The organism is Tenacibaculum jejuense (assembly GCF_900198195.1).
Taxonomy (GTDB): domain Bacteria; phylum Bacteroidota; class Bacteroidia; order Flavobacteriales; family Flavobacteriaceae; genus Polaribacter; species Polaribacter jejuensis.
In genome coordinates this window covers 1,676,543-1,760,000 of the sequence record NZ_LT899436.1, presented here as the reverse complement: position 1 = coordinate 1,760,000, position 83,458 = coordinate 1,676,543, and the positions used below count along the sequence as shown (strand labels likewise).

The window sequence follows — 83,458 nt, the reverse complement described above, 5'->3', positions numbered from 1 at the left end:
ATTTAAAAAAAAACAAAACAAAACAATAATTCCCTCTAAAACAAAACAATAAAAATTATAAAAATGAACTCCTTAAACTAATTACTCCTTGACTTCATCCCAAATAAAAAACGTAGCACTTTAATTCGAGAAATTAAAAACGTATAAAAAAAACAATAAAACTAATAAGGAAACACTAAAAAGGGATATAAATCTGCTTTTACAAATAGTATTTATTTCCTTTTTGTTAGCAGCTTTATGAGAAAATACTATTTAGATAAGTAAATATATTAACTTTTTAGTGTTTGTAAAAAGGAAGTTGTAATTGTGTACTGGATTAATTGGATGAAATAGATTTTAAAAAAGGAAGACGAATTTTCAAATTCAAGAGGACTATCGTAAAAATGATGAAAGATTATTTTTTCTTTTTCTTACGTTTTTTCTTTTTTTTCATTTTAGCGAACATCTTTTTATACTCTTCTACATCTATCGCCCCTTTCTTCTGTTCTAAAATTTTATACGAATCTATTTCTAATTTTGGTTCTTGTAACTCTAATGCTTCATCTATAAATGCTCTTTGCAATATATCTTCAATAAGATAATCTTCATTAGCCAACTCTGGTTGATATTCATCTTTTAATGATAACTTAAATACATTAGCTGTTGTATTATACCAAAAAGCTTTCCAACCGCTTCGGAACTCTCTTATATTTTCAAAAACTGTTTTTCCTGTTTGGCGATGTATTAATTTGATTAATACTCTACCTTCAGTTCTAGTCATTTTTTTGATCTGACCTGTTAATTCTTTTTCTAAATACTTTTGTACTCTTTTTACGTATTTTCTTTTTTTTCTGTTAGACTCTATTCTATCTAATCTTGCATGTAGACTATCTATCCTCTTAGATGCTAATGTAGCATATGGATAAGCTTTAAAAACTTTCTTTCTAAACCAATAATAATAATTAACATCTTTCCTAGATTTGAATTTGTGTTTTGGTAAAACAGGAACCTCATCAAGTTTGATCATTAAAGTATCTCCATCTTTTACCAAAAAATATTCATCAGAAAAATCAGGTAAGGAATCTTTAATCTGTGCATTTAGATTAAAAGAAATGATAATAAGGAGTAAAAAAAACTTTTTCATATTTCTTTAGAAAGCAAATACAATTCCAAAGTTATTGTTTTTTAATTAAAAAACTCGTGACTTTAACATCACGAGTTTTTAATATTTTATTAATTTATGCTGTCATTATAGCTTCTGCTATTCTTTTGTAAGTACCATTACTTAACTTTTCACGTATCGCCGTAAATGCTTTTATTGTTTCATTTACATCTTCAATTGTGTGACGTGCTGTAGGTATTAGTCTTAATATAATCATCCCTCTAGGAATAACAGGATAAACAACTATAGAGCAAAATACACCGTGGTTTTCTCTTAAATCGTGAACCATTGCCATTGCTTCAGGTATATCTCCTTTTAGGTAAACTGGTGTAATACAAGTTTGAGTAGTTCCTAAATCGAAACCAGCATCTCTTAATCCAGACTGTAATGCATTCGTTATACTCCACAACTTATCTTTAAGTTCTGGCATTGTACGAATCATATCTAAACGCTTTAAAGCTCCTTTAACCATTGGCATTGGTAAAGACTTTGCAAACATTTGTGAACGCATATTATATTGTAAGTACTGAACTACGTCTTTATCGCCTGCAAAAAATGCTCCGATACCTGCCATAGATTTTGCAAAAGTTGCAAAATATACATCAATACCATCTTGAACACCTTGCTCATAACCTGTACCTCTACCACCTTCGCCTAAAGTTCCGAAACCGTGAGCATCATCTACTAATAATCTAAAATTGTATTTTTCCTTTAAAGCTACAATTTCTCTTAAACGACCTTGCTCACCACGCATTCCAAAAACACCTTCAGAAACTAAAAGGATTCCTCCTCCTGTTTTTTCAGCCATTTTTGTAGCACGTTTTAAATTCTTCTCACAACTTTCTATATCGTTATGTCTATATACGAATCTTTTTCCAGCATGTAAACGAACTCCATCGATAATACAAGCATGTGTATCCATATCGTAAACGATAATGTCATCTTTAGAAACTAGAGCATCGATTGCAGATACCATACCTTGATATCCGAAGTTTACTAAATAAGAGGCTTCTTTACCTACAAATTCTGCACATTCTTGCTCTAATTGCTCATGATATTTCGTGTGACCAGACATCATTCTGGCTCCCATTGGATAAGCCATACCATGCTCTAAAGCTGCTTCACCATCTGCCTTAAGAACCTCTGGGTGATTTGCTAAACCTAAATAATCATTAATACTCCAAGTAACTACAGGCTTTCCGTTAAAGCTCATCCTATTGGAAATAGGACCTTCTAATTTAGGAAAAACATAATATCCTTCTGCTTTGTCAGCCCACTTACCTAATGGACCTTTATCATTCTTAATTCTATCAAATAAATCACTTACCATATTAACATTACATATTTGGAGAGCAAAACTAAGTTATTTTGAGGGTTTATCAAAAACTTAACTAAGACTTACTTTATTTTTATTACCAAATCATTTGTATCGACTAAAGTTCCTCCTGATAATTGGACTTTCTCAATAATTCCCCTACTTACAGCCGTAACTGTTGTTTCCATTTTCATAGCTTCTATTATAAATAGAGGTTGATTTTCTTGAACAATTTCTCCTTCTTTTACTAAAACAGACGACAATAATCCTTGTAATGGTGCTCCGATTTGATTCTTATCATTAGCATCTATTTTAACATTCTCAACTTTATCAACAGTTATTGAGTTGTCTTTTATAGATACTACTCTCATTTGACCATTAATTTTGAAGAAAACAGTTACGTTACCATTCTCGTCTGCTTCTGTTTTATGAACTAAAGAAATTAAAACTTTTTTACCAGATTCAATATCTACCATGATTTCCTCTCCTACTTCTAATCCGAAGAAAAAGTTTTTAGTAGGAATATTCATTACATTTCCAAATTTTAAATGCTTGTTGTAAGCATCTGTAAATACTTTTGGATACAATTTAAATGATAGGAAGTCTGTTATTTCTAATTCACGTCCCATTCCTTTAGAGAAATTCTCTTTGAACTCTGCAAACTCTTTTTCAAAATCGATTGGTTCTAAATGTTCATTTGGTCTTTCTGTATAAGGTTTTTCATTCTTTAAGATAATTTTTTGCAATTTCTCTGGAAAACCTCCTACTGGTTGACCTAAATCTCCTTTAAAAAATCCAATTACAGACTGTGGGAATGAAATACTTTCTCCACGCTCTAAAACATCCTCTGTTGTTAAATTATTTGTGATCATGTACTGTGCCATATCACCTACAACTTTAGAACTTGGTGTTACTTTAATAATATCTCCGAACATTTGATTTACTTCACCATACATTTTAGTAACATCTGTGAATTTATCTTCTAAACCTAAAGCAATTGCTTGACCTTTTAAGTTAGAATATTGTCCACCAGGTATTTCATGTTCATATACTTCTCCAGTACCAGCTTTTAATCCAGATTCGAACGGATAATAATATCCTCTTACTACTTCCCAATAATTAGAATATTCAGCAAGCTTTTGTGCATCTAAAGGATTTTCTCTTTCATTAAAGCGTAACATTTCAACCATAGAATTGAAGTTTGGTTGAGAAGTTAAACCTGATAATCCACCTAAAGCTACATCAACAACATCTACTCCAGCCTCAATAGCTTTTAAATATGAAGCCGATTGTATTGAAGAAGTATCGTGTGTGTGTAAATGGATTGGAATATTAATCTCTGACTTTAACGCTGAAATTAATTCATAAGCTGCTTTTGGCTTTAATAAGCCAGCCATATCTTTTACTCCTAAAATATGTGCTCCAGCATTTTCAATATCTTTTGCTAATTGAATATAATATTTAAGATCGTATTTTGTTTTACTAGGATTTAAAATATCTCCAGTATAACAAATAGATGCTTCTGCTAAACCTTTAGTTTTATTACGTACGTGTTTAATACACGGCTCAATAGATTTCATCCAGTTTAATGAATCGAAAATCCTGAATACATCTACACCAGTTTCCCAAGATTTTTCTACAAATTTTTCAATTAAATTATCTGGATAAGCAGTATACCCTACTCCATTAGATCCTCTAATTAGCATTTGTAATAAAACATTAGGCATTGCTTTACGTAACAATGCTAATCTTTCCCATGGATTTTCTTGCAAAAATCGCATACAAACATCAAAAGTTGCTCCTCCCCAAACTTCCATACTGAAAATATCTGGGAAATTTTTAGCGTAACCTTCAGCTACTTTTAACATATCTACAGTACGCATTCTAGTTGCTAATAAACTTTGATGTGCATCACGCATCGTGGTATCAGTAAAATGGATTTTCTTTTCCTTTTTTAACCATTCTGCAAACTTCTCTGGTCCTAACTCTGTTAATAAATCTTTAGTTCCTTTTGGATGTTTTTCTAATTTAGAAAATGATGGGATTTTAGGAGTAGTGAATTTATGTCTTGGATCTACTTTTTTCACATCCGGATTCCCATTTACTACAACTTCTCCTAAGAAATTGATTAATTTATTTGCTCTATTTTTAGGCTCTTTAAATTCGAAAAGTTTTGGTTCATTTTTTATGAAATTAACTGTAACCTCTCCGTTCCTAAAAGTTTGATGATTTAATATATTTCTTAAGAAAGCAATATTTGTTTCTACACCTCTAATTCTAAATTCAACTAAAGCACGTAACATTTTTCTACATGCACCATCTAAAGTTCTACTTCTTGCAGAAGCCTTAACTAACATAGAATCAAAGAATGGAGAAATTTTTACTCCTTGGTAAATACTACCAGCATCTAAACGAATACCAAAACCAGAAGCACTTCTATATGTTGTAACTGTTCCGTAATCTGGTTTAAAATCGTTTGCTGGATCTTCAGTAGTAATTCTACACTGTAAAGCATATCCATTTACAACAATCGAGTCTTGACTTGGTATTTTTATTTGTGTGTCTGATAATTTATATCCACCCGCAATAAATAATTGTGTTTTTACCAAGTCGATATTTGTTACCATTTCAGTAACTGTATGCTCAACCTGAATTCTAGGATTTACCTCAATAAAATAAATACTATTATCTTCATCAACTAAGAACTCAACAGTACCAATATTGTTATAATTAACAGCTCCACAAATATCTAATGCATATTGATATAAGTTATCTTTAATTTCTTGGGGTAATCCGTAAGACGGAGCAATTTCAATTACTTTTTGATATCTTCTTTGTACAGAACAATCTCTTTCAAATAAGTGCACCATGTTTCCATGAGTATCTGCAACAATTTGAATTTCGATATGTTTTGGATTTTCAACAAACTTTTCTAAAAAAACTGTATCGTCACCAAAAGCGTTTAACGCTTCTCTTTGTGCTTCTGGGTAGGCTTTTTTAAGATCATCTGCGTTACGAATTACTCTCATACCTCTACCTCCACCACCTGAAGCCGCTTTTAACATTACAGGATAGCTAATTTTCTCAGCTTCTTCTAATGCAATTTCCACAGACGTTAAATCTCTATCACTACTCTGAATAATTGGAACATTGTTCGCTACAGCTACTTCCTTCGCAGTAATTTTATCACCTAAAGCTTTTAGTACAGAAACTTTTGGTCCGACAAAGATAATTCCGTTGTCTTCACATTTCTGCGCGAATTCTGCATTTTCAGATAAAAATCCGTATCCTGGATGAATTGCATCTACATTATTCTCTACAGCGACCTTAATAATAGCATCAATATCTAAATAAGGTTTTAGAGGTTCGTTATCTTCACCAATTTGATAACATTCATCTGCCTTGTACCTGTGTAAAGAGTATCGATCTTCATATGTATAAATTCCAACGGTTTTTATACCTACTTCTACACAGGCTCTAAAAACTCTTATTGCAATTTCTCCTCGATTCGCTACTAAAACTTTGTTGATTTTCATTCCTCGTTTTTGTTGTAATTTGTTCTTGATTTGTTATCCTCCAAAGTTAAATCAATTTGATTTTTTTTCTCAATAAAAGCTCGTTTTTGTATCAATAAAATCAAGATTTTAACAAATTCGTAAAATTTGTATCGATAAAAAAACGATTTCGTATTATTTTATTATCAATTTAGCGATTTAACAAAACCTGTGTTTACACCAGAAAAATGAAAAACGATTTCGTAATTTTTCATTTTAATAAAAACTTATTTTAAAACACAAAAAGATGTCTAAAAAAGACATCTTTTTAACTATATATTATCTAAAATTTTAACTTAAAACTTCACTTTTCTTTGAAGATAACTCTTTGATAAAAGGCTGTTTGTATAGTCTATTTTTTAGTGCTTTATAAATTGCATTTGCAACAGCTCCTCCTGCTGGAGGTAAACCTGGCTCTCCTAATCCTGTTGGTGACAATTCATTTTTCACAAAATGTACATCTACTTGAGGCGTTTCATTCATTCTGATTAAACGATAAGTATCGAAATTTTTATGTGAAGGTTTTCCGTTCTCAAAAGATAAATCTCCATACATCGCATGTCCGATTCCATCTAAAACTCCACCTTGAATTTGATTGATTGCTCCAGTAGGATTTATTAAAATTCCACAATCTACGGCAGCAGTAATTTTCTTTACTACAGGTAAACCATCTTTCATTTCTATTTCAGCAACCTCAGCAACATGAGTATTATGACTATAATAAGCAGCAAAACCTTTAAAAACACCTTCTTTTTGTTCTTTCCAGTTTGATTTTTCAGCAGCTAATTTTATCGTATTCTCCATTCTCTCTCCTGAGTACTCGATCTTTTCATCTGTAGAATCTTTTACATTCTGCAACAATTCTAATCGTAACTCAACTGGATCTTTCTTTAATTCTTCAGCTAATTCATCAAAGAAAGTTTGTTCAGCAAAAGCTAAGAAATTTGTATACGGAGCTCTCCATGCACCTGTTGTGATATCACTCTTATAGCTTTTTGTAGATACTTTATAATTCGGAATACATCCTGCTGGAAAGAAATTCGGAATTAAGTCGTACATATTACTGTTAATCGCTGCCTCTTTTAAATGATATCCTGTTAATTTTCCATCTTTAATTGATGCTGCAATTCTATATTTAATTGCCGGACGATAAATTCCATCTGTCATATCGTCTTCTCTTGAGAAAACAACTTTCACTGGCTTTTTAGCTAGATTTGAAATTTCAGCTGCTTCTAAAGCAAAATCACCATACAATCTTCTTCCAAATCCACCACCCATTCTTGTCATTTCAAGATCAATTTCTTCTTCTTTTCTTTTCAATAACTGAGCAACTCTACCAGCTGTCCATTGTGGTGTTTGAATTGGTCCAACTAAATGAATCTTCTCTGCTGTAACATTGGCATAAAAATTCATGGGTTCCATACAATTATGAGGTAAGAAAGGAGAGTCGTATGTTCTTTCTAAAACTTTATCTGCTTCTGCAAAAGCTTTCTTTACATTTCCATCTTCTCTTCTGGTATCAAATTCTTTTCCGTCTAAAATCTTAATCAATTCTTTATTATGATCTACGGTACTTTCTAAATTTTGATCATCACTCCAAACAGCTTTCAATGCTTTTTTACCTTTCATAGCCGCCCAAGTATTTGAACCAATTACAGCTACTTTATCTCCAAACTTGATTACATCTGTAACTCCATTTACTTTTTTAGTTTCAGCATCATCAAAACTCTCTAATTTTTGTCCGAATGCTGGTGGACGTAATACCGAAGCATACACCATTCCATCAGCTTTATAATCTAAACCAAACAAAGGCTTACCTGTAACGATATTGTCTAAATCAACATTTAAAGCGTCTTTTCCTATAATCGTATATTCTGATGGCTTTTTTAAAGTTACATCTTCTGGAACTTCTAAAGCAGCTGCTTCGCTTACAACTTCTCCATAACCTAATGTATCTCCATTTGCATTTGTTATGATTCCTTTTGAAGCTTTACAAGTATTTGCATCAACTCCCCATTTTGCAGCAGCAGCATTAATTAACATTTGCTTTGTTGTAGCTCCAGTTTGACGTAATGCATCCCAACCAAAGCGAATTGACTGACTTCCTCCTGCAACCTGACGTTTGTATTCTTTCTTATTATATTTTGCTTGTGCAACATGCACTTTATCCCATTCTACATCTAATTCTTCAGCAATGATCATTGGCATTGCCGTTTTTACTCCTTGACCAATTTCTGGATTCGGAGAAAAAATAGTTACATAACCATTATCTGCTATTTTGATAAAAGCATTAAAATCGTTGAAATTTAAATTTGCAATATCTACAGCTGGTTTTGCTTCTGGTTTACATGCCGTGAATAAATTAAAACCAACTAACATTCCTCCACTTGCTAGTGCTGAAGTTCTTAAAAAGTTTCTTCTACTAAATCTGATATTATTTTGTTCTGTACTCATGATAATTAGATTTAAGACATTTTTTTAGCAGCTACAGCTACAGCTTTTTCTATTCTGTTATACGATGCACACCTACAAATGTTTCCATGCATTGCCTCTCTAATTTCTGTTGAAGTAGGATTTGGATTTTCTTTTAAAAACGAAGCAGCAGTCATAATTTGTCCTGCTTGACAATATCCACATTGTGGAACATCAACTTCTTTCCAAGCTTCTTGTAAAGGATGATCTCCTTCTTTAGAAAGTCCTTCAATAGTTGTGATTTCTTCTTTATCTAAAATAGAAACTTGTAATTGACAACTTCTAGTAGCTACACCATCTACATGAACAGTACAAGCACCACATTGAGCTATACCGCATCCAAATTTTGTTCCTACTAAATTTAATTCATCTCTTAATATCCAAAGTAAAGGCGTGTCTGAGTCAGCAGTGAATGTGACCAATTCTCCGTTGATTTTTAGATTATAGGTTGGCATTTATTTGTTAGTTTATAATTGAGGTAAATAAGTTACAAAAAAAATAGCTACCCGAAAGTAGCTATATTTCTTTTAAGAATTATTTAATACAGTTCTAAACATAAGATCGTACTAATTAGTTTATACTAAAACCTCATCTATTATACCTTGAACTACTTCTGGATTTAGTAAAGTACTCGTATCTCCAAGGTTGCTAATATCATTTGAAGCAATCTTTCTTAAAATTCTTCTCATGATTTTTCCAGAACGTGTTTTTGGTAATCCTTGTGTAAATTGAATTCTGTCTAATTTTGCAATTGGTCCGACTTGCTCGGTTATAATTTGATTGATTTCTTTTCTTAAGTTTTCATGGTTACGAGATTCACCTGTGTCTTTTAAAATCACATAACCATACAATGCATTTCCTTTTATATCATGTGGAAACCCAACAATAGCTGATTCTGCAACTGCAGGATGTTCGTTAATAGCATCTTCTATTGGAGCAGTTCCTAAATTATGTCCCGAAACAATAATTACATCATCTACTCTACCGGTAATTCTGTAATAACCAACTTCATCTCGCAAAGCTCCATCTCCTGTAAAATATTTATTTTCAAAAGTTGAGAAATATGTATTTCTATAGCGTTCATGATTTCCCCAAATTGTTCTCGCCATTGAAGGCCAAGGAAATTTAACACATAATCGTCCTTCTACTTGATTTCCTTTAATTTCACTTCCTTCAGCATCCATTAATGCTGGCTGAATTCCAGGAAATGGTAATGTTGCATAAGTTGGTTTTGTTGGTGTAGAAAAAGGAATTGGAGTAATCATAATTCCACCAGTTTCTGTTTGCCACCAGGTATCTACAATTGGACTTTTTCTTTTCCCAATATTATCATCATACCAATGCCAAGCTTCTTCATTAATAGGTTCTCCAACGGTTCCCAAAATTTTTAATGACGACAAATCACTTGATTCTACATGAGATAAACCTTCTTTTGCTAACGCTCTAATCGCTGTTGGCGCTGTGTAAAACTGATTTACTTTATGTTTTTCAACAATTTGCCAAAATCGACTATAATCTGGGTAACTTGGAACTCCTTCAAACATTACAGTTGTAGCTCCATTTGCTAATGGTCCGTATACAATATAACTATGACCTGTAATCCAACCAATATCTGCGGTACACCAATACACGTCATTTTCTCTATACTGAAAAACATTTTTGAATGTGTACGCAGTATATACCATGTAACCCGCTGTTGTATGCAACATTCCTTTTGGTTTTCCTGTAGAACCAGAAGTATACAGAATAAAAAGAGGATCTTCTGCATTCATAATTTCTGCTTCACATTCATCTGAAGCTTCATCTAATAATGGTTGTAACCATTGATCTCTTCCTTGAACAACATTTATTTCTGAATTGATTCTTTTTACAACCAAAACATTTTCTACACAAGGACATTCTTCAAGAGCTTCATCCACAATACCCTTTAAATCAATCATTTTGCTTCCTCTGTAAGAACCATCGGAAGTAATTACCATTTTACATTCGGCATCATTAATTCTTGTTGCCAACGCTGTTGAAGAAAAACCAGCAAAAACAACGGAATGTATCGCTCCAATTCTTGCACAAGCTAAAAGAGAAACAGCAAGCTCAGGAATCATAGGTAAATAGATACAAACACGATCTCCTTTTTTAATTCCTTTTGCTTTTAAAACATTAGCTAGTTTATTTACTCTTTTATATAAATCACGATACGTAATATGCTCCGCAGCTTCATTCGGATTATTAGGTTCAAAAAGTATTGCTGTTTTTTCGCCTCTAGTTACCAAATGGCGATCGATACAATTTTCTGTGATATTTAATTGTGCTCCTTCGAACCATTTTACTTCAGGTTTGGTAAAATCCCAACTTAAAACAGTATTCCATTTTTTTCTCCAAAGAAAATGTTCTTCAGCAATTTCTTCCCAAAAGTTTTCTGGATTTCTTACTGATCTTCTATACACTTGAAAATATTCTTCTAAGTTTTTTATATGGTAGTTACTCATGTTCGATTTATTTGTCCTATAAATTTATTGTTTTTATTAGAAGAATGATAAAAAATAAACACAAATTCATAGGATAATATTTTAAACCCAAAAGGCACATCACTAGAAGTTAACTTAAATGAGTTAACAATAGATTATTTTGAGTTAATCATAATTTCATAAAGTATTTAATTTTGATTTATAACTTAAAATACTTTTATGAATATTGTATACGAATATGTAAATGTTAGTGCTAGTTCACGTTTAGAAAATTTAATTGAGGAAAAATTATCTGGACTCCAAAAACGATATCCGTTCTTGATACGAGCTGATGTGTTCTTAAAAAAAGATAATAATGATTTTGAAAAAAATTGTCACTGTGGAATACGTTTGAGCGGACCAGGACCTAGAACATATGCATCATCTGATGAAAAAAGCTTTAAGGAATCTATTCATGAAACTATTGAAGATTTGAAAGATATCCTTGAAAAAAGAAAGTCAAAAATGAAAGCTTACCATAATTAATGACTAAAAAGATTGATTCTAAAATCAGACATTAATTTAATTTAAGAAACTCATGACTAAAATAATACCTAAAAGCATTAAAAATCAAGTTACTGTTGCTTTATCATTTTTTCCAAACCTTGAAAATGTTGCTATTGAATTCAAATTTAAAAAGCAAATTAAAAATTCAACAATGCAAGCACAACCTAAATTTGGTAGTCTCTTTGGATTGAAAAAAAATAGGTCTTATATTATTTTGATTAGTGAGTATGTTAAAATTGAAAATAAAACTTTCTTAACCAAAAACTTACCTGATGAAGTTCTTATCGGTTGGTTTGGTCACGAGCTAGGTCATATAGTTGATTATGAAAGTAGAAATAGTTTAAATTTGGTTCTTTTTGGAATAAAATATTTACTTTTTGATAAGCACATTATAGAAGCTGAAAGGCTTGCTGATACATACGCAGTTAAAAGTGGAATGAAATCATATATTATGGCTACAAAAAATTTTATTTTAAATAATGCTGATATTTCAGAATCATATAAAAAACGAATTAAAAGATATTATTTATCGCCTGAGGAAATCATGCAACTTTTACAATAAATAAAAAATTACGCAGATAATATCATAGCACAAAAAAAGCATTCCATAAATTATTTACAGAATGCTTTTTTTATTTTAAAGACAATATTAAATAGCATATTGAGTACTTACAAATTCTTCCCATTCAGAAAACTTCTCTTCTCCCATTACACGTTCTATTTTTATTTGCCCGCCTTTCTTTTTATTATGAGCGCTCCATTCATAAAATACATCAGGATTTACTAATGTTACTTTTACTCCTTTTAAAGCTTTACTTCGTGCTACTTTATAATTATTGTTTGCTTCTTTTAAAAAAGAATCTAGATGATCTGCTACTTTTTCTTCATCCAATTCAGTATTAGTTCCTAAATACCAGTTATGATAAAATTCTTCATCTGTATGTCGCTTAGCACAAATTGTATACTCTTTAATTTTAACATCTAGCTTTTCTTCTATGTGATGTATTGCATCATCCATTTTATTGACAGAAAGTTGAGATCCAACAGTATTTAAGAAAAATTTTGTTCTACCTGTAATTTTAATTTCGGCTCGTTCTATATCTGTAAATTCAATAGTATCTCCAATTACATAACGCCAAACACCACTAACTGTACTAATAATTAACACATATTCTTTGTTTAACTGAACATCTGCCAAAGTGATCGATGGTGCTTCATCTATCAAAGAACCATCTGGGTTTATATAAGAAGCTTCAAACGGTACAAATTCAAAATAAATCCCATTATTTGTATTCAACTCCATTGCGTCGGTTTCTGGTCTTACTTGTGTAGCGATGTAACCTTCTGAAGCGAGATATGTATCTATAACAGTGATTGGCTTTCCTAAAAGTTCATTAAAACTCTTCTCATATGGTCCGAAAGCTACTCCTCCAGATGTATATACTTGCAGATTAGGCCAGATTTCGTGAATATTCTTAACATTATGATATTCATTTACTTTTTCAATCATTAACTCTACCCAAGATGGTATACCGCTAATCGCTCCAATATCCCAATCTTTTGCTTGTTTTGCTATTTTCTCAACACGTTTATCCCAATCATCAATTTGAGCTATTTCTGCTCCTGGTTTATAATATGGTTTGAACCAAAATGGAATATTACTAGCGCTTATCCCACTTATTTCTCCTTCTTGTTTCTCATTGTCTAACTCATTTAAATCTGTTGAACTACCTAACATCATTATTTCTTTTTCAAAAAAACTAGATGGTAAATCAAAGTTTTTTAACGATAACACTTGTTTAATACCTGAACTTTTTATGGCAGAAATCATATCATCTGTTACTGGTATTCTTTTACTTTTTTTCCCGGTTGTTCCAGAACTTAGTGCAAAAAAAGAAGGATCACCAGGCCATGTTACATCAATTTCATCATTATGAATTTTACACCACCATTCATTATTTATTTTATCATAATCAAAATATGGAATATGCTTTGAAAATTCATTGGCAGGATTTTCTGAAGCTAAAATTTCTTGAAACTTATAATGCTTTCCAAATTGTGTTTCTTTAGCTTTATTTAGTAATTCAATTAAGATATTTTCTTGTGATTTTACATGATTTGTATCAATTATTGATGTACCTGCAACGCTAATAATTCCTTTGATAATTCCTCCTAAAAGTGCCATAATATTTTGATTTTCTATCAAATCTACAAAAACAAATTACAGAAAAGCACTTCAAAAATCTATTGAGCTAAAGTAAAAATCATATGAGTTAACAATCGTTTCTTTTCGCTGATAATTTTGTGATGTAAGCAATTTAATCTGACAAAATCTAAAGGATTTAAGAATTATCATCAGTAATAAATTAGCAACAAATTATATTAATATTTAAATTTTATATCATGAAAATACAAACTTATCTAACTTTTAAAGGTGACTGTCAAAATGCATTAAATTATTATGCAGATATTTTTGATGCAAAAATTATCAATAAGCAAACATATCACAATTCAGAAAGAGATATTCCAGAAAATTACCGCAGAAAAATTGAGCACGCCGAACTTAAAGGTGACGGTATTCATATAATGGCTTACGACGCTTCTCCAGATACTCCAATAACTTCAGGAAATAATGTACAAATGAGTGTAGATATAGATAGTACTCACAAAGCCAAAGATATATTTAGCAAATTATCAGATGGAGGTAAAATCCATCACGAATTTAAAGTAACAGACTGGAATGCTATGTATGGTCGTTGTACAGATAAATTCGATATACAATGGATGGTAAATAGCAAATTGTAGATAGTAAAAAATTAAACTTAGTTCCCTAATCCTTTTCTTGATTTCGAACTAATTTTCAATCTCTTCTAGCAACATATTATAGTCATATTGAAGATCTTCGTGTAAAGTCGACATTGCTTTCTTTGCTAATCGTATTTGAGTTTCAAATACTTTTTGAAGTCTAGGGCTTCCTTTTATTGAAGGTTTAAAGTGTTTTAATTTCAAACAGAAGTACAATAATAACTCTACCTCTGTACTTTTCTTTTTTGAATAACGAATCTGTTTTTTTGTAGAAGTCAAAATTTTACGGACGCTTTTTCTGATGAAAAAGAAATTTTTAGTGTTAATATCACTAAACATTTCGTCCATTTCTAATTTTACAGTTTCAATGTATCTATCTTCATCATAGGCTTCAAACAATAGATAAGTTAACAACTCTTTGTTTTCCTTTTTGAAACGAGTTAAAGCTAAACATAATTCCAATAATTCTGAAGAAGTTTTATGCTTTAACTCGTCTTTTATTGTTTTTATTGAAGCTGCTTTCATGAATTATTGTCTTTCTTAATTTCATCAAAACTATCAAAAAGTCTTTGTTTAGCCATGGTAAATATTCTTCTATTATATTCTGAAGCATTTTTTTGATACACTAAGAATTCCTCTGAAGTGAACTGTCCTATTGTTATTCCAAGAATAAGGTTCCTGATTACAATATTTCTAGAGAATGATTTTTCTAAAAGCTCTCGAAAGTTATCTTTATTGATATCTGTTAGTTTAATTTTTTGTTTGGTACTCCAATTTTTGAATGTCAAAATTAAAATATCATGTTGCAATTTTAGAATAGGTCGTAATACTTTGTTTTGAAAATTTTCATCAGGTGTTAAGGATGATAAATTCAATTCTGGACGTATATCTTTTTTTGAAATCATTAAGTCAAATTTTCTGAAATCAAAGATAAAATATTTTTGTTTAATATTTTTAACAAAATATTAAACATTCTGAATTTAATTAAGCCATAACTTCGTAAAAACTTTAAAACTAAAATCATGAAAACCAAAAATTTAGTATTATTATTTTTATTCTCTTTTTCTTTTGTTTTTGCTTATAATAATGAGCCTATTACTGATCCGATTAAGAAAGAAACTAACAAAAAAGAAGCTAAAACTATTGTTGGCGTAGCTGCATCTAACGAAAATTTTAGCACGTTAGTAGCTGCTGTAAAATCAGCAAAACTGATTGATGTGTTAAGCGGTAAAGGACCTTTTACAGTATTTGCGCCAACTAATGATGCATTTGCTAAATTACCAGAAGGAACTATACCAACTCTTTTAAAACCAGAAAACAAAAAACTATTGACTTCTATCTTAACTTACCATGTTGTCGCTGGAAAGTTTGATGCTAAAGCTGTAGTTGGAGCTATAAAAGCTAATGGTGGAAAATTTGTAATTAAAACAGTTCAAGGAAATGAATTAACTGCAATGATTAAAGATGGAAATGTTCTTTTAAAAGATGCTAAAGGAAATACTTCTAAAGTAATTATTACTGATGTTTCTGCTAGTAATGGAATTATTCATGCTATTGACAGTGTAGTAATGCCAGAATAAAAATTAAATTCTACCCGAAATCAAAAAAAGAGAAGTTTTTCAACTTCTCTTTTTATTTATTTTAAATATGCTGTGATATTTTTTTCTATTCTTTCTGAAATATTTTCGGTATTAGCTTTTACAAATTTCTCTCCGGTTATTTGCTCATATAATTCTATGTAACGATTCGAAATTTCAAGGATTTTTTCATCACTCATTTCAGGAATCTGTTGTCCATCTTTTCCTTGAAATCCATTTTCAATTAACCATTGACGAACGAATTCTTTAGATAATTGCTTTTGTTTTTCTCCTTTGTCTTGTCTTTCTTGATAACCATCTGCATAAAAATATCTAGAAGAATCTGGCGTATGAATTTCATCAATCAATACAATTTTACCCTCTTTAGTTTTACCAAACTCGTATTTTGTATCTACAAGAATTAATCCGCGTTTCGCTGCTATTTCAGTTCCTCTTTGGAATAATTTTCTAGTGTAATCTTCAAGAATCACATAATCTTCTTCTGAAACAATTCCTTTTGCTAAAATATCTTCTCTGGAAATATCTTCATCGTGCTCACCATTATCAGCTTTTGTTGAAGGCGTTATAATTGGCTCAGGAAATTTATCATTTTCCTTCATTCCTTCCGCCATAGCAACTCCACAAAGCATTCTTTTTCCTGCTTTATATTCACGTGCTGCATGACCTGATAAATATCCACGGATAACCATTTCAACTTTAAAAGGCTCACATAAATGACCAACAGCTACATTTTCATCAGGATTAGCCACTAACCAATTTGGAACAATATCAGCAGTATCATTCATCATTTTTGTTGCAATCTGATTTAAAATCTGTCCTTTAAAAGGAATTTGACGAGGCATAATTACATCAAAAGCAGATAATCTATCTGAAGCAATCATGACTAATTGCTCATCATTTATATTGTAGACTTCTCTTACCTTTCCTTTGTACACTGACTTTTGTCCAGGAAAATTAAAGTTTGTTTCGTTTATTGTATTCATTGTTGCGTTGTTGTAAACCGCAAAAGTAAACTTTTTAATCTTTTTTAGGAATTCTTTTTATCTGCTTAATATTATCAGAAATTGGTGTAACAGAAACTACTTTTTCTTTATGCTCAACATAAAATATAAATGAACTATTTTGACCGATAACTTGAACGTCTTTTTGAGAATTATCTTTAAATGTTAACTCATAATTAGGTTTGATTTCTTTAGTCTTAATCTTATGATTTTTTCCCAAGCCCATTCCTAATCTTAAAGAGACAAACAGAATAAAAAATAAAAATAACAAACCTTCTGCTAGTCCTTTTTTCTCTTCTAAGTCTTTAAACGCTTTTTCTCTACGCTCTATGTTGTGTATTTTTCCATACCACTTTTTGTGTTTGTACTTTTTATGGAGTGTGTAAGACCATTTAGTTACGTATTTATATAGAAGAAAAAAACAAATGACTAATGCTAATGTTAACTTTAAACTATCTGTTAGTAAACTAAAAGGAGATATTAAAGCATCTAAAATAGATACGTAATTCAAATATTGAACTCCTAACACTGCATAAAAAAGCGCGTCACTTACTATTCCTAATAGAATAAAGTAAACGTATAAGACATAGAAATTCTCTTGTAAACTTAGTTTTTTAAAAATCAAATTATTCGGTTTCTATACTTTTATAAGCCTTAATAATTTTCTTCACTAATCGGTGTCGAACTACATCTTTATCATCTAAGAAAATTTGTCCAACTCCTTCAATACTTTTCAATGCCAATAGTGCTTCTTTTAATCCTGAAACCTGTTTTCGAGGTAAATCAATTTGGCCAGGATCTCCAGTAATTACAAACTTTGCATTTTTACCCATACGCGTTAAAAACATTTTCATTTGTGCATGAGTTGTGTTTTGAGCTTCATCAAGAATTACAAATGCGTTATCTAATGTTCTACCACGCATAAATGCTAAAGGTGCAATTTGTATTGTTCCGTTTTCTATATAAGCTTGTAACTTTTCTGATGGAATCATATCTCGCAAACCATCATATAGAGGTTGCATATATGGATCTAACTTTTCTTTTAAATCTCCTGGTAAAAAACCTAAGTTTTCTCCAGACTCTACAGCAGGGCGTGTTAAAATAATTCGTCTAACATCTTTTTCTTTTAAAGCTTTTACTGCTAAAGCAACTGCTGTATATGTTTTACCTGTTCCCGCTGGACCAACAGCAAATAACAAGTCATTCTCTTTCATTAATTGAACCATTTTACGCTGGTTCTCTGTTTGTGGTTTGATAATTTTTCCACTAACTCCATGAACAAGAATATCACTTTTATCTCCAAACTTTCTTTCTTCTTCTTCTTTTCCATTAGAAGTTAAAATACGCTCTATGCTATTCTCATCAAGTTTATTATACTTGTTAAAATATTTAATTAAACGTTCTAAACGTATTTCAAATTCATCTAAAATTTCTGGATCTCCATAAACTTTTAATTTATTGCCTCTGGCTACAATTTTAATTTTAGGAAAATAATTTTTTAATAAGGAAATGGTACTATTTTGTGCTCCGAAAAATTCTTTTGGATTAATTTCCGTTAGTTCAATAACTCTTTCGTTCAAATGCTATAATTTTTAATTTTATTATGTTTAAATGTAGTAATTATTTTATTCATTTATGTAGCTTTGCCTTAAATTTCGATAGAGTTTTTCACAAAATAATTAACAATTAAAGCATTACATGGCGCTTATAACTTTAACTACAGATTTTGGCCTTAAGGATCATTTTGTTGGTGCTGTTAAAGGTGCAATATATTCTGAGTTACCAGACGCTAAAATTGTTGATATTACACATCTTATTACTCCTTTTAATATTACTGAAACTGCATATATACTCAAAAATGCTTATAAGAGTTTCCCAAAAGGAACCATACATATTATAGGTGTAGATTCTGAATTAAGTGTAGAAAATAAACATATAGCAATAGAACTTGACGGACATTACTTTATTTGTCCGGATAACGGAGTAATTTGTATGATTGCTTCTGAAGTACAACCTGCTAAAATTGTTGAAATTAATATTCATAACCATATAGAAAGTAGTTTTCCTGTATTAGATATATTTGTAAAAGTAGCCACTTTTATTGCTAGAGGTGGAAAATTAGATGTGATTGGAAAAGAAATACAATCACATAAGAAATTAATAGAAATTCAACCAAAAGTTAATCAAGATCGAAATTTGATTGTTGGTGGTGTTATTTACATAGACAATTATGGAAATGTAATTAGTAATATCAGCAAAAAGGCGTTTGATGAGATTGGTAAAGGAAGAGACTTTACCGTTACTGCTAGGCGTTATACTTTTAAAAAAATCTTCAATAAATATAATGAGATTGTCAACTTTACCAGTGAAGATATTCGTCAATATGATGGAAGTAAATTAGCTTTATTTAATACTGCTGGCTATCTAGAAATTGCTGTTTTTAGAAGTAACTTAAAAACTGTAGGAGGTGCTTCTTCCCTTCTTGGTTTGCGATACAGAGACACAATTTCTGTTGAGTTTCATGAAGAAGAAAAACCAGATTTCACAACCGTTTAATTAAAATATTATGTTTGTTCGTATCGTTAAAATGAGCTTTCAACCAGAAAAAATAGAAACTTTCTTAGCTAACTTTGATCAAAAAAAAGAATATATACGAAAATCTCCTGGCTGTCGTTTATTAGAATTGTATAGAGATAAAACAAATCCGAATATTTTCTTTACCTATAGTTATTGGAATGAAGAACAAGATTTAGAAAATTACAGAAACTCTGAATTATTTAAATCTATATGGGCAGAAACTAAAGTGTTTTTTAACGACAAGCCTCTTGCTTGGAGTGTTGATAAAGTTGTAAGTTTGACTTAAATTATGAAATCAATATTAAAAAAAGAACTTAATTCTTTCTTTGGATCAACAATAGCATATTTGGTTATTGGTGTTTTCTTATTAGTAAACGGTTTATTCTTGTGGGTTTTCAATGATAATTTCAATATTTTAAATGCTGGTTATGCTGATTTGAACTCATTTTTCTATTTAGCGCCTTGGCTATTTTTATTTTTGATTCCGGCTATAACCATGAAAAGTTTTGCTGATGAATATAACTTAGGAACCATTGAAATTTTAAAAACCAAACCTTTAACTAATTGGAATATTGTTTTAGGAAAATTTTTAGCTAGTTTAATTTTAGTCATAATAGCTTTATTACCTACATTAACGTATGTATATAGTATTTATACATTAGGAAACCCTAAAGGAAACTTAGATTCTGGAAGTTTAATTGGCTCTTATTTTGGTTTATTATTTTTAGCATCAGCCTACACAGCTATTGGATTATTTACCTCTACCCTATCTAAAAATCAAATTATTGCTTTCATTCTAGGAATAGTTATATCTTTTTTTATGTTTTATGGTTTTGATTCCATAGCTGGTTTATCTAATAGTTCTAATTATTACATTAGAAATTTCGGATTTAACGAACACTTTAAAAGTATCAGTAGAGGAGTTGTAGACACGAGAGATCTAGTTTACTTTATCAGTATTACATTCGTCTTTTTATTCATCACTAAAACGCGATTAGAAAATGAATAAGAAATTTAAAAATATAGTTATTGTTATCGTTGGAATATTAGTACTTAATTTTTTAAGTAACTCTTTTTTTAAACGATTCGATTTAACAAAAGACAAACGCTACACATTATCAGAAGTTACTGTTGATTTATTAAATGAATTGGATACTGACTTAATCATAAATGTATATTTAGAAGGAGATTTTCCTTCTGAATTTCAGCGTTTGCAAATTGAAACGCGTCAGTTTCTAGAAGAACTTGAAGCTAAAAACAGAAATGTTCGTTTTCGTTTTATCGATCCATATGATATTAGACAAGAGTTAATTAAAAATGGAATGATGCCTAGTCAGCTTTCTGTTGAAGAAGACGGGAAACTATCTGAAGCTTTTATTTTCCCTTGGGCTGAAATCTTCTATAAAAACCGTTCTCAAAAAGTTTCTTTGCTATCAAACTCCTTATTTAAAACTCAAGAGGAACAATTAGAAAATGCGATAGCAGCTTTAGAACATTCTTTCGCTAGCGGAATTGAAGTTATCACACAAGAACAACCTAAAACCATAGCCGTAATTTCAGGAATTGGAGAACTTGAAGACATTAAATTATATAGTTTTTTAAGTGAATTAGGAAAGAAATATAGACTTGCTAAATTTACTTTAGATTCTGTAAATAAAAATCCTGAAAAAACATTAGAACAATTAAAAAAGTTCAATTTATCGATAATAGCTAAACCAACAAAGAAATTTACTCCTAAAGAAAAATTGACTTTAGATCAGTATATCATGAATGGTGGTAAAACTTTGTGGATGATTGATAACTTAAGTGCAGACACCGATAGTTTATACAATCAAGGTAAAATGCTAGCTTTTCCAAGAGATTTAAATTTAACTGATTTATTATTCAGTTATGGTGTACGTGTAAATAATAAATTAGTTCAAGATTTATATGCTTCTAAATTAACTTTAGCTGCTGGTAATACTGGAAACCAAACGCAATTTGAAAATTTCAACTGGTTTTATCATCCTTTAGTTACTGGAAATCCTTCGCATCCCATTACGAAAAATGTATTACCTGTAAGATTTAGGTTTACTACGCAATTAGACACTCTTCAGAAAAATGTAAAGAAAACACCTCTTTTAGTTAGCTCTGTATTAACTAAACTTTCTGGAACTCCGAAAATTATCGAATTGGAAAGTATAACTCAAGAACCGAAACAACAGGAATACGGAGCTGGAAGCCAATTATTAGCTGTTTTATTAGAAGGTGAATTTGAGTCAGCTTACAGAAGTAGAACAAAACCTTTTGATTCTAAAAACTATACTGAAAAATCTAAATCCAACAGAATGGTTGTTATTGCTGATGGAGACATTGGAAAAAATCAATTGTTAAAGGGTAAACCTTATGATTTAGGTATTGACAAATGGACTCAAGAACGCTTCGGAAACAAAGATTTTCTTGTAAATACTGTAGATTATCTTTTAGATGATAATGGCTTAATAGATTTAAAAAATAAATCTGTACAACTTAGAGTTTTAGATAAGAAAAGAGCTTACAGTGAGAAAAAATCTTGGCAATTATTTAATATTGTGTTACCTATATCTCTATTACTAGCTTTCGGATTTGTATTTAATTATCTAAGAAAAAGAAAGTATAGTTAATGCGAATAGATCACTAAAAAATTAAACATTAATTAATGTGGTATAGCTTAAAATCTCATTTTGAATAAAATAAATAATGGAATGATTGTGTATCTAAAATCAACTTTTAGTCATTAAAGCTGACTTTATCGAAGTGATAATTTTGATAGTTATAAATTCTTATATAAAGCCAAGTTAATTAATGAAGTACAAGACGCTTTAAACTATTTATCAAATATCATTTATATTACTAACAACCTTCGTCACAACAGTTATCATCTTTTACTAATTTACAAGTAGCTACAGCTAATAAAGCTCCTATAATTGGTGCCAAAATATATAACCATAAATGTTCTAAATGACCAGAAACTAAAGCTGGAGCTATTGATCGAGCTGGATTCATAGAAGCTTTTGTAATTGGACCTGCAAACATTGCTTCTAATAAAACTACACCTCCAATTGCAATTCCTGCCATTACTCCTACTTCCTTACTTCCTGTAGAAACATTTATAATAGTAACCATAAGGAAAAACGTTAGTAATAATTCTAAAACAAAGGCACGCATTGCATCTGTTGACGGAATTGTTACTCCATAAAATTCACTTTCAGGAAATAAAAAGAACAATAGTAAACTTGCTGCCAAAGCTCCTAAAGTTTGAGCTAATATATACTTAGGAACTTCTTTCCATGAGAATTTCTTCGCATAAGCAAAAGATATAGAAACAGCTGGATTAAAGTGAGCTCCAGAGATTTCACCAAAAGCATAAATCATTGCCATAACTATTAATCCCCAAGTAATTGCTACACCAACATGACCAATAGATCCGTTCGTTACTTCATTAATTGTCATAGCTCCAGTTCCACAAAAAATAAGTGCGAAAGTTCCTACAAATTCTGATATGTATTTTTTCATGAAAGCAAAGATACAATCTCGTATTTTAAGTTTTTGTTAACATTTATCATTTCATTTAGCCGTAATTTTATAAAGTACAAAAACAAACTTTTATCAACATGAAAAAAATACTTTTAAGCTTATTTGTAGCTTCACTAACTTTATCAGGTTATGCACAAGTAAAAACTCCACAACCTAGCCCTTCTGCAAAAATTGAGCAGCAAGTTGGATTAACTGATGTTACTGTAGAATACTCTAGACCAGGAGTTAAAGGAAGAAAAGTTTTTGGAAATTTAGTTCCTTACGGAAAATTATGGAGAACTGGAGCTAACAAAAATACAGTTGTTACATTTAGTGATGATGTTACTATTGATGGTAAAACTCTTAAAAAAGGTTCTTATGCAATTTTTTCTAAGCCAAATGCTTCTTCTTGGGAAGTAATGTTTTACAGCGATACAAATAACTGGGGAACTCCAAGAAAATTTGATCAATCTAAAGTTGCTTTAACTACAACTGCTAAGGTTGAAAAAATGCCAATGACTGTTGAAACATTTACAATCACAATTGATGATGTTAAAAATGGTTCTGCTGTTTTAGGTATTTTATGGGAAAATGCTTATGCTGGAATTAAATTCAATGTTCCTACCGATAAAGCTGTTTCTGCTAGTATCGATAAAGTAATGGCTGGTCCTGGTCCAAACGATTACTATGCTGCTGCATCTTATTATTTAGATGAAGGTAAAGATATCGCAAAAGCGCAACAATGGATTGATAAAGCTATTGAAATGACTAAAGATCAACCACGTTTTTGGTATTTACGTAAGCAATCTTTAATCCATGCTAAAGCAGGAAATAAAAAAGGTGCTATTAAAGCTGCAAAGGCTTCTTTAATGCATGCTGAAAAAGCTGGAAATGCAGATTATATTAAATTAAATAAAGACTCTCTTAAAGAATGGGGAGCTTAATATATCTTCCTTAAATTAAAAGTTTAAAACTCGGATTCATAGAATTCGAGTTTTTTTATTGGCTCCACTATACTAATTGAGGGAATAAACTTATATATTTATCCAAATAATTTATAGAACTATGAATAGAACAATCAAATATACTAGCCTTTTTATTTTTCTACTAACATTGCTATGTTCTTGCGGAGAAAAGTTAACACTAGAACAGCAAATAGTTAAAGACATTTCTAGTATTAAGCGAATTAAGGATTGTAATAATGTTCCTAAAGAAGCAAAAATTTCAAATGTAACTTTTGGAAATTTAAATCCGACTCCTGGAACTAATATGTATGTTATTGCTGTAGAATACGATTATACCGTACTTGAAAAAACTACACATGTGAAAAATTCTTATGTTTATTTTAAACATGGAGAATCTTATGATTTTTCTAAAGTAGTTGGTGGTTGTGATAAATAGTAGTTCACTGAAAAAATCATTCTAACATCTAAAAAGATAGCAATAAATTAAAAATCTAGAAACTTCAATTATATTTGAAGCATATTAAAATTTTATGTCTGTTTACAAAAAAATCGCTGAAGTAGGCACTAAGTTTATTTCTAAATCAAAGCTTTTTAAACATGGATTCAATCTCTCTCCAATGTACAGAAGAAGTACAGGAAGGATTATTGAAGTATCTAATGATTTATTACACGTTAGAGCTAAAATTCGTTTAAGCTACAAGAATAGAAATTATGTAAATTCTATTTTTGGTGGTAGTTTGTTTTCTGCTGTAGATCCGATTCCTATGGTACAATTAATTAATCTTATTGGAGATAATTATGTGGTTTGGGATAAGTCTGCTGAAGTTTATTTTAAACGACCTGCAAAAGAAGATGTATATGCTGATTTTACTTTCTCTACAGAAGAACTTGATCAAATTAAACAACGAGTTTTAGAAGAAAAGGAAATTGAAATTATAAAAACCACACTACTTACAGACAAAACAAACTCAAAAGTCTTTTGTGAAGTTCATAAGACAATTTATGTAGCTGATAAGAATTTTTATAAAGAAAAACGTGCTAGAAAAAACAAAAAATAATAGGTTCTAGTAGTTATGCTATTTCATTTTTTTAAATTCTTTTAACCCTATTTGATATATCATATAGGGCCACATTTCAATAGCTTTAAGACCAGAATGAGAACCAACATTTGAAGTTTTCGTAAATTCTCCATTCTCTTCTCTTTGAATATCTGAAGTATAACTTAAAGAATATTTTGATCTGTTTTTAATCAATAAAAGAACTTTTTTATTCTTTATTCTTTCTTCTTCTGTTTTGCCATTAGTTCCTAAACCGAAAAAGAAATCTATAGTTCCCTTCTCACCTTCTTTTTCAAATAAACTATCATTATCCCATATTTCAACAATTTTATCTGTACGTTCAAATTTCACGATAGAATAATTAAAACTTACTGAGTCAACAGGGTAAAGTTTTATTCGAAATTTACTTCCTAATGGAAAAGCATATCCGTCTCTAGGTTCAGATGGTAAGTCTTGTGCCAATACTACAGAAGCAGTAATGACAAAGATTAATAATAATATCTTTTTCATTTTAATTTTTAGTTTGTTAAACTACTCTCCTATTTCATCAACATTTAAATCTGCTTGCTCAAAATTATCTCCTGTGATTCCTTGCAATATTATAGCTATTGCAATGACTAAACCACAACCTAAAGCATTTAACCATAAATAAGGCAACCAGTCTAAATACCAAACGATTATTATTATTAACTGAGTGATTATTGCTCCAATAAACACAGCATTAGATCTTACAAACTTAAAGAAGAATGCTAATAAGAAAATTCCTAATACATTTCCGTAGAATATAGACCCAATAATGTTTACTAATTGAATTAAATTATCAAATAAATTTGCAACGCAGGCAACCAAAATGGCTAAAATTCCCCATCCTAAAGTGAACCATTTAGACATATTTACATAATGCTGATCACTTTTTTCTTCTTTTACATTTCTCTTATATAAATCTATTGCTGTTGTAGAAGCTAAAGCATTTAATTCTGAAGCTGTAGAAGACATTGCTGCAGAAAGTATTACTGCTAATAATAAACCTATTAATCCTTTTGGTAAATTGTTTAATATAAAATGAATAAAAACATAATCTTTATCATTTGTTTCTACTTTATCATTAGATTCTTTAATGATGACTTTTGCCTCTTCTTTTATCTTTAAATCTTCTTCGTTTAAAGCTTGCAGTTTTGGCGTATTTTTTTCAGTAATACCACTTAAAATAAGCGTTTTTTTCTCTGCTTCAATTGCTCTATGTCGATCTTCTAAAATTTTATATTGATCAGCGTATTGAGAACTAATAACTGCTTCTTTTGCTTTAGGATTAAAATTTAAAGGAGAAGTATTAAACTGATAAAATACAAATACCATAACTCCTACCAATAAAATAAAGAACTGCATAGGCACTTTTAATAAACCATTAAAAATTAAGCCTAATTGACTTTCTCTTACAGATTTTCCTGATAAATAGCGTTGAACTTGACTTTGATCTGTTCCGAAATAAGAAAGCATTAAAAATGTTCCTCCAAGAAAACCAGTCCAAACTGTATATCTATTATTCAAATCCCAAGAAAAATCTAAAACCTTCATTTTATTGCTAGCTCCGGCAATTTCAAGAGCTTTTCCGAAAGTAATTCCGTCAGGTAAATATTGAAGTATTAAGTAAAAAGCAATAAACATTCCTGAGAAAATAATTGCCATTTGCTGTTTTTGAGTAACACTTACAGCCTTAGTTCCTCCACTAACTGTGTAAATAATTACCAAAACACCTATAATTATGTTTAAGAAAACAAGATCCCAACCTAACACTGCGGAAAGAATTATTGCAGGAGCAAAAATGGTAATTCCTGCTGCTAATCCTCTTTGGATTAAAAATAAAATGGCAGCTAAAGTTCTAGTTTTAAGGTCGAATCTACTTTCTAAATATTCATAAGCTGTGTATACATTTAGTTTATGATAAATAGGAATAAATACTAAACATATAATAACCATAGCCAATGGAAGTCCGAAATAAAATTGAACAAATCCCATACCGCTATGAAAAGCTTGACCTGGTGTAGATAAAAAAGTGATGGCACTAGCTTGAGTTGCCATTACAGACAAACCGATAGTCCACCACTTTGTGTCATTTCCTCCTTTAATATATTGCTCTACGTCTTTACTTCCTCTAGTTTTCCATGTTCCGTAAAGAACAATAAACAATAATGTTATTGAAAGTACAATCCAATCTAAAGTTTGCATGAGAATATTATTTAGTATATAGGTTTGTTATAATTAAAAAGATGACAATGTACGCTAAATTGGCTAACAGTACTAGTGTGTACTCTTTTTTCCATATATACTTTTTTCTCATGTTTGTAATTCTTTAGTTATTAATTGTTAGTTGGTTTTTCGAAAAAGTTATCTGCTAAAGGCGCTTGAGTTACTGAAGTTGAAGAAAACATAATAGGATCTCTTGCTGGTTCAGTAGGAACACCGTTATCATCTTTCTGGTACCAAGTTATAGATTTTGGTAAAACTAAACCGTTAACATTTTCCCAATCATTATATCGTATTAAACTAAACTTTTCTGAAGGCTTTTTTGTAAAATATGTTACCGTATATCCTAACCAAGCCATTTGTTTAGTTTCTGGGTGAAAATAAATAAAATAATTGTCATCTGGAGAAGTTCCTACATTTGCTCCATAAGATATTTTATATCCTGGATAATTTACACCTTCAAAACTTATTGGTGCTACTTCTGAATATGTAATTCCATCATCTGCTAATACAAAAGGCATTGCATAAAAATAGAAATATAAATTATAGTAAAACTCAGGATTTCCTTTAAAAGCTGTAGAATCTTTTTGACTTAACCAGACATCTTTTCCGTTGTAACCTAATGAGAAATTTTCTGCTTGAACAACAGTCTTTCTTGTAGGTAAATCGATTGTATGATCTTGATTATTGATTTTGTAAGACATTGTTCTAGCTTTACGCCAGGTATCAATTCCTCCATGTTTTTCAAATACTTCCCCTAGTGCTTTAGGAAATTTATCTTCTTTTTTAACCTCTTGTTTAGGTTGAGTTTCAACCTCTTTTTTGGCTTCTTGTTTACATGATATTACTAGTAGAGATACTACTGAAAGTAAGATTAGTTTTTTCATTTTTAATTATAGTTTATCAGATAATAGTCGAATGTTTTTTCTCAAAATTACATGTTTTATTTTTTTTTCTCAATTATGTGTAAAAGTATAACTAAATATCATTTTAACCGAAAAAGAAATGACTGGTTTAATAGTTTTGCCGAAAAATTAATACCCTAAATTTATTTATAATGAAAACACAAAAACTTTATTACTCTTACTTTTTTTTACTTTGTCTTTTATGTATCTCTTGTAATGATGAAATTTTCAATGAAAACTCTGATTCTATTCCTGATCTGTTAAGTAGACAAACTCAAAAAACTGATGCACAAATCGCTGTACACTATGCTCCTGTATTTTTTCAGGATGTAGACACAACAGACGGTTTATGTAGAAACCAATCTAAAAGTGGCTCTGCAGACTGGATTACTGCTGTTAATTATGATAACGACTGGAACACCAAAAACAACTGGGAAAACATGGTTTCTGGTAGAAATAGTGGAAAATTAATTCCTCATGTCTACTACTATGTTACTTATACTAAAACTCATTATTTTGTTTTATATGCCGTTTATCATCCAAGAGATTGGACTGATGTTCCTTTTTTATGTTCTAAAGATTCTCATGAAAATGATATGGAAGGAGTTCTTATTACAGCGGATAGAAAGGAAAACGGAGATTTTGGTGCTATTATTAACGCTCAAACTATCTGGCACTCTTCTATTTATGACTACAATAAAAATGAAATCTTGTTAGATGGAAAGCAACCACAACTTTATATTCAAGCTAAAGGACATGGAATGCGTGCTTACAAAGGGTCTTCCGATAAAGATGGTTCATATATAAAATACTATTTTAATGGAAAAGCAGCTGTAAGCCCTGATAAAAACTCTAGAAATTTACCTCAGAACATCAACTATAATTTAACTGCCTTAGAAAATAGTTTATGGAAACAAAGAAATAATCCATTAACATTTGCTGGAGCTTCTTTTGTTGGTGACAACGGAGATGGTACAAATAGAGCGAATGCACCTTGGGGTTGGAAAGGCGGAGATATCTGTAAAAATCCAGCAAAGTTTTTAAAAGACAAATACGGTTGGACTAACTTTTCTACAAAATATATAAGTGATACACCAATACAATAAAAAAACAAAAGCCTCATAAATTTATGAGGCTTTTTATCTTGTTGTGTTTGTTAATAGTAAATATAAACTTAATTTTTACCATCGTTTAATGTTTCCATAAATGCAATTATTGCTGCTATTTCTTCTTTAGAAAGTTTAAGATTATCAAAAGGCAAGGTTTGATAATCATTCTCAATTCCTAATCCTGCTCCACCACCTTTATTATAAAAATCCATAACTTCATCTAAAGTTGTATACACTCCGTTATGCATGTATGGAGCTGTAATTCCTGCATTTCTAACAGTAGGAGTTTTAAAGAAATGTTTACGTTCTGGTGTTTTAAACAATTCATATCGTCCTAAATCTGGAGACAACTTTGCATTTAAAGTATCTTTTGTAGCCGGAACTCCAATAAACTCTAATTCTGTATCTGTATAATTTGGAGGAACAGTTCCATTAAAAACTGGAGCAAAATGACAAGTTGCACACATTGCTTTTCCCATAAATAAATTAAAACCTAATTGTTCTTCTTCTGTTAAGGTATTTTCCTCTCCTCGTATATTTTTATCAAACTTAGAATCGAATGAATTTAAACTTCTTATGTAAGACGCTATTGCGTGTCTAATATTATAATCGACTCTTTTATTTTTATATAAATCTGATAACTTATTCTTGTAAGTTTCATTATTCATAACTCTAGCTACCACTGAATCCATAGACATATTGAATTCGTTATGATTCTTTACAACACCTACTACTTGTCCTTCTAAACTTCCAGCTCTGGCATCCATAAAAAAAGCTTGCTGATAAGCCGAATAGGCAACTGTTGGTGTATTTCTAGTTTGATTTTTATCAAAAGTTTTCTTACCATCAGTAAAAGCTAAATCTTTTACATGACATGTTGCACAAGCCATTGAATAATCTTTAGATAAAGATTTATCGTTAAATAATTCTCTACCGAAAATTATTTTCTCAGAAAGCTTTGTGGTGTCGCTTAGTTGATCAGAAAAATAATCAATATTGAAAGCTGTATCTGAAAAAAGTGTTGTCATTGAGTTTGATAATGCCATTTCAAAAGGAAAGGTTACATTCCAATCTTTTTGAATGTCAACTAATAATTTCAACTGATAATCAGTATGCTTTTTTATGAATGTAAAACGATCGAAAGTATCAAAATCATGATCTAAATCTTTTTGTGCTGCAATAATTTCTTCAATGAATTTATCTTTTAGTTCTTTAGATTTAAACTTGTCTTCATTCATTTTTACAATTTCAATTATTGTATTATAAGTATAGTTACTTTCTAATAAAGATTGACTTAACACTGGTGAATCGAATCCTGTAATACCAGTAGTTGCAATTCTTACTATTTGATCTCTTAACATCCAAATGATGTGATAATCCTTTAGTTTTAACGCAACATTTTTCTGGATTAATCTTAATCGATCTCTAGTTACATTAACAGCTCTATTTAATACAAGTGTATCAATTTGATCTTCGTATAAATTTTCTTCAATTACCTGAAAACCTATTGGATTGATCACTCTAGTATCTTGAGATTCCTCTCCTTTAACTTGAATAATATTTGGTGCATTCAACGATTTGTAATTATTCTTATCTGAATACGCCAAAATTGGCTCCATTAATTTAAAATACTTTCTGGCAGTTTTGTAAAACTCTTTTCTTTCTGAAGAAGATGTACTTTCTAAATTTATCTTATCTAAATGAGTTATAGCATTAGATAAATAGTCATTATATAAAACAGAAATATCTGTAGAAAAATCAGCTACAGCTACATATTTTTTATCTTCTTTACCACATGCGATTAACAAAAGCAAAAGACATACACAGAGGTATGCCTTAGCTCGACTTAATATGTCTTTCATTTTTTATCTTTCTAACCCAGTGATAACGTGTAAAACTGAACCTTCTTTTCTGTTTCCTAAATCAGGATTCGCTAATGGATCTGTAAATGAAGTTCCATCTGCAGGCTCCCATCCGTGATTTTGAGTAATTACGATAAATGTATTTTTACCATTGCTAACAATGTCAGTCACATCAATCATACCTGTAATTTCCCAGTTTCTTGTGCTAGAACCATATCCCATATCAGCAGCTCTATTTTGATCACATTCTAATACAGTTTTGATTTCTCCTGTATTTAAGTTGTATTGGTATAATTTAGCAAATCCGTTTACTGAAGTATCTAAATATCCATTTGGATCTTCTTGAATGTAAGCATAATTTTCAGTTACTAAAATATTATCTGGAGAATGGAATCCTTCAGCTTTTCCACCAACTTTATCACCATCTAAAACACAAGTGATTTTAGCAGCTCCTGTTGGATCTGTATCATTTAATACAACTTTATAAATACGTCCTAAGAAAGTACCTTTACCCATTAATCCAGATTTATTTCTACCTGTAACAGCAAAATAAAGTTCTCTTTGATTACCAGCTGTTCCTCTTCTCCAGTCAATGTCTTCTAAACGAGAGAATCCCATTACACCTTTAGATTTAGCTTCTGCATCTAAAGCATTGATTTCAGTTTCAGTTAATTCAACAAACTCAGCATCATACTCAGTTCCTTCAACCATATCAACTTCATAGTCGATTCCAGCAGTAGTAACTTTTAATCCGTATAATTTACCAGTTTCTAAATCACCTCTATTTCCAACATACATTCCTAATTGTCCTGAAGGAACATCGTTATCTGAATGATCATCTCCAATAAAAGCAACTGTTTGGTTTGGATAAGCATCTTTACCAATAACAACAGCATTTTCTGTAGACCATTGACCTAAAGCTGGCAATAATCTTCCTGATCCAGCATCATCAGCTGATTTGTATGGATCTGTAGCGAAAACTCCTTTAGAAGAACCTCCCCATTCTCCACCAGATAAATACAATGGTCCGAAACCATGCTCTTCTGGATTAATCATAGATCCTGAACATTGAGCAGTTTCTGCAGTTGCAGCAGCGTTTAAAATATACTCTCCAGCAGTAGGTTTTAAGTTTTTGTCTAATTTAATTCTAGCAATAGAATAATCAGCTTCGATGTTATTAATTAATGTGAAAGTTCCATCAGATTCTTTTAATAATCCAGCACCATCTGCCATAGATCCGTAAACGAAATCTGGTGTATTAGGAATTACATCTTCAGATGATAAAATTGGAGTTATTTTTAATCCTACAAAATCACTAGTTACTTTTAAAAAGTTTGGTGTTTTAGAAGATGTTAATACAGCAGTTGCATCTTGACCGTCTTCCCCATCTTGACCGTCTTGCCCATCTACTCCATCAATACCATCTTTTCCGTCTACACCATTCATTCCATCTTCACAAGAATAAAATGTAGTCGTAGAAATAGATAATGCTAATAAAGCAGCTACACTTAATTTAAGTTTTTTCATGTGTCCTTATTTAGTTTTGTTAATTAATATTTACTGTGCAAAACAAAGGCTCAGATTTAAACTTTAAGTGATCAGTATTTTAATTTCTTTTTAATAAAAAGTTACCTAAATCAATTAATCTTTAATAATTAGAACTGATATAAATAAGAAGATTTTTATAAAAAAAAAGAAAAGTGATAACAATAATGCAATCACTTTTCTTTTTAAAATTTATTGTTTCTATCTACTTGGTTAACCAAGCATTAAACATCCAAATTGTTTTTTCTTGTTCTGCGATAAAATCACTCATCATAGAATTTGTTCCTTCATCGTTAGCTTCATCTGATAATTCTAAAATTTCTCTTTCCACACTCAATAACGTAGTTAAAGAACTCACTATTAACTGTATTGCTTGTTCATCGTTACTTATACTTTTACCAACTGTAACGTTACCATTATGTAAATAATCTTCAAAAGTATGTAAAGGTTCACCTTGTAAAGTTAAAATTCGCTCTGCTATTAAATCTATTTTTAATTGGGCATCTGTATATAACTCTTCAAACTTCACGTGTAATTCAAAAAAGTTTTTTCCTTTAATGTTCCAATGTAATCCTCTTAAGTTTTGGTAATGAATCTGAAAGTTAGCTAATAATATATTTAGTTCTTTTACTAATTCTTCAGATTTTGCTTTATCTAACCCTATTATTGTTTTAGTCATAATTGTTTCTAATATTTCTTTTTTCAAAATTATCTCAAAATAAAAAGAAACTACTATTAGTATAATTGATAGTTTTAATATATTTATCGAAAATTATTATAGAATGACTATAACACAGTTAAAATATACCTTATCTGTTGCAGAACATAAAAACTTTACTGTAGCTGCTGAGCATTGTTTTGTTACTCAGCCTACGCTTAGTATGCAAATTCAAAAACTAGAAGAAGAACTAGATGCTAAGATTTTTAACCGCTCTAAAAAACCAATTGAATTAACACCTGTTGGAGAAAAAATAGTAGAACAAGCTAAAGTTATTGTTGATGAAAGTAATCGAATTATAGATATTGTTCATCAGCAAAAAGGATATATCGGTGGTGAATTTAAGTTAGGAATAATTCCTACAGTTATGCCTACTTTATTACCTATGTTCTTAAAAAACTTTACTAGAACTTACCCGAAAGTTCAGTTGGTGATTGAAGAATTAACTACAGATGAAATTATTAGGAAGTTAACTGATGGATATATTGATGCTGCAATAGCTGCCACTCCATTAGGTAATGAAGCTATAAAAGAACGAGTTTTATATTACGAACCTTTTGTAGGGTTAATTCCTAATGAACATCGCTTATTTTCTAAATCTAAATTAGATGTGGAAGATTTAGAATTAGAAGATGTTTTATTGTTAGAAGACGGACATTGTTTTAAAAACAGTGTTATTAATCTATGTAAAATGAATAAGAAAGATGATGATAAAAAATTTCATTTAGAAAGTGGAAGTTTCGATACATTAATTAAGCTTTCTAAAGATGGTTTAGGTATGACACTTTTACCATATTTAAATACTTTAGATTTATCTGAAGAAGACAAAAAGTATTTAAGAGAGTTTAATACTCCACCACCTGCGAGAGAAGTTAGTTTAATTTATCATAAGTCGCAGTTAAAAATGCAATTAATTGAAGCTTTAAAAAGTAATATTGATGGTATTATTAGAGGTGCAATTGCTTTTAGTGATGTAGATATTATTAGTCCGATCAGAAAATAGATATATCTATTTTACAAAATAAAAAAGGAAGCTTTTCAGCTTCCTTTTGTTTTTATGCGTACATTTTTTCTCTTAGTTCTTTCACTTTAGGATCATCCAAATAATCATCAAAAGTTGCATACTTATCAATCACGCCATTAGGTGTAATTTCAATAATTCTATTTGCTACTGTTTGAGCAAATTCGTGATCGTGAGTTGTGAATAAAACTGTTCCTTTAAAGTTGATTAAAGAATTATTTAAAGATTGAATCGATTCTAAATCTAAGTGATTTGTTGGTTCATCTAACATTAAAATGTTAGCTCTAGTCATCATCATTCGAGATAACATACAACGTACTTTTTCTCCTCCAGATAAAACATTACTCTTTTTTAATGCTTCTTCTCCAGAGAAAATCATTTTTCCTAAGAAACCTCTTAAGAATACTTCTTCACGCTCTTCTTCTGTTTGTGCATACTGACGTAACCAATCTACTAAGTTTAATTCTCCATTTTGGAAAAACTCAGAGTTATCTGCTGGTAAATACGATTGTGTTGTTGTTACACCCCAATTATATTTTCCTGCGTCAGCTTCAACATTCCCTGCTATAATTTGATAGAAAGCAGTAGTTGCTTTTGAATTTTTAGAAATTACTGCAACCTTGTCTCCTCTATTTAAATTAATATCAACGTTAGAGAACAATAGCTCTCCTTCAGCATCGGTTTTAGATAAACCTTCAACATTTAAAATTTGATCTCCTGCTTCTCTATCTCTTTCAAAAATAATAGCTGGATATCTTCTACTTGATGGTTTAATGTCTTCAACATTAAGTTTTTCTATCATTTTTTTACGAGAAGTAGCTTGCTTAGATTTTGCTACATTGGCAGAAAAACGACGAATAAACTCCTCTAATTCTTTCTTTTTATCTTCAGCTTTCTTGTTTTGTTGTGCTCTCTGTTTAGCAGCTAACTGACTTGATTCATACCAGAAAGTATAATTTCCAGAAAAGTGATTTATTTTACCAAAATCAATATCGGAAATATGCGTACAAACTGCATCTAAAAAGTGACGGTCGTGAGAAACCACAATTACAGTATTGTCATAATTTGCTAAGAAATTCTCTAACCAAGCAATAGTTTCAAAATCTAAATCGTTGGTAGGCTCATCCATGATTAATACATCTGGATTTCCAAACAACGCTTGTGCTAATAAAACACGTACTTTTTGCTTACCATCTAAATCTTTAATTAAAGAATAGTGTAAATCTTCTTTTATACCTAGGTTAGATAACATTGCCGCTGCTTCAGCATCAGCATTCCAACCATTCATTTCTTCAAACTGAACCTGTAATTCTCCAATTTTTTCAGCATTCTCATCTGTATAATCAGCATATAAAGCATCGATCTCTTTTTTAATTTTGTAAAGATCTTTATTTCCCATTACAACTGTTTCTAAAACAGGAAACTCATCAAAAGCGTAATGATCTTGAGATAAAACAGACATCCTTTTTCCTGGTTCTAAATGTACATGACCAGAGGTAGGATCCATTTTACCTGACAATATTTTTAAGAATGTAGATTTACCAGCACCATTTGCACCGATAATACCATAACAATTACCTTGAGTAAACTTCGTATTTACTTCATCAAATAATACACGCTTTCCAAATTGAACGGATAGGTTAGAAACTGATAACATTATCTACTTTTTAAATTTCGTTGCAAAAGTATAAAAACTGCGGGCTTTTAACAGCATTTGAGTAGCAAATATTTATTTTATTGAAAATGATTCTATTTTGCTAATATTAACATCGAATTAACACCCTAATATCACTCATATTTCTATTTTTGATAGCTGAAAAATAGACTTTTCTAACAAGAATATGATTAAATATATAGTACCTTTAATTTCGATTTTCTTAATTAGTTGTGCTACTTCTAAGGATGAAAACTTTACTTATATAGGTGGAAAAATTATACATCCGAAAGGCGATTTTGTTATCATCTTTAATAACAAAAATGAAGTTGTAGATTCTATAAAATTAAATAAAGACAATACTTTTTTAGGAAAATTAGATAATATTAAAACTGGTTTGTATTATTTCGAACACGGACCAGAAACTCAATATTTATATCTAGAACCTCAAGATAGTTTACTGATGCGATTAAACACTTGGGGATTTGACGAATCATTAGTCTTTAGTGGTAGTAATGCTGAAAAAAATAATGCGCTCATTGAAAATTTCTTAATCAATGAAAAGCAATTAAAGGATTTCTACAAGTATAATAAATTAACTTCTGATGACTTTTTGAGAACATTGGATTCTCTAAGAAAACAGAAAGACGATTATTTAGAAGAATTTAAAACCAGATCTGCTGATATTTCTGAAGATTATTTAGATGTATTGAAAGTTGTTCTATATTATCCATTATACTCTAAGCTGGAAACATATGCAATAAATAACAGGCTCAAAGAACAACCTGATAGCATAAACGAAAATAATTTTATTTCGCACAGAAAAGATGTTGGTATTAATGGAGATTCGTTAATGTTCTTTCCTCCTTACAGGAAATATGTTTACAATAATATCTATTACGATGTTTATGCAAAAAACATAAAAGACGATAGTGATGAATTTACCATTTCTGTATTAGAAACTGTAAATAGTAAAATAGAATCTACAGAATTAAAAAACAGACTCTTAAAAGAAACGATTATACGTCATTTTTACGCCAAAAAAAGTTGTGGTTTAAATAAGAAAGCATATAATTTGTTTAGAGAAATTTCTTCAAGCGAATCCGATAAAGAAATTATAGCGAAGTTACTGGCAGATGTAAAGCATATTCCTAAAAACAAAACTTTACCTGAATTTAGCATTCACACACCTCAAGGATCGATTGAAAACATAAAGAATATTGTAAAAGGCAATAACACAGTTATATATTTCAGAAACAAAGAAATCTCTCCAGATAACTGGGTTGCTTCTAGAATGAATTATCTCATCAGTAAAAGTCCTAATACTCAATTTTTAGTAGTGAATATTGATAACCGTAAAAATGAGTACATCAAAAAATTAGATATCAAACATCAATTTTATCTTGATGAAAAGAGTCATGCACATAACTTTTTAACTAGTAAATATCCAAGAACAATTTTGGTTAACAAAAAAGGTGTAGTGATCAATAGTTTTTGTGCTTTATCTTCTGAAAAAATAGAAAAACAAATTACTGAACTTCATTAATTTAGCTTTACTCTATTTATTTGTTTTTAATTCACTACTTTTGCCGGGTCCAAAAAATAATATAAATATTTAGAATTCATGGATAGGGCATCTGTGAGTTCGTTTAAATTCACAAAATGTCAATAACTTTTTCTGACTTAGGTTTAAAAGAACCTATTAATAAAGCGTTGGTAGATTTAGGATATGAAAGTCCGACTGTAATCCAACAAAAAGCAATTCCACAAATAATATCATCAAAAGACGATTTAAAAGCATTTGCACAAACCGGTACTGGTAAAACTGCAGCTTTTAGTTTACCAATTGTGGAGCAAGTAGATGAAAACAGCAATCACACTCAGGCGATAATATTATCTCCAACTCGTGAATTAGCTGTTCAAATTGGAAAAAATATTGAAGACTTTTCTAAATATATACCTAATTTAAATGTTACAACCGTTTATGGTGGTGCTAATATTGAACAACAAATTAGACAACTAAAAAAAGGAGTTCAAATTGTTGTTGGTACACCAGGTAGAACAGTTGACTTAATTAGAAGAAGAGCTTTAAAACTTAATAATGTAGATTGGTTAGTTTTAGATGAAGCTGATGAAATGCTTAATATGGGGTTCAAAGAAGAACTAGATAAAGTTCTTGAAGCAACCCCAGATACTAAGCAAACTTTACTTTTCTCAGCAACATTTCCTAGAGAAGTTGAAGCTATCGCAAAAAACTACATGGAAAACCCTGTTGAAATAACTTCAGGAGAGAAAAATCAAGGGTCTGATAATGTAACACACGAATTTTATAATGTTACAGAAAAGACAAGATATCCAGCACTAAAACGTGTGGCAGACGTAAATCCAGATATTTACGCTATTGTTTTCTGTAGAACAAGAAGAGAAACACAATTAATTGCTGACTTGTTAATTCAAGATGGATATAATGCTGATGCTTTACATGGTGATTTATCTCAAGCACAAAGAGATAGTGTTATGGAAAAGTTCAGAAAGAAAAATATTCAAATGCTTGTTGCAACAGATGTTGCTGCAAGAGGTTTAGATGTAAATAACTTAACTCACGTTATCAACCATAAATTACCAGATCAAATAGAAAACTACAACCACAGAAGTGGTAGAACTGGTAGAGCTGGTAACAAAGGGGTTTCTATTGCTTTAGTTAATAGAAAAGAAAGAAGTAAACTTTCTCCTATTGAGAGAATTTTAAAGAAAAAATTTGTTCAAACTCCTATTCCAACAGGAAAGGAAATTTGCGAAAAGCAATTATTTCATTTAATTGATAAGATTGAAAAATCTGAAGTTAATTCTACAGAAATTGATAGTTTCTTACCTAGTATTTACGAAAAATTAAATGAGTTTTCTAGAGAAGAACTTATTCAAAAATTTGTTTCTTTAGAATTTAACTCTTTCCTATCATACTATGAAAATGCACCAGATTTAAATAAAATAAGCTCGAGAGACAGGGATAGAGATTCTTCTAGCAGAGATGGAAGAATGTCGAGTGATAATATGACTCGCTTCTTTATTAATATCGGACGAAAGGATAGACTTAATCCTGCTAAATTAATGGGATTAATTAATGAACAAGGAATAGATAAGAATGTAGAGATCGGTGCTATAGATATTTTAGATACATTTTCTTTCTTTGAAATTGATAAAAATTATGAGTCACAAACTCTAGGTGTTTTTGAAGAAAACCAACCTGATTTCAACGGAAGAAGAGTAAATATTGAAATCACTAAAGAGCGTAAAGGCGGAGGAAGAAGGCGTTCTGGAGGTGGAAGAAGACGTTCTAGTGGAGGAAACTCTAACTCTTCTGGAAATAATAGAGGTTTTGGTAGAGTTCGAAATAAAAATAACAATTCTAGTTCTGGCTCTTCTGAAAGAAGGAGAAACCCAAGAAGAAATAGACGTAAATAAAAAAAAGCCACTTTAAAGTGGCTTTTTTTATTTTTATAAATTTTATCTTAAAACTTATACCCTATTCCAATTTGGAAAAAGTCAAACTTTGTATTTACGTTAAGTGGTTGTCCAAAATCTGAAAGATTTAAATCAGGAGACCTGTTAGATAATCCTAAAGAATACATTGTAGTTAAAGAAAAGTTTTCATTAATATCGAAAGCTGCTCCAAATCCTAAACCTATACCAAAACTGCTTATTTCTTCTGATTCATTATTAAGAGCTAAATCTAATACTGGTCCTGCTTGGACATTAAACTTATTTACTAAATAATATTTAAACATTACAGGTAAAGCTAAAAGTTCTCCTGTTTCTCCATTATTAAAAATTTGCACAAACTGAAGTTCAGGCTCTAAGTGAAACTTACTTCCTAAATCTATATCACTAAAAACACCAATATAGTAACCAGATGCTCCATCTGATCCATTTCCAGGAAGACCATCTATACTTACAGAAGCAATGTAATTATTATAACCTGTACTAACACCAAATGTTTGAGATTTTACACTAATTAATCCCAATAATAAAAAAGAAAAGCTAAATAATAGTTTTTTCATAATTAACAATTTTAAATAAATTTTTCGCGAATGTATAAAAAGAAAAAAGTACGAGCAAACTAATGCTCGTACTTTTTTCTTTTATTATTTCTATTTTTATTTTGCTACGTTTACTGCTCTAGTTTCTCTAATCACAGTAACTTTAACTTGACCAGGATAAGTCATGTCATTCTGTATTTTTTGTGAAATATTGAATGATAATTCAGCAGCTTTTTCGTCATTCACTTTTGTGCTTTCTACCATAACTCTTAATTCTCTACCGGCTTGAATTGCGAAAGCTTTTTGTACTCCACTAAATCCGAAAGCAATATCTTCTAGATCTTTTAAACGTTGTATATAACTATCTAAAACTTGTCTTCTTGCTCCAGGTCTAGCTCCCGATATTGCATCACAAACTTGAACAATAGGTGCAATTAAAGTTTTCATTTCTATTTCGTCGTGGTGAGCTCCAATTGCATTACATACATTTGGTTTTTCACCATACTTTTCAGCCCATTGCATTCCTAATAATGCGTGAGGTAATTCACTTTCTGTTTCTGGTACTTTACCAATATCATGAAGTAAACCAGCTCTTTTAGCAGCTTTAGCATTCAATCCCATTTCTGCTGCCATGATACCACATAAATTAGCAACTTCTCTTGAGTGCTGTAATAAATTCTGTCCATAAGAAGAACGGTACTTCATTCTACCCACGGTTTTAATTAATTCTGGATGTAAACCATGAATTCCTAAATCGATTACCGTACGCTTACCAACTTCAATTATTTCTTGATTGATTTGTTTTTCAGTCTTTCTTACAATCTCTTCAATTCTTGCTGGGTGAATTCTACCATCAGTAACTAGTTTGTGCATCGACAAACGAGCAATTTCTCTCCTCACAGGATCGAAACAAGATAAAATAATTGCTTCAGGAGTATCATCTACAATAATTTCAACACCAGTGGCAGCTTCTAAAGCTCTAATGTTTCTACCTTCTCTACCAATAATACGACCTTTAACATCGTCTGATTCTAAATTAAATACAGAAACACAATTTTCTACAGCTTGTTCTACTCCTACTCTTTGAATAGTATTTAGAATAACTTTTCTAGCTTCTTGTTGAGCTGTCATTTTTGCTTCTTCAATAGTTTCTTGAATAAAACTCATAGCATCAGTCTTAGCTTCCTCTTTTAAAGAAGCAACTAATTCTGTTTTAGCTTCATCAGCAGAAAATCCAGAAATCTGTTCTAGCATATCTACATGACGCTTGTGAAGCTTTTCTACTTCTGATTCTTTTTTATCTAAGAAATCTAATTTATAATCTAAATCAGCTGTTTTTTTCTCTAAGGATTGTGATAATTTTTTATTTTTATCTAGCTCTGAAGACACTCTAGATTCTTTATCTCTGATTCTCTTTTCTACATCAGACATTTTCTTTTCTCTAGATAAAATCACTTTTTCATGTTCAGATTTTAACTCAATGAACTTCTCTTTAGCTTGTAAGATTTTATCTTTCTTTATTGCTGCGGCTTCTACTTTAGCCTCTTTTATAATATTTTCAGCTTCTTTATTTGTTTCTTTAAGTAACTTATTTGCCTTAGATTTTTCTAAAATCTTAGCTACAACAAAACCAACAACAATACCAACTACTCCAGCTAAGATTGGCATACCTAAATCTTCCATATCAATGATTTGATTATATATATTTATTTAATAAAAAAGCCCACATTAGTATGGTTTTATAAACTCCTTAAAAACAGGTTTAGAACTAACTGGCTGATCAAGGATCCGAACTAACGGCTTGCTTTACTAACCAAGACTCATTCTTTTTAAAGATATAGTGTTGAGTTTATTAAACTTATGTACTAATGTAGGCAGTATCTTACTTGTTAATTATGTAATGAACTTATTTTAAATGAGTTTCTAACAATTTTGTTAATTCACTCACTTTTTTTGTTATTTCTTGAGACTCATGTAACGCCTTTATGGTATTGATTTCAAATTTAGAAGCAAATTGTAAAGCACACATAGCAAGTACATCTTGTTTATCTGCTACAGCATAGTTTTGCTCAAAACTTAAAATTAAATCGTTAATGTTTTTTGCAGCTTTGCGCATACCCTGTTCCTCTTCAGTAGAGTTAACTATTAAAGGATATGTTCTACCTGCAATAACGACATTAACTTTTATTTTATTCATTCTAAAGAACTTTTACGAATTCAAGAGTAAAATACATTTATCTATCTCTCGAATTAAAGCATTTATTTTGAGTTTGGTATTTCTCGAATCTTCATTACTGCCTTCCATAGTTTTAGCAACTTTCAAAAGATCAAATTGTTTTTTTTGATCTTTTAATTGCTCTTTTTTTTCACTTAATAAAATTTGCAACTCTCCATTTTGCTTCAGCAAAACCTCATTCTCTTCTAAAAGAAATTCGTATCTGATTAATAAATCTTTCAACTTAACTTCCAGTAAATGAATTGCTTCTAATGTATTATTCATTTATAAGTGAAAATAAACTATTTCAACAAAATTAACAATCTCTTTTAACAATCACAACTCTTTATACTTTTTTTATAAATATCACTGATTATTAACCCAATACGTTTTTGGTATAATTTTAGTACTTTCGTTGATAAACAGATATGCTTTGAAACATTTATATATCCTATTTTTACTTTGCTCGGTTAGTGTGAGTTTTTCTCAAAAAAAATACTCTAAAAGTTATTTTTCTAATCCAATGGATATTCCTGTCGTAGTCGCTGGTACTTTTGGAGAATTAAGAAGTAATCATTTTCATTCTGGAATTGATTTAAAGACACAACAAAAAGAAGGTATCCCAATTTTAGCACCTGCAAATGGTTATATATATCGAATTAAAGTTGCTCAATACGGCTTTGGTAAAGTTTTATATGTAAAACACCCAAGTGGTTTTACTACTGTTTTTGCGCATTTACAAAGGTTTGCTCCAAAAATTCAGAAGTTTGTTAAAAGTGTGCAATACAAAAAGAAAAGTTACTACACTGGTAATTTATTTCCTGAAGAAGATAAATTTCCTGTAAAAAAAGGAGAGATTATTGGATATTCTGGTGATACTGGAAGTTCAGGAGGCCCACACTTACATTATGAAATAAGAGATTCAAGGACAGATAAAATTATAAATCCATTACATTTTGGTCTGGCTGTTAAAGATACTAGAAACCCCATTATTGAAAAGCTAATGGTTTTCCCTTTAGATACTAATGCTAGAGTAAATAATGCTAATGTTAAATCTATTATTCCTATTAAAAAAATAGAGCGTGGTAAATATGTTTCGCAAAGAATAGAAGCTAATGGAACTATTGGTTTAGGCGTTGTTACTTTTGATAGGCAAGATGAAGCGATGAATAGAAATGGTATTTATAGTTTAGAAATGCATGTGAATGGTGAACGTGTGTATTACCATGATGTAGAAACTTTCTCTTTTGCAGAAAGTAAATACATTAATCTTTTAATTGACTATGATCATTATGGAAAATTCAAGAAGAAATTCCAAAAAACACATCGTGTTTCAAAAAATAAATTAAGTCTTTATGAAAACTTGATTAATGAAGGTAAATTAAATATTGAACCTTTGGCTAGTTACAATGTAGAAATTATTGCCAAAGATTTTAAGGGAAATGCATCTACCTTAAGAATTCCAATAAAAGGAGTTTCAAAAAATGATTTAGAGATTAAAAAAGACACCACAGCTTATAAAATAACTGCTGTAAATTTTCATAAATTTCAAAAAGATGGTGTAACAATAGCATTTCCAAAGAACTCTTTTTATCATGATTGCTATTTAGATTTTGATGTTAATAATGGTATTGCAAAAATACACGAACCTACAATTCCTCTGGATAAACGTTTTACACTAACTTTTGATACTTCACATTTAAATACTGTTGAAAAACAACAAGTGTACATTGCAAATGTTACTAAATCAAAATACCCTAAATACGTAGCTACAAAGAAGAAAAAAAATAAAGTTTACACTAATCAAAAGACATTAGGAAGTTATGCTTTAAAATTAGATTCGATATCTCCTAAAATTACTTTGATAAATTTTGCTGATAACCAATGGATTTCAAAAAATAAAACCCTGAAAGTTAAGATCAAAGACGAAGATTCTGGTATTAATGGTTTTCGTGGTTCTATTGATGGTCAATGGATTTTAATGGAGTATAATCATAAAAAAGGAATTTTAACATATGATTTTTCCGACAAAAAATTGGTTGGTAGCAAACATATCTTTAAAATTGTAGTTTCAGATAAAGTTGGAAATACTGAAACCATTTCTACAACGTTTTATCGTAAACCATAAATCATTTTGAAAAAACTTCTATTTGCCCTTCTATTTCCTGCATTGATATTTGCACAAAAAATGTCAACTGTAAAAGGAAAGATTACTAATAAATTCAAAGACCCAATTGAAGGTGTTGCTATTTCTTATTTAGGACAAGGAACTACCACTGATAAAAATGGATTTTTTGAATTTAAAATACCTGTTCGAAAAACTGTAGCGGTTACCTTTTCTCATGTTTCTTATAAAACATTTACTAAAAAGTTTACAACTAGAGGAGTAAGAACTATAAACTTCTCTCCCACTCTAGAAATTAAGAATCAGGATTTAGAGGAAATTATTATTAAGAATAGAAAGAAAGAGGTTCAAGGAATTACCGATATTAATATTAAAACTGTAGAAACTAGTGTTGGTGCAAATTCTGGAATAGAAAATGTTTTAATGACATTACCTGGTGTAAACAATAACAATGAATTAAGTACTCAATATAACGTTAGAGGTGGTAATTTCGATGAAAACTTGGTGTATGTAAATGGTATAGAAATTTATCGTCCGTTTTTAATTCGTTCTGGTCAGCAAGAAGGTTTGAGTTTTATTAATACCCATTTAGTTCAAAATATTAACTTCTCTGCTGGAGGTTTTCAAGCCAAATATGGTGATAAACTTTCTTCTGTTTTAGATATTACTTACAGGAAGCCTAAAGAATTTCAAACTCAAGTTGACTTAAGTTTACTAGGTGGAAGTATTACTGTTGAAGATGTGTTTTTAGATAAAAAACTAAGCGCTGTTGTAAGTGCACGCTACAGAGATAATAGTTTACTCGTAAACTCTAAACAAATAGAAGCAGATTTCAATCCGAATTTTACAGATATTCAAACTCTAGTAACTTATACTTTAAACGATAAAATCGATATTAATTTCTTAGGGAATTTTTCATTGAATAATTATGATTATAAACCATTACGTAGAAGTACTCGTTTTGGTACTGTTGCCGATCCTATCGAGCTTACTGTATTTTATCAAGGACAAGAAGAAGATACATTTCAAACTTTATTCGGTGCTCTTTCTTTAGATTATAAAGTTTCTGAAGATTTTAATTTAACAGGAACACTTTCTTCTTTCAACACACAAGAAGAAGAGCATTTTGATATTGCTGCTGCTTATCGTTTAGGAGAAGTAAATACAAATATTGGAGATGAAAATTTTGGAGAAGCAGATTTTACACAAGGAATAGGATCGCAAATAAACCATGCAAGAAACGATTTAGATGCTTTGATTACAAGTGCACAAGTTCGTGCTGTTTTAAAAGATGGAGATAACGAATGGAGAGCAGGTGTAAAATATCAAACAGAAAATATTAAAGATCGTATTCGTGAATGGGAAGTAATAGATAGTGTTGGTTTTTCTGTAAGACCTCCTGCTACAAACTTCATCAACGAACAGCCTTATGTTCCTTTTACTGGTCCTATAACACCTTTTCAAAGTGTAAGAGCAGATAATGAAGTTGATACACATCGTTTTTCTGGCTTTGTTCAATTCAGCAGAAAAACTTCTTGGAATGATCATGACATTTGGTTTAATGTTGGAGTAAGAGCTCAACATTGGTCTGTAAATCCAGTTGGATTAAATTCAAAAAGTCAAATTATAGTTAGTCCTAGAGCTCAATTTGCTATTAAACCAGACTGGGAAAGTGATATGTTATTCCGACTTTCTGGTGGTTTGTATGCGCAACCTCCATTTTATAGAGAATTAAGAGGTTTTGATGGTCAAGTAAATCCGAATACTAAAGCTCAAAAGGCAATTCATATGGTATTGGGTAATGATTATAGTTTTAAACTTTGGGACAGACCTTTTAAGCTTACCACTGAATTATATTATAAAGATTTAAGTGATGTTAACGCTTATTCTATCGATAATGTTCGTATTCGCTACAGAGCCGATAATGTTACTGATGCTTATGCATACGGTTTAGATATGCGATTAAACGGAGAGTTTATTCCTGGTAGCGATAGTTGGGTAAGCTTTGGTTTCTTAAAAACAGAAGAAAATATTAATAATCGAGGATATATTGCTCGTCCTACAGATCAAAGAATAAAGCTTGGTGTCTTATTTCAAGATTATGTACCAAACTTACCAGATTTAAAAGCTTACTTAAATTTAGTCTACAATACAGGAGTTCCTGGCGGTGCACCAGCTTATGCTGATCCTTATGATTTTCAAAATAGACTTCGTGATTACCGACGTGCAGATTTAGGAGTTTCTTATATTTTTGTTGACGCTAATAAGAAAGCTACAAACGGATTCTTAACTAATTTTAAAGAACTAACTGCTGGTATTGAGTTATTCAATATGTTTGATATTCAAAACTCTATTACCAATACTTGGGTAAGAGATGTTTTTAGTAAACGTCAATTTGGTATTCCTAATTTTATGACAGGTCGTGTACTAAATGTTAAACTGAAAATGAAGTTTTAAAGTGTTTTGAAAACTATATTTCTTCTTTTAAATTTTATTGTTTTAGTTAGTTGTTCCACTACAAAATACAATCAACAGATTCAAGTTTCTAGTGAAACACAAATTATTAATAGTCTTTTAGATAGTATATATACTATAGAACTATGCTATCCTGACTATCGCTTATCAAATAAAAACAATAAGAAATATAAAGTCAATAAACACAGATTGTCTTCTATAGAAGAAAGAGATACCATTCAGAAAATAGTACTTTTAAAAGATAATTATCTTGATGAATTATTTTTAGAGGAAGAAACTAAAAGCTATGTTAAACGAAAATTAGGAGAAACTTCTAAAGCTTATGAAGTTATAAAAAACTCTGAAAAGCTGGTTTCTTTACAATTTAACCCCGAACTTCTAAAACAAAAAAGAGTTGAATTTTTGACTAAAAAACAGGCAGAACTCAGAAACATAAATACTTCTAGATTTGGTAAACAAGATTCCATATTAAATGTAGGTTTTATGTATTTTTCCAGAGTTTATTATTCTCCAAAACATAACTATGGATTTTTTAAGTACACTTATATAGGAAGAGGAACTTGTGGTTTTAATGCACTTATATTCTTCTCAAAGAAAGAGGAAAAGTGGCATTATGAACAAACTTTCGGTTTAGGTGTATTTTAATCCGATTATTTGAAATAATATATCTTTACTGTTGTAAAAAAGAATTTATGGTTTCTAAGTTTAATCCCGAAATCAATAAGATTTATTTTATTGAATCCTATACACTCTTTCATATCATAGAAGGACAAGGAACTATTCAGGTTGATTTTAAAAACTATTTGAATTGGGATGATAAACTTATCTTTTTAGAAAAAGGGCAATACATTAAATTCTCATCAGATTCTTTTACGGTTAGAAAAATAGAATTTGACAATCAGGTTTTATTCGAAAGTCAAGATGTACGAATTCTATTCAAGCATTTAATTTCTCTTGGATATATTGATTATTTAGAATGTAAAGATTGTCAGGAATACTTACAAAACACTATTTTTTCATCTCCAAAAGATATTATTGATATCTCCATAAATCAGTGGTATTGGCAAAATCCTTTTAATGCTGACAAAAAAGAATATCAAGTTATTTTTGATGTAAAGGAAGTTATCGATCAAGAATTTAAAAACCATCTTTCTGTAAGCGAACTCGTTCAAAAAATAAGTAAGAATAATCAGAATATAAATTACTTATTAAAGAATAAAATTGGAGTTACTGTAAAAAAATTACAAACTAAAAAACGTCTAATCGAAGACCAAAAACTAATTGCTTTTACAGATAGTTCTATTAAAGAAATTGCTTATGAACAAGGTTATAAAGACGTTGCTTACTTCAATAAAAACTTCAAGAAAAATACTGGAATTACTCCTAGTGAATTTCGAGATGAAATAGGATATCAATTAGATGATCATTTCGAAAATGATTTATTCAAACTTATACAAGAATTTCACACTTCAGAAAAAAAACTCTCTTTTTATGCAGATCAAATGCATATTTCTGAAAAGACATTAGCTAAAAAAGTTCGTCAGAATTTAAATGCTTCTATGGGACAATTAATTCGTCAAGAAATTATTCGAACTTCAAAAGAATTACTTTTACAAGGCGATAAAATTAAAAACATTGCTTACTTCTTAGGCTTTGAAGAAGCCAATCATTTTTCTTCATTTTTTAAACTTCATACTAAACTTACACCAACCGACTTTTTAAAAAAGTACAATAGGTAGCTCCTTTTTTGTACCTCCTTCCTCCTACTTCTGATTGATCTTTGTATCAGATTAATAACCCATTTAAAATTATTTAAAATGAATATTAAAGATCAAGTACAACGCATAGATAATATGGTATCTCAAGGAGATATAGTAAACGCAGTTAAAACATTTTTCGCAGACAATGCTGCAACTTCAGATTATTCAAATTCAACCACAAACACAAAATTACAAATGGTTGAAAAAATGGAAGGATTTTTAGGAGCAATAGCTAACGTAAATGGAATTACACATCATAATTCTATAGTTGATGGTAACAACTCGGCATCTGAATTCACTTTTGATTTTGACATGAAAGACGGATCGAAAATCTATTGGCATGAAATCATTCAAAGAGAATGGAATGCTGAAGGACAGGTAATTCGTGAAGCATATTTTAACGCTAATTAAAAGTAAATACTATGAAATTTGTTACTAAAAGAATTCACGCATTTTTAGATTATCCTGTAGCAATAGCACTAATTGCATTGCCTTTTTTATTAGAATTAGGAAAAACAAATCCTTTAGCACTTTGGATTTCAGTAATTACTGGTATAGCTGCTTTTGTTTTAACTGTTCTTACCGATCATCACTTAGGAATTTTAAAAGTACTATCCTATAAATTCCATTTAACAGTAGATTTTTTAGTCGGATTAACATTTGTACTCGTTCCTTTTTTATTCTCATTTAAAGGAATTGATGCTTACTTCTACTGGATTAACGGAGCTGCTGTTTTACTAGTTGTAAGTGCACACAAACCCCAAACAAATATTTAATAACTCAAATCACAAACTCAAAATTATAACATTATGAAAATTTTAAAATCATTAACAATCGCTGGATTATTTCTTTTAAGTATTTCAGCATTCAGTCAAGACAAAAAAGCTAATAATATCGACAATAGTAATATCGCTTTGCAAGGTTACAGTCCTGTTTCTTACTTAGATTTAAATTTAGCGCAAAGAGGAAATAAAAATTATAAATCTACTCACGAAGGTGTTGTGTATTATTTCACATCAGCTCAACAAAAAACTACTTTTGATAAGAATCCTGCGAAGTACCTTCCACAGTACGGGGGATATTGTGCTTTTGGTACTTATGCAGGAGCTAAATTTAGAGTAGATCCGAATAAATTTCTAGTTTATAACGGTAAATACTATCTGTTTCTTAATAATGTAGAGTTAGATGCTAAACAACTATGGTTAAAAGAAAACGATGACAAGAAACTTGTGAAAGTTGCCAATAAAAATTGGAAAAAGTTAAAGGGTACTTATAATTAAGTCGATACTTCTTTGTTTTAAATTGAAAACCTTATTCATACTATTTGGATAAGGTTTTTCTTTTTACTGAGTTAATTTTTGTTCAAATAATGCGAGAATATTAAAAACTTAAGTAACTGGTTTTATATATATTTATTAGCTCAACCAAACAACAAACCACCAAATAATGAAATTAACTCAGTTCTTCTTTATTTCTGCTATACTAATGTTACTCACTGGATGTAAAGAATCAATCGTAAAAGAAATGAAACTTGATCAAAATTGGACGTTCAAAAAAACTAACGATACTTTATGGAAAAATGCTACAGTTCCAGGAACAGTTCATACCGATTTACTAGCCAACAAAGACATTGAAAATCCTTTTTATCGATTAAACGAACATGATGTGCAATGGATCGACAAAAGTGATTGGGAATATAAAACGAGTTTCGAAGTTTCTAAAGAAGATTTTTCTAAAGAAAACATTGAGTTAGAATTTTTAGGAATTGACACCTACTCAAAAGTATTTCTGAACAATCAAGAAATTATGACTTCTGATAATATGTTCAGAAGATATACGATCAATTGTAAACCTTATGTAAAAGAAGGTAAAAACGAATTACGTGTAATATTAGAATCTCCAATTAAAAAAGGAATTGAAAAATATGATGCCATCGATTATGAAATTACAGTTTCTGATAACGATTTAGCCAAGATTGGGAAAGTTGAAGGAGAGAAAAAAGTAAGTATATTTTCTAGAAAAGCTGGATATCATTTCGGTTGGGATTGGGGACCAAGATTAGTTTCTTCAGGAATCTGGAGATCTGTGATTTTAAGAAGTTGGGATAACTTTAAAGTTGACGATGTGTTTATCCGTCAAAAAAACATAGGGGAAACTGCACAACTTTCAGCAGAAATAGAAATCAATAGTTCCAAAGAAATTGAAAAAAGCGTTTTTGAAATTTTTGTAAATGACACGTTAGTAAAAACAGAAGAAAAATCTTTAGTAATAAATAAGAATACATTTACCATTCCATTTGAAATTAAGAATCCGAAACTTTGGTGGCCAAATGGTATGGGAAAACAACATTTATATGACGTAAAAGTTAAAATAAGCCATAAAAATCATTCAGATGCTAAATCACATCAAATCGGTATACGAACAATAGAATTAATTCGTGAAAAAGATAGTATTGGAAGCTCTTTTTACTTCACTGTAAATGGGAAACCAACTTTTATGAAAGGAGCAAATTATATTCCTCAGGATATCTTTTTACCTCGAGTAAAACAATCAAACTACGAGCATATTTTGAATTCAGCAAAAGACGCTAATATGAATATGATTCGTGTTTGGGGAGGTGGTGTTTACGAAAATAAAACCTTTTATGATTTATGTGATAAGAAAGGATTATTGGTTTGGCAAGATTTTATGTTTGCTTGTGCAATGTATCCTGGCGATGATGATTTTCTTGAAAGTGTAAAACAAGAAGCCATTGATAATATCAAAAGATTACGTAACCATACTTCTATTGCTTTATGGTGTGGAAATAATGAAGTTTTATCTGCTTGGGAACGTTGGGGTTGGAAACAACAAGTAACTAAAGAACAATCAGAAAAAGCTGCAAATACGATATGGAAAGCTTATACAGATATTTTTCATAAAGTTTTACCAGAAGCTGTAAAAGGTTATGATTCAGATAGAGAATATTGGGCTTCTTCGCCAAGTAGTGAATTAGGAGTTCCAGAATCTCACACCGATGGAGACGCACATTATTGGGGCGTTTGGTGGGGAAAAGAACCATTTGAAAACTATAATGTTAAGATTCCTAGATTTATGTCGGAATTCGGTTTTCAATCTTTTCCAGAATTGGCTACTGTAAATAAATATACAATTCCAGAAGATCATGATATTTTTTCAGAAGTAATGAAATCACATCAGCGTTCTAGTATTGGAAATGGTACTATTGAAGAATATATGCTTAGACATTATAAAAAGCCTAAAGATTTTGCTAGCTTTTTACATGTTAGTCATTTATTACAAGCTTACGGAATTACAACTGGAATTGAAGCACATCGAAAAAATAGATACCGTTGTATGGGATCGTTATATTGGCAAATTAACGATTGTTGGCCAGTTGCTTCTTGGTCTAGTATTGATTATTACGGAAAATGGAAAGCTTTACATTATGGTGTAAAAAAGTCTTTTGAAAAAACGATTGTTAGTTTTGATAAAAAAGAAAATGGAGTAAACGTTTTTATCGCTACTGATGATTTAGCAAATCAAAAAGGTGAATTAAAGGTAGATTTATTAAGTTTTGATGGAGAAGTGATCACATCATGGAATGAAAGTGTTGAAATAAAAGCTAATGCTTCTAAGAGTTATCTTTCTATATTAAAAGAAAAATTAGAAGAATTCTCATCACAATGGAAAACAGCTTACTTAAGTGCTTCTTTAAAAGTTGGTGGAACTACTATTGCTAAAAAACAACATTATTTAGTTCCTTTTAAGACTTTAGATTTGCCTGAACCAGAAATTACTTTTAATGTTTCTGAAAATGACACAGAATATATTGTTAGTTTAAAAACTAAAAAACTAGCTATCGGTGTTTTTGCTTCTGGAAACTTTGATGAAAATTTCTCTGATAATTATTTTACCATGGAACCTAATACAGAAAAAACAATAACTATTCAAAAAGGAAACTTCAAAACTTTAGCAGATTTCAAAAAAGAATTAAAAGTATCTAGTTTAGTCGATACCTACAATCCTGAAGTTTCATACTAAATAAAAATAGTTTTTAATTAATATGAGTTCGTTTATATTAAGAGTTTAGGATTGTTAATTGGTGTAATTTTTGACCATTAAAAATTTATTTTTAACACCCGTTGTGCATTTAGAAACATACATAATCCCAAATTGTCAGTTCGAGTGCTTTTGAGATTGGCGAAATCAAAATATATTTTAATTGAAGACACCTAGCGAAGCTAAAAAAGTGTATCGAGAACTATTTCTAAGTTAAAATTCTTATTCTCGATACAATTTTTCGTCATTTCATTTCGAAAAATCACTCGAATTGACAGAATTTCACTCCAAATGCACAATAGGTTTTCAACATAAAACTCTTTCAGAATTCTATATCGAACTAACAACCTTTAGTTACATCAAACTCAAATTAATTAAGTATCGTGTTCTATAAATTTTATTTTCCGCTATTGTTTTTTGATTGTAAAATAGAAAGTTGAACCCAAATCTGGTTTAGACTCCACCCAAACTCTACCTTCATACATATCTACAATTTTCTTTACTGTAGACAATCCCATTCCGGCAGATTGGTAATCGTTTTCTAATTTATAAAAAGCCATAAAAATATTTTTGAGATAGGATTCTTGAATTCCATTTCCGTTATCTTTCACATAAAATTCCCAAAAAAATTCTTCTTCTTTACATCCAATTTCAATTACTTTTAATTCTTTATCATTAAACTTTACTGCATTTTTAATTAGGTGACTGAATAATAGCGACATACTGTCTGCTTCGACTTTAATTTCTGGAAGTTCGTTAGCTATATGTATATGACTTCTTTTGCAAAGTTTAAGCTCATTAATAACATCATCTAACAAATGATGCATATTCAGATTTGTTAATTTTTTTGCTTGTACTTTTATGGAAGAATAATTTCTTATTGCTCCAGCTAGTATATCTATTCTTTCTACATTTTCACTAATTAGTTTTAGCTTATCTAAACCATCCTTCTCTATCAATCCTTCATAATCTTCTGAAAGCATATGTACTAGAGTTTCTATATTTCTTAATGGAGAAACTAAATCATGAGAAACCATATGTGCATATTCATTCAATTCTTCATTTTGTTTTTCTAAACTAATTAAAAGCTTATCTTTTAATTGATTGACTTTTAAAATTTCTTTGGTTTGATGGTCAATAAAATCCACTAGCTTTAATGTAGAACTGTCTTCTAGAGAATCATCTTTTTCTAACTCGTAAACATTTAGTGTAGTTATTACATTTTTAAGTTTAGCAATTATTTCTCTCTGCTTATCTGTTTCTTTTTTTAATTTCTCACTGGCATCCGAGAGTTCTTCGGAACTAATCATTGTTGCTCTCTGCAACATAGAAAACTGTTCGTCTGAGTTCGTGTATGACTTATTTACAGCATCTAAGAAAGCTTCAAGTTCAGGATTATTTTGCAAATTCTCAGGTAAATATTTTCTAATCTGCCTTTTTAAAAGAGAATTCATTCTTTATTCACTTATTAAAGTTATAGTCATTGTTTGGTTGTGTAGTTGGCACTTTTTTTCGCCATTAAATGGTGCAATTTCTCCATAAGAATACATTCCGCATACTGTAGCTTCTTTCCCTATAATTTCCATAACCTCTTCAACTTCATCTTCTACTCTTTGATCTAACACCAATTTTCTTCCTATACAACTCACTAAAATCGCGAGTTCTGCTTCTTTTGTTCTACTTTCATTAGCACTCAATGCTGCTGATTCTGATGCATTCACAATATTATCCACATGGGTCATCATAAGTTGAACTCGTTCTCCTTCTAAAATATTTCCTGCAAGAATCATAGATTGTTCTTCTTCATTAATATTTAAAATGGTTCTTACTATAGGATAATTTTCATTTTCAGATTTTACTTTTAAAGGATATAATAAGGCCGCTCCAGGAAGTTCTTTTGCTTTTTCACCCAAGTAATTTTTATATAAATCTAATGCAGGCTTTCCATCTAACTCATATAAAATATTATCTTCTGACTTAGTTACAATTCGTTCAGGACCAAAAGGTGTCCAACCCCCATTTATAGCACACGAAACTTCAAGTGAATCTCCGTATAGTCCTATAGCAACTACTTCTCCAACTTTAGGATTTTCGTTATATGAAGCTAATGTTTTTTCAAATTTAGCTGCATCCCCACAAAGAGCACCTGTAATTAGAACTTCATTATTTGTCGCTTCATTCATTCCTTGAGTTAGATGACTTCCGTTTACAAAACTGCCTTCAGAAACTATAAAAATATGTTTTAAACCATTCTTTGGAAAAGATTTAATTAGCTCTTTTCCTGTTTCAAAACTACTTGTTTTATGTACTGAATCTAAAATATTGAATCGTTTTACCTGAAATGTACTTTTTTCAAATTCTATTGCTGTAATTGTAATACTATCACTATCAACTTTATCGGCTGTTATATCTCCTGATGTAGAGCCAAAAACTATATGACCATCATTAAATATACTTTTAATTTCGTCATAAATTCCTTCATCTTCTAATAATTCTCTTTTTCCAAAAACTAGGACTAAAGGAGATTTCAATGTTATCTCTTCTTTTAGGTATTTCCAATCAGAATTTTTACTTCTTTGTAGTTGTAGCGTTTTCATATTAGTTAGTATACAGAACAATTGTAAACATTAAATTCATGGGAATTTTTTGTTTGGTTGGATTTAGGCGTAACCTAAAAATACTGCTTCTTACGAACAATTAAGCTGACACATTATGACTAAGCATATATTTTTAGACCAAATGCAAATAAGTATAGACGAATAGTAAGTAAACGATGTGTTTTTACATAAAACTACATACGAAAGGAGGCATATTATTAAGTCTGTACTTAATGTATTTCAATCATTAAGATTATGATTCATTTACTACATAAATATACGTTTTTGTTTTGAAAAAATATGCTCTTGTAAAAAGAAAAACTCTCCTTTAATATTAAAAGAGAATTTTTGTATTAAGATGTGATTCAAATATTTAATATTATTTGATATAAATTAATTTGAAATAACTAACTACAAATAAACATAAGCTAAGACTTAGTTAAGAAGTAACTGAATAATTATTTCATAAAAAAAAACTGTCTGAAAATATTTTTCAGACAGCTTATAAAGTTTTTTACTTTTAAAAAATTACTTAAAAATCAATTTTAATACAGTGCTACTGTTTGAATTTTTAAGATGACATAAATAAATTCCGTTTGGTATTTTATTTAATCGCGAATCGTTAGATCTATCTAAAATTACTGATGTGCGTTCATTTTCTTGTAATTTTCCAGAAAATAATGTTGCAATTTCAGTACCATTAAGACTTACTAAGTTTAACACATAGTTATCTGTAGTTATTGGTTGCATATGAATAGTTGCTATTTCACCAACAGGATTGTTGTCGATAGTCAATATACTTCCATTAATACCAGATTGACTTGAATTGGATACACGTAAAGGATATCTGTTTTCTATGTTACCAACAAATTGATTTTTAGAAAAAGACAACGTGTTTTTAATAGCAAAAGTTTCATCATCTGTAATAACCTTGAAATTTATGGTTTCTTTATTGGTTCCATAAACAGTCATAAAGTAAGCAAAGTCATCTTCTTGTTTCACAGCTTTTGCTATCCCTCTATATTCACCGTTTGATTCTGCAACAACCATATATTCTTTATCAGTATCTATATTATCAGCAACAATTTTTGCAGTAACAGACATAATAAAAGGATATTTTGTTCCATCTACCTCAATACCTTTCGCTTTAGCATCTTTTAAGTATTTAGTATCTAACGCATTTTTATCAGTATTTTCTGATGTTACATCATCAAAAGACATTGTTCTTGAAGCTACATTATTTGAAGTAGTAACAACACCAGAATAATTTAAAGTACCAGGGTTCAACATTTTAATACTATAAGACTTGTTTGGTATTAAATGTGTTAAAGTACCTTTCCATCCTTCTGCAGTAAATTCTGAAAAACCTTCTCGTCCTGAAACTTTATCTCCAATAGAAAATTTATTAGATAAAGAACGTAAAGCATACGAGGTGTTAAACATTACATTAGGAATATATCCTACATAGTTGGTTGCATATCCACCATTTACAGAAATATTAGTATTCATAGGAGCATCAGTACCTTGAATAAGCATTAGTTTATCACTTGCAGATTTCACTTGATATCCTTTGGTATAATCTAATTGTTGAAGCGTACCACTAGCTTCTCCAGTAGCCGAGAATGAAGTGATTTCATTTCCAGATAGTTCCATGATTTGATCACCTTCTTCCATACCTTTAATACGATTAACATCTAAAATAGAAGTTTGAGGATTATTGATCGAGTTGAAACTAACCCATTGGTAACCTTGTAATAAAGGAATTCTTTTTACAATAGTATCACCAGTTTCAAATAATACAGGTGTAATAATATTTCCTTCAGAAGGAGTATCTCCAATAGCATAAGTTTGTTGTAAACCAATGTATTCTTTACAATGAGAATCATCCCAAACATGGAAATATAAATCACCAGACTCACCGACATTATAAAAGACATCTAATAAAACAGTTGGCTTATTATTGATCATAGAAACGCTACCTTTTCCTCTTACTTCATTGTTAAAATAAGCAACTATCACATCGTTAGTATCTTCTGAAATTTCACCAGCAATGTTTAATGTTCCTGTAAATTCCTTTTTAAAAGGGAAATTAGAGGCATTAAATTCATAATCTGGGGTTTCACAATTAACATCTAATGTAAGTTTAAAGTATTCGTAACCAGTTCTAGTTCCAGTTTCACTATAAGTAATTACACCAATGTTATCGTAAAAAACACCTTTGTTTAAGTAAGCCGAAGTGCTAAAGTTTAATGTTTTTTCAAAACCAGCTTCAATAGTTATTTCATCACCAACCGTAACATTTGTACACTTTAACCAATCGGGTAAAGATTGTAGTTCAAAAGTTGTATCAGTACCTCCATTGTTGGTAAGTGTTGCAGAAAAACTTGTAGTATTTCCAACTTGTTGAGAAGCATTAATATTGGCTTTGTTCCAGCTAGTATTATTCTTATTGATGGTAAACGACCAACTATGACCTTCAGTAATATTACCGTCTACACCTTTGATAGAGTTATTACTAAGTATAGCAGTTAATTTAGCTCCTTCTAAGAAATACTCTTGAAAGTTTAAAGGCGTGATAATAATTTCATTATTGTCAACATTTGTGTTTACTTCAATAGGAATGTCTTGTATTAATTGTTCAATAGATAAAGGAGCTGCAAAATCACCTTCAATCCAAGAAATACCATTTTGAGTACTACCACTAGTATTACCAGTGAAATCTCTAACACCTTCTTGGAAACCATCTACTTCTAAAGCGATATTATCAAATACATAATATGCCATTAATTGATCTTCGTTACCTAATAACTGTTTATCTTTAAAAGAAACAATTTGTCCGTGTGAACGTGCTTTATTCCAAATTCGTAATTCATCTATTAAACCTAAATATCCTTCATTTTGATCGTTAGATCCACCAATAATTAAATCATCAGTATTTAATTGAATATTTTCATTAGATACATTATATCCAACATCAGAATACACCAAAACACCATTGAAATAGAAGTTTATGTTATTGTATCCATCATATACCATGGCTACGTGAGTCCATTCATGAAGAGGTAAGCTTGCAGTAGTATTTCCACCTAGTCCTTCTTTATATACTAATTTTCCATTTGCATTTAATCCTAAACTATAGTTGTTACCCTTTTCAAATAGATTCACTATTCCGTTAACTGGATATGCAGTTGGATTTATCCAAAACTCTGTAGTGAATGCACCAGAAAGATTTAAGAAATCTCCGTGTGGAACGGTAATAATATCTGTAGGTCCATTAAATTCAGCTGATATTAATTTTTTAGGTAAACCTCCTAATGTACCTCTTAACGAAATATTTAAAGAAGTAAGTGTAGTAGGATCTAAAGGCTTGTTGTAAACAGCAGTAATAGCTCCATCAGTTAATATTCCTCCTTCAATAGGACTCGTTTCTAATAATAATGGAGCAGTTCTAGACACGTTTCCATACACATATGGGGTAGGTGTATTTCGCCTCCAAACTTCAGTTCCTAATCCACATACAGGTACAATTCTAAAACCATAACCACCATTTACCAATCCAGATACATCAACAGAAGCTTTAAAAGCATTGTGAGTATCGCTATACATATTCTTTAACTCTTCAGCTGTAATTGTTTTTAACAAAATAGGCGTATTGTTGTCAGCCAAAGCATATTCTATTTCTACAGCAGTTAAACTACCAGGCAGTACTACTTCATCATTTTCTATTGATACACCAGAAAGCGTGAAAATAAAATCTTGAATATTATTGTTCGATTGATTAATCACCCAATTTTCTTGAGGACTATTCATAATCGTTTCTTTAATACAAGGTCCATGGAACTGAGCAGTCAGATATAAAGCATCAATACTTTTAACTCCTGCATCTTCGTATACACTAATGTTGTGATCATAATCTAAATCAGTATGTCCTTCACAAGGTACCGCAAATAACAACTCCAAATCTTTGTATTCAACATACGAATCTGTTTCGTTGTCTGGCATTGTTACTTGTACAGTAACATCATATTCTTGTTTAATACCAGTAGGAGAGGTATCGTCTGGACCAAACCAATAAGAAATAGTGTTACCATTTAACTTTTTACCACCAACTGTAACAATAGCACCAAGTGGATTGGTTTCTGTTGAAAGAGAAAGCTCGTAGGTTTTAGGAGAATCTGCATTTCCAGCTGTTTGGGTATTTCTCAGTTTTACTTGGTATTCTAATGTTTGTCCCGCTAAGCCATTAGCAATGGTTTTTTCTGAAGAAATTTCTACACCTGTTCTAATTTGTGTACCACGCTCTGCCGGACAAGAACTTTTTCCTGCTAAAGTTTTAAAAATAGGCACTCCATAATTTGGATCACGTCTTATTTCTAAAGCAAAACGATCACCAGCATCACCATCCGTTAAGGTGTACTGCACCAAGGTGTTTGTTTCATCAGTAATTTCGAAACCACCACCCAATGCAGTGTTTACAGTATTGGTATATTCAAATTTAGAACTTACACCAGCTACAGTTCCATCTACTTGTGTTTTATATCCAAAATCAAAGGTAGACTGAAAATCTGCACCATTGGTATCAGTATCAGCAGTGGTAATATTTCTAGTGTATACAGAACCACCACCATCAAAACTTCTGTTTTTATCAAAGTTTTTAAATTGTTTATAATCATTCCAATCATATTTACTTTCGTCATATTCATCTAACTTTTGATCAAGTTCAGAAAGAAATGCGTGATCTTTCAAATATGCATAGTCTGATCTTTTATATAAGTTTAAAGCAAAGTCGTTGTTAATTAAAGCAGCACTCCATTTTATAACAGAATTTTCATACGACTTAATTTTTTTATCATCAGTTTCATTCGCTATAGCTTCTAATAAATTAGGAATCATATCTTTTTTAATATCATAATAGGTATGTGAAAAAGAATTATCTATTTTATTATTTAAAACCTGAGCATTAGAACTGTATTGAACTTCACAAGCATCACTATCGTACGCCAATGTTTCACCAGAACCAACAGTTATTAAATACCCAGTTCCAATAAATAAATCCGCTTCTTTACCGACAATGCTTTCAGAGCTTGATGTAGAAAACTCTTCAGTATTTTCAGTTTCTGTAACGGTACTACCATTATACGTTCCTAAAGCACTAAATTGTACATCTACGCCTGTTGAAACCTCAGCTTTAAAGGCAGTAATAGAAGTACCAAACCCTAATACGGTAGCCACTAAGTTTTGTCTGTGTTCTAAACCTAATTGATTACTAAGTGTACCTGTATATCCTAAAGCAGCATTCCATTTACCAGTAGTAACTGATTTAGTTCCTTTTTTAAGAGTTGCGCTACTTCCATCACCAGGAGGATCGTGTAAGACATAATTAATAACAGGATCAGCAATAGTAAAATCACTATTGTTCATTCTTGCTCCAGTAATTAACCCTTTTAAAGTTTCAATTTTACTGCTCTCATTTTTCATAGCCTGAATCGTAAAACCTTTTGTATGTGGAGCCATAAAATTAGGAGTAGCTGCAAAAGAAGCTAATACTGCATGTCCATTTGCATCTGTTTTTCCTTGTGCAGAAGTAGCACCATCAGCTAGTTTGAATAATCCACCTGTAAAATTAACTGTAGCCTCTTCGATCATACATTTTTGATCTCCATATTGTTCAAATACAGTTGCTTGAAGCAATACAGGTGCACCTTCGCTAAATACATAGAAATCTTTACCACAAGCTTTTTCTAAAAGGTCGAAATCACTTTCAACTAAATCTTCTAAAGGAGTGGTAATTTTATCTTCTTTTACTTGATATGCATTCAATTCAATAGATAAAGGAGCTCTATATTCAAAATCATAAGTAGCCCAACCTTTAGTGATATCTATGTTTGAGATACTTCTAGTAATAGTTGTATCATTTACATTGGTAATAATCACTTCATATTTTCCAGGAATAAGACCATCTATCATAAATACTTTGTTCTCATTATCAAAATTACTAGCTGTAATTTCTTTTGAGAAAGCAGGAGTTGCATCACTATCAGTTCTTGTAATTGTTCCTGTCCATGCTCCAATTGTATTTTCGCAAGGAATAACTATATTTCCTACAAAACCAAATCGATCTTTCATTTCAAAATCTACCTCAGTCATTGGATCAATAACATTTAAAGAATACAAATGACTACCTGCTTGAGGATTGTATCGAGCTGTAGTAGCTACATATTCATACTTGTATTTTTTTGAATAGGTTATGATTTCTGAATTGCTGATAGTTGCAGCATCATTTAACACTAAATAGTTGTCTTTACCAGCTACAGTTTTAGATAAAGCTCTGTTTCCTTTTTCTTGAGCAAAATCGAAAGATAATTCTAAGTGATCAGCATCTCCATCAATAATATCACCACTTTTGATAGCTTTCAATTCAGCTTCAGTATATGAAGTATTTCTAAATTCTACCAAAGTCATAGGAGATAAGTTAGATGCAGTTGCAGTGCCTCCATTATCTGTGCTTGCTCCTATATACAACCAATCATTATTAAAAGTAGGAGCGCTTATCATTCCTGATTTATAAGTACCATTTACTAATAAACCTAATTCACCCGTATCAGCAATACTTACAGCGAAAAAAGAGAAAGAGCTAGGATTGTTTAAAGCAGCTTCTTTTTGTAATTGATCATTATAGAATACTTGAATTAAAGTATTGTTTTTTAAAACTACTTCTAATTGGTTCCATTGTAGTAATGTTTGTTTTTCAGGAACAAAACTAGGGTAGGTAACAGACACAAAAGGTTTCACAAATCCAGAGATCGTAATACCATTATCTTTGTAATTGATAGTGTTTTTAGTAACAGCATAACCACCACTTGTAATTGTATTATCTGCTTCTACAGGTGAAAAATCTAAACTGTTTAAGCTATTGTTATTTGTTAATTCAGGATTAAAAACTTCAAAAGTATGTAAACCTAAAGAAGATGAAACACTGTATACACCATCTTTATTACTTAATAAACCATCAGCAGAACCTAATAATGGTTGCCCATCAATCGCTAATCTTCTTCCAGCAGGAACAGGATACTTGTTTTCACCTTCAACATAAAAGATTCTACCTGCAACAGGTAAATTAGAAATATCAGTGAAGTTAGCTACTTTACTGTAGTCACTAGGTAAAGAAGATTGTTTTATAATTGCACCAACCGTAGATGGTTTAAACTCATGTATAGGTTTAGTAGCTCTAGAAGTATAGGTATATTTATCGTGTGTACTGTAAATAGCACTGAATTCGTAACTACCATTAGCATCTGTATACGCTACATATTTTAAAGCTTTAGGTTGCTCTTTGTAAACTAAATTAGATGTTTGTTCTATTTTTCCTACATAACTACCTTGTGAAACAGAAGCACGATTATAAATTGCTTTAGTATCATTAAGGTCCATAGAATAGGCTAATAATAAATTTTCTTCATCTGAATCAGCTATATAAGTAGCATATTTTTCAATTTCGTCAAGATTTTTCTTACCCTTCCATACTCTAAATTCATCTACTAAATATGTATGTGCAGCAGCTTGATTGATATAAAAATTATAATCGTTAGAGGTAGAGCTCCAGTCAAAAGCAGTAGTATCAGTACCAACAAGTACTTCATCTTTGTACACATTAATACCATCGTTTCCAAAAGCATATACATAGTGATGCCACTCTGTATCGTTAGCGCCTAATGGAAAAGTCTTAACAATATTATTATTAAACTGAATACTAGTTGATACATCTGTATTACTAGAAGTATTTATTGCAATTGAAGTATTACCTGATTGAAATACTTTGTTAGTTCCTCTTCCGGTAGTGGTTCCGTTCTTATACCAAAATTCTATAGTAATATTATTATTATCAGTAATTAATTTACTTTCGACAAAACTAATTTTAGGTGAATTTGCAGCAAACTCTAAGGCACTACCATTCGCTGCTGTATATGCATTAACAGCATCTGTATTACTTGGATCAGGTTCGTTTAAATTAATTTCAATAGCTACATCTTTAACATATACTTCTGATTGTGTTTTTACAACTCCTGTAAGGGTACCATTCGGAAAAATGAATCCAGTATTACTACCACTTTTAGGGTTTGGTGCATCTGTATTGTCACCTACTATTGTATATGTATATATTGTTCCAGGTAAGGCTCCTTTATCTGTAAAAAATAACTGTTCTCCACTATTTTTTGTGATATTATCTTCAGTACCTATTTTACTTCCATCTCTGTAAATATTATAATAGGTTAAATCAGCAACATGAAACCATTTAAGTTCCACTTTATCAGAAAAAGCACCTTTAGAAGCACTAACAATGATTTGATCTAATTGGCTAATTGGATTTTCTATTTCACTATTAATGAAAGCCAATGTTTTATTACTGCTATTGCTTGTTAGCTTTGATGCAATTTTTCCGTAAGCAGGATAACCATCTTGCTGAATTGTGTTTAACCAATGCGTTGAGGTAAGCTCAGGCATATATTGATTTGTAGGTTGTTCTTCAGCATCTCCAGAGAAATTAGCTACAAGTCCTTTATTTATTTGATCGTTTATGATATTACCTGTGTAGTTATAAAAAGAAGTATATCTATTATTAAATATTTGCTCTTCTTGTCTTTTTACATTCCAAGCTTTTACTTCAGCTAAAAAGATTTCTTGATTAGCTCCTCCTTTTGTAAAATATAAGTCGTAATTATCAGCTATTTCAATAGCACTAAACGTTTTCACTTTATAACCATCTACATGTAAATCGATATTAAATGAATTAGGACCTAATTGATAAAACGTAAAAGCATAGTGTTGCCAAAAAGTACCTGTAATTGTAGCAGGAATATCAATAGGCTGTTGATCATTTAAATAATCACTGTTTAAAATTACGTTGTTACGGTGAATTTTAAATGTAAATCCTTTGTTGTTTAAGGCATCTGTGGTAAATAATAACGACTCAGAATCGTTTTTGAATTTTGTCCAAAATTCGATGGTTGCTTCGCCTAAATTTCCTTTATCCAATAACATAGATTTTAAACCTACATTAGTGTCAAAATTAGAAATATGACCCGAACTACTTGGCATTTTTAGTACCGATATATTTTCATTTGCAGTTTGTGCTATCAAATGCGTATTCAGAAAAAAGCAAAGTAGTATAATCCAGCAACAACTTTGCGCTGTAATTAATAGTTTTTTCATCATTTATGATTTTAAATGTGTATTAAAATTTTAGAATGTTTTTACAATTTTGCCGATTTTATATCGATAGGAATTACCCTTATCGTCGTCATTACTCGACAAATTCCAACTAGCATTAGGAACATTCTTCATTGAAAGAACACCATTTTGCATGTACATTACACTTTTGTCTTTGGTAGGATCACATAGAGCGATATAAGGATATCCGAAATATTGAATTTCCCATTGGTAGTCTTTAATATTTGTTTCTTCCTGTATTTCTCTAAAAACTAAATTGTTTCCATCTCTTTTTAAAAACAAATTATTTTCTTGAGCAGAAATTAAAAAAACAGTAGCTGGATTATCTTCTGATTGCTTTATAATAAAAGCATCAAAATAAGTATCTGGGGTCGTATTACTTTTTTCTGTTAATACCAAAGAATTGGTTTCTTTATCTAAGTTTAAGACCTTTTTCTGAGCTCCTTCATCGGCATAAAATACGATAAGCTCTGTGTTTTGTGCAGTTATTCCTTGATACCAGCACAACACTATTAGTAAAAAATTAAATACTTTCATACGAGTGCTAATTTTTACTTTTGTTCTTTATTTTCAAGACGCTCTAAACGCTTTACTAAAGATTCAATAAGCTTATTTTGTGCTTTAATTTTATCTTCTTGGTCTATAGTGTATAGTGTTAATTCTTCTACTTTTTCAACAAGTTTAGTAGTAATCATGTTCATGTCAAGACCAGAAGCTACGATTTCCTTTTCAGAAGGAATATTTGGTAAGTGCTTGTTCTCATTAATATATTCAGCAACTTTTTCAAGAGGCATTAAATCGTAGTTTTTATCAAAAACATAATCAGGAAATGTTCCAATGTTTAATACCACTTTATTTGTTCTCAATCCACCGCTAACAGAAAGTAATGAAGTGTCTACAGTGTCCGGAGCTAAATTGGTATTTCCTATTTTAACCGTACCATTTTTGTTAATTCTAAAAACTTCTTTAGATGAAGTTGGACTTACATAACTGTAAAACACATGATTTTGACCTGATTGATATCTTAAAGTAGCACTATTTACACCAAAACCATAAAAATTATGATCGTTATTAGAAGCTTCATAAAGTACTATTTTTCTGTTTTTTGTAGATTTACTTAAGTGCAATTCTCCTTTAGGTTCATGTGTTCCTATTCCTACCCTACCAGAATTATCAATAACCATTTTATTTGCGTTACCAACTCTAAAACCGATATATCCATCACCTGTATTCTTTTTATTGATAAGTGTATGTTTCCCGTTATTTTGAGTAATCATAGCATAAGTATCTGTACCTACTTGATCTTTATGAGCTAAACCAGCCCAACTATTACTATCACCTACTTTACCAAGAAAAGTATTACTAATAAGCGCATTATCTTTTACGTGTAAGTTTTGTTCTGGATTAGATACTCCTAGACCAACTTTACCGTCTTTGTTAATACGTAGATTTTCTCTAGAACTGCTACTGTTTATAGTAGAATAGAAAACATGATTTGCTTCAGATTGATATCTTAAAGTATTTGAATTTATTCCTAGTCCATAGAATTGATGAGCATTATTATTGCTGCTGTGCCAAAGTACTAGTTTTCTATTGTTAATGGTGTTTTTAAATTGTAATTCTCCTAAAGGGTTAGTAACACCATTTAAACCAACATTACCGCTATTTCTAACAGTAAAACGTTCTGTTCCAAAATTTTTATAATCATTACTGGTAACAAATTGAACTGCAAATCTATCTTTATAATTGGATAATGTAACACCTCTATTAGAAGTTTGAAGTCTAAGTTGTCCCCAATGATTAGATCGATCTCTGTTCACTACAAGAAGATCTTTTTTGTCTCCCCAATCGCTTCCTACAGATTGAGCAATAGTTGTGTAAGCACTTAATATTATTAAAGTTGCTGTTAAAATGTAATCTCTTTTTTTCATGATTTTAATTTTCAAGGTTAAATGTTTTTAATTGTTAATAGAACTGTAATTAAGAATACAATTCAGTGTGTGTTTCTAATTGTAGAAATCTTTAAGTTTAGACAATAGTTGTTCACCCCAACCAGTTATCGCGTTAGGTATTTTTATGTTTAGAATAAGAAGTTTCTAATATTGAATTATCAATACAGTTTTATTTCTTTTCTTATCCTAATAGTATAAGTTAAGTGTACTTTTTGGGTCTGAACAAACGATTTTAAATCTTTAAAAAGCTTGTTAGATTATTTTAAATCAAAAAATAAGTTAGGTGTACTTGTTTATTAATAATTTTCACTCTTGTATAAGTTTTGCAAGAGTTTTCTTCTTTTACATACTTGTAAAAATTAAATGACAAAGAATTTGAATAGGTAGGTTTCATAATTAAAATAGGAGGACGTTATTAAAGTTTAGTTTTTAATTCTTGTACAAACCTCTTTATTTTTTTTGATTAAAACAAGCGATACGGGGGTTACAAAAGGGTGTCACACCAGTGTATTCAATACTTGTAGAGATATTTTGTCCGTTATTTGTCCGCTAAAAAATTACTGTAAAATTATATAGGTAGTGTAAAAAGTATGATTAAAATCTATTCTTAATTAGTTACAAAATTACTTGTTCTACTTTTTAGATCTGAGAACTTCATAGTTTTCAATCTTCATATTTATACAAGTCAAATTATAAGTTTTTTATATATGTTATGATATCTTCTTTTGAGTTTACTCCTATCTTTTTTCGAATGCGTGAACGTGAAGATTTTATTGCTGAAACAGAAGAGTTTTGTAGTTTACTAATTTCAGTTGCATTAAGTCCCAATGTCATTAAACACAGAATCTCCTTTTCTCTTTCATTAAGTTGAGGAAGTTTATTATCTAATATCACCTTGAAATCAAAACTAACTTTATCTAAATAAGATTTTAAATCACTGTTTGAGGTTACTGTTTCAGATAATAAAGATGCCGTTATGGATTGTAATGACTTTTTTCGATCTTGTTCATTATCCAACTTTAATATCGCTTTGATCTCTTTTAGAGTTTGTTTAAAAACTTCTTGTTTTATTGAGTTTTCAACAACTGCATTTTTTAATTCTTTTTCTCTAGTGACTAAAGCTAGTTCTGTTTTTAGCTTTTCTAATTCTTGTTGTTGCAAACGAGTTTCAGATAAACGAATTTGCTGTTTTGTATTTTTTCTATATAACCATAATATAATACTACTAAGTAGTACAATACAAATTGAAATTAAGAGATATAATTTCTTCTTAGAACTTTCATTATCTAACTGTAGTCGGTTTGCCAACTTTTCTTTTTCAAATTTGTGATTTAACTCTAGTTCTGTTATGCGTTTTACTTTTTTAGTATCGTTTATCGTATCAAAATACGCCATTGCTATTTTATAGTCAACGAGCGCCTTTTTATATTTTTTTCTTGTTTCTTGTACACTACTCCTACTAAAGTATTGTTTTAGTAGCAAATCTTTACGCTTCATTTTTCTTGCTAAAACAATTGCAGTATCTAAGTATGGAACTGCTTTATCATACTCTTTTAATGCATTATGTAAGACAGCTAAATTTAAATAACTTGTAGATAACCAACTTTGATCATTAGTTGCTTTCAACATTTTTATATTTTCTTTATAAATAGCTTTAGATTTATCATATTTCTTTTGAGAATAATATATAGCAGCCAAATTAGTATTCACTTTAGCTTTACGAAGATTAGAACATGGTAAAGCTTTCGTTTTTTTAACATAAAACAATGCAGAATCAATGTTTTCATCCTGATAATGAGTCACTGAGAACATATGGTATGACAAAGCTAACTCTTCTACATCACCTATCTTTTTCTTAATTGAAATAGCTTTCCTAAAATAGTCTTTAGATTTTTTAAATTCTTTTTGCTTTCTGTAAAACATTCCTAGATTGTGAAAAGACAACCCCATAGTAATAGAATCGTAAATCTTTTTACTAAGATCTAATGCATTTAGATAATTAGATAATGCAGCTTCCATTTTATCTTCCTTCTTATCTAAAATTGCTAAATAATTTAAAGCTACAGCTTTATGTTTTTGAAAATAATATTCTCTTTCTGGATACTTGTCTATAGTTTTAAAAACCTCTTTGAGTAAAATCCTTGAAGTATCAACATTAAATGTATACATCTTTTTTATTAAAATTATTTTATGATGTACACTCGCAGAATCTGTTGTAGAATTTGTTACATTATCTTTTAATATTTGTAATAAGCCATCGTTATTTTGTGCTATAATTGTCGTTAAGTGAAATAATAGGATGAGGTAGGTTAATTTAGTTTTCACAGTGGGGGCGTATATTCGATTAAATTAATTAATATAGTTGCTAAAATACACACCCTTTATTTGAAACCAAAACGAAAGATTATTGATATTATTTAGCTCAGGCAATACTATACATAAACAACAGTTGTTTATTGAATTTTCATAAATATTTCTTATTAAAATTGTTTAAGGTTGTAGTGTAAATTTCTCTTAAATTAAATTGCCATACTTTATAACATATAAATGTTCTCTCAGTATCTGAAAATAGAGTTTGTTATTACGAAAAACACTGGTTTTATTGTGAAAATATTCATTCATAAAAAAACACAAATCATGTTTTGACTAATGTAATATTTCACATTTTTTTAATATAAAAATTAACCTTCAATTTTTGATAGTAGAAACTAATAACATAATTTTGTTTAAGTTTTTCTATAGAATCATTAAACAACCTTAAACATTTCATTATAAACTGTTTTACTGATTTTTTAAGAAAATATTTATTCAGGTTTTAACTAAAAAAGTTAAACATAATACATTTAAAAAGCAGTAATCAACTATGAGAATTTATACAATCATCATATTATTTCTAATTCCTCTAATAAGTTTTTCTCAAGATAAATTTACAATTAGTGGTACATTAAAAGACAAAGCTAATGGTGAAACCTTATTTGGAGCAACCGTTTTTTTAAAAGGAACAAGTTTAGGAACAACTACCAACGAATATGGTTTTTATTCACTCACTGCTCCGAAAGGAAATTACACATTAAGTGTATCTTACATTGGATATAAACCTATTGAAAAGGAAATTGAATTGACTAAAAATATAAAGTTCAATACCGACTTAAGTGAGGATGCTAATGTATTAGATGAAGTTGTAATTAGTGCTGAGGAAAGTAAAAAAGTAAATCTTCGTAGTCCTCAAATGAGTACTACTAAAATTAGTTCGCAAACCATTAAACAGATTCCTGTTGTATTAGGTGAAGTAGATGTAATTAAATCGATTCAGTTATTACCAGGTGTAACAAATGCTGGTGAAGGAGCTTCTGGATTTAATGTTCGTGGTGGTGCTGAAGACCAAAATTTAATTTTGTTAGATGAAGCTATTATTTATAATGCCTCTCACCTATTTGGTTTCTTTTCTGTTTTTAATAATGACGCTATTAAAGATGTAAAATTATATAAAGGAGGAATTCCTGCTAAGTTTGGTGGACGAGTTTCTTCGGTTTTAGATGTGCGTCAAAAAGACGGAAACAACAAAGAATTTAAACTTACTGGTGGAATCGGATTAATATCAAGTCGATTAACTGCAGAAGCTCCATTGTTTGGAGATAAAGGTTCTTTCTTAGTTGCTGGTCGAGCTTCATACGCTAATATTTTTCTTGCTCTAGCAAACAATGAAAATAGAGTTGGGTTTTACGATTTAAACTTAAAAACAAACTATCAACTCAATGATAAAAATCGTTTATTTTTCTCGGCTTACTTCGGAAATGACGATGTAACATTTCAAAATTCTTTCTTTAATTCTTATGGTAATTTATCAGCAAACTTAAGATGGAATCATATTTTTAGTGATAAGTTATTCTCTAATTTATCTGCTATTTATAGTCGATACAATTACGATTTACAACTTGAATTTGTTGATTTAGATTGGTTATCGCGTATCGATAATTACAATTTAAAATATGATATTGATTATTATTTAAATGATAAACTAAAATTCGATTTCGGAGTTAGTGGAATATACTACAAATTTAACCCTGGTGAAATTCGTAAACTCACTCCAGAATCTGCTATCAACGAAGATTTCTTAGACAAAAAGTTTGCAGTAGAAACTGGTATTTACGCAAGTTTAGAACACAAAATATCAAACAATTTAACTGCAATGTATGGTTTACGTTACAGTTATTTTAATAGATTTGGAAGTCAAGTTTTAAATACTTACGCTAACGATTTGCCTGTAATTTATAATCCTTCGTTTGGTATTTATGAGCGTGCTAATCCAACAGGTCAAATAACTTACGGAGATAAAGAAAGTATCGCTAGCTTCGGAAATTTTGAACCAAGATTTGCTTTATCGTATCAACTAAATGAAAAGTCATCTATTAAAACTAGTTATAATAGAATGGCACAATATTTACACTTAATTTCAAACACAACCTCTGCAACTCCATTAGATATTTGGGCTCCAAGTGGAGAGTTTTTAAAACCTCAAATTGCCGATCAATATGCTATTGGTTATTTTAGAAACTTTAAAAACAATACATATTCGATCGAAGCAGAAACGTATTATAAAACTGTAAAAAATCGTGTAGATTACATAAACGGAGCAGAATTAATTGCTCAAAATACTATTGAAAGAGAAATTTTAAATGGTGATGCTAGAGCTTACGGATTAGAGTTTTTATTACGTAAAAACAAAGGAGATTTAACGGGTTGGATTGCATATACGCTTTCGAAATCTGAACAAAGAACTTTAGGTGGCCGTGCAGGTGGACCTGGTTTAAACAATGGTGATTGGTACAATACACCTTTCGATAGAACTCACGATTTATCTGTAACAGGAAATTATAAATTAAGTGATAATTGGACTTTCAATGCCAACTTTGTTTTCCAAACAGGTCGCCCTGTTACATATCCAAACGGACAATTTCAATATAATGGATTATCAATTCCTACATATTCTACCAGAAATGCCGATAGATTACCTGCGTACAACCGTTTAGATGTCTCGGCAACATTAACTCCTAGAAAAAATAAAAATAGAAAATGGCAAGCCGAATGGGTATTTGGTATTTACAACTTGTACTCTAGAAGAAATGCGGCTTCTATTAGTTTTGGTGTAAATAATCAATCTGGATTAAATGAAGCTGAACGCACTTCTATCTTCGGAATTACACCTTCAGTAACTTATAATTTTAAATTCTAAAAAAATGAAAAAATCAATTTATATCTTGTTTATAACAATCAGTACTATTTTTTCATCTTGTACTGATGTTGTTGATGTTGATGTTCCTAACGGTGGACCACGTTTAGTTGTTGAGGCTTCTATTAATTGGGAAAAAGGAACTCCAGGAAATGAACAAACTATTAAATTAAGTACTTCTACTGCATTTTTTGATAGTAATCCTAACGTCCCAGTAATTGGAGCTACAGTAACAGTTACTAAAGAAAATGATGGTACTCAATTTACTTTTGCAGATCAAAATAATGGAGAATACTCAACTACAAACTTTGTTCCTGAAATTGGCGCTGTTTATAATTTAAATATAGTTTATAATGGAGAAACTTATACTGCTTCGGAAACATTAGTTGGTTTTACAGAAATCAATAGTGTTACTCAAGAAGACGGTTTTAATGAAGATGAATTTAGAGTTCGTGTACTTTTTGACGATCCTGCGGATGAAGTAAACTATTATTTAGGAGAGTTTGTACAAGAAAACTTAGCTGTTCCTTCTTTAGCTTCTGTGCGAGATGAATTTGTAAATGGTAATGAGGCTTTTGTTTTACATTTTGATGAAAAAAATGTTTCGGGAACAGAAATCGACATTAAAGTATTTGGTATTTCAGAAGATTTCTACTTTTACATTGAACAATTAATCCAATTATCAGGAACTCAAGGTGGTGGTGGACCATTTCAAACTACTCCTGCGCAATTGAAAGGAAATTGTGTTAATGTTAATGACCCTAGTGAAGAAGTCTTAGGTTATTTTCGTTTAAGTCAGTTTGAAAGAACGAATTATACGATTCAATAATAAAGGAATTAAAAAACATAACTAAATTTCTACCTATAACTAATATTTAATTATCTTAATATTTAGTCGATTATTAGGTCAAGAAAATAATAGTGCCAAATAAGTTTTAATACTATAAAGCTTATTTGGCACATTTAATTTAGGTAATCCCCTTTCCTAAATTTGTAAGTATGCTTAAATTCTTTCTATTCCAATAATCATCATTTTGTATCCATTAAAAGCTGTTTCTAGTTTCACTCTTGATAACCACAAAAACTTTCCCTTGTATACGATTGGTAACATTAAAAATTTAATTTTAGTTCTTCTTACTTTGTATCTCTTCTGTTTTTTAGTAGCAAATAACATTTTTGATAATTTAATAGTAGTTTATGTTTTCCCTTAAAAGTTTGTTGCAACAAAACTTTGTTTGATACAAAGAAATCAAGAAATTCTTTTTCACCATAAAAATAACCCCGGACAAAAAACGGACAAAACAAACATCTAACTAACAAACACTTAACTAGAATAAATATTCATTTGTCAACTATAAATAGTTGTATAAATTTTCATTTTGTGATATATTAAAATAAATTTGCAGATACACTTTTTAGAATATAGGTTATAATTGTATTAATATTGTTATGAAATAAAACAGAGAAAATCATTTTAATTTTAAGCATATCGAATGATCAAACAAGTTTTACTATCAATCTTCTTTTTAGTTTTTACCACTCAAATTTTCTCTCAGAACACTGTAGAAGAATTATCTAAAAAATTAGAAAATACTACTGATAAAAAAGAACGTCTTGAAATTTTACATGAGATTACTAAAAAAACAATTCATGAAAATTCTGATAGGAAAATAAAGTTTTTAAAAGAATATATAGCTCTGGCTAAAGAGCTTAAGGAATATGATAAATTAGGAAACAAATCTCGTTTTTTAATAGAACACTTTACTAGTATTTCTCTACTAGATTCTACAAAGTATTATGTAGATCAAATGTTGGGATATTTACCTCTTTACAAAGATCCAACTACCGAAGCTCACTTATTACTGAAAAGAGCTAGTTATTATTATAATACAGATCAATATGAAAAAGCAATAAAAGATTATAATCGCTCTGGTGATATTTTTATTAAAGCAAACAAAGGCTTAATTAATGCTGCAGATGCGCGTTTCTTCGCAGCACAAGTTTATAATGATCTAAACGATTTTTTGGATGCAGTTACCAATTATGAAGAAGCTTATAAATTGTATGATCAACTTAATGATAATTTTTATAAAAACTTAACTCTTGCAGACTTAGCAGGTATTTATTCTAAAAATGGATTCCATGAAAAATCAATTACTGAACGTAAACGAGTTTTAGCTAATGCAAAAGAAACAAAAGATTATATCTCATTATGTTATGCTTATGGAAATTTAGCAAAGATTAATCAAAAAGTTAAAAACTTTGACAACGTAAAAAAGTATATTGATTCAACATACTTTTTTATTGATAGTATACAAAACAAACAACAAAAAGTTTTATCTAAGTTATTTCTAGCGAACTTAAATATCGATTATAATTTAGACTTAGGAAATGTAACTCTGGCTGAACAATATTTAGAAGAGGCGAAAGATTGGGTTAAAAAAACAAGTGCTCCTGATTTCTTTCAGAGGATGAATTATGAGTATCAAGGTAAAGTTTACGTTCAAAAAAAAGACTACACAAAAGCAGAAAATGCATTCAAAAAAGTTTTAGCACTTAAAGGACAAGAAGGACAGCAAGAAACTATAAAAAAGGCAGAAAAAGAAATTGCTAAAGTATACGGAGCTACAGGTCAATACAAAAAAGCTTTTGAGCATTTAAACACCTATTTAGAATTAGAGGAAACAGACAATACGTTAATTAAAGACAATACTTTTTTATATTATCAATCTAAATTTGAAACAGAACGAAAAGATCAAGAGATTTTTAAAAAGAAAACTGAAATTGAACTTTTAGAAAAGGATCAAGAAATTGAAAAATATAAAAGACGTGTAACTGTAGCACTTTTACTAATTGCACTTTTAATAGCCTTCATGATTTTTTATGTCCTTTGGAGAAAAGCCAAACGTAAACGTAGAGCATTAGCTAGAGAAATAGTTGATTTAAATACAGAAGTAACCACCAAGAAAGAAGAAGTAAATGAATTGTTAACCGAAACTATAATTCATCTTCGATCTAAAGAAAAACTTGCCGAAAATTTATCAAAACTTTCTCATGAAGAAGAGGGTATTTCTTTAAAAAGTATTATTGCTGATTTAAAAGCAGACAAGTTAGAAGATGCTAAAATTGTCGTTCTAAAACAAAATATCGAATCTTTGAATTATGAATTTTTAAAGAACTTAAAAAATCTACATCCTAATCTTACAAAAACAGATATTGAGGTTTGTTCTTTCATAAAAATTGGACTTTCTCGAAAAGAAATTTCTAACTTAAGAAAAACGAGTCTTGATGCTATAAAATCAACAAGATTTAGATTAAAAAAGAAACTAAACCTTACATCTGAAGATTCTCTTGATGATTATATCAGATCACTTTAATCTTTTAAATTAAATGCGTCACCTAAGCGTAATATTTTTCTTTTTTATTCTGAGTTCCTTTTCTCAGGAAAAAGATTCTATTGTTGTAAACTTTCTCAATAAAATTGATAATGCACCTAATGATTCTCTAAAAGTGCAGCATCTTTTAGATTTAGGTACATATCAAAAGAGTAGAAACACCGATAAACTTCCAACATATCATCAACAGGTTAGAGAGATTCTTAAAAAAAACAGTTATGATAATATAAAACACCACAAAACATTACTAATTCAATCTGGAGTGTATAAACGAAGATCATTAGATTATTCAGGTGCATTGAAAGATTATTTGGCTGCTCAAAAAATTATTATTGAAACAAATGACTCCATATATCTAGGTGTAAATTATGGAAACATTGCTATGCTATACAAGTTTAAAAATGAATGTGACAAAGCAATTGTTAACTTTAAAAAGGCTATTAAAACAAATACTAATAATAAAAATCACCGATTATTAGGTATTAATTATAGTAACATCGCAAAATGTTATGCAGAGATGGACAAGATAGATTCTGCTTTTTATGCTTTTGATAAAGGGATTTATCATTCAAAATTAGCTGAAGCTTATGATGTTTTACAAGGCGTATATGGTAATAAAGCAAGTTTATTATTGGATCAAAAAAGATATGAAGAAGCACTTCCTTTACAACTCAATTTTTTAAAATATACGAAAAGTGTCAACAAGTATTTATCTCAAACGATTACGAATAGAAATCTTGCAGAAACGTATTTCCAATTAAAAAACAATGATAAAGCTCTGTTTTACGCAAATGAAGCCATAAAACTAGGAAACAAAATAAATATGATTAGTCGTATTTATGATGTGTACAAGATAAGAGGAGAAATATACAAATCTGCAGGTAAATTAGACTTAGCTTTTAACGATTTAAAGACTTACAATAAAATCCAAAAAGATATTAATGTTGTAAACAATGCGAAAAAATTTAAAGAAATTGAAATGACGCATTCTTTTGAAAAAGCACGAATAACAGATAGTATCGTTAATGCAGAAGAAAGGAGAAGAATAGAATTACAACTAGAAAAAGAAGAAATACAAAAACAATTGTATTTAGCTAGTTTAGTTATTACATTAATAATTGGTTTGCTAGTTTTATATCTAGGCTATTTGCTATACTTAAAAATTAAAAGGAAAAATAAAATCAAACAAGACCTTCTCTCTAACCAAATCGATGAACTAAATACAGAAGTAACCACCAAGAAAGAAGAAGTAAATGAATTGTTAACCGAAACAATTATTCACCTTCGATCTAAAGAGAAACTTGCTGAAAATTTATCAAAGCTTTCCCATGAAGAAGAAGGTGTTTCTTTAAAAAGTATTATTGCAGATTTAAAAGCAGACAAACTAGAAGATGCTAAAATTGTAGTTCTAAAACAAAATATCGAATCTTTGAATTATGAATTTTTGAAGAATTTAAAAAACCTACATCCTAATCTTACCAAAACAGATATTGAGGTTTGTTCTTTCATTAAAATTGGTCTTTCTCGGAAAGAGATTTCCAACCTAAGAAAAACAAGTCTTGACGCTATAAAATCAACTCGATTTAGATTAAAAAAGAAACTAAAACTAACTGCTGAAGAATCATTAGATGAATATATAAGATCACTTTAATTCTTAAAAACTCTTCTTTTTTAACATTTTCATCTGTATTTGAGGTTTCAAAAAAACTACGCTCTAGCCCTTATAAAATAAGAGAAGTTAATTTTTGCACCCGTATTTGCACCCTGCGATTTCTTTTTGAAAACTAAAAATTGAAATAGTATTGCATTGTGTTTAATATAAATCTCTTTAATAAGGATGAAGAAAAAAATACTTTTAGTACTTACCATATTTTCGTTTTTAGCGTATAGTCAAAACTCTTGTACACTAGACGAAACTAAATTAACAGGGACATTTACCACAACCTCAGTTGGTGGTACAAAAATAAAAGCAAGTGATGCTGCTTCAAACCATAGATTTGGAGAGCGAGTTGTTATAGATGGTAATATTGCTGTTACCGTATCTCGAAGTAATGGTGAAGCAGCAGGGAAAGTATATGTATATACTAATGATGGTTCAGGAAATTGGTCACAGCAAACGATATTAACAGCTAGTGATAGTTTTGCAGGTGATAATTTTGGATCAAGTATCGCTTTACAGGGAAATTACTTAGTTGTTGGAGCTAGTGCTCAAACAAACTCCTCTGCAGTAGATACTGGAGCCGCTTATTTATTTGAATACGACGGTTCAAGTACTTGGACTGAAGTAGCTATTTTCGAACCTAGTGATGGAAGTTCTGATGATCGTTTTGGAGTATCAGCTTCTATAGAAGGAAATATGGTGTTAATTGGCGCTAGAAATGGCTCTGTGGGAGGTTGTGCCTATTTATATGAAAATGATGGAACAGGAACATTTACATATACAGAAACCAAACTAGAACCTCAAGTACAATCTAATTATTCTGGTGCTCGTTTTGGTCATGATGTGCTAATTAAAAACGGTCGTGCCTATGTAAGTGGTCCTTATGATTATTCTTCTGTAGGGAATGCTTCAGCAGGATCTGTTCAAGTATGGGATCAAGCTAATGATGGAACTTGGTTACGTACACATCGTTTACGAGGGACATTAACTAATGAAACTTTTGGATGGAGTATTGATGTAGAAGGTGATTATTTAGCAATTGGTGCTATGAAATTTGAAACCAGTTCTACCTCTACAGCTAACGAAGGAAGAGTATATGTTTATAAAGCAGACATAAATGGAGATTATTTAGACTCAAATAGAGTCATGATCCAAAATACAGATAAAGATAGTTTTGCTGATCAACGTCTTGGAACAGATGTAGCCATAGAAAATGGATTTTTATATGTGGGAACTTGGGGAGACGGAAAAACTAACGGAGACGCAGTATATATTTTCAAAGATGATGGCACCAATAATTGGTCTCAATTAACAAAATTAACATCTGGTAATGGATGGGATGAATTCTCAAATAGAGCAGTAGCAGTTTCTTATCCATATTTACTTGTAGGTCAAAACGAAGATGATTCACCTTCAAATTCAGGAGCAATTCACTTTGTTCCTTTAGCAAGTACTGTAACACCTACGGCTTCAATTACAGATTCTACTGGTGCTTCTATTGGTCAAAATAATGCAACAATAACACTTAATTTTTCTGATGAAGCTACTAAATCAGAAATTCAATTTAGTGTAGATGGCGGAGTAACCTATCCCTACACATTTAACGATGATTTAGGAACAGCTGATATCACCAATTTAGGTGTAGGAACATATGATTTAAAAGCTAGATTTAATAATGGTTCTTGTGAGTTAGATTTAGGAACAGTAACCATCAATCAATTGACTTATACAGCTATACCAGATGCAAATTTTGAAGCTCGACTGGAAGCTTTAGGATACGACGATATTTCTGGTGATGGACAAGTACCTACTTCTTTAATTGAAACCGTTACTGAACTACAACTAGCAGGTCAAAATATTACAGATCTTACAGGTATAGAAGATTTTACTGCATTGGAAGAGTTAAAAGCAAACGGAAATAATATTACTACGGTTGACTTATCTAATAACACTGCTTTAAAATTGTTTCAAATGACAAGTAGTTCTTCTCTTGGCTCTATTGACGTAAGTAATAATCCAGTATTAGAAGATCTTCAAATTCGATCTTTATCTAGTGCTATCGATATTTCCAATCTTACTGCCTTAGACCGTTTCGCCTGTGTAGATTGTACATTTACAATTTTAGATACTAGTGGCAATCCAAACCTTCGACATTTAGACCTAGAGGATACGCCAGTTACTGCACTTGATCTAAGCACAAATACTAACTTAGAAATTCTAGAACTAGAAAATACAAGTTTAGTAGCATTAGATTTATCAAAGAATACTTCATTTAAATATTTGTATGCACAAGATATTACAACGCTAACAACGTTAAATATCCAAAACGGAAACAATACAAATATTAACGCGTTTGATATTATAGGTACTCCTGTATTCTGTGTACTTGTAGATGATATAACCTACAGTACAACAAACTGGACAGATATTGACTCTGCTACACTGTTTAGTGAGACAAACTGTAACTATACAGCTATTCCAGATGCTACTTTTGAAGCAGTATTAGAATCACAGGGTTATGATAATATTTCTGGTGATGGACAAGTACCAACATTTTTAATTGAATCCCTTACCGTATTAAACATTAGTAGCAAAGGAGTAACGGATTTAACCGGTATTGAAGATTTTACTGCTCTTGAAGAATTAAAAGCAAACCAAAATAATTTAACAAGCATTGACTTAACTAATAATACTGCTTTAAAAGTACTTTGGATCAGACAAGGAAATAACAATTTCTCTTCCATAGATGTTAGTGAAAACTTAGCGTTAGAAGACTTTAGAATTCAATATTCTGGAACTTCACTAGACATTTCTAACAACACAGCATTAGTTCAATTTATGTGTACAGATTGTAGTCTTACCACATTAAATACAAGTAATAATACTAACTTAACTTCTTTAGATTTAGAAGGTTCTGATATTACATCATTAGATTTAAGTGCAAATGTTAATTTAACTGGTTTAGAAATTGACAAAACAAGTTTAGTTGAGTTAGATTTATCTAAAAACACAGCGTTAAAGTATCTATATGCTGAAGATATTACAACACTTACAGGTTTAAACATTCAAAATGGAACTAACACAAATATTTCAGCTTTTGAAACAGTTGGTACTCCTGTACCTTGTGTTTTAGTTGATGATGTAGCATATAGTACATCTAACTGGACAGATATTGAAGCAACAACAAGTTTTAGTGCTACTTATTGCGATTATACCACTATTCCAGACGCTAATTTTGAAGCTGCATTAAATAGTTTGGGTTACGATGATATTTCTGGAGACGGACAAGTACCTACTGAATTGATTGAAGTTGTCACAACGTTAGATGTGAGTAATCAAAACATTGCTGATTTAACTGGAATTGAAGATTTTGTAGCATTGACGGACTTGAATTTAGACACAAATGTATTAACAAGTTTAGATCTAAGTTCAAATAGTAATCTTCAAAACTTAAATTTTGATAATAATACTATTGCTACTTTAAATTTAGGCACAATATCAAAATTAGAAAGTATAGAAGGAAGATACAATCAATTATCAACCATTGATTTAAGTCAAAATCCTAATTTAACTTTTATAAATCTTAGAAATAATTTATTTACTACTATAAACGTTGCTAACAATCCTCTTTTAGAAACTATAAACCTAAGAGCTTGTGCAAACTTAACGAGCATTGATATTAGTAATAACACAAATGTTAAAAATCTATTTTTTCAAGATACTCCTTTGAATGGATTAGACGTTTCGAATAATTCTCTGTTAGAAGTAATTGTAATAGAACGAGTGAATTTCAACTCAATTGATGTATCTCATTTATCAGCTTTAACACAGCTTAGAATTGCTGATAATAGTTTTACAACTTTAGATGTTTCGAACAATCCGGCATTAGTTCGACTAGAATGTGAAAATAATAACCTAACGTACTTAAATGTTAAAAACGGAAACAATACCAATATGTCTAATGGTAATTTTGTTGCTACAGGAAATCCATCTTTAATCTGTATTACCGTAGATGATGCAACTTGGAGTACGAACAACTGGACTAACATAGACAACACAGCTAGTTTTAACGATTTGGGATGTCGTTACACAACTATTCCAGATGCAAATTTTGAAGCTGAATTAGAAGCTTTAGGTTATGATGATGTTAATGGAGATGGACAAGTTCCAACTAGAAACATAGAAACTGTAACAGATTTAGATTTAAGAAGTAAAACTATTTCCGATTTAACAGGGATTGAGGATTTTATCGCTTTAAAATCACTTAATCTTAAAAACAACAGCTTAACTTCCATAAACTTAACTAATAATACTGACTTAGAAACTTTAGGTATAAGCGAAAATGATTTAACAAGTATAGATCTTTCAAAGAATTTAAAGTTAACTACCTTAGATATTGGTGCAAATCCTTTAACATCTTTAGATGTTTCTAACAACACCTCTTTAACAAGATTAGAATGTCCTGTTACAGATATTACCTCTATTGATGTAAGTAATTTAACACAGCTTACTTTTTTAGAATTATTTCAAACTGATATTGCAACACTTGATGTAAGTAACAACTTAGTTTTAGGAAAGTTAATCTTGTATAGAACTAAATTAACTTCATTAGATATTTCTTTAAATACAGAACTAACACAACTACGTATTGATTATACAGATATTTCAACTATTGATTTAACCACCAATACAAAACTTACAGAAGTTAGAGTAAACGGTTCTGATATTACTACTATAGATTTAACAAATCAAGTTGCTTTAACAGATTTCTATGGACAAACAGGTGTTTTAGAAAATATCAATATTAAAAATGGGAATAATACCAACATCATCAATTTTGATGTAAGAAACAACGATAATTTAACTTGTATTAAAGTTGATAATCCTACTTGGAGTACTACAAATTGGACTAATATTGATAATACTGCTAATTTTAGTTTGTATTGTGATTATACGGCAATTCCTGATGCCAAATTTGAAGCTGAGCTAGCTGCTTTAGGCTATGATGATATTTCTGGAGACGGACAAGTACCTACAGATTTAATAAAAGTTGTAGATGTTTTAAGCATCGGAAATAAAGGAATTTCAGATTTAACTGGTATTGAAGACTTCTCTGCATTAACACGTTTGACCTGTAATGATAACACAATTCAAAATTTAGATTTGAGAAATAACACTTTATTAGAATATATAAAGTGTGATGATAATAATATGGATGTGTTACATTTAGAAAACTTACAGTATTTTGAAGAATTAGTAGGTTTTGGAAATGACTTTACTGATTTCGATTTTACCAATAATCCTAAATTAAAAAAGATTTCTATTTTCAATAACGAAATTACTTCGTTAGATCTTTCTAAAAATCCAGAATTAATTTTTATTCGTTTAGATCAAAATAATCTAAATTATTTAGATGTTAGAAACGGTACAAATACAAACATTACTTTATTCAATGCTGAAGGAAACTCAAATTTATCTTGCATTTTTGTAGATAACGTTGCCTACAGTACAACAAACTGGACTGATATTTATCCAACCACAAACTTTAGAGAAAACTATTGTAATTACACTACAATTCCAGATGCAAACTTTGAAGCAGCTTTAGAAGCTTTAGGTTACGATGATATTTCTGGTGACGGACAAGTACCAACTGCTTTAATTGAAGTTGTTGAAGATTTAACTATTGTTGCAAAATCTATTACTGATATTACAGGAATTGAAGATTTTACTGCTTTAAAAACATTGAATTGTGCTAGTAATTCATTTACTAGTTTAGATTTATCAAACAATACAAATTTAACTTCAGTAATTACCAAGTTCACTCCTATTGCTTCGTTAAACGTAAGTGACAGTCCGAATTTAGATATATTAGTTTGTTCTTTTAATGATTTATCTACATTAGATGTTTCAAAAAATACAGCATTAACCTATTTAGAGTGTAACAATAATAATCTTACCAATTTAGATGTTTCTTTAAACACGGCTTTATTAGATTTACGTTGCGGAGATAATAGTTTGAATACTTTAGATGTTTCAACAAATACGTTACTAACATCAATTTGGTGTCAGAACAATTCAATTACCGAATTAGATTTTTCAAACCAAACAGCGTTAGTTTCAATTACTGTTAATGACAATAACTTAATCTCTTTAAATGTAAAAAATGGAAACAATACGAATGTAACGAACTTTGTGGCGCAAAATAACTCAGATCTTTACTGTATTTCTGTTGACGATTCAGCTTACAGTACTACAAATTGGTTAGGAATAGATGACACAGCATATTTTAATAATACAGGTTGTCGTTATACACAAATTCCAGATGCTAATTTTGAAGCTGAATTGGAAGCTTTAGGTTATGATGATATTTCTGGTGACGGACAAGTTCCAACATATTTAATTGAAGGCGTAACAAGTTTAGCACTGCCTAATAAAGGAATCAGCGATTTAACAGGGATTGAAGATTTTGTAGCATTAACATCATTGAACTGTAGAGTAAATAATCTTACTTCTTTAAATGTAACTCAAAATACACTACTAAAAACATTAACTTCAGATGGTAACTCTTTAACTTCAATTGATTTATCAAATAACACTGATTTAGAGATTCTAAATTTAGCTGGAAGTAATTTAACT

The 83,458-nt window shown here is 30.1% G+C and carries 58 protein-coding genes and 1 other RNA gene (1 of these 59 only partly in view); 28 read left to right on the top strand and 31 right to left on the bottom strand.

Annotated elements, in window-relative coordinates:
- Positions 1-394: 394 nt before the first annotated feature.
- The 6 genes from AQ1685_RS07900 to acs all read right to left on the bottom strand — a co-directional run bounded on the left by AQ1685_RS07900 (position 395) and on the right by acs (position 10,968).
- Positions 395-1,123, bottom strand: coding sequence for a DUF4294 domain-containing protein (locus AQ1685_RS07900; RefSeq protein WP_095071008.1), 729 nt, complete (start codon positions 1,121-1,123; stop codon positions 395-397).
- Positions 1,124-1,217: 94 nt separating this feature from the next.
- Entirely contained in the window at positions 1,218-2,471 is a 1,254-nt protein-coding gene (locus AQ1685_RS07895) for an aminotransferase class I/II-fold pyridoxal phosphate-dependent enzyme (RefSeq protein WP_095071006.1), read from the bottom strand.
- A 68-nt stretch (positions 2,472-2,539) separates the two neighbouring features.
- Complete coding sequence (locus AQ1685_RS07890; protein ID WP_095071004.1) at positions 2,540-5,992, bottom strand: pyruvate carboxylase; 3,453 nt, start codon at positions 5,990-5,992, stop codon at positions 2,540-2,542.
- 309 nt (positions 5,993-6,301) lie between these two features.
- Complete coding sequence (locus tag AQ1685_RS07885) at positions 6,302-8,464, bottom strand: xanthine dehydrogenase family protein molybdopterin-binding subunit (RefSeq protein ID WP_095071002.1); 2,163 nt, start codon at positions 8,462-8,464, stop codon at positions 6,302-6,304.
- An 11-nt stretch (positions 8,465-8,475) separates the two neighbouring features.
- A complete protein-coding gene (locus AQ1685_RS07880) occupies positions 8,476-8,937 on the bottom strand; it encodes a (2Fe-2S)-binding protein (RefSeq protein WP_095071000.1) in 462 nt (153 codons plus the stop codon).
- A 120-nt stretch (positions 8,938-9,057) separates the two neighbouring features.
- Positions 9,058-10,968, bottom strand: coding sequence for an acetate--CoA ligase (gene acs / locus AQ1685_RS07875; RefSeq protein WP_095070999.1), 1,911 nt, complete (start codon positions 10,966-10,968; stop codon positions 9,058-9,060).
- Between the two features lie 198 nt (positions 10,969-11,166).
- On the opposite strand from acs, the gene AQ1685_RS07870 reads away from it, so the two are divergent.
- Both AQ1685_RS07870 and AQ1685_RS07865 read left to right on the top strand, forming a co-directional pair.
- Positions 11,167-11,472, top strand: a complete 306-nt coding sequence (locus tag AQ1685_RS07870) for an HPF/RaiA family ribosome-associated protein (RefSeq protein ID WP_095070997.1) — start codon at positions 11,167-11,169, stop codon at positions 11,470-11,472.
- A 52-nt stretch (positions 11,473-11,524) separates the two neighbouring features.
- On the top strand, positions 11,525-12,055 hold the full coding sequence (locus tag AQ1685_RS07865) for a hypothetical protein (protein ID WP_095070995.1): 531 nt from the start codon (positions 11,525-11,527) through the stop codon (positions 12,053-12,055).
- 87 nt (positions 12,056-12,142) lie between these two features.
- On the opposite strand, the gene AQ1685_RS07860 is transcribed toward AQ1685_RS07865, so the two are convergent.
- Complete coding sequence (locus AQ1685_RS07860) at positions 12,143-13,678, bottom strand: GH3 family domain-containing protein (protein ID WP_095070993.1); 1,536 nt, start codon at positions 13,676-13,678, stop codon at positions 12,143-12,145.
- 218 nt (positions 13,679-13,896) lie between these two features.
- Between AQ1685_RS07860 and AQ1685_RS07855 the strand changes: the two genes are divergently transcribed.
- Complete coding sequence (locus AQ1685_RS07855) at positions 13,897-14,298, top strand: VOC family protein (protein ID WP_095070991.1); 402 nt, start codon at positions 13,897-13,899, stop codon at positions 14,296-14,298.
- 48 nt (positions 14,299-14,346) lie between these two features.
- Here AQ1685_RS07855 and AQ1685_RS07850 read toward each other — a convergent pair whose 3' ends face one another.
- Both AQ1685_RS07850 and AQ1685_RS07845 read right to left on the bottom strand, forming a co-directional pair.
- The gene (locus AQ1685_RS07850) at positions 14,347-14,823 is read right to left on the bottom strand and encodes a hypothetical protein (RefSeq protein ID WP_095070989.1); all 477 of its coding nucleotides are present in this window, start codon (positions 14,821-14,823) and stop codon (positions 14,347-14,349) included.
- The gene (locus AQ1685_RS07845) at positions 14,820-15,203 is read right to left on the bottom strand and encodes a glyoxalase (protein ID WP_095070987.1); all 384 of its coding nucleotides are present in this window, start codon (positions 15,201-15,203) and stop codon (positions 14,820-14,822) included. The genes AQ1685_RS07850 and AQ1685_RS07845 overlap by 4 nt, the downstream gene beginning before the upstream one ends.
- Positions 15,204-15,320: 117 nt before the next feature.
- Here AQ1685_RS07845 and AQ1685_RS07840 point away from each other — a divergent pair, with 117 nt between their 5' ends.
- Positions 15,321-15,878 carry a fasciclin domain-containing protein gene (locus AQ1685_RS07840; protein WP_095070985.1) on the top strand — a complete coding sequence of 186 codons (558 nt, stop codon included), beginning with the start codon at positions 15,321-15,323 and terminating at the stop codon, positions 15,876-15,878.
- Positions 15,879-15,934: 56 nt separating this feature from the next.
- Here the strand turns inward: AQ1685_RS07840 and AQ1685_RS07835 are convergent, their stop codons facing one another.
- From AQ1685_RS07835 to AQ1685_RS07825, 3 genes are read right to left on the bottom strand one after another with little or no spacing between them, the layout of a single operon-like run.
- On the bottom strand, positions 15,935-16,879 hold the full coding sequence (locus AQ1685_RS07835; RefSeq protein WP_095070983.1) for a phosphoribosylaminoimidazolesuccinocarboxamide synthase: 945 nt from the start codon (positions 16,877-16,879) through the stop codon (positions 15,935-15,937).
- Between the two features lie 34 nt (positions 16,880-16,913).
- Positions 16,914-17,522, bottom strand: a complete 609-nt coding sequence (locus tag AQ1685_RS07830) for a hypothetical protein (RefSeq protein WP_095070981.1) — start codon at positions 17,520-17,522, stop codon at positions 16,914-16,916.
- Between the two features lies 1 nt (position 17,523).
- Positions 17,524-18,477 carry a PhoH family protein gene (locus AQ1685_RS07825; RefSeq protein ID WP_095070979.1) on the bottom strand — a complete coding sequence of 318 codons (954 nt, stop codon included), beginning with the start codon at positions 18,475-18,477 and terminating at the stop codon, positions 17,524-17,526.
- A 118-nt stretch (positions 18,478-18,595) separates the two neighbouring features.
- Between AQ1685_RS07825 and AQ1685_RS07820 the strand changes: the two genes are divergently transcribed.
- Genes AQ1685_RS07820 through gldG form a run of 4 tightly spaced genes read left to right on the top strand, consistent with a single transcriptional unit; the run spans position 18,596 to position 22,116 of the window.
- Positions 18,596-19,453, top strand: a complete 858-nt coding sequence (locus AQ1685_RS07820) for an SAM hydrolase/SAM-dependent halogenase family protein (protein ID WP_095070978.1) — start codon at positions 18,596-18,598, stop codon at positions 19,451-19,453.
- Between the two features lie 10 nt (positions 19,454-19,463).
- Complete coding sequence (locus tag AQ1685_RS07815; protein WP_095070976.1) at positions 19,464-19,760, top strand: putative quinol monooxygenase; 297 nt, start codon at positions 19,464-19,466, stop codon at positions 19,758-19,760.
- Between the two features lie 3 nt (positions 19,761-19,763).
- Positions 19,764-20,483 (top strand): gliding motility-associated ABC transporter permease subunit GldF, encoded by a 720-nt coding sequence (gldF, locus tag AQ1685_RS07810; protein WP_095070975.1) that lies wholly within the window; start codon positions 19,764-19,766, stop codon positions 20,481-20,483.
- A complete protein-coding gene (gldG, locus tag AQ1685_RS07805; RefSeq protein WP_095070973.1) occupies positions 20,476-22,116 on the top strand; it encodes a gliding motility-associated ABC transporter substrate-binding protein GldG in 1,641 nt (546 codons plus the stop codon). The genes gldF and gldG overlap by 8 nt, the downstream gene beginning before the upstream one ends.
- A 229-nt stretch (positions 22,117-22,345) precedes the next feature.
- Here the strand turns inward: gldG and AQ1685_RS07800 are convergent, their stop codons facing one another.
- Positions 22,346-23,008: an MIP/aquaporin family protein gene (locus AQ1685_RS07800; RefSeq protein ID WP_095070971.1), complete on the bottom strand. Its 663-nt coding sequence runs from the start codon at positions 23,006-23,008 to the stop codon at positions 22,346-22,348.
- Between the two features lie 98 nt (positions 23,009-23,106).
- Here AQ1685_RS07800 and AQ1685_RS07795 point away from each other — a divergent pair, with 98 nt between their 5' ends.
- The 3 genes from AQ1685_RS07795 to AQ1685_RS07785 all read left to right on the top strand — a co-directional run bounded on the left by AQ1685_RS07795 (position 23,107) and on the right by AQ1685_RS07785 (position 25,031).
- The gene (locus AQ1685_RS07795; RefSeq protein WP_095070969.1) at positions 23,107-23,952 is read left to right on the top strand and encodes a DUF2911 domain-containing protein; all 846 of its coding nucleotides are present in this window, start codon (positions 23,107-23,109) and stop codon (positions 23,950-23,952) included.
- A 121-nt stretch (positions 23,953-24,073) separates the two neighbouring features.
- A complete protein-coding gene (locus AQ1685_RS07790; RefSeq protein WP_095070968.1) occupies positions 24,074-24,409 on the top strand; it encodes a hypothetical protein in 336 nt (111 codons plus the stop codon).
- 94 nt (positions 24,410-24,503) lie between these two features.
- Positions 24,504-25,031, top strand: a complete 528-nt coding sequence (locus AQ1685_RS07785; protein WP_095070966.1) for a DUF4442 domain-containing protein — start codon at positions 24,504-24,506, stop codon at positions 25,029-25,031.
- A gap of 18 nt (positions 25,032-25,049) precedes the next feature.
- On the opposite strand, the gene AQ1685_RS07780 is transcribed toward AQ1685_RS07785, so the two are convergent.
- The 3 genes from AQ1685_RS07780 to AQ1685_RS07770 all read right to left on the bottom strand — a co-directional run bounded on the left by AQ1685_RS07780 (position 25,050) and on the right by AQ1685_RS07770 (position 28,162).
- Positions 25,050-25,541, bottom strand: a complete 492-nt coding sequence (locus AQ1685_RS07780) for a hypothetical protein (RefSeq protein WP_095070964.1) — start codon at positions 25,539-25,541, stop codon at positions 25,050-25,052.
- Between the two features lie 21 nt (positions 25,542-25,562).
- Positions 25,563-27,257 (bottom strand): sodium:solute symporter, encoded by a 1,695-nt coding sequence (locus AQ1685_RS07775; protein WP_095070962.1) that lies wholly within the window; start codon positions 27,255-27,257, stop codon positions 25,563-25,565.
- 131 nt (positions 27,258-27,388) lie between these two features.
- Entirely contained in the window at positions 27,389-28,162 is a 774-nt protein-coding gene (locus AQ1685_RS07770) for a DUF6503 family protein (RefSeq protein ID WP_095070960.1), read from the bottom strand.
- 170 nt (positions 28,163-28,332) lie between these two features.
- Between AQ1685_RS07770 and AQ1685_RS07765 the strand changes: the two genes are divergently transcribed.
- Entirely contained in the window at positions 28,333-29,286 is a 954-nt protein-coding gene (locus AQ1685_RS07765; protein ID WP_095070958.1) for a hypothetical protein, read from the top strand.
- A 68-nt stretch (positions 29,287-29,354) separates the two neighbouring features.
- Here AQ1685_RS07765 and AQ1685_RS07760 read toward each other — a convergent pair whose 3' ends face one another.
- From AQ1685_RS07760 to AQ1685_RS07750, 3 genes are all read right to left on the bottom strand, one after another.
- On the bottom strand, positions 29,355-31,151 hold the full coding sequence (locus tag AQ1685_RS07760) for a cytochrome-c peroxidase (RefSeq protein WP_095070956.1): 1,797 nt from the start codon (positions 31,149-31,151) through the stop codon (positions 29,355-29,357).
- A gap of 3 nt (positions 31,152-31,154) precedes the next feature.
- Complete coding sequence (locus tag AQ1685_RS07755; RefSeq protein ID WP_095070954.1) at positions 31,155-32,678, bottom strand: alkaline phosphatase PhoX; 1,524 nt, start codon at positions 32,676-32,678, stop codon at positions 31,155-31,157.
- Between the two features lie 223 nt (positions 32,679-32,901).
- Complete coding sequence (locus tag AQ1685_RS07750) at positions 32,902-33,375, bottom strand: Dps family protein (protein ID WP_095070952.1); 474 nt, start codon at positions 33,373-33,375, stop codon at positions 32,902-32,904.
- A 103-nt stretch (positions 33,376-33,478) separates the two neighbouring features.
- Between AQ1685_RS07750 and AQ1685_RS07745 the strand changes: the two genes are divergently transcribed.
- Positions 33,479-34,417 carry a LysR family transcriptional regulator gene (locus AQ1685_RS07745; protein ID WP_095070950.1) on the top strand — a complete coding sequence of 313 codons (939 nt, stop codon included), beginning with the start codon at positions 33,479-33,481 and terminating at the stop codon, positions 34,415-34,417.
- 52 nt (positions 34,418-34,469) lie between these two features.
- Here the strand turns inward: AQ1685_RS07745 and AQ1685_RS07740 are convergent, their stop codons facing one another.
- Positions 34,470-36,092: an ABC-F family ATP-binding cassette domain-containing protein gene (locus AQ1685_RS07740; RefSeq protein ID WP_095070948.1), complete on the bottom strand. Its 1,623-nt coding sequence runs from the start codon at positions 36,090-36,092 to the stop codon at positions 34,470-34,472.
- 184 nt (positions 36,093-36,276) lie between these two features.
- Here AQ1685_RS07740 and AQ1685_RS07735 point away from each other — a divergent pair, with 184 nt between their 5' ends.
- Positions 36,277-37,635: a TlpA family protein disulfide reductase gene (locus AQ1685_RS07735; RefSeq protein ID WP_095070946.1), complete on the top strand. Its 1,359-nt coding sequence runs from the start codon at positions 36,277-36,279 to the stop codon at positions 37,633-37,635.
- Positions 37,636-37,751: 116 nt separating this feature from the next.
- Positions 37,752-39,551, top strand: a complete 1,800-nt coding sequence (locus tag AQ1685_RS07730) for a DEAD/DEAH box helicase (protein ID WP_095070944.1) — start codon at positions 37,752-37,754, stop codon at positions 39,549-39,551.
- A 47-nt stretch (positions 39,552-39,598) separates the two neighbouring features.
- Here AQ1685_RS07730 and AQ1685_RS07725 read toward each other — a convergent pair whose 3' ends face one another.
- From AQ1685_RS07725 to AQ1685_RS07705, 5 genes are all read right to left on the bottom strand, one after another.
- Positions 39,599-40,147 (bottom strand): outer membrane beta-barrel protein, encoded by a 549-nt coding sequence (locus AQ1685_RS07725; RefSeq protein ID WP_095070942.1) that lies wholly within the window; start codon positions 40,145-40,147, stop codon positions 39,599-39,601.
- Between the two features lie 96 nt (positions 40,148-40,243).
- Complete coding sequence (gene rny, locus AQ1685_RS07720) at positions 40,244-41,809, bottom strand: ribonuclease Y (RefSeq protein ID WP_095070940.1); 1,566 nt, start codon at positions 41,807-41,809, stop codon at positions 40,244-40,246.
- Positions 41,810-41,869: 60 nt separating this feature from the next.
- Positions 41,870-41,975, bottom strand: a non-coding RNA gene (gene ssrS / locus AQ1685_RS07715) — 6S RNA.
- 57 nt (positions 41,976-42,032) lie between these two features.
- Entirely contained in the window at positions 42,033-42,323 is a 291-nt protein-coding gene (locus AQ1685_RS07710) for a cell division protein ZapA (protein ID WP_095070938.1), read from the bottom strand.
- Positions 42,324-42,335: 12 nt separating this feature from the next.
- Positions 42,336-42,626, bottom strand: a complete 291-nt coding sequence (locus AQ1685_RS07705) for a hypothetical protein (protein ID WP_095070936.1) — start codon at positions 42,624-42,626, stop codon at positions 42,336-42,338.
- Between the two features lie 148 nt (positions 42,627-42,774).
- Here AQ1685_RS07705 and AQ1685_RS07700 point away from each other — a divergent pair, with 148 nt between their 5' ends.
- From AQ1685_RS07700 to AQ1685_RS07665, 8 genes are all read left to right on the top strand, one after another.
- Positions 42,775-44,469 (top strand): M23 family metallopeptidase, encoded by a 1,695-nt coding sequence (locus AQ1685_RS07700; protein ID WP_231970264.1) that lies wholly within the window; start codon positions 42,775-42,777, stop codon positions 44,467-44,469.
- A 60-nt stretch (positions 44,470-44,529) separates the two neighbouring features.
- Positions 44,530-46,923: a TonB-dependent receptor gene (locus AQ1685_RS07695; protein ID WP_231970263.1), complete on the top strand. Its 2,394-nt coding sequence runs from the start codon at positions 44,530-44,532 to the stop codon at positions 46,921-46,923.
- Between the two features lie 6 nt (positions 46,924-46,929).
- Positions 46,930-47,586 carry a hypothetical protein gene (locus AQ1685_RS07690; RefSeq protein WP_095070932.1) on the top strand — a complete coding sequence of 219 codons (657 nt, stop codon included), beginning with the start codon at positions 46,930-46,932 and terminating at the stop codon, positions 47,584-47,586.
- A gap of 47 nt (positions 47,587-47,633) precedes the next feature.
- Positions 47,634-48,680 (top strand): helix-turn-helix domain-containing protein, encoded by a 1,047-nt coding sequence (locus AQ1685_RS07685; RefSeq protein WP_095070930.1) that lies wholly within the window; start codon positions 47,634-47,636, stop codon positions 48,678-48,680.
- A gap of 78 nt (positions 48,681-48,758) precedes the next feature.
- The gene (locus tag AQ1685_RS07680) at positions 48,759-49,112 is read left to right on the top strand and encodes a hypothetical protein (RefSeq protein ID WP_095070928.1); all 354 of its coding nucleotides are present in this window, start codon (positions 48,759-48,761) and stop codon (positions 49,110-49,112) included.
- 11 nt (positions 49,113-49,123) lie between these two features.
- A complete protein-coding gene (locus AQ1685_RS07675) occupies positions 49,124-49,477 on the top strand; it encodes an SPW repeat domain-containing protein (RefSeq protein WP_095070926.1) in 354 nt (117 codons plus the stop codon).
- A gap of 33 nt (positions 49,478-49,510) precedes the next feature.
- Positions 49,511-49,981 carry a YHS domain-containing (seleno)protein gene (locus AQ1685_RS07670; RefSeq protein WP_095070924.1) on the top strand — a complete coding sequence of 157 codons (471 nt, stop codon included), beginning with the start codon at positions 49,511-49,513 and terminating at the stop codon, positions 49,979-49,981.
- Positions 49,982-50,147: 166 nt separating this feature from the next.
- On the top strand, positions 50,148-52,742 hold the full coding sequence (locus tag AQ1685_RS07665) for a beta-mannosidase (protein WP_095070922.1): 2,595 nt from the start codon (positions 50,148-50,150) through the stop codon (positions 52,740-52,742).
- Between the two features lie 425 nt (positions 52,743-53,167).
- Here AQ1685_RS07665 and AQ1685_RS07660 read toward each other — a convergent pair whose 3' ends face one another.
- The 6 genes from AQ1685_RS07660 to AQ1685_RS07635 form a co-directional block, all read right to left on the bottom strand.
- The gene (locus AQ1685_RS07660) at positions 53,168-54,214 is read right to left on the bottom strand and encodes a sensor histidine kinase (RefSeq protein WP_095070920.1); all 1,047 of its coding nucleotides are present in this window, start codon (positions 54,212-54,214) and stop codon (positions 53,168-53,170) included.
- Positions 54,215-54,217: 3 nt separating this feature from the next.
- On the bottom strand, positions 54,218-55,357 hold the full coding sequence (locus AQ1685_RS07655; RefSeq protein WP_095070918.1) for an FIST signal transduction protein: 1,140 nt from the start codon (positions 55,355-55,357) through the stop codon (positions 54,218-54,220).
- A gap of 528 nt (positions 55,358-55,885) precedes the next feature.
- Complete coding sequence (locus tag AQ1685_RS07650) at positions 55,886-64,567, bottom strand: LamG domain-containing protein (RefSeq protein WP_162288565.1); 8,682 nt, start codon at positions 64,565-64,567, stop codon at positions 55,886-55,888.
- Positions 64,568-64,597: 30 nt separating this feature from the next.
- Positions 64,598-65,122, bottom strand: coding sequence for a hypothetical protein (locus tag AQ1685_RS07645; protein WP_095070914.1), 525 nt, complete (start codon positions 65,120-65,122; stop codon positions 64,598-64,600).
- 14 nt (positions 65,123-65,136) lie between these two features.
- Positions 65,137-66,516 carry a hypothetical protein gene (locus AQ1685_RS07640; protein ID WP_095070912.1) on the bottom strand — a complete coding sequence of 460 codons (1,380 nt, stop codon included), beginning with the start codon at positions 66,514-66,516 and terminating at the stop codon, positions 65,137-65,139.
- A 711-nt stretch (positions 66,517-67,227) separates the two neighbouring features.
- Positions 67,228-68,862, bottom strand: coding sequence for a tetratricopeptide repeat protein (locus tag AQ1685_RS07635; RefSeq protein WP_095070911.1), 1,635 nt, complete (start codon positions 68,860-68,862; stop codon positions 67,228-67,230).
- Positions 68,863-69,400: 538 nt separating this feature from the next.
- On the opposite strand from AQ1685_RS07635, the gene AQ1685_RS07630 reads away from it, so the two are divergent.
- The 5 genes from AQ1685_RS07630 to AQ1685_RS07610 form a co-directional block, all read left to right on the top strand.
- Positions 69,401-71,770 (top strand): TonB-dependent receptor, encoded by a 2,370-nt coding sequence (locus AQ1685_RS07630; RefSeq protein ID WP_095070909.1) that lies wholly within the window; start codon positions 69,401-69,403, stop codon positions 71,768-71,770.
- A gap of 4 nt (positions 71,771-71,774) precedes the next feature.
- On the top strand, positions 71,775-72,596 hold the full coding sequence (locus AQ1685_RS07625; protein ID WP_095070908.1) for a DUF4249 domain-containing protein: 822 nt from the start codon (positions 71,775-71,777) through the stop codon (positions 72,594-72,596).
- A 664-nt stretch (positions 72,597-73,260) separates the two neighbouring features.
- Positions 73,261-75,144, top strand: coding sequence for a tetratricopeptide repeat protein (locus tag AQ1685_RS07620; protein WP_095070906.1), 1,884 nt, complete (start codon positions 73,261-73,263; stop codon positions 75,142-75,144).
- A 133-nt stretch (positions 75,145-75,277) separates the two neighbouring features.
- Entirely contained in the window at positions 75,278-76,813 is a 1,536-nt protein-coding gene (locus AQ1685_RS07615) for a tetratricopeptide repeat protein (protein WP_162288564.1), read from the top strand.
- A 186-nt stretch (positions 76,814-76,999) separates the two neighbouring features.
- Positions 77,000-83,458, top strand: partial view of a hypothetical protein gene (locus AQ1685_RS07610; protein ID WP_095070904.1) — the 5' portion only. The gene runs 2,904 nt beyond the window's last position; 6,459 of the gene's 9,363 nt are visible here — the first part of the coding sequence; its start codon is at positions 77,000-77,002; the stop codon falls past the right edge of the window.

Excerpts from the sequence above, each read along its gene's own strand:
- AQ1685_RS07900 (WP_095071008.1), bottom strand. The coding sequence starts at position 1,123 with ATGAAAAAGTTTTTTTTACTCCTTATTATCATTTCTTTTAATCTAAAT.
- AQ1685_RS07895 (WP_095071006.1), bottom strand. The coding sequence starts at position 2,471 with ATGGTAAGTGATTTATTTGATAGAATTAAGAATGATAAAGGTCCATTA.
- AQ1685_RS07890 (WP_095071004.1), bottom strand. The coding sequence starts at position 5,992 with ATGAAAATCAACAAAGTTTTAGTAGCGAATCGAGGAGAAATTGCAATA.
- AQ1685_RS07885 (WP_095071002.1), bottom strand. The coding sequence starts at position 8,464 with ATGAGTACAGAACAAAATAATATCAGATTTAGTAGAAGAAACTTTTTA.
- AQ1685_RS07880 (WP_095071000.1), bottom strand. The coding sequence starts at position 8,937 with ATGCCAACCTATAATCTAAAAATCAACGGAGAATTGGTCACATTCACT.
- acs (WP_095070999.1), bottom strand. The coding sequence starts at position 10,968 with ATGAGTAACTACCATATAAAAAACTTAGAAGAATATTTTCAAGTGTAT.
- AQ1685_RS07870 (WP_095070997.1), top strand. The coding sequence starts at position 11,167 with ATGAATATTGTATACGAATATGTAAATGTTAGTGCTAGTTCACGTTTA.
- AQ1685_RS07865 (WP_095070995.1), top strand. The coding sequence starts at position 11,525 with ATGACTAAAATAATACCTAAAAGCATTAAAAATCAAGTTACTGTTGCT.
- AQ1685_RS07860 (WP_095070993.1), bottom strand. The coding sequence starts at position 13,678 with ATGGCACTTTTAGGAGGAATTATCAAAGGAATTATTAGCGTTGCAGGT.
- AQ1685_RS07855 (WP_095070991.1), top strand. The coding sequence starts at position 13,897 with ATGAAAATACAAACTTATCTAACTTTTAAAGGTGACTGTCAAAATGCA.
- AQ1685_RS07850 (WP_095070989.1), bottom strand. The coding sequence starts at position 14,823 with ATGAAAGCAGCTTCAATAAAAACAATAAAAGACGAGTTAAAGCATAAA.
- AQ1685_RS07845 (WP_095070987.1), bottom strand. The coding sequence starts at position 15,203 with ATGATTTCAAAAAAAGATATACGTCCAGAATTGAATTTATCATCCTTA.
- AQ1685_RS07840 (WP_095070985.1), top strand. The coding sequence starts at position 15,321 with ATGAAAACCAAAAATTTAGTATTATTATTTTTATTCTCTTTTTCTTTT.
- AQ1685_RS07835 (WP_095070983.1), bottom strand. The coding sequence starts at position 16,879 with ATGAATACAATAAACGAAACAAACTTTAATTTTCCTGGACAAAAGTCA.
- AQ1685_RS07820 (WP_095070978.1), top strand. The coding sequence starts at position 18,596 with ATGGCGCTTATAACTTTAACTACAGATTTTGGCCTTAAGGATCATTTT.
- AQ1685_RS07815 (WP_095070976.1), top strand. The coding sequence starts at position 19,464 with ATGTTTGTTCGTATCGTTAAAATGAGCTTTCAACCAGAAAAAATAGAA.
- gldF (WP_095070975.1), top strand. The coding sequence starts at position 19,764 with ATGAAATCAATATTAAAAAAAGAACTTAATTCTTTCTTTGGATCAACA.
- gldG (WP_095070973.1), top strand. The coding sequence starts at position 20,476 with ATGAATAAGAAATTTAAAAATATAGTTATTGTTATCGTTGGAATATTA.
- AQ1685_RS07800 (WP_095070971.1), bottom strand. The coding sequence starts at position 23,008 with ATGAAAAAATACATATCAGAATTTGTAGGAACTTTCGCACTTATTTTT.
- AQ1685_RS07795 (WP_095070969.1), top strand. The coding sequence starts at position 23,107 with ATGAAAAAAATACTTTTAAGCTTATTTGTAGCTTCACTAACTTTATCA.
- AQ1685_RS07790 (WP_095070968.1), top strand. The coding sequence starts at position 24,074 with ATGAATAGAACAATCAAATATACTAGCCTTTTTATTTTTCTACTAACA.
- AQ1685_RS07785 (WP_095070966.1), top strand. The coding sequence starts at position 24,504 with ATGTCTGTTTACAAAAAAATCGCTGAAGTAGGCACTAAGTTTATTTCT.
- AQ1685_RS07780 (WP_095070964.1), bottom strand. The coding sequence starts at position 25,541 with ATGAAAAAGATATTATTATTAATCTTTGTCATTACTGCTTCTGTAGTA.
- AQ1685_RS07775 (WP_095070962.1), bottom strand. The coding sequence starts at position 27,257 with ATGCAAACTTTAGATTGGATTGTACTTTCAATAACATTATTGTTTATT.
- AQ1685_RS07770 (WP_095070960.1), bottom strand. The coding sequence starts at position 28,162 with ATGAAAAAACTAATCTTACTTTCAGTAGTATCTCTACTAGTAATATCA.
- AQ1685_RS07765 (WP_095070958.1), top strand. The coding sequence starts at position 28,333 with ATGAAAACACAAAAACTTTATTACTCTTACTTTTTTTTACTTTGTCTT.
- AQ1685_RS07760 (WP_095070956.1), bottom strand. The coding sequence starts at position 31,151 with ATGAAAGACATATTAAGTCGAGCTAAGGCATACCTCTGTGTATGTCTT.
- AQ1685_RS07755 (WP_095070954.1), bottom strand. The coding sequence starts at position 32,678 with ATGAAAAAACTTAAATTAAGTGTAGCTGCTTTATTAGCATTATCTATT.
- AQ1685_RS07750 (WP_095070952.1), bottom strand. The coding sequence starts at position 33,375 with ATGACTAAAACAATAATAGGGTTAGATAAAGCAAAATCTGAAGAATTA.
- AQ1685_RS07745 (WP_095070950.1), top strand. The coding sequence starts at position 33,479 with ATGACTATAACACAGTTAAAATATACCTTATCTGTTGCAGAACATAAA.
- AQ1685_RS07740 (WP_095070948.1), bottom strand. The coding sequence starts at position 36,092 with ATGTTATCAGTTTCTAACCTATCCGTTCAATTTGGAAAGCGTGTATTA.
- AQ1685_RS07735 (WP_095070946.1), top strand. The coding sequence starts at position 36,277 with ATGATTAAATATATAGTACCTTTAATTTCGATTTTCTTAATTAGTTGT.
- AQ1685_RS07730 (WP_095070944.1), top strand. The coding sequence starts at position 37,752 with ATGTCAATAACTTTTTCTGACTTAGGTTTAAAAGAACCTATTAATAAA.
- AQ1685_RS07725 (WP_095070942.1), bottom strand. The coding sequence starts at position 40,147 with ATGAAAAAACTATTATTTAGCTTTTCTTTTTTATTATTGGGATTAATT.
- rny (WP_095070940.1), bottom strand. The coding sequence starts at position 41,809 with ATGGAAGATTTAGGTATGCCAATCTTAGCTGGAGTAGTTGGTATTGTT.
- AQ1685_RS07710 (WP_095070938.1), bottom strand. The coding sequence starts at position 42,323 with ATGAATAAAATAAAAGTTAATGTCGTTATTGCAGGTAGAACATATCCT.
- AQ1685_RS07705 (WP_095070936.1), bottom strand. The coding sequence starts at position 42,626 with ATGAATAATACATTAGAAGCAATTCATTTACTGGAAGTTAAGTTGAAA.
- AQ1685_RS07695 (WP_231970263.1), top strand. The coding sequence starts at position 44,530 with ATGTCAACTGTAAAAGGAAAGATTACTAATAAATTCAAAGACCCAATT.
- AQ1685_RS07685 (WP_095070930.1), top strand. The coding sequence starts at position 47,634 with ATGGTTTCTAAGTTTAATCCCGAAATCAATAAGATTTATTTTATTGAA.
- AQ1685_RS07680 (WP_095070928.1), top strand. The coding sequence starts at position 48,759 with ATGAATATTAAAGATCAAGTACAACGCATAGATAATATGGTATCTCAA.
- AQ1685_RS07675 (WP_095070926.1), top strand. The coding sequence starts at position 49,124 with ATGAAATTTGTTACTAAAAGAATTCACGCATTTTTAGATTATCCTGTA.
- AQ1685_RS07670 (WP_095070924.1), top strand. The coding sequence starts at position 49,511 with ATGAAAATTTTAAAATCATTAACAATCGCTGGATTATTTCTTTTAAGT.
- AQ1685_RS07665 (WP_095070922.1), top strand. The coding sequence starts at position 50,148 with ATGAAATTAACTCAGTTCTTCTTTATTTCTGCTATACTAATGTTACTC.
- AQ1685_RS07660 (WP_095070920.1), bottom strand. The coding sequence starts at position 54,214 with ATGAATTCTCTTTTAAAAAGGCAGATTAGAAAATATTTACCTGAGAAT.
- AQ1685_RS07655 (WP_095070918.1), bottom strand. The coding sequence starts at position 55,357 with ATGAAAACGCTACAACTACAAAGAAGTAAAAATTCTGATTGGAAATAC.
- AQ1685_RS07650 (WP_162288565.1), bottom strand. The coding sequence starts at position 64,567 with ATGAAAAAACTATTAATTACAGCGCAAAGTTGTTGCTGGATTATACTA.
- AQ1685_RS07645 (WP_095070914.1), bottom strand. The coding sequence starts at position 65,122 with ATGAAAGTATTTAATTTTTTACTAATAGTGTTGTGCTGGTATCAAGGA.
- AQ1685_RS07640 (WP_095070912.1), bottom strand. The coding sequence starts at position 66,516 with ATGAAAAAAAGAGATTACATTTTAACAGCAACTTTAATAATATTAAGT.
- AQ1685_RS07630 (WP_095070909.1), top strand. The coding sequence starts at position 69,401 with ATGAGAATTTATACAATCATCATATTATTTCTAATTCCTCTAATAAGT.
- AQ1685_RS07625 (WP_095070908.1), top strand. The coding sequence starts at position 71,775 with ATGAAAAAATCAATTTATATCTTGTTTATAACAATCAGTACTATTTTT.
- AQ1685_RS07620 (WP_095070906.1), top strand. The coding sequence starts at position 73,261 with ATGATCAAACAAGTTTTACTATCAATCTTCTTTTTAGTTTTTACCACT.